The 115,343-nt window shown below is 31.3% G+C and carries 104 protein-coding genes, 5 tRNA genes, 2 rRNA genes and 1 pseudogene (2 of these 112 running past the window's edge); 39 read left to right on the forward strand and 73 right to left on the reverse strand.

The window, feature by feature from the left end; genetic code table 11:
• From JM82_RS00005 to JM82_RS00020, 4 genes are all read right to left on the reverse strand, one after another.
• Positions 1-359 (reverse strand): 23S ribosomal RNA (locus JM82_RS00005) (it extends 2,458 nt beyond the left edge of the window).
• A gap of 145 nt (positions 360-504) precedes the next feature.
• A tRNA-Ala gene (locus JM82_RS00010) sits at positions 505-578 on the reverse strand.
• A gap of 82 nt (positions 579-660) precedes the next feature.
• Positions 661-734, reverse strand: a tRNA-Ile gene (locus JM82_RS00015).
• Between the two features lie 82 nt (positions 735-816).
• Positions 817-2,334, reverse strand: a 16S ribosomal RNA gene (locus tag JM82_RS00020).
• Together the 16S and 23S rRNA genes with 2 tRNA genes alongside form the textbook arrangement of a ribosomal RNA operon.
• Before the next feature lie 754 nt (positions 2,335-3,088).
• Between JM82_RS00020 and thrS the strand changes: the two genes are divergently transcribed.
• The 5 genes from thrS to JM82_RS00045 all read left to right on the forward strand — a co-directional run bounded on the left by thrS (position 3,089) and on the right by JM82_RS00045 (position 7,276).
• Positions 3,089-5,023, forward strand: a complete 1,935-nt coding sequence (gene thrS, locus JM82_RS00025) for a threonine--tRNA ligase (RefSeq protein WP_145000012.1) — start codon at positions 3,089-3,091, stop codon at positions 5,021-5,023.
• 70 nt (positions 5,024-5,093) lie between these two features.
• A complete protein-coding gene (gene infC / locus JM82_RS00030) occupies positions 5,094-5,603 on the forward strand; it encodes a translation initiation factor IF-3 (protein ID WP_261375276.1) in 510 nt (169 codons plus the stop codon).
• Positions 5,604-5,664: 61 nt separating this feature from the next.
• Positions 5,665-5,862, forward strand: a complete 198-nt coding sequence (gene rpmI / locus JM82_RS00035) for a 50S ribosomal protein L35 (RefSeq protein WP_090839495.1) — start codon at positions 5,665-5,667, stop codon at positions 5,860-5,862.
• Positions 5,863-5,961: 99 nt separating this feature from the next.
• Positions 5,962-6,306, forward strand: a complete 345-nt coding sequence (rplT, locus tag JM82_RS00040; RefSeq protein ID WP_028282920.1) for a 50S ribosomal protein L20 — start codon at positions 5,962-5,964, stop codon at positions 6,304-6,306.
• Positions 6,307-6,469: 163 nt separating this feature from the next.
• Positions 6,470-7,276, forward strand: coding sequence for an HAD family hydrolase (locus JM82_RS00045; protein WP_145000014.1), 807 nt, complete (start codon positions 6,470-6,472; stop codon positions 7,274-7,276).
• On the opposite strand, the gene JM82_RS00050 is transcribed toward JM82_RS00045, so the two are convergent.
• The 12 genes from JM82_RS00050 to tgt form a co-directional block, all read right to left on the reverse strand.
• The gene (locus JM82_RS00050) at positions 7,269-8,351 is read right to left on the reverse strand and encodes an adenylate/guanylate cyclase domain-containing protein (RefSeq protein WP_145000016.1); all 1,083 of its coding nucleotides are present in this window, start codon (positions 8,349-8,351) and stop codon (positions 7,269-7,271) included. The genes JM82_RS00045 and JM82_RS00050 overlap by 8 nt on opposite strands.
• Positions 8,352-8,364: 13 nt before the next feature.
• The gene (locus JM82_RS00055) at positions 8,365-8,634 is read right to left on the reverse strand and encodes an EF-hand domain-containing protein (RefSeq protein WP_145000018.1); all 270 of its coding nucleotides are present in this window, start codon (positions 8,632-8,634) and stop codon (positions 8,365-8,367) included.
• A gap of 174 nt (positions 8,635-8,808) precedes the next feature.
• The gene (locus JM82_RS00060; protein WP_145000020.1) at positions 8,809-11,787 is read right to left on the reverse strand and encodes a leucine-rich repeat protein; all 2,979 of its coding nucleotides are present in this window, start codon (positions 11,785-11,787) and stop codon (positions 8,809-8,811) included.
• Positions 11,788-11,888: 101 nt separating this feature from the next.
• Positions 11,889-12,557: a LytR/AlgR family response regulator transcription factor gene (locus JM82_RS00065; protein WP_145000022.1), complete on the reverse strand. Its 669-nt coding sequence runs from the start codon at positions 12,555-12,557 to the stop codon at positions 11,889-11,891.
• Positions 12,550-14,250, reverse strand: coding sequence for a sensor histidine kinase (locus JM82_RS00070; RefSeq protein WP_186439158.1), 1,701 nt, complete (start codon positions 14,248-14,250; stop codon positions 12,550-12,552). Before JM82_RS00070 ends, JM82_RS00065 begins: the two co-directional genes overlap by 8 nt.
• 1 nt (position 14,251) lies before the next feature.
• Positions 14,252-15,436 carry an asparagine synthetase B gene (locus JM82_RS00075; protein WP_145001080.1) on the reverse strand — a complete coding sequence of 395 codons (1,185 nt, stop codon included), beginning with the start codon at positions 15,434-15,436 and terminating at the stop codon, positions 14,252-14,254.
• A gap of 144 nt (positions 15,437-15,580) precedes the next feature.
• The gene (locus JM82_RS00080) at positions 15,581-16,615 is read right to left on the reverse strand and encodes an AI-2E family transporter (RefSeq protein ID WP_145000026.1); all 1,035 of its coding nucleotides are present in this window, start codon (positions 16,613-16,615) and stop codon (positions 15,581-15,583) included.
• 18 nt (positions 16,616-16,633) lie between these two features.
• On the reverse strand, positions 16,634-18,169 hold the full coding sequence (gene dnaB, locus JM82_RS00085; protein WP_145000028.1) for a replicative DNA helicase: 1,536 nt from the start codon (positions 18,167-18,169) through the stop codon (positions 16,634-16,636).
• Between the two features lie 254 nt (positions 18,170-18,423).
• On the reverse strand, positions 18,424-19,377 hold the full coding sequence (locus JM82_RS00090; protein WP_145000030.1) for an acetyl-CoA carboxylase carboxyltransferase subunit alpha: 954 nt from the start codon (positions 19,375-19,377) through the stop codon (positions 18,424-18,426).
• A 109-nt stretch (positions 19,378-19,486) separates the two neighbouring features.
• Positions 19,487-20,395 (reverse strand): DMT family transporter, encoded by a 909-nt coding sequence (locus tag JM82_RS00095; protein ID WP_145000032.1) that lies wholly within the window; start codon positions 20,393-20,395, stop codon positions 19,487-19,489.
• Positions 20,382-21,455, reverse strand: coding sequence for an LptF/LptG family permease (locus JM82_RS00100; protein ID WP_145000034.1), 1,074 nt, complete (start codon positions 21,453-21,455; stop codon positions 20,382-20,384). The genes JM82_RS00095 and JM82_RS00100 overlap by 14 nt, the downstream gene beginning before the upstream one ends.
• Positions 21,456-22,586, reverse strand: a complete 1,131-nt coding sequence (gene tgt, locus JM82_RS00105; RefSeq protein WP_145000036.1) for a tRNA guanosine(34) transglycosylase Tgt — start codon at positions 22,584-22,586, stop codon at positions 21,456-21,458.
• Between the two features lie 211 nt (positions 22,587-22,797).
• Between tgt and JM82_RS00110 the strand changes: the two genes are divergently transcribed.
• The 3 genes from JM82_RS00110 to JM82_RS00120 all read left to right on the forward strand — a co-directional run bounded on the left by JM82_RS00110 (position 22,798) and on the right by JM82_RS00120 (position 25,401).
• A complete protein-coding gene (locus tag JM82_RS00110; protein WP_145000038.1) occupies positions 22,798-23,643 on the forward strand; it encodes a transketolase in 846 nt (281 codons plus the stop codon).
• A 20-nt stretch (positions 23,644-23,663) separates the two neighbouring features.
• Positions 23,664-24,617, forward strand: coding sequence for a transketolase family protein (locus JM82_RS00115; RefSeq protein ID WP_145000041.1), 954 nt, complete (start codon positions 23,664-23,666; stop codon positions 24,615-24,617).
• A 142-nt stretch (positions 24,618-24,759) separates the two neighbouring features.
• Complete coding sequence (locus JM82_RS00120; protein ID WP_145000042.1) at positions 24,760-25,401, forward strand: outer membrane beta-barrel protein; 642 nt, start codon at positions 24,760-24,762, stop codon at positions 25,399-25,401.
• Positions 25,402-25,470: 69 nt separating this feature from the next.
• On the opposite strand, the gene JM82_RS00125 is transcribed toward JM82_RS00120, so the two are convergent.
• On the reverse strand, positions 25,471-26,412 hold the full coding sequence (locus JM82_RS00125; RefSeq protein WP_145000044.1) for an FKBP-type peptidyl-prolyl cis-trans isomerase: 942 nt from the start codon (positions 26,410-26,412) through the stop codon (positions 25,471-25,473).
• 79 nt (positions 26,413-26,491) lie between these two features.
• Between JM82_RS00125 and JM82_RS00130 the strand changes: the two genes are divergently transcribed.
• Entirely contained in the window at positions 26,492-26,866 is a 375-nt protein-coding gene (locus JM82_RS00130; protein ID WP_145000046.1) for an RNA-binding S4 domain-containing protein, read from the forward strand.
• Between the two features lie 4 nt (positions 26,867-26,870).
• On the forward strand, positions 26,871-27,374 hold the full coding sequence (locus JM82_RS00135; RefSeq protein WP_145000048.1) for a phosphoribosyltransferase family protein: 504 nt from the start codon (positions 26,871-26,873) through the stop codon (positions 27,372-27,374).
• On the opposite strand, the gene JM82_RS00140 is transcribed toward JM82_RS00135, so the two are convergent.
• Positions 27,366-27,881, reverse strand: coding sequence for a shikimate kinase (locus JM82_RS00140; RefSeq protein WP_145000050.1), 516 nt, complete (start codon positions 27,879-27,881; stop codon positions 27,366-27,368). The genes JM82_RS00135 and JM82_RS00140 overlap by 9 nt on opposite strands.
• A 125-nt stretch (positions 27,882-28,006) precedes the next feature.
• Between JM82_RS00140 and JM82_RS00145 the strand changes: the two genes are divergently transcribed.
• The 7 genes from JM82_RS00145 (at position 28,007) to JM82_RS00175 (ending at position 33,240) form a co-directional block, all read left to right on the forward strand.
• Positions 28,007-28,079, forward strand: a tRNA-Lys gene (locus JM82_RS00145).
• Positions 28,080-28,144: 65 nt separating this feature from the next.
• Positions 28,145-28,217 (forward strand) — tRNA-Lys (locus JM82_RS00150).
• Positions 28,218-28,403: 186 nt separating this feature from the next.
• The gene (locus JM82_RS00155) at positions 28,404-29,318 is read left to right on the forward strand and encodes a MerR family transcriptional regulator (RefSeq protein ID WP_145000053.1); all 915 of its coding nucleotides are present in this window, start codon (positions 28,404-28,406) and stop codon (positions 29,316-29,318) included.
• Entirely contained in the window at positions 29,319-30,782 is a 1,464-nt protein-coding gene (locus tag JM82_RS00160; protein WP_145000055.1) for a phytoene desaturase family protein, read from the forward strand.
• Between the two features lies 1 nt (position 30,783).
• Positions 30,784-31,623, forward strand: coding sequence for a phytoene/squalene synthase family protein (locus JM82_RS00165; protein WP_145000057.1), 840 nt, complete (start codon positions 30,784-30,786; stop codon positions 31,621-31,623).
• A gap of 2 nt (positions 31,624-31,625) precedes the next feature.
• Positions 31,626-32,075, forward strand: coding sequence for a sterol desaturase family protein (locus tag JM82_RS00170; protein ID WP_145000059.1), 450 nt, complete (start codon positions 31,626-31,628; stop codon positions 32,073-32,075).
• A 22-nt stretch (positions 32,076-32,097) separates the two neighbouring features.
• Entirely contained in the window at positions 32,098-33,240 is a 1,143-nt protein-coding gene (locus JM82_RS00175) for a lycopene cyclase family protein (RefSeq protein ID WP_186439159.1), read from the forward strand.
• Here JM82_RS00175 and JM82_RS00180 read toward each other — a convergent pair.
• The 9 genes from JM82_RS00180 to JM82_RS00220 form a co-directional block, all read right to left on the reverse strand.
• The gene (locus tag JM82_RS00180; RefSeq protein WP_145000063.1) at positions 33,237-33,803 is read right to left on the reverse strand and encodes a TlpA family protein disulfide reductase; all 567 of its coding nucleotides are present in this window, start codon (positions 33,801-33,803) and stop codon (positions 33,237-33,239) included. The genes JM82_RS00175 and JM82_RS00180 overlap by 4 nt on opposite strands.
• Before the next feature lie 64 nt (positions 33,804-33,867).
• On the reverse strand, positions 33,868-34,746 hold the full coding sequence (locus JM82_RS00185) for an anti-sigma factor domain-containing protein (protein ID WP_145000065.1): 879 nt from the start codon (positions 34,744-34,746) through the stop codon (positions 33,868-33,870).
• A 287-nt stretch (positions 34,747-35,033) separates the two neighbouring features.
• The gene (locus JM82_RS00190; protein WP_145000067.1) at positions 35,034-37,304 is read right to left on the reverse strand and encodes an aconitate hydratase; all 2,271 of its coding nucleotides are present in this window, start codon (positions 37,302-37,304) and stop codon (positions 35,034-35,036) included.
• A 190-nt stretch (positions 37,305-37,494) separates the two neighbouring features.
• On the reverse strand, positions 37,495-38,640 hold the full coding sequence (locus tag JM82_RS00195) for an acyltransferase family protein (RefSeq protein WP_145000069.1): 1,146 nt from the start codon (positions 38,638-38,640) through the stop codon (positions 37,495-37,497).
• Positions 38,641-38,658: 18 nt separating this feature from the next.
• Entirely contained in the window at positions 38,659-38,847 is a 189-nt protein-coding gene (locus JM82_RS00200) for a GldL-related protein (RefSeq protein WP_145000071.1), read from the reverse strand.
• A 1-nt stretch (position 38,848) separates the two neighbouring features.
• Positions 38,849-39,802, reverse strand: coding sequence for an AAA family ATPase (locus JM82_RS00205; protein WP_145000073.1), 954 nt, complete (start codon positions 39,800-39,802; stop codon positions 38,849-38,851).
• 9 nt (positions 39,803-39,811) lie between these two features.
• Positions 39,812-41,260, reverse strand: coding sequence for a peptidylprolyl isomerase (locus JM82_RS00210; RefSeq protein WP_145000075.1), 1,449 nt, complete (start codon positions 41,258-41,260; stop codon positions 39,812-39,814).
• A complete protein-coding gene (locus tag JM82_RS00215; protein WP_261375206.1) occupies positions 41,223-42,074 on the reverse strand; it encodes a peptidyl-prolyl cis-trans isomerase in 852 nt (283 codons plus the stop codon). Before JM82_RS00215 ends, JM82_RS00210 begins: the two co-directional genes overlap by 38 nt.
• A gap of 1 nt (position 42,075) precedes the next feature.
• Positions 42,076-44,016 (reverse strand): peptidylprolyl isomerase, encoded by a 1,941-nt coding sequence (locus tag JM82_RS00220; RefSeq protein WP_261375207.1) that lies wholly within the window; start codon positions 44,014-44,016, stop codon positions 42,076-42,078.
• Between the two features lie 264 nt (positions 44,017-44,280).
• Between JM82_RS00220 and JM82_RS00225 the strand changes: the two genes are divergently transcribed.
• From JM82_RS00225 to JM82_RS00255, 7 genes are all read left to right on the forward strand, one after another.
• Positions 44,281-44,733, forward strand: coding sequence for an SRPBCC family protein (locus JM82_RS00225; RefSeq protein WP_145000077.1), 453 nt, complete (start codon positions 44,281-44,283; stop codon positions 44,731-44,733).
• Between the two features lie 2 nt (positions 44,734-44,735).
• Complete coding sequence (locus JM82_RS00230) at positions 44,736-44,972, forward strand: hypothetical protein (protein ID WP_145000078.1); 237 nt, start codon at positions 44,736-44,738, stop codon at positions 44,970-44,972.
• Positions 44,973-45,187: 215 nt separating this feature from the next.
• Positions 45,188-47,032, forward strand: a complete 1,845-nt coding sequence (locus JM82_RS00235) for a PLP-dependent transferase (RefSeq protein WP_145000080.1) — start codon at positions 45,188-45,190, stop codon at positions 47,030-47,032.
• A gap of 29 nt (positions 47,033-47,061) precedes the next feature.
• Positions 47,062-47,958 (forward strand): T9SS type A sorting domain-containing protein, encoded by an 897-nt coding sequence (locus JM82_RS00240; protein WP_145000082.1) that lies wholly within the window; start codon positions 47,062-47,064, stop codon positions 47,956-47,958.
• Between the two features lie 117 nt (positions 47,959-48,075).
• The gene (locus JM82_RS00245) at positions 48,076-48,396 is read left to right on the forward strand and encodes a hypothetical protein (RefSeq protein WP_145000084.1); all 321 of its coding nucleotides are present in this window, start codon (positions 48,076-48,078) and stop codon (positions 48,394-48,396) included.
• Between the two features lie 102 nt (positions 48,397-48,498).
• Positions 48,499-49,344, forward strand: a complete 846-nt coding sequence (locus tag JM82_RS00250) for an aldo/keto reductase (RefSeq protein ID WP_145000086.1) — start codon at positions 48,499-48,501, stop codon at positions 49,342-49,344.
• A gap of 169 nt (positions 49,345-49,513) precedes the next feature.
• Entirely contained in the window at positions 49,514-50,089 is a 576-nt protein-coding gene (locus tag JM82_RS00255; RefSeq protein WP_145000088.1) for a hypothetical protein, read from the forward strand.
• Here JM82_RS00255 and JM82_RS00260 read toward each other — a convergent pair.
• The 9 genes from JM82_RS00260 to JM82_RS00300 all read right to left on the reverse strand — a co-directional run bounded on the left by JM82_RS00260 (position 50,086) and on the right by JM82_RS00300 (position 62,356).
• Positions 50,086-51,609, reverse strand: coding sequence for a GH3 auxin-responsive promoter family protein (locus JM82_RS00260; RefSeq protein ID WP_145000090.1), 1,524 nt, complete (start codon positions 51,607-51,609; stop codon positions 50,086-50,088). The genes JM82_RS00255 and JM82_RS00260 overlap by 4 nt on opposite strands.
• Positions 51,610-51,820: 211 nt before the next feature.
• Entirely contained in the window at positions 51,821-53,290 is a 1,470-nt protein-coding gene (gene guaB, locus JM82_RS00265; RefSeq protein ID WP_145000092.1) for an IMP dehydrogenase, read from the reverse strand.
• 73 nt (positions 53,291-53,363) lie between these two features.
• Complete coding sequence (locus JM82_RS00270) at positions 53,364-55,790, reverse strand: TonB-dependent receptor domain-containing protein (RefSeq protein ID WP_145000094.1); 2,427 nt, start codon at positions 55,788-55,790, stop codon at positions 53,364-53,366.
• A complete protein-coding gene (locus JM82_RS00275; RefSeq protein WP_145000095.1) occupies positions 55,771-57,135 on the reverse strand; it encodes an HTTM domain-containing protein in 1,365 nt (454 codons plus the stop codon). Before JM82_RS00275 ends, JM82_RS00270 begins: the two co-directional genes overlap by 20 nt.
• Positions 57,136-57,194: 59 nt before the next feature.
• Positions 57,195-58,292 (reverse strand): imelysin family protein, encoded by a 1,098-nt coding sequence (locus tag JM82_RS00280; RefSeq protein ID WP_261375208.1) that lies wholly within the window; start codon positions 58,290-58,292, stop codon positions 57,195-57,197.
• 84 nt (positions 58,293-58,376) lie between these two features.
• Entirely contained in the window at positions 58,377-59,585 is a 1,209-nt protein-coding gene (locus tag JM82_RS00285; protein WP_145000097.1) for a DUF4856 domain-containing protein, read from the reverse strand.
• A gap of 216 nt (positions 59,586-59,801) precedes the next feature.
• Positions 59,802-60,665: a hydroxymethylglutaryl-CoA lyase gene (locus JM82_RS00290; RefSeq protein ID WP_145000099.1), complete on the reverse strand. Its 864-nt coding sequence runs from the start codon at positions 60,663-60,665 to the stop codon at positions 59,802-59,804.
• A gap of 29 nt (positions 60,666-60,694) precedes the next feature.
• Positions 60,695-61,321, reverse strand: coding sequence for a LysE family translocator (locus tag JM82_RS00295; protein ID WP_145000101.1), 627 nt, complete (start codon positions 61,319-61,321; stop codon positions 60,695-60,697).
• Positions 61,322-62,356 (reverse strand): quinone-dependent dihydroorotate dehydrogenase, encoded by a 1,035-nt coding sequence (locus tag JM82_RS00300; protein WP_145000102.1) that lies wholly within the window; start codon positions 62,354-62,356, stop codon positions 61,322-61,324.
• A gap of 107 nt (positions 62,357-62,463) precedes the next feature.
• Between JM82_RS00300 and pepT the strand changes: the two genes are divergently transcribed.
• The 5 genes from pepT (at position 62,464) to JM82_RS00325 (ending at position 67,260) form a co-directional block, all read left to right on the forward strand.
• Positions 62,464-63,705: a peptidase T gene (pepT, locus tag JM82_RS00305; RefSeq protein ID WP_145000103.1), complete on the forward strand. Its 1,242-nt coding sequence runs from the start codon at positions 62,464-62,466 to the stop codon at positions 63,703-63,705.
• A gap of 11 nt (positions 63,706-63,716) precedes the next feature.
• On the forward strand, positions 63,717-64,796 hold the full coding sequence (locus JM82_RS00310) for an L-dopachrome tautomerase-related protein (RefSeq protein WP_145000105.1): 1,080 nt from the start codon (positions 63,717-63,719) through the stop codon (positions 64,794-64,796).
• 171 nt (positions 64,797-64,967) lie between these two features.
• A complete protein-coding gene (locus JM82_RS00315) occupies positions 64,968-66,188 on the forward strand; it encodes an autotransporter outer membrane beta-barrel domain-containing protein (protein ID WP_145000107.1) in 1,221 nt (406 codons plus the stop codon).
• A gap of 215 nt (positions 66,189-66,403) precedes the next feature.
• Positions 66,404-66,760 (forward strand): SET domain-containing protein-lysine N-methyltransferase, encoded by a 357-nt coding sequence (locus JM82_RS16590; RefSeq protein WP_145000109.1) that lies wholly within the window; start codon positions 66,404-66,406, stop codon positions 66,758-66,760.
• A 122-nt stretch (positions 66,761-66,882) separates the two neighbouring features.
• Positions 66,883-67,260, forward strand: coding sequence for a hypothetical protein (locus JM82_RS00325; protein WP_145000111.1), 378 nt, complete (start codon positions 66,883-66,885; stop codon positions 67,258-67,260).
• Positions 67,261-67,435: 175 nt separating this feature from the next.
• On the opposite strand, the gene JM82_RS00330 is transcribed toward JM82_RS00325, so the two are convergent.
• Positions 67,436-67,517: transfer RNA gene (locus tag JM82_RS00330), tRNA-Tyr, on the reverse strand.
• Positions 67,518-67,701: 184 nt separating this feature from the next.
• Complete coding sequence (locus JM82_RS00335; protein WP_145000113.1) at positions 67,702-70,080, reverse strand: TonB-dependent receptor; 2,379 nt, start codon at positions 70,078-70,080, stop codon at positions 67,702-67,704.
• A gap of 163 nt (positions 70,081-70,243) precedes the next feature.
• On the opposite strand from JM82_RS00335, the gene JM82_RS00340 reads away from it, so the two are divergent.
• A complete protein-coding gene (locus JM82_RS00340) occupies positions 70,244-70,846 on the forward strand; it encodes a YdeI/OmpD-associated family protein (RefSeq protein WP_145000115.1) in 603 nt (200 codons plus the stop codon).
• A 51-nt stretch (positions 70,847-70,897) separates the two neighbouring features.
• Here JM82_RS00340 and yajC read toward each other — a convergent pair whose 3' ends face one another.
• From yajC to JM82_RS00360, 4 genes are all read right to left on the reverse strand, one after another.
• Positions 70,898-71,194 (reverse strand): preprotein translocase subunit YajC, encoded by a 297-nt coding sequence (gene yajC / locus JM82_RS00345; protein WP_145000117.1) that lies wholly within the window; start codon positions 71,192-71,194, stop codon positions 70,898-70,900.
• Positions 71,194-71,709, reverse strand: coding sequence for a DUF1573 domain-containing protein (locus JM82_RS00350; protein WP_145000119.1), 516 nt, complete (start codon positions 71,707-71,709; stop codon positions 71,194-71,196). Before JM82_RS00350 ends, yajC begins: the two co-directional genes overlap by 1 nt.
• An 86-nt stretch (positions 71,710-71,795) precedes the next feature.
• Positions 71,796-72,740, reverse strand: a complete 945-nt coding sequence (gene nusB / locus JM82_RS00355; protein ID WP_261375212.1) for a transcription antitermination factor NusB — start codon at positions 72,738-72,740, stop codon at positions 71,796-71,798.
• Positions 72,741-72,852: 112 nt separating this feature from the next.
• Entirely contained in the window at positions 72,853-73,956 is a 1,104-nt protein-coding gene (locus JM82_RS00360) for a Glu/Leu/Phe/Val family dehydrogenase (RefSeq protein ID WP_145000121.1), read from the reverse strand.
• Between the two features lie 145 nt (positions 73,957-74,101).
• Between JM82_RS00360 and JM82_RS00365 the strand changes: the two genes are divergently transcribed.
• Both JM82_RS00365 and JM82_RS00370 read left to right on the forward strand, forming a co-directional pair.
• Positions 74,102-75,844, forward strand: a complete 1,743-nt coding sequence (locus tag JM82_RS00365) for an ABC transporter ATP-binding protein (protein ID WP_145000123.1) — start codon at positions 74,102-74,104, stop codon at positions 75,842-75,844.
• Positions 75,845-75,930: 86 nt separating this feature from the next.
• Entirely contained in the window at positions 75,931-76,335 is a 405-nt protein-coding gene (locus JM82_RS00370) for a PUR family DNA/RNA-binding protein (RefSeq protein WP_145000125.1), read from the forward strand.
• Positions 76,336-76,390: 55 nt separating this feature from the next.
• Here the strand turns inward: JM82_RS00370 and JM82_RS00375 are convergent.
• The 4 genes and pseudogenes from JM82_RS00375 to JM82_RS00395 all read right to left on the reverse strand — a co-directional run bounded on the left by JM82_RS00375 (position 76,391) and on the right by JM82_RS00395 (position 79,426).
• Positions 76,391-77,419, reverse strand: a pseudogene (locus JM82_RS00375) (1-acyl-sn-glycerol-3-phosphate acyltransferase).
• Between the two features lie 17 nt (positions 77,420-77,436).
• Positions 77,437-77,769, reverse strand: a complete 333-nt coding sequence (locus JM82_RS00385; protein ID WP_409994616.1) for a tRNA-binding protein — start codon at positions 77,767-77,769, stop codon at positions 77,437-77,439.
• A gap of 74 nt (positions 77,770-77,843) precedes the next feature.
• Positions 77,844-78,386, reverse strand: a complete 543-nt coding sequence (locus tag JM82_RS00390; protein WP_145000133.1) for a YfiT family bacillithiol transferase — start codon at positions 78,384-78,386, stop codon at positions 77,844-77,846.
• 107 nt (positions 78,387-78,493) lie between these two features.
• Entirely contained in the window at positions 78,494-79,426 is a 933-nt protein-coding gene (locus JM82_RS00395; RefSeq protein WP_145000135.1) for a peptidylprolyl isomerase, read from the reverse strand.
• A 126-nt stretch (positions 79,427-79,552) separates the two neighbouring features.
• Here JM82_RS00395 and JM82_RS00400 point away from each other — a divergent pair, with 126 nt between their 5' ends.
• Positions 79,553-80,047: a hypothetical protein gene (locus tag JM82_RS00400; RefSeq protein WP_145000137.1), complete on the forward strand. Its 495-nt coding sequence runs from the start codon at positions 79,553-79,555 to the stop codon at positions 80,045-80,047.
• Positions 80,048-80,086: 39 nt separating this feature from the next.
• Here JM82_RS00400 and JM82_RS00405 read toward each other — a convergent pair whose 3' ends face one another.
• Entirely contained in the window at positions 80,087-82,267 is a 2,181-nt protein-coding gene (locus JM82_RS00405) for a RecQ family ATP-dependent DNA helicase (protein ID WP_261375214.1), read from the reverse strand.
• 208 nt (positions 82,268-82,475) lie between these two features.
• Here JM82_RS00405 and JM82_RS00410 point away from each other — a divergent pair, with 208 nt between their 5' ends.
• The 4 genes from JM82_RS00410 to lptB all read left to right on the forward strand — a co-directional run bounded on the left by JM82_RS00410 (position 82,476) and on the right by lptB (position 85,439).
• Positions 82,476-83,441, forward strand: a complete 966-nt coding sequence (locus tag JM82_RS00410; protein WP_145000145.1) for an SIS domain-containing protein — start codon at positions 82,476-82,478, stop codon at positions 83,439-83,441.
• Positions 83,441-84,277, forward strand: a complete 837-nt coding sequence (tatC, locus tag JM82_RS00415) for a twin-arginine translocase subunit TatC (protein WP_145000147.1) — start codon at positions 83,441-83,443, stop codon at positions 84,275-84,277. Before JM82_RS00410 ends, tatC begins: the two co-directional genes overlap by 1 nt.
• Positions 84,261-84,623 (forward strand): carboxymuconolactone decarboxylase family protein, encoded by a 363-nt coding sequence (locus JM82_RS00420; RefSeq protein WP_145000149.1) that lies wholly within the window; start codon positions 84,261-84,263, stop codon positions 84,621-84,623. The genes tatC and JM82_RS00420 overlap by 17 nt, the downstream gene beginning before the upstream one ends.
• Positions 84,624-84,698: 75 nt before the next feature.
• Complete coding sequence (lptB, locus tag JM82_RS00425) at positions 84,699-85,439, forward strand: LPS export ABC transporter ATP-binding protein (RefSeq protein ID WP_028282850.1); 741 nt, start codon at positions 84,699-84,701, stop codon at positions 85,437-85,439.
• An 87-nt stretch (positions 85,440-85,526) separates the two neighbouring features.
• On the opposite strand, the gene JM82_RS00430 is transcribed toward lptB, so the two are convergent.
• Complete coding sequence (locus JM82_RS00430; RefSeq protein WP_145000152.1) at positions 85,527-86,351, reverse strand: TerC family protein; 825 nt, start codon at positions 86,349-86,351, stop codon at positions 85,527-85,529.
• 8 nt (positions 86,352-86,359) lie between these two features.
• Complete coding sequence (locus tag JM82_RS00435; protein WP_145000154.1) at positions 86,360-87,109, reverse strand: CDP-alcohol phosphatidyltransferase family protein; 750 nt, start codon at positions 87,107-87,109, stop codon at positions 86,360-86,362.
• Positions 87,110-87,313: 204 nt separating this feature from the next.
• On the opposite strand from JM82_RS00435, the gene JM82_RS00440 reads away from it, so the two are divergent.
• Positions 87,314-88,300, forward strand: a complete 987-nt coding sequence (locus JM82_RS00440) for a PorV/PorQ family protein (RefSeq protein WP_145001090.1) — start codon at positions 87,314-87,316, stop codon at positions 88,298-88,300.
• 14 nt (positions 88,301-88,314) lie between these two features.
• Positions 88,315-89,496, forward strand: coding sequence for a DUF4105 domain-containing protein (locus tag JM82_RS00445; RefSeq protein WP_145000156.1), 1,182 nt, complete (start codon positions 88,315-88,317; stop codon positions 89,494-89,496).
• Here JM82_RS00445 and JM82_RS00450 read toward each other — a convergent pair whose 3' ends face one another.
• The 24 genes from JM82_RS00450 to JM82_RS00565 all read right to left on the reverse strand — a co-directional run.
• Positions 89,497-90,891 carry a sugar transferase gene (locus JM82_RS00450; RefSeq protein ID WP_145000158.1) on the reverse strand — a complete coding sequence of 465 codons (1,395 nt, stop codon included), beginning with the start codon at positions 90,889-90,891 and terminating at the stop codon, positions 89,497-89,499.
• A gap of 59 nt (positions 90,892-90,950) precedes the next feature.
• Positions 90,951-91,961 (reverse strand): glycosyltransferase family 4 protein, encoded by a 1,011-nt coding sequence (locus JM82_RS00455; RefSeq protein WP_145000160.1) that lies wholly within the window; start codon positions 91,959-91,961, stop codon positions 90,951-90,953.
• Positions 91,924-93,270 (reverse strand): O-antigen ligase family protein, encoded by a 1,347-nt coding sequence (locus JM82_RS00460; protein WP_145000163.1) that lies wholly within the window; start codon positions 93,268-93,270, stop codon positions 91,924-91,926. The genes JM82_RS00455 and JM82_RS00460 overlap by 38 nt, the downstream gene beginning before the upstream one ends.
• 5 nt (positions 93,271-93,275) lie before the next feature.
• Positions 93,276-94,346: a glycosyltransferase gene (locus tag JM82_RS00465; RefSeq protein WP_145000165.1), complete on the reverse strand. Its 1,071-nt coding sequence runs from the start codon at positions 94,344-94,346 to the stop codon at positions 93,276-93,278.
• Positions 94,346-95,467 carry a glycosyltransferase gene (locus JM82_RS00470; protein ID WP_145000168.1) on the reverse strand — a complete coding sequence of 374 codons (1,122 nt, stop codon included), beginning with the start codon at positions 95,465-95,467 and terminating at the stop codon, positions 94,346-94,348. Before JM82_RS00470 ends, JM82_RS00465 begins: the two co-directional genes overlap by 1 nt.
• Positions 95,467-96,465, reverse strand: a complete 999-nt coding sequence (locus tag JM82_RS00475; RefSeq protein ID WP_145000170.1) for a glycosyltransferase family 2 protein — start codon at positions 96,463-96,465, stop codon at positions 95,467-95,469. The genes JM82_RS00470 and JM82_RS00475 overlap by 1 nt, the downstream gene beginning before the upstream one ends.
• Positions 96,466-96,471: 6 nt before the next feature.
• A complete protein-coding gene (locus JM82_RS00480; protein ID WP_145000172.1) occupies positions 96,472-97,497 on the reverse strand; it encodes an exostosin family protein in 1,026 nt (341 codons plus the stop codon).
• Complete coding sequence (locus JM82_RS00485; RefSeq protein ID WP_186439162.1) at positions 97,490-98,350, reverse strand: FkbM family methyltransferase; 861 nt, start codon at positions 98,348-98,350, stop codon at positions 97,490-97,492. Before JM82_RS00485 ends, JM82_RS00480 begins: the two co-directional genes overlap by 8 nt.
• A 1-nt stretch (position 98,351) precedes the next feature.
• A complete protein-coding gene (locus JM82_RS00490) occupies positions 98,352-99,899 on the reverse strand; it encodes a glycosyltransferase family 2 protein (RefSeq protein WP_145000177.1) in 1,548 nt (515 codons plus the stop codon).
• Positions 99,900-99,906: 7 nt separating this feature from the next.
• Positions 99,907-101,061: a glycosyltransferase family 4 protein gene (locus tag JM82_RS00495; RefSeq protein ID WP_145000180.1), complete on the reverse strand. Its 1,155-nt coding sequence runs from the start codon at positions 101,059-101,061 to the stop codon at positions 99,907-99,909.
• 74 nt (positions 101,062-101,135) lie between these two features.
• Positions 101,136-102,530, reverse strand: a complete 1,395-nt coding sequence (locus tag JM82_RS00500) for a UDP-glycosyltransferase (RefSeq protein WP_145000182.1) — start codon at positions 102,528-102,530, stop codon at positions 101,136-101,138.
• Between the two features lie 15 nt (positions 102,531-102,545).
• Entirely contained in the window at positions 102,546-103,421 is an 876-nt protein-coding gene (locus tag JM82_RS00505) for an N-acetylneuraminate synthase family protein (protein ID WP_145000185.1), read from the reverse strand.
• 8 nt (positions 103,422-103,429) lie between these two features.
• Complete coding sequence (locus JM82_RS00510) at positions 103,430-104,584, reverse strand: acylneuraminate cytidylyltransferase (RefSeq protein ID WP_145000188.1); 1,155 nt, start codon at positions 104,582-104,584, stop codon at positions 103,430-103,432.
• A gap of 94 nt (positions 104,585-104,678) precedes the next feature.
• Entirely contained in the window at positions 104,679-105,581 is a 903-nt protein-coding gene (locus tag JM82_RS00515; protein ID WP_145000191.1) for a hypothetical protein, read from the reverse strand.
• 2 nt (positions 105,582-105,583) lie between these two features.
• Positions 105,584-107,023, reverse strand: a complete 1,440-nt coding sequence (locus tag JM82_RS00520; protein WP_145000193.1) for an MBOAT family O-acyltransferase — start codon at positions 107,021-107,023, stop codon at positions 105,584-105,586.
• 14 nt (positions 107,024-107,037) lie between these two features.
• A complete protein-coding gene (locus JM82_RS00525) occupies positions 107,038-108,006 on the reverse strand; it encodes a glycosyltransferase family 10 domain-containing protein (RefSeq protein ID WP_145000196.1) in 969 nt (322 codons plus the stop codon).
• Between the two features lie 22 nt (positions 108,007-108,028).
• Positions 108,029-108,907 carry a glycosyltransferase family 2 protein gene (locus tag JM82_RS00530; protein ID WP_145000199.1) on the reverse strand — a complete coding sequence of 293 codons (879 nt, stop codon included), beginning with the start codon at positions 108,905-108,907 and terminating at the stop codon, positions 108,029-108,031.
• An 8-nt stretch (positions 108,908-108,915) separates the two neighbouring features.
• Positions 108,916-110,058, reverse strand: a complete 1,143-nt coding sequence (locus tag JM82_RS00535; RefSeq protein ID WP_145000201.1) for a glycosyltransferase — start codon at positions 110,056-110,058, stop codon at positions 108,916-108,918.
• Complete coding sequence (locus JM82_RS00540) at positions 110,055-111,239, reverse strand: glycosyltransferase family 4 protein (RefSeq protein WP_186439163.1); 1,185 nt, start codon at positions 111,237-111,239, stop codon at positions 110,055-110,057. Before JM82_RS00540 ends, JM82_RS00535 begins: the two co-directional genes overlap by 4 nt.
• A gap of 3 nt (positions 111,240-111,242) precedes the next feature.
• Positions 111,243-111,887 carry a methyltransferase domain-containing protein gene (locus tag JM82_RS00545; RefSeq protein ID WP_145000206.1) on the reverse strand — a complete coding sequence of 215 codons (645 nt, stop codon included), beginning with the start codon at positions 111,885-111,887 and terminating at the stop codon, positions 111,243-111,245.
• Positions 111,888-111,896: 9 nt separating this feature from the next.
• A complete protein-coding gene (locus JM82_RS00550; RefSeq protein WP_145000208.1) occupies positions 111,897-112,931 on the reverse strand; it encodes a glycosyltransferase family 2 protein in 1,035 nt (344 codons plus the stop codon).
• Between the two features lies 1 nt (position 112,932).
• Positions 112,933-113,862, reverse strand: coding sequence for an NAD-dependent epimerase/dehydratase family protein (locus JM82_RS00555; RefSeq protein ID WP_261375216.1), 930 nt, complete (start codon positions 113,860-113,862; stop codon positions 112,933-112,935).
• 5 nt (positions 113,863-113,867) lie between these two features.
• Entirely contained in the window at positions 113,868-114,713 is an 846-nt protein-coding gene (locus JM82_RS00560; protein ID WP_145000210.1) for a glycosyltransferase family 2 protein, read from the reverse strand.
• Positions 114,714-115,343, reverse strand: the 3' portion of a protein-coding gene (locus tag JM82_RS00565) for a hypothetical protein (protein ID WP_145000213.1). 183 nt of this gene lie beyond the right edge of the window; only the last 630 of its 813 coding nucleotides appear in the window; its start codon lies off the right edge, out of view; it ends in the stop codon at positions 114,714-114,716.

A 115,343-nucleotide genomic window follows, 5' to 3' on the forward strand; every position in this document is an offset into this window, starting at 1 on the left:
ACGGGACTATCACCCTCTTTGGTTAGTCTTTCCAAACTATTCTAATTCATTACAGCTCAAATATTGTAGTCCTACAACCCCAGCATTGCCTTAACAATACTGGTTTGGGCTAATCCGCGTTCGCTCGCCACTACTAACGGAATCACTTTTGTTTTCTTCTCCTCCGGGTACTTAGATGTTTCAGTTCTCCGGGTTTACTTCCTTTCGGATAACATATCTTCAATATGCTGGGTTGCCCCATTCGGATATCTACGGATCAATTTGTATGTGCCAATCCCCGCAGCTTTTCGCAGCTTATCACGTCCTTCATCGCCTCTGAGAGCCTAGGCATTCCCCATACGCTCTTATTTAGCTTATTGTACTATTTGCTTTTTAATGAGTTCTATGCAGTATTATACTACGATTAGTATAATACCACATTAATTTTAATGAGAAAAATCTCACTAAATTTTCATGTATCTTTTTTCAATATGTCAAAGAACTTTTTCAGTTAAAACTGAATAGTGGAGAATATCGGAGTCGAACCGATGACCTCCTGCGTGCAAGGCAGGCGCTCTAGCCAGCTGAGCTAATCCCCCATATAGGAATCCCGAATGTTCTATTCAGAATTACTTATTTAGAATTGACAACTTCTAGAATTTCCTTTTATCATAGTATTAGTAGTCTCAGGCAGACTCGAACTGCCGACCTCTACATTATCAGTGTAGCGCTCTAACCAGCTGAGCTATGAGACTCTACTATAATAGATTATAAATCAACAGCAGGAGAATAAACTTTTTGTTTACATAAAAAAACACAATAATTGTCTTTCTCTAGAAAGGAGGTGTTCCAGCCGCACCTTCCGGTACGGCTACCTTGTTACGACTTAGCCCTAGTTACCGATTTTACCCTAGGCCGCTCCTTACGGCGACGGACTTCAGGCACTCCCAGCTTCCATGGCTTGACGGGCGGTGTGTACAAGGCCCGGGAACGTATTCACCGCATCATGGCTGATATGCGATTACTAGCGATTCCAGCTTCACGGAGTCGAGTTGCAGACTCCGATCCGAACTGTGATAGGGTTTATAGATTCGCTCCTGGTCACCCAGTGGCTGCTCTCTGTCCCTACCATTGTAGCACGTGTGTAGCCCAGGACGTAAGGGCCGTGATGATTTGACGTCATCCCCACCTTCCTCACAGTTTGCACTGGCAGTCTTGTTAGAGTTCCCGACATGACTCGCTGGCAACTAACAACAGGGGTTGCGCTCGTTATAGGACTTAACCTGACACCTCACGGCACGAGCTGACGACAACCATGCAGCACCTTGTAAATTGTCCGAAGAAAAGTCTATTTCTAAACCTGTCAATTTACATTTAAGCCCTGGTAAGGTTCCTCGCGTATCATCGAATTAAACCACATGCTCCACCGCTTGTGCGGGCCCCCGTCAATTCCTTTGAGTTTCATTCTTGCGAACGTACTCCCCAGGTGGGTCACTTATCACTTTCGCTTAGCCACTCAAACCGAAGTTCGAACAGCTAGTGACCATCGTTTACGGCGTGGACTACCAGGGTATCTAATCCTGTTCGCTCCCCACGCTTTCGTCCATCAGTGTCAGTATATTATTAGTAATCTGCCTTCGCAATTGGTATTCTATGTAATATCTATGCATTTCACCGCTACACTACATATTCTAACTACTTCATAATAACTCAAGACAACCAGTATCAAAGGCAATTCTACAGTTGAGCTGCAGGATTTCACCTCTGACTTAATTATCCACCTACGGACCCTTTAAACCCAATGATTCCGGATAACGCTTGGATCCTCCGTATTACCGCGGCTGCTGGCACGGAGTTAGCCGATCCTTATTCTTACAGTACCGTCAAGCTCTCACACGTGAGAGTGTTTCTTCCTGTATAAAAGCAGTTTACAACCCATAGGGCAGTCTTCCTGCACGCGGCATGGCTGGATCAGAGTTGCCTCCATTGTCCAATATTCCTCACTGCTGCCTCCCGTAGGAGTCTGGTCCGTGTCTCAGTACCAGTGTGGGGGATCCCCCTCTCAGGGCCCCTACCTATCGTTGCCATGGTGTGCCGTTACCACACCATCTAGCTAATAGGACGCATAGTCATCTCTTACCGTAACCTTTAATGTCATCTTGATGCCAAGTTAACATACTATAAGATATTAATCCAAATTTCTCTGGGCTATCCCTTAGTAAGAGGTAGATTCTATACGCGTTACGCACCCGTTCGCCGGTCGTCAGCGGAGCAAGCTCCCTGCTACCCCTCGACTTGCATGTGTTAAGCCTGCCGCTAGCGTTCATCCTGAGCCAGGATCAAACTCTTCATCGTTAAATTTTAAGTCTTACGACTATGTTTTAACAATTAATAATGTTTTCAGTACTCAAAATGGTTTATTCTCGTTTGTTTAAATTAATCGTTTCCAATTAATTCTTACGCTGTCAATTCAATATGTTTATGAACTTTTTTCTCTGTCTCTTAAGATGTTATTTCCTTAAGCGGGTGCAAATATAATTCGCTTTTTTAAATCCCACAAGCTTTATTTAAAAAAAAAGTTTTTTCTTTTTTAAACTTCACTTTCAATATATCTTAGAACGTTTTCCTCTACTCTCAGTAACATCAGTTACGTCGTTTTCGGGGTGCAAATATACAAGCCTTTTTCTTTCCCACAACCCTTTTTTTAATCTTTTTTTAATTTTATTTTAATACAAACCTTTAATGCCTTATTGCTAACAGGTTATGAAATATTTTTATTTGAATTGGTTGTGATTTAAACTAATTACGGTGGTTTTAATAGACACTATGTTACTTTTACTAGTATAAATTAGTTTGAGATGCTTGCGTTAAGGATTGAACGGTCTGCTTGAGCTCTTTTTTGTTTCCTATTATATATTGGCTATTATATTGCGTATTACAAATAGACATTATGTATATGTATAATACTTATGTAAAAAAAAGCGAGTAGTGAAAGCCTGACCCTTTGGGTAACGCCATTATTTTATTGTGTGAATTTATTTAGTATTAGTTAAGAGTTGTATTGCCAATTACTAATATCCTATTATATTTGCGGTCTAATATTATATTGATGATAAAAATTACTTTACCGGACGGTAGTGTAAAATCTTTTGAAAAAGATTCTACACCTATGGATGTTGCTAAGAGTATTAGCGAGGGATTGGCAAGAAATGTTATTTCGGCAAGCTTTAATGGAACAACCGTTGAAACATCTACGAAATTAACAACAGATGGATCTTTGGTACTTTACACTTGGACTAACGATGAAGGAAAGAAAGCATTTTGGCATAGTTCTGCCCACGTATTAGCTCAGGCGATTGAGGAGTTATATCCTAATAGTAAATTAACTATTGGTCCTGCTATTGATAATGGTTTTTATTATGATGTTGATTTTGGTAATGAGACCATTACTGATAAAGATTTTAAAAACATTGAAACTAAAATGTTAGAGATTGCAAGAGGCAAACATGAGTTTGCTATGCGATCTGTTACTAAAGCCGATGCTTTATCTTTATATAAAGACAATGAATATAAGACTGAATTAATTGAAAATCTTGAGGATGGGACTATTACTTTTTGTGACCATTCTACTTTTACTGATTTGTGTCGTGGTGGACATATCCCGAACACAGGGATTATTAAAGCTGTAAAAATATTATCTGTTGCAGGTGCTTATTGGAGAGGTGATGAAAACAAACCACAATTAACACGTGTTTACGGAACATCTTTTCCAAAACAAAAAGAATTAACTGAATACTTAGCTTTATTAGAAGAAGCTAAAAAACGTGACCATAGAAAGTTAGGTAAAGAACTTGAGCTTTTTACTTTTTCTCAAAAAGTTGGAGCAGGTTTACCTTTATGGTTACCAAAAGGTGCTGCTTTACGTGAGCGTTTAGAAGATTTTTTAAAGGCTGCTCAGAAAAAAGCAGGTTATGAAATGGTTGTTACACCACATATAGGACAAAAGGAGCTTTATGTTACTTCTGGACATTATGCTAAGTATGGTGAAGATAGCTTCCAGCCAATTACTACGCCAAAAGAAGGTGAGGAATTTTTACTAAAACCAATGAACTGCCCACATCACTGTGAAATATATAACAGTATGCAATGGTCTTACAAAGATTTACCAAAGCGTTTTGCTGAATTTGGTACTGTTTATAGATATGAACAAAGTGGCGAATTACATGGTTTAACAAGAGTTAGAGGTTTTACGCAGGATGATGCCCATATTTTTTGTACTCCAGATCAATTAGATCAAGAGTTTAAAAATGTTATTGATTTAGTGTTGTATGTATTTGGATCTTTAGGATTTGAAAACTTTACTGCACAAGTATCATTGCGTGACCCAGAAAAGCCAGAAAAATATATTGGAAGTTTAGAAAACTGGGAAAAAGCAGAACAAGCTATTATAAATGCTGCGAAAGATAAAAATTTAAATTATGTTATAGAAACTGGCGAAGCTGCATTTTACGGACCTAAATTAGACTTTATGGTTAAGGATGCTTTAGGTAGACAATGGCAATTAGGAACTATTCAGGTTGATTATAATTTACCAGAACGTTTTGAATTATCTTATAAAGGTAGTGATAATGAAACACACAGACCTGTAATGATACACCGTGCGCCTTTTGGGAGTATGGAACGTTTTATAGCAATTTTACTGGAACATACAGGAGGAAATTTCCCGCTTTGGTTAATGCCAAATCAAGTTTCTATATTAACTCTTAGTGAGAAATACGAGAAATACGGTGAAAAAGTTTTAACTTTGCTAGAAAATCACGAAATTCGCGCACTTGTAGATAACAGAAGCGAGACCATTGGTAAGAAAATTAGAGAGGCTGAAATGAGTAAAACGCCTTATATGATTATCATTGGGGAACAAGAGGAAGCAGAAAACAAGATATCTGTAAGACAACATGGTGGTGAAGATTTAGGCACGATTAGTGTAGATACCTTTGCAGAAATTGTTAAAACAGAGATAAATAAAACAAAAAGACAATTTTAAAATTAAGTTTAACTAAAATATATAAGTCATAGCAATACGTAGAAAAAGATCAAGAGGTCCGGCAAGAATCATTAAGGAAGATCAGCACAACATTAACGGTAAGATTAGAGCAGAAAAAGTGCGTCTAGTTGGAGAAAATGTTGAAGTAGGAATTTATACCACTAAAGAAGCAAGAGAATTTGCAAGAGAGCAAGAACTTGACTTGGTGGAGATTTCGCCTAAAGCAGATCCGCCTGTATGTAAAATAATGGATTACAAGAAGTTTCTTTATGAACAGAAGAAGCGGGAAAAAGCATTAAAATCCAAGGCTACAAAAGTTGTTATCAAAGAAATTCGATTTGGTCCTCAAACAGATGACCATGATTACGAATTTAAAAAGAAACACGCCGAGAAATTCTTAAAAGAAGGTGCAAAGCTAAAAGCTTTTGTTTTCTTTAAAGGGAGATCAATTGTGTTTAAAGAGCAAGGACAAATATTATTATTACGATTAGCTCAAGATTTGGAAGAATTTGGAAAAGTAGAGCAAATGCCAAGACTTGAAGGAAAGCGTATGACCATGTTTATTGCTCCTAAAAAGTAAATAGTATCCTTTATTAAGGACCACAATATTATAAGCGAAATAATTAAAACTAGGAAACAAAATGCCTAAAATGAAAACAAAATCTAGTGCTAAAAAGCGTTTCAAGCTTACTGGTACTGGTAAAATTAAAAGAAAGCACGCTTTTAAAAGTCACATCTTAACAAAGAAGTCTAAAAAACGTAAGCTTAAGTTAACTCATGACGGTTTAGTACATAAAGCGGATGAGAACAATATTAAAGTAATGATGCGTTTAAAGTAACATTACCTTAATTGGTTACAAATTATTTATAAACCCTGGAGTTAGGCCTTTACAAAGTGTTAATTAATTAACCGCCTACTACAAAAAACAATTTAAATTATGCCTAGATCAGTAAATTCTGTTGCCAAAAGAGCCAGAAGAAAAAAGGTGCTTAAACAAGCAAAAGGTTACTTTGGACGTCGTAAAAACGTTTGGACAGTAGCAAAAAACGCGGTTGATAAAGCTATGCAATATGCATACAGAGACCGTAGAAACAAAAAGAGAACTTTCCGTGCATTATGGATCACGCGTATTAACGCTGGAGCAAGATTACATGGAATGTCTTACTCACAATTTATGGGTAAAGTAAAAGCTAATAATATCGAATTAAACCGTAAGGTTTTAGCTGATTTAGCAATGAACAATCCAGATGCTTTTGAAGCAATTGTGAATAAAGTAAAATAAAGGGCATTTTGCCATTTGTATAACAATACTTCGCTTATAAAATAGAAAATCCGATTCTTAATTGAATCGGATTTTTTTATGCCATTTAATTATAACTTAACTATAATAATTGTTTTATAACAAACTTATCCACTAGCTTTACATTTTAAATATTGAATTGCACATGTCTTTAAGCCAAATTAAATTAATAGTTTCCGATTTAGATGGAACTTTATTAAACGCTAATCATCAAGTAAGTGATGAGTTTTTTGAATTATTTAAAATCTTAAAAGAAAAAAACATATTGTTTGTAGCTGCTAGCGGAAGACCTTATTATAGCATGCTTGAAAAATTAAAAGTTATTAAAGATGATATTATTATAGTATCAGAAAATGGTGGACTAGCAATAAAACAAGATCATTTACTAATTTCAAATACTTTTAAAAAAAACAGCTTAACTACAATTTCTAAATTAGTAGTTGGATTACAGGATACTCATCCTGTATTTTGCACAAAAAATAAAGCTTACGTAATAAGTAAATCTAAAAAATTGTTAGCACTTTTAAGTGAGTATTACTCAAATTACGACATTATTGATGATGTGTCTGAAATTACAGAAGACGTTTATAAAATAGCATTATATCATGAAGAAAGCTCTGAAAAGCACATCTACCCTTCCGTTAAACATTTGGAACAAAATTTTAAAGTAAAGGTATCTGCCAATCACTGGGTTGATATTTCAGAAAATATAGCTAATAAAGGCTATGCCATTAAACATATTCAAAAGCTATATAATATTAATGAATCTGAAACTATGGTTTTTGGAGATTATAATAATGATATAGAGATGCTAAAGTTAGGACACTATAGTTACGCTATGGATAATGCACATCCAAATGTAAAAACCATTGCTAACTATTTAACTAAATCAAATAATGAAAAAGGGGTAGAAATTGTAATCAAGCAGTTAATTGATAGTTTGATTAATTAAGTTTATTAATTGAAAATAACTTAAGTGTGCTTTCTTTACCTTTTAAAGTAATGTCACCCATTGATTTTAGCTTGTATTTATGTAATTTAAGTTTTTGAAGTAATGATTCGGATATAAGAAGCGTTTCATCATACTTATTACACTCTCCTTGTATTCTTGCAGATGTATTTATAACATCTCCATGGTAAGCAATTTCTTTTTTAATAGTCCCAACTTCTGTCACTATTAATGTTCCTCCATGCAATCCAGCTTTAAATTTAGGTATTATACCAAACTGTTTGAGGTATATTTTTTCTTTTTTAACTAACTTATCTTGAAATTTATAAAATAATTCGACACAATTATTTTGTTTTAAACCTTTCTCAAAAGTCCAACTAATCACAGCCTCATCACCAACATATTGATAAATATTTGCATCAAAATTATTTATTATCGAGTTAAGATCATAAAAGCATTGTTGAATCAATTGACTGTATTTATAGTGGCCTAATTGCTCTGCAATTGTGGTAGAAGATTGAAGATCTAGAAACATAAAAATACGACGTTCTTCTCTTGGTCTTTTATATTTTCCAATTAACTGATTAAATAAAACGCCATGACCAAAGTTTTCTATCGCAATTTTTAAAAAAGAAAATATTAATGAGCATATATTAAAATACACAACTATTAGCCAAAACACTTTATTTTCCATCCACCAACCAGGTTCATTTGGAAGGTTTCTGTCTATTTGAACTTCTATTAAACCAACCACAAAATTTGTTGAAAGTATTAATAAAAGTAAATAAACAATTGTTTTAAGTAATATTAGTAAACCAGTAGAAAATTTGTACAGCAATAATTTATCAGAAATAAACTCGATTATCCCATAAAAAAAGCCAACAAGCACACCTATTAAAATGCTAAATTGTAACCATTGTGTTATTGGTATTACTTGGTCGTAGTTAGTTACAAATGCCTTTCCTCCTTCCGTACCTATTTCAAAATAACGGATAGTAATAAATAAGCAAAACGATAATACCCAAAAAAGTATTGTAATGATTTGTAATTTGAGGAATTGTAGTATTGATTGTTTCAAAAAAAGACAGAATTTAAAGTGCTATTTCGTCAATTGCAGTTTTAAATTCTGACCAACTTATAAGTTGATCTCCATCTAAATCATAACCTTCTATTAATTTTGAAGCGACTATACCTCTAATAAACCCACTAATTTCTGCTTCTTGCAAAAGGTTTTTAATTTCTGATTTTGATAATTTTTTATCACCATCTTCATCAAAAAAATCAAATGCATTTTTTGGAGATTCGAAGTGGTTGGTGATTAATGTTTCAATTTTTTTTAAGATTTGATCTTTTGTTGACATTTTAAGACTGTTTTAGATTAACTGTAATGTAGTAAAAATAATATTCTTATATAATATTGTTTAGTTAAACAACACTAAAATTTAATAATTTGATATTAGTATCCGCTAGTTATATAGCAAAAAAAAGCAGTGTTGTAAATTACAACACTGCTTCTCGAACTGTACTAAACTTCCTTAGTGTTTAATAACTCGATTAATAGCTTCTTTTTGATCGATCTTCGTCTTTATAATATATATCCCATTTTGATAACTGGTTAAATCTAATAGGAATGCATCACCTCTGTTTTTTGAGTTTAAAAGTAATCTTCCGTTTAAGTCGTAAACAGATATTTCAAAATCTTGAACTTTTGATAACGAGATTTTAACGTTATCTGTTGTTGGATTTGGGAATACTTTTACTTCATTAATTAATACAGTAGACACTGATAGGGTTTCATCTGTTACAGTAACTTCATTTGAAATAACATTGCAACTAGCAGTACCATTCATTACAACTCTAAATTGTAAACCAACGATAAAAGAAAGATTATCTCCTGAAATTGTTAACGTATTAGTTGTAGAACCAGAAACATCCGGATTAGTTAATGAATCGTCTAAAGGCATCCATGAACCACCTTCACCATCTTCAAGAAACACTTCCCATTGGTAAGATGTGACATTTGATGCTGAAACAGTAAAAACAACAGCAGTATCTGTTTCTGTAATAGTTTGATCCTGAGGTTGCATTGTAACTATAGGTGCTGCTCCAATAGGAGAGCCAGCTAACCAATTACTAGTATTACCTGTTAAACTAAAGTTTATCAAATTACCATTATATGCATTTGCTGTCGCATCTATTAAAGTTGTTACTGATGTATTATCTGTAGCATCTGTTCCTTGATTAAACTGATAATATGCTAGTAAATTAGCTTCGTCACCTTGCAATTGACAATTACCTGTAGTATTAACATCGTCAATAGATAAGGCTGTATTCCAAATTCTAACTTCATCTATTTCTCCTTCAAAATAAACTCCTGGAGTTAAATTACTTGCTCCTAGAACTATATATCCAAAATTTTGGTTAGAAAAACTAGTATCTGTTCCTATTAATGTACCATCCACATAAAGACTTCTTTCTGAAAACGTAACAATCTCTGTAACATGATGCCAATTATTATCATTAAATGTGGCTGTTGATGTGATATAATTTTCTGTATTGTTATAAACATAAGACACTAAGTTTCCGTTTTGTAAATAAATGGTTTTATTAAAACCTCCAGAGTTAGGCATTCCTGTATCAGAAAAGTTAAAAATTGTACTGTTAGCGCTTGTAGTTTTAAACCAAAACTCATGAGTATAGTTAAAGTTTTGAGTAGTAAATGTTCCTATGTTTATATTAACATAGTCGTCAATACCATCAAAATTTAAGTGCGTTGCTGGCTCTATTACATTTACTACTAATTCAGTTCTTTCACTTTCACATCCATTTGCATTAGCACTTGTTACCCAATATGATGTTGACCCAGAAGTCATTGTGCTTGGTGTAGGCGCAATTGCTGATCCAACTCCTCCTGTTTCTGCTGTATACCATAATAATTCTGATCCATTGGCTCCTAAAGTTGCAGTTAATGGCGTTGCACTATCATTTTGTGTATAATTTACTGGACTACTAACACTTGCTTCAGAAGGAACAATTGATCCACTTTCAACAAGAGATCCTGCTAACCAATTAGAGGTGTTTCCTGTTAAAGCAAAATTAGTTAACGACCCATTATTAGCATTGATAGTAGCATCATTTAAGGTTGTGAAAGCTGCATTTTCATTAGCATCAAGACCTTCATTAAAATTATAATAAGCAATAAGACCTGTTTCATCACCTTGTAACTCGCAATTTTTGCTACCATTAATTTGTTCTTCTGTTCTTACGACATTCCAAATACGAACTTCATCAATAGATCCATTAAATAAGTTACTTGCATCATTATAAGAACCTATATGAATATCATTACCATTAATTGGTGCTGGAACATTATTATTTGAATCTATCAAAATTCCGTCTTTATATAATTTTAAAGTTTGAGTAGCGTAATCATAACTCACCACTACATGATACCAAGTATTTACTGATAATACATTTGAATCTTCGACAGCATTCCAGAAACCATTATGACCAGCAGATAACACTCCATTAGGTACCCAAAAAGCATTTTGTCCAGAACTATCTGAGCCTGAAATTATATTACTTGTCTGATTAATTGCATCTATAGAAATCCATGCCTCTTTTGTGTATGACTCTGTTAATATATTACCACAATCAATAAAATCATCTACTCCATCAAAATTTAAATGTGTAGCTGCTTGTGGTTGACCTATAGTACCAAAGTTTTGCCAAACTGGCTCTGATTGATAAAGTGCCTCAGTGCCAACAGGAACATAAAGGGTTGCGCTACCAATATTTACATTTTGAAAAACATTAGCATTAATAGCTAGTGGTGTTGACCAATCAACAGTAACTGTATTTAAATTAGAACAGTCTTGAAATACAGTATTAGAAATACTTGTAACTGAACTAGGAATCGTTACCGAAGTTAAACTTGAACAATTTCTTATAGCATCTTGACCAATACTTGTTACTGAATTAGGAATATCTAACGACGTTAAACTAGTACAACCTGCAAATACATTAACTGACAAACTAGTTAACGAATTAGAAATTGTTAAAGAAGTTAAACCTGAACAACCTGCAAATCCTCCAATGCCTATAGTAGTAACTGAATCTGGTATTACCATAGAAGTTAAACTAGAACATGCGTTAAATGCAAGTTGCCCAATACTTGTAACTGAATTAGGTATAACTACAGACGTTAGGTTGGTACAGTATCGAAATGCTCCATTACTTATAAACGTTACAGTATTAGGAATTTCTATTGAAGTTAACGTTGTACTGTTTTCAAATGCACTATCTAAAATAGCAATTACAGTATAGTCAACACTTGCATTATTAACGGTTGGAGGTACTACTAATGCACCTTCAAAACTTGCAGATGACACCACACCAACAGTGCTGTCAGCTGCTGAAATGACATAATAATTAACGCCTCCTTCTTGAAAGGTTTGGGCTGAAACCATACCAATAAATAGTACAGCAAAAAAAGTAAAATAAAATTGTTTCATAAATAATAGGTTAGTTAGATTTTTAAGAATCGCAAAACTAACTTTTCCTCTATGAAATACCAATAACACGGGTTGAAACGCGTCACTTTGTATGTAAAATGCTATTTAAATTGTTTGGCATACGTCCTTGATAAAGGAATATCTAAACCATTAATAACTACTGTGTTTGATGTTACTTTCTCTATCTTATTTTTATTTACTAAATAAGAACGATGCGTTTGTTTAAAACTATCTGTAGGAAGTTTATCCATTACACCCATCAATGATTGTCTAATAGTAAATCTTTTAGTAAGCGTATAAATATTTACATAATTACCTTCTGCAACAAAATATCTAATGTCCGAAAAGTTTAAATTAACAATATCGTACCCATCTTTAAATTGAAAGATTTGCGATTGCTTTTTATAAAACGCTAAATTTATTGAAGCTAATAGATCTAATCGTTTTATAGGTTTGGTTAAGTAAGCGTCTGGATTGGATTTTAATGCTTCATTCATTAAAACTAAGTCGTTTTGACCTGTGATAAAAATAATGGTCGCATTATTATTTTTAACTTTGGCTAACTCAATACCCTCATTTTTCCCTTGTAAATTAATATCCATTAAAATAATATCAGGTAAAAAAGCAGTCATTTTATTTAAAGCTGTTTCTTTATTATTGGCAATAACTACGTTTGTAAATTGCTCTTCAAGTAATAACTCCTCTATGTAATCTGCTATAATAATCTCGTCCTCTACGATTAGGATTTTGGTGTCCAGTAATTTATTCATTATTTATTTTTTTAGACATCGAAAAATTAAAACCATTATCTGAATTTATATTATAATCCATTTCTAATTGACGACAAATTTTATCTACCAGTTTAGGTTTTATTGACTTATTAGCCAAGCTTATACCATTATCACTATATATAAATAATAGCAACCCATTATTAACCCTTAATGTAAAATCTATCACCTTATAATCTTGTTCCTTAAAGGCATGTTTGATAGAGTTAATTAATAACTCAGTTAGTAATAATCCAAAATACATTGCTTGATCTGTTGCTATTTCTAAAGAATTGACATCAAAGTTAGTAGTAATATCATTTTCTTTAAACACATCAAAAAAACTAGTTTTTACATCTTTTAAGTAATTAGCAATATCTATAGTTTGTTTGTCTTCGTTTTTATATAAATGTTTATGTAAAGTGGAAATAGCTTCCACCTTTATTAAAATATTTTTTAGTTGAATTTTTTCTGTCTCCGAGGCTTTTTTAAGTTGATTAGTAATAAGTATAACTACTAATTGTAAGTTATTATTAATCCTGTGGTTTGCTTCACTTAATAAAAATTCGTTTTCTGAAGACAGTTTTTGTAATTGCTTATTGCTTTTTTTTGAGCGTTTAAGAAAATAAGCTATTAGGACTGCAACTGCAATTGAAAACATAAACAATACTAGTGCAATATATAAGTTTACCTTATTAGAGGCTAATGCTTTTTTTTGATTTATAATTTCCAAATTATTAATCTTAATCTGACTCTCTTTATCTGCCAGCTTGTATTGTGTTTCTAGATTAAATAATAATTCTTCTTTTTTTATTTCATCATATTTGGTTGTTAACTCTAATCTTTGTTTTAAATACTCGTATGCTTTTTCTATATTATTTAGTCTAAAATATAAATTTTGAATATTTTGATTAAAGATAATCTCATTGTATAAAAACTTATTTTTTTTAGAAAAATCTGCAGCATAAAGTGACGCTTTTAATGCTTTTTCTAATTGATTGCTTCGTGCCAATACCATTACATAACTAATGTAAGCATCTGCTTCTTGCTGCTTCATATTATTGCTTTTAGCAAAAGCTATAATTTCATCCAAATATTTTAGAGAAGTTTTATAATCCTTTTTACGCTCATAAACCCCAGAAATTTCTAATAATGAATAAAAAACAGCATCATTATCGTTTGTTTTTTTTGCAAGTACTAAGGATTTATTTGAATAATAAAGTGTGGAATCATTCAACTGGTAATGCTCTGTAAAAAGTGCGGCTTTACGATTGTAATACTTGGATAAATATAAATCATTTATAGGCGTATTTTTTAATATAACTAACGCCTTATCTAACTCTTTTACTGCATCAAGATGCATAGCTCTTTTTCTAAAAAACTCTGCTTTTTTTACATAGTACAAAAACTCTAATTGCTTGTCTTTAATTTTGCTTATCGTAATAAAAGACTTGCTGTAGTTTTCATTAGCATTAGTATAATCTAATTTTAATTTATAAGCATCTGCCAATCCAAAAAGTAAGTGTACCTGTTGTTTTTGACTGCTTGGGCTAAGCAAGTGCTTTTTGTAGTAAATTATGGCTGTATCTAATTTATTTTGATCAATTAAATTTTGACCATAAATTAGAACACTATCTGTTTGAGTAAAAGAAATTTGGAAAAAAAAGATAGAAATACATAGAAATAAATATTTCATATTACGTTTTCTGCTTTTTCTTTTTAGCAGCAGGAAATAAGACATTATTTAAAATAAGTCTATAACCAGGTGATGTTGGATGCAAGGATAATTCGGTTTTTGGATCGCCAACTTGGTGCGTATAATCTTCTGGATCATGTCCACCGTAAAAAGTAAAAAAGCCTTTTCCTTTTATACCATGGATGTATTTAGCTTCACCATTTGTTTTGTTTTCTCCCATTATTAAAACATTGGACTTAATTTGGTCTCTGGTAAAAGAAGTTGTTTGTCCCATAAAACCTTTTACTAAAGCTGTATGATTTTGACAAAGCATAGTTGGTATTGGATCCCATTTTGCCGAAAAATCCATTAAAGAAAAGTAATCTGTTTCCTTTGGTATATTGCGTTTCATGGTCATATCAATGCTAGAAAACTCATACACTAAAGGACTACGCTCTAGAGTATAATCTTTAAAAGCAAATGTTTTATCAAAATCAATTTTTGCTTGATAGTTACCATCACTAGCGTCTCCATCAAACATAGGTTCGCAAATATCAATTCCATCTGCAGACAAGGCGATATCAAAACTTTCTGTTGCGCTACACATGGCAAACATAAAGCCACCACCAACTACATAATCTCTTATTTTTAATGAAACGTCACGTTTCTCTTCAGATACTTTGGTATAACCTAATTTAGTAGCTAATGCTTCTGCGTCTTTTTTTTCTTGAATATACCATGCTGCTTGGCGATATCTACCATAAAATTTCCCAAATTGTCCTGTAAAATCCTCATGGTGAAGATGCAACCAATCGTACAACAGTAATTCGTCCTTTAATACTTCTTCATCGTAGATCGTTTCGTAAGGTATTTCGGCATAACTTAATACCATAGTTACTGCATCATCCCAAGGTAATTTACCTTGAGGTGTGTACACAGCAATTTTAGGTGCTTTTTCCAAAACCACAGCTTCCATATTTTTACTTGGACTTGCTATTTCTTTTAAAATTTGCTCTGTCTTTGTATCAGAAATAATTTCGAAACTAACACCTCTAATTTTACACTCACGCTGGATTGACTCGCTATCAGGTAATAAAAAAGAACCACCTCTATAATTAAGTAACCACTTAACTTTAACGTCTTTTTCTAAACTCCAATACGTAATTCCGTAAGCTTTTAAATGATTTTTTTGGGTATCAGCATCCATTGGTATTAAGATATAGGATGCAAACCCTTTAGAAACAAACAGAAATAAGAATAGAAATACTGTAAATTTATTCATTTAAAAATACTTTTTTATAACTTGAAAGATACTTAAAAAAGCAACTGTTATAAAAGGATTAATAGTAAATTAACTGGTAGAGCCTGAGAGTAATTCTGAAATAATTTTTGTTCGAGGAAATTGTTCGAAAATAATTTTAAGAAATACTGTAATTGGAATAGCCATAATTAAACCAGGAATACCCCAAATGTAACCCCAAAACATTAACATCACTAAAACAGCAATAACATTAATAGAAAAGGATTTACCCATAAATATAGGCTCTAAAATACTACCATATAATACTTGTGTTCCTGTTATTGAAATTATAAAAAATAATAATTTACTAGATGTTTCTAACTCGACAAATGCAAAAATAGATAGCAAAATTACTGTAATAAACGAACCTACCATTTGAACAAAATTAATTAAGAACGCAAATAAACCCCAAAATATAGGGAAACTTACATCAAAAAAGTAACATGCCACACCTGTAAAAACACCAGTTAAAAAGCTTACTAAAAACTTAACTTTAATAAATTTAATCAAGTCTTTTTCTATTTTCATAAACGTTTTAATGGACGTGTGCTTTTTTCTTAAAATGGTCCTATTAATTAATTTTTCAACATTAATGGACTCTGCTAACCATAAGACCACAAAAAACGTCGTCATTAATAAAGCTGTCAAAAATTTACTAATAAAACTAATTGTTGGTGATAAATTATCTAACAAGGCTTCTTTATTAACTAACCTAGTTAAAGACCTGCTACCTTCTACTTTTTCTACACCAAAAAAAGCTTCGACATTATCAACTAGTGTATTGATTTTTGTTTCTGCTTTAGCAAAAAATTGAGAATCTGATGCTAAAATTTCTCTACTTGATAGCTTTACTAATTCTACTCCAAGCTTTACACCTAAAGCTATAACTAGTAATACAATAAAAACACTGACCGCTTTAGGCAATTTGCGTTTACGTAAAAAACGCATTAATGGTAAAAACAACAATGCTATAAACATTGAAAAAACCAGAGGTACAAATATAAATGACAGTACTTTTAATAAGTAAAATATTATAGGTATTACAATTATTAAAAGTAGGTAGTTAGTTGTTTTTATTTTATCCATTTAAATAGTTACTTATTATTAAAAAGGCACGTCGTTATCATCCTCTTCTGGTGCACCAAAAGCATCATTAGCTGACGGGAAATTGTCTGGAGCAAATGTATTATCATTTGCAGCAGCATTCATTTTACTATGAAATTCTTGACCAAATGGTGTGTCAAAATCATCCAAATTATCAAACTTACCTAAATGACCGATAAATTTAAGTCTAATACTTTCCAAACCACCATTACGGTGTTTTGCTACAATAAACTCACCTTGACCTTCTGTTGGAGAGCGTTCTTCATCATCCCACTCGTCAATTTTATAATATTCTGGTCTGTAAATAAAACTTACAATATCGGCATCTTGCTCAATCGCACCAGATTCACGTAAATCGGATAGTAAAGGACGTTTACTTCCTCCACGAGTTTCTACAGCACGCGATAATTGAGACAGTGCAATTACAGGCAAACTTAACTCTTTAGCCAATGCTTTTAAGTTACGGGAAATAGTCGATATTTCTTGTTCACGGTTACCTCCAGATCCTGCAGCTGTCATCAACTGTAAATAATCAATCATGATCATTCTAATACCATGCTGAGAAGCTAAACGTCTAGCTTTTGCACGTAAATCAAAAATAGAAAGCGAAGGTGTATCATCAATAAATAGTGGTGCTTTTTCTAACGCTTTTACTTTTACGTTAAGCTGCTCCCACTCGTGTTTTTCAAGTTTACCAGTTCTTAATTTTTCTGAAGACAATCCTGTCTCACTAGAAATTAAACGAGTAATTAACTGTACAGATGCCATCTCTAAAGAGAAAAAAGCAACTGGAATATTTGAGTTTACTGCAACGTTTCTAGCCATTGTTAAAGTAAAGGCTGTTTTACCCATACCTGGACGTGCTGCAATAATAATTAAATCACTTTCTTGCCAACCAGAGGTTAACTTATCTAGTTTATTAAAACCAGATGGCACACCACTCATCCCCTCTTTTTTGGAGATTTCTTCAATTTTTTTCTTAGCTTGAATTACTAAGTCTTGTGCAGTTTCACTGGATTTTTTAATGTTTCCTTGTGTGACTTCGTATAACCTAGATTCTGCTTTATCTAAAAGGTCAAATACATCTTGAGTTTCGTCGTAAGCTTCTTCAATTATTTCAGAAGAAATTTTAATTAAACTTCTTTGGATAAACTTTTGCAGAATTATACGAGCATGAAACTCGATATGGGCAGAAGAGGATACTTTTTGTGTTAAAGAAATTAAATAAAAATCTCCTCCTGCTAAATCTAATTTTGAATTTGTTTTTAATTGTGTCGAAACTGTTAATAAGTCAATTGGTTGACTTTCTTGAAACAACATAAATATGGCTTCAAAAATGTGTTGATGTGCTTCTTTATAAAAGGCATCAGCACTTAAAATGTCAATCACTTCATCAACCCCTTTCTTGTCAATCATCATTGCACCAAGTACTACTTCTTCAAGATCCAACGCTTGTGGTGGAATCTTACCTTTTTCAAGGTTTATAATAGTGCTCCTGTCAACTTGATAGCCTTTTATTTGATTGGGTTGCTTCATTTATTGAATATAGTTTTGAGTTATAACTCCGTAATTTATTGATTAAATATTTAAAAAAACCAGATGAAAATTCACCTAATTCTTGACTTAGCGAAAGTAAATAAATTGTTAAGAAATATTAGGATACAAAGTTACTCAATCTTAACAGATCGTCAACATTTATACTGTTAATAAGTCTGTTTTTTTGTTAATAAGCATAAAAAAAACCTGAAGCATTACACTTCAGATTTTGTTAGCAAATGGTTTTATAAGGTCTACCCTTTAAAAACACCCATATCACAATATTTTTCTATACGCTTATTTACTAAATCTTTTGGTGATAAGTTTTTAAACTCGTCGTATGCACCAAGAATAGCTTCTGTTACAGATTTAAAAGTTGTTTCTCTATCAGAATGTGCACCTCCTAAAGGTTCTTTAATGATATCATCTACAATCTTCATTTTTTTCATGTCTGTAGCTGTTAATTTTAAAGCTTCAGCAGCTAATTCTTTATATTCCCAGCTTCTCCATAAAATTGAAGAACAAGATTCTGGAGATATAACAGAATACCATGTGTTTTCTAACATCATAATCTTATCTCCTACACCAATACCTAAAGCTCCACCAGAAGCACCTTCACCTATTACTATTGTAATAATTGGCACTTTTAAACGTGTCATCTCTAAAATATTTCTAGCAATAGCCTCACCTTGTCCACGCTCTTCAGCTTCTAAACCAGGATAAGCACCAGGCGTATCTAATAATGTTACTACTGGTATTCCAAATTTTTCAGCAGACTTCATTAATCTTAAAGCCTTACGGTAGCCTTCTGGATTAGCCATACCAAAATTACGGTATTGTCTAGTTTTTGTATTAAACCCTTTTTGTTGACCAATAAACATAAAGCTTTGGTCACCTATTTTACCTAGTCCACCAATCATGGCTTTATCATCTTTAAAGTTTCTGTCTCCATGTAACTCTAAAAACGACTCTCCACATATAGCTTTAATATAATCTAAAGTATAAGGTCTATCAGGATGACGTGACATTTGTACTCTTTGCCAAGGCGTCAGGTTTTTATATATATCTTTTTTGGTAGCAATAAGCTTTTTCTCGATTTGCTTGCAAGTTTGTGTCACATCTACATCACTCTCTTCTCCAATAACTTGACACTTTCCTAATTGCTCTTCCAGTTCTTTAATTGGTAATTCAAATTCTAAATATTCCATAGGGAACGATAGTTTTGTTTATATGTTAGCATGCAAAATTACATTTTTTTTACTTCAAATTTTAAGATTATGATTAAAATGCGCACATTTTAACGTTAAAATTTGATAATCAATTAGTTTGTGGGCTTTTATTCTTTCTGATTTTTTTTAAATTTTTAAGGACTCCATTAAGTAATACAACCCCTAAAATTATAAATGCACCAATGTAAAATGAAGGTGACATAGTCTCAGATTCTGGAAATAGCATCAATGCCAAAATGATTCCATAAATAGGCTCTAAATTATAAGTTAACACTACTGTATAAGGACTAATATAGCGCATGACATAAACAGAGGCTATAAATGCATAGGCTGTGCAAACGGATGCTAACACAAACAACCATAAACCGTCTGATAGCGATATATTAAAATGATTTAAATTAAAACCATCTCCAAAAAGCAAGATGTAAAGTGAAATAAAAAAAACTCCACTTAAAAACTCGTAAAATGAAATCTTGGTTGCAGAATGCTCCTCTAAAAACTTTCCGTTTAGGACTGCAAATAATGAGGATAAAAATGCAGAAATAATTCCTAAAATCATTCCGTCAATATATTTAAACTCACTTTTTACAATTAAATACACACCTAAAATCACGATAAGACCAAAAACAATCTCATAAGCAATAATTTTACGTTTATAGATTATAGGTTCTATAAAGGATGCAAAAAAAGCACCTGTGGAGAACATTGCTAAAGCAATAGAAGCATTAGCTACTTGTATGGCTCCAAAAAAAGTAATCCAATGTAATGCTATTATTACTCCTGCAATTGATAATTTAATCAATGCTTTTTTGGTAATAGAAATATCGACTTTGGCAATTTTAATGTAAATAAACATTAAAACCGTAGCCATTAACATCCTATACCACACTAGACTAACAGCGTTGATTGTTATTAATTTACCGATAATAGCAGTAAATCCAGCTATAAAAACTAGGACATGTAAGTGAAGGTAATTTTTTAATTTATCGTTTTGCATTGCGTAACAAGAAAAAGGCTAAAACCCCAAAAATTATATTAGGAAACCACACTGCTAGCAATGGTGAAAAGTTAGACTGAGAGGCTAATGTACCAAATATCTTATCAAAAAAGACAAAAACCATGGCTATGCAAATCCCAAATGCTAAATTGACTCCCATTCCGCCTCGACGTTTTCTAGACGATACAGCTACTGCAATAATTGTAAGTATAAATACTGAAACTGGTAAGCTCCATTTTTGATATTTAGCTAACTTGTAACGACCTATATATTTAGAGCCTCGTTTTTCTTCTCTATCAATAAATCTAACTAGCTCATCGTACCTTAAGGTTTCAGCTATGTAACTTTCTGGTGTTAAATCTTCTAAATCAAATGAAAAGATTGTGTCTTTTTTTCGTTGAATATCCAACACATCATCATTATCTCCAATGGTTCTTTTAAAGTAATTACGGAGTATGTAAGCTGAATCCTGTTCGATATATCTTAGGTTAGATGCACTAATTTTATAGGTCATTTTACCTTCTTCAAAATGCTCTAAAGTAAAATTTACTCCTGTTTTATTTTTTGTATCAAAGCTTGTAACGTAAATAATATCGTTGTCATTAATCTGCTTTAATACATTGGTATTATTATTTTCTTTTTTACCTGAGAGGTATTTATATTTAAAATTATTAAACCCTTTACTAGCGTTAGGTGCTAGATATAATCCTAAGACAATGGATAATAAAGCAACAATTACGCCTCCAATTAAGTAAGGTCTTAAAAATCGTGTAAACGATACACCTGAGCTTAAAAACGCTACAACCTCTGTATTATTTGCTAATTTTGATGTAAACCAAATTACTGATAAGAATAAAAATAACGGAAAAAGTAGATGTGCAAAGTATATTGTAAAGTCTAACAAGTACTGCATGACTTCGCCGAAAGGCACATTGTTTTCTAGTATTTTACCAATTTTTTCTGCTAAATGCACTGTAATACCAATTGGTATAAACAACAGTAGCATGACCGCAAAAGTCATTAGATAACGTTTTAATATGTACCAGTCTAATATTTTCACTTATAGACGATTATTCATTTGTTTTACCATTTTATCTTTCCAAGTTCTAAAGTCTCCTGCTAAGATATGCTTTCTTGCTTCTCTAGTCAACCATAAATAAAAACCTAAGTTATGTATGGTTGCGATTTGCTTACCTAATAATTCATTTGTATTAAATAAGTGACGTAAGTATGCCTTACTATATTCCGTGTCTACGTAAGTAATACCCATCTCATCAATTGGCGAAAAATCGTCGCGCCATTTAAGGTTTTTAATATTTATGGATCCGAAGGCAGTAAATAACATTCCGTTTCTTGCATTTCGTGTTGGCATTACACAGTCAAACATATCTACACCTAATGCAATATTTTCTAGTATATTAATTGGTGTACCAACACCCATTAGATAACGTGGTTTATCCCATGGTAGTATATCTGTTACAACCTCTGTCATAGCATACATTTCTTCTGCTGGCTCACCTACTGACAAACCACCAATAGCGTTACCTTCTGCTCCAACACCTGCAATATACTCGGCTGATTGCTTACGTAAATCTTTATACGTACTACCTTGAACAATCGGAAAAAAAGATTGTGAGTAGTCGTACTTTAAAGGTGTTTTATCAAGATGTGTTAAACAACGCTCTAACCAACGATGCGTCATGTGCATGGATCGTCTAGCGTAGTTATATTCGCAAGGATAAGGTGTACACTCGTCAAATGCCATAATAATATCTGCTCCAATACTACGTTGGATTTCCATTACGTTTTCTGGCGTAAAAGTGTGGTAGCTACCATCAATATGAGACTTAAACTTAACACCTTCTTCTTTAATCTTGTTATTTCCTGATAAAGAGTAGACTTGATAACCTCCAGAATCCGTAAGTATATTACGATCCCAGTTCATAAATTTATGTAATCCACCAGCTTTTTCTAAAACATCTATTTGAGGTTTTAAATATAAGTGATAGGTATTACCTAAGATAATATCTGGATTAATATCGTTTTTTAATTCTCTTTGATGCACACCTTTTACAGTTCCAGCAGTACCAACAGGCATAAAAATTGGTGTTTCAATTACACCATGATCTGTAGTTATTACTCCTGCTCTAGCGTTACTTTGTGTGTCTTTTGCTTTTAAATCGAAAGTCATTATATCTCTTTAATCTTCAGCTAGCAAATATATGTAAGAAAAATGCAAAGGGTATTAAATACTTCCTAAAATTGAAAATTTTGTTAATACTTTTTTTAAAATGAATGAATTGTTAAGAAATCTAGCCATTTGGTTAATAAGTGTCCTCAATAATCTTGGTTGTGGGCTATTAAAATCCTAATTTTGGAACAAAATATTTAACCCATAAAACATGGCAAGCACACAACAATTAGAAGATTTAACCACACAGGTACGTAGAGACATTTTACGTATGGTACACAAAGTAAATTCTGGACATCCAGGAGGATCATTAGGTTGCGCAGAATTTTTAGTAGCACTTTATGATAACATCATGGATAGAAAAGAAGGTTTTGATATGGATGGCATTGGAGAAGATCTTTTCTTTTTATCAAATGGACATATTTCACCTGTATTTTATAGTGTACTTTCTAGAACGGGTTATTTTCCTGTAGAAGAATTAAACACCTTTAGATTAATTAACACAAGACTACAAGGTCACCCAACAACACATGAAAAACTGCCAGGTGTTAGGATTGCATCAGGATCTTTAGGTCAAGGTTTAAGTGTTGCTTTAGGTGCTGCCCAAGCAAAAAAATTAAATGGAGACAAACATTTAGTATATAGCTTACATGGAGATGGCGAAATGCAAGAAGGTCAAAACTGGGAAGCAATTATGTATGCATCTGCTAAAAAAGTAGATAACATTATTGCAACTATAGATCTAAATGGACAGCAAATTGATGGGTCAACAGATACTGTATTACCAATGGGAAGTTTTAGAGCTAAATTTGAAGCTTTTGGATGGACAGTTATAGACATTGAAGCTGGTAATAATATTGATGCTATTTTAAAAGGAATGGCAGAAGCAAAAAGTTTAACAGGTAAAGGAAAACCTGTTTGTGTATTACTAAAAACAATAATGGGTAATGGTGTAGATTTTATGATGCATACACATGCTTGGCATGGTAAAGCACCTAATGACGAGCAATTAGCTATTGGATTAGAGCAAAACCCTGAAACTTTAGGCGACTATTAATCAACTTGAATTAAGACAACATGAAAACATATACAAATACAGGAAGTAAAGATACAAGATCAGGTTTTGGAGACGGATTAACAGAGTTAGGAAGAACAAATCCTAATGTTGTAGCACTTTGCGCAGATTTAATTGGGTCTTTAAAAATGGATCAGTTTATTGAAGAAAACCCAGAACGTTTTTTTCAGATTGGAATTGCAGAAGCTAATATGATGGGTATTGCTGCAGGTTTGACTATTGGAGGAAAAATTCCTTTTACAGGTACATTTGCTAACTTTTCTACAGGTCGTGTTTATGATCAAATTAGACAAAGTATTGCATATTCTGACAAAAACGTTAAAATCTGTGCATCTCACGCAGGTTTAACTTTAGGAGAAGATGGTGCAACACACCAAATACTTGAAGATATTGGATTAATGAAAATGTTACCAGGTATGACTGTAATAAACACTTGTGATTACAATCAAACCAAAGCTGCTACTATTGCAATTGCAAGTCATGAAGGACCAGTTTACCTACGTTTTGGACGTCCAAAAGTAGCTAACTTTACTCCAGAAGATCAAACTTTTGAAATTGGTAAAGCTGTACAATTACAAACAGGTACTGATGTAACAATTGTTGCTACGGGACATTTAGTTTGGGAAGCTTTAGAAGCTGCAAAAACCTTAAATGATAAGGGTATTTCTGCCGAAGTAATAAACATACATACTATAAAGCCATTAGATGCTAATGCTATTATAGAGTCTGTTAAAAAAACTAAATGTGTTGTTACTGCTGAAGAGCATAACCACTTAGGAGGATTAGGAGAAAGTGTTGCACGTGTTTTATCACAACATCAACCTACACCACAAGAGTTTATTGCTACAAACGATACTTTTGGTGAGTCAGGGACACCAGCGCAATTAATGGAAAAGTACGGTCTAAATGCTGATGCTATTGTTAAAGCAGCAGAAAAAGTGATTACAAGAAAGTAAAAACACTATCTCATTACATAGTAAAGCGTTTAAAACCTTGTGTTTTAAACGCTTTTTTATTTTGTAAAACACTGTCTATTAAGCATTAAAATAATTTGGCATAATTATCGTTATAACTAGTGTTAATCAAAAAACGACAATTATGAACATTTTACAAAAATTTCAGAATGGCTTAGGTTATAATTCAGACTTAAGTAAAAAAGTAATTTTAACATCTATTGGAATACTTATATTTTCAGCTTTAGGTTATGCCCAAAATGGAAATGGATTTGGTTTGAAAGGTGGTGTAAATTACAATGGTAATGGAGATTACTTTGAGTCTATTTCTAACAGTTATCAAAATCCAGATAGAAGCGTTGGCTACCATGTTGGTGTTTTTGGAAAAATTGGCACCAAAATATACTTTAGACCAGAATTGGTTTATACTACTACAAAAAGCGATTATACTGCTGGCGAATTTGAATTACAAAAATTAGATGCTCCATTATTAATTGGCTTAAAAGTTTTAGGTCCTATACAAGTTTTTGCAGGTCCATCCTTACAATATATAATGGATAGCGAATTTGAAAATGCTACAATTAACACTATAGAAGATGACTTTTCTGTAGGATTAAATTTTGGAATAGGATTAAGCTTGGATAAGATTTGTATAGATTTAAGATACGAGAGAGGCTTTAATAATAACGAAGCGACTATTATTAATAATAATGTATCAGTATTAAATCCAAATAGATTAGATACGCGACCAGAACAACTAATACTTAGTATATCTGTTATGTTATAAATTTCAAACAATCATAAAATAAAAGAGCCACTTTATAAAGTGGCTCTTTTTTTATATAATATTTAATTTTTAGTTTGATAAATTAGTATCAAAATCTAAATAGTTTGGTATTCCGTCTCCATCAGTATCGTCATTAGTTGGGTCTCCATCTTGATCGATATCTTCATCAATAGTTAACACACCATCATTATCGTCGTCATTATCAATAAAGTTAGCTACACCATCACCATCAGTATCTTCATTTAAACCATCACCATCACCATCTAAATCTTCTAAATGTGAAGGGATTGAATCTAAATCATAATCGGTATCAATTCTAGTTAGTAATCCAAATGTAAAATTAATAGGAGAGTAACTTGGTATAGATGTTGTTCCTGTTGAAAAATAACCTAACCCAGAAGGAATAAAAGCTGCTCCAATACCATAGTTATGGTTTGTTGTAGTTCCATCACCATTTTCAGTATAGCCATCACGCATTCTAAATTCAACTAAAGCTTCTCTAAAACCATCAACTACTCCAAAAGACGAACCTACAGATGATAAATTAAAAGTAAGACCATCAACATCTGCTCCATCAAACTCTGTCCCATCCAATAAAGTACCATTATATGTTACATTTACTGCATCCAAAGGGTGTGTTGCTTGTCCTAACCCTTCTCTAACACTTAAATAATATAGTTTATAATCTACATCACCTTGAGTAACCGTTTTAAATAATAACTCTGGTCTATCTAGTAATGCTATCGCATCTAAATTGTTATTTGCTTCACTAATTGTATCAAAAACAATTTTAAACGTATCGTTAGCTAATGAGTATGGATTAGCAAAATCAAATTCATCATAATTATATGTATGTGTGGCTAAAAACGCCTCTATCTCAACAATGTTCTCATCATAAACCTCTTGGCTATCTCTAGGCACAAAAGTAAATGTATCTCCATCATCTGTACCACATGAAAATGCAGTAACTAACACAACTAATAACGCAAAAGTGATTTTTCTTAAATTCATTATTCTTATTTTTGATGTGCAAGATACATTTTAATATAATTTTGCACAATAACCTTAACGTCAATTTTAGATAATTTGTATGCGAGTAGATAAGTATTTATGGTGTGTTAGACATTTTAAAACAAGAAACATAGCAACGACTGCATGTAAAAAAGGCCACATTAAGGTAAATGGTAGTGTAGCTAAAGCTAGTAGAGAAGTTTATCCAACAGATATAATTGAACTTAGAAAAGACCAGGTTAACTATAAATTGACCGTTTTGGATATTCCTCCAAACAGGGTTGGTGCTAAACTTGTAGATATTTATCGTGTAGATAACACGCCTAAGTCCGCTTTTGAAGCACAAGAAATGCTTAAATTAGCCAAGGATTATTACCGAAAAAAAGGTGTTGGAAGACCAACAAAAAAAGACAGAAGAGATTTAGACAATTTAAACGCAGAAAACGAGCAATAGTATTATGAGTGTTTTAAAAGATGTAATATTAGATAATAGTGCCATTAACAATAAGTTAAGACGAATTGCTTTTCAAATATATGAGGCAAATATAAATGAGGAAGAAGTTGTCTTAGCTGGTATAGATGCGAATGGTTATATTTTAGCAAAAAAACTGAAAACCATTTTAGCAAAAATATCTCCAATCCAACCAACGCTTTGTAAAATATCCATAGACAAGAAAAACCCAAGAGACCTAATAAAGACCTCTCTAAAACCGGAACAATATCAAAACAAATCGGTTGTTTTAATTGATGACGTGTTAAATTCAGGTACTACTTTAATTTACTGTGTAAAACACTTTTTAGAAGTCCCTTTAAAACAATTTAAAACTGCTGTTTTAGTAAACCGAAATCATAAAAAATTTCCGGTAAAAGCAGATTATAAGGGTATATCGTTGTCAACCTCTTTAAATGAGCATGTTCAGGTAGATCTAGAAGGTAAAGAGTGGAAAGCTTATTTAAATTAACTTTTTTAAAATATTATTAATTGTCTCTTCTTCATCATTAGTAGCTTCAACAACTACGCTTGCTTGATTATAAAAATAAGAGCGCTCAAATAAATGTTTAGCAATAAAGTCTTTTAAAGCAACTTTAGTTTCTAGATGACTAATTAATGGTCTTGTTTTATTTAAAAATAATCGGTCTGTCAAAATATCTAAATTAGTTCTTAAATAAATAGTCTTAAAATCATCTAGTTTATTTAACCATTCCATAGTATTATAAAAACAAGGTGTACCTCCTCCTAACGCAATTATTGTTTGATCTGTATTGGAGGTTATTTGTTTTAAATAGGTCTGCTCAAGTTTTCTAAAATGGATTTCACCTTTAGTTTTAAATATATCAGAAACACTCATTTTTTCAAACTCCTCAATATAATTATCTAAATCAATAAATTTAAATCCCATTTTTTCTGCCATTTTCTGACCAATTGTTGACTTTCCTGAAGCCATATATCCAATAAAAATTAAATTCATTTTTAAGCTTATAAATTGATTATTAAAACCATACATATTTGAGAAACAAAAAAACAAAAAAAAAATCAAAAATAGCCTTGTATTATTAATAAAAGCTATTATATTTGCACCCTCGTAAAACAAATGACCAGATAGCTCAGTTGGTAGAGCATCTCCCTTTTAAGGAGATGGTCCTGGGTTCGAGCCCCAGTCTGGTCACTTATTTTCAAGCTATAGTTTGAATTTATTTTGTGACTATTACAAAATATAAAAATTGTTTTACTGACCAGATAGCTCAGTTGGTAGAGCATCTCCCTTTTAAGGAGATGGTCCTGGGTTCGAGCCCCAGTCTGGTCACAAAAAGCTAAGCGTCTTGCTTAGCTTTTTTTTTGCTTCACACCTAACATTAGGAGCCTATATACATTCTATTTCTTAAAAATATTTAATCTAAAACCGTATTAAAAGATGCAGTTTGTTAATTATTTCAAAATGTTCACGTTTTTATAGCTGAAATTCATTTTGTTTAATTAATTTAGCTAAACAATGAACAATATAAAAACTAAATTTAGTATTAAAGATCTTGAGAATCTCTCAGGTATCAAAGCGCACACCATAAGAATATGGGAAAAGCGATACAATCTATTTGAACCTAACAGAACAGAAACTAATATTAGATATTACAGTTTATCTAGTCTTCAAAAAATATTAAACATAAGCTACCTAAACAATAACGGTTACAAAATATCTAAAATAGCTAATTTGGATAGTAAAGATATACCAACTATTGTTAGGCAGATTGCCGAAAAAAAAGAGGGTAATAACCATTACATTAACGCTTTAAAATTGGCTATGTTCAATTTTGATCAATCGTTATTTTTTACAACTTACGAAGATTTAAAAACAGAGTTAAACTTTGATGATATTTTCTATAAAGTATTTGTACCATTATTAGATGAAATTGGTATGTTATGGCAAACAGACACCATAACGCCTGCTCATGAGCATTTTATAGTAGAACTTATTAAACAAAAGATTGTTTATAACATAGAGACCTCTTTAAACAAAAAGAATTTAGTAGGCAGTAGTGAAGTGTATGTGTTGTTTTTACCAGATAATGAAGTACATGAATTAGGTTTATTATTTACCAATTACGAATTAATTAATAAAGGATTTCACTCAATATATCTAGGACAAAGTGTCCCTTTAGACAGTTTAGAGTTTTTAAAATCACAATACGATAGCATCACTTTTATTTCGTGTTTTACGGTTAAGCCCGAAAAAGACGACATTAACCAATATTTGGCTGATTTTAATTCCAAAATATTAAAAAACACAAACAACAAATTAATAATTTCAGGAAGAATGACTGCTTTTATAGACAGTACTTTAAACCCTAAAATAGCATCGTATCAATCCACTAAAGAGGTTCTTGAATCTTTACAACACGTTTTAGTATAAATGAGTAAAAATATCGCAATTATTGGTTCTGGATTTTCAGCACTTTCAGCCTCTTGTTACTTAGCGCAATCTGGACATAACGTAACTATTTTTGAAAAAAATAGTACTGTTGGTGGTCGTTGTAGACAGTTAAAAAAAGAAGGCTTTACCTTTGACATTGGTCCAAGTTGGTATTGGATGCCAGATATTTTTGATAAGTTTTTTGCAGACTTCAATAAAAAAACATCTGACTTTTATCAATTAGATAAACTTTCGCCTGCATATAAAATATTTTTTAAAGATGACGAAATTACTATTGGTGATACCCTAGAAAAAATATGTGCCGAATTTGAACGTATAGAAAAAGGTAGTTCTGTTCCGTTAAAAAAGTTTATTAATAAAGCTGCCACTAATTATGATATCGCTATTAATAAAGTGGTATTAAAGCCTGGAATATCACCTTTAGAATTAGTAACACCAGAAACTATAATGCGTGTTGACCAATTTTTTAAAACCATTAGCAGAGATGTTAGAAAAAACTTTAAAAACCCTAAATTAATTTCAACTTTAGAGTTTCCTGTTTTATTTCTTGGTGCCAAACCAAACAAAACACCATCGTTTTATAATTTTATGAATTATGCCGATTTTGGTTTAGGTACATGGCATCCTAAAGGTGGCATGTATGAGATTATCAAAGCCATGTCATCATTGGCTGAAAGCTTAGGCGTTACTATAAAAACCGATAGTCCAGTAACTAAAATTAATGTGTCAGACAAAAAAGCAACAGCAATAATTGTTGGCAACCAAACACTTCAATTTGATGTAGTTTTAAGTGGTGCAGATTATCACCATTCCGAAACATTGTTAGACATAAAACACAGACAATACTCAGAAAAATATTGGAGTAAAAAGACATTTGCACCTTCATCTTTACTTTTTTACATCGGTTTTGACAAAAAATTAAACAATGTGCAACATCATAATTTGTTTTTCGATACAAATTTTGAGACACACGCTGAAGAAATTTACGACAATCCAAGTTGGCCAAAAGACCCTTTGTTTTATGCTAATTTTCCATCAATAACAGATAATAGTATGGCACCAAAAGGTTGTGAGACTGGATTTTTTTTAATACCAATAGCTCCAGGAATTGAAGACACTACTGAGATAAGAGAAAAGTATCTAAATATTATTTTAGAACGTTTTGAGAAATTAACAAAACAAGATGTTAAAAATAATATTATCTTTAAAGAGTCCTTTTGTGTTAAAGACTTTATAAAAGAATACAATTCATATAAAGGTAATGCCTACGGAATGGCAAATACATTACTACAAACCGCCTTTTTAAGGCCAAATTTAAAAAGTAATAAACTGAAAAATCTCTACTTTACAGGACAATTAACAGTTCCTGGACCAGGTGTCCCTCCTGCTCTAATTTCAGGAAAACTAGTAGCAGAATTAATTAATAAACATCATAACGTTTAAAATGAAAACATTATTCGATTCTGTCTCATACGACTGTAGCAAGATTGTTACGCAATCTTACAGCACCTCTTTTTCTTTAGCTACAAAAATGCTTGCCAATACCATAAGACAAGATATTTATAATATTTATGGCTTTGTAAGATTTGCTGATGAAATTGTAGACACTTTTCATGAGTACAATAAAAAAGAGCTTTTTAAACGCTTTGAAGACGATTTAGAATTTGCACTTAGAGATAAGATAAGCTTAAATCCTATACTTAACGCTTTTCAACATACCTATCATAAATGTAATATTGACAAGCATATGGTTGACTCTTTCATGAAAAGCATGAGACTAGACCTGTCCAAAACTAAATATACTACTGATCAAGAGTATAAGGATTATATTTATGGATCGGCAGATGTTGTTGGGTTAATGTGCTTAAAAGTATTTGTAAAAGGAGATAACGAAAAGTATGAAACTTTAAAAAGCACAGCAATGTCCTTAGGTTCTGCTTTTCAAAAGGTTAACTTTTTAAGAGATTTAAAAGCTGATCACGAATTATTGGATAGAACCTATTTTCCAAATACGGACTTAACAAATTTAACTGAATCGGATAAGCTATACATAATCAATGATATAGAAAACGATTTTAATGAAGGCTTAAAAGGCATTAAACAATTACCTATTGAAGCTAAGTTTGGAGTTTTTATGGCTTACCGTTATTACAATCAATTATTAAAAAAATTAAAGAAAACACCAGCTTTAGAAATCAAAAACACACGTATTAGAGTTCCTAATTATAAAAAAGCAGAACTCTTAACACGAAGCTATGTTAAATATCAACTCAACTTATTATAATAATGCAAACAATATATTACATATTAGTTTTTTTAGGAACTTTCACTGCAATGGAGTTTATGGCGTGGTTTACACATAAATACATCATGCATGGTTTTTTATGGAGTCTTCACAAAGATCACCACCACAAGGATCACGACAGTTGGTTTGAACGTAACGATGCTTTTTTTATATTTTATGCTATTGTAAGTATGACCTGTTTTTATCTATGGAACTACGAAAACGTTTGGTATTGTCTACCAATTGGATTAGGTATCATGGCATATGGTGCAGCCTATTTTTTAGTTCATGACATTTTTATACACCAACGTTTTAAAATATTTAGAAACGCTAATAATTGGTACGCAAAAGGTGTAAGACGTGCGCACAAAATTCATCATAAACATCTAGGTAAAGGTGATGGTGAATGTTTCGGGATGTTATTTGTACCGTTTAAGTATTTCAAAAGATAAATTATTATATACTTTTTAAATAATGTCTAAAAACCATTATGACTATATTATTATTGGTAATGGTTTAGCTGGCTTACAACTTGCTTTAGCATTTAACAATGATAGCCATTTTGCAAATAAGCGCATCGCTTTAATAGACCCATCCACTAAAACAAGTAATGATAAAACTTGGAGTTTCTGGGAGCAAAATACAGGTTTATGGGAAGATATTATTCACCAAAAATGGTCAAAAGCAACCATTTTTGCTTCAAACAAAACTATTGATTTAAAGCTTAATCCTTACAGTTATAAAACCATTCGTGCTATTGATTTTTATTCGCATGCTTTAGCAATTCTTAATCAGAATAAAAATATAACATTTATAACAGAAACTGCAAACTCTGTAACGGATGACAATATTATAACGGTAAACACCAATAAAAATTCGTACACTGCCAATCATGTATTTGATAGTCGCATAGCTCATGATGCTATTTCAAGATTAGATCAATACACGACCATAACACAACATTTTAAAGGTTGGATAATAAAAACTAACACAGACGCTTTTAATCCTGACACTATTACCATGATGGATTATAGATTAAAAGATGGTGATCAAACCACTTTTAACTATGTATTACCTTTTAATAAACGTGAAGCTTTAGTAGAGTTTACTTACTTTACTGAACATACAGTAGAAGAACATGTTTATGATAGTTATATTAAAAAATACATTAAAGACTATTTGAAAATTGAAGATTACCAAATTATTGAAACCGAAATGGGTCAAATACCAATGACCAATTTCCCTTTTGAGCAATCTAACACCAAAAACATTACTAAAATAGGAACAGCTGGTGGTTGGGTAAAAGGTAGTACAGGTTATTCTTTTAAGTTAACAGAAAAAAAAGTTGCGACAATAATTGCTAATATTAAAGCAAACAATACACCATCAACAGACTTATTTAAAACAAAATATAAGTTTTATGATAAAATATTTTTAAAAGTTTTAAAGGACGAAAACCATAAAGGTGAATGGATTTTTGAAAAATTTTACTCTAAAAATTCAATTCAAACTATGTTTAGATTTTTAGATGAAGACTCGTCGTTTAAAGAAGAATTACAAATTATGTTTTCGTTATTTTCTTGGAGTTTTATAAAAGCTTTTTTTAAAACACTTTAGTCCTTAAGCAATTTATTAATTATTGATTTAACCGAATCACTATTCCAATTTGCTGCACCATTTTTATCGATTACAACTTCTCCCTTTTGATTTATTAAAAACGTTCTTGGAATGCTATTTACATTAAATAATTCTATGTTAGGTGCATCTAACGGACTATAAACCTTAAAAGAATAATTGTTTTTTTTCATGAAGGCTTTAATGGTTTCAGGTTTTTCATTGGAAACAAAAACAAATTCTATTTTATCCTTATAGGCTTCATATAATTTTTGCATACTAGGTAGCTCTGCTATGCAAGGTGGACACCATGTAGCCCAAAAGCTGATCAACACGATTTTATTTTCCGCTTGACGGAAATTGTATACCTTATTATCCAAATCTATTAAATTCCAATTGTAGTTATTAATTTGTACTCTATCTGTTTCATTCTCTACGTTTGGAGCAAACAAAGCTAACCCTTTGTGGATTTGAATTTGTACAAACTGTCTACTTGACGGAATTACTAATATTAAAACTATAGCTAAGTAAACTAAATTTTTAAGCGAAAACAACGGTTTTTTCATGACTATAAAATAAGAAAAGCACCTAATAATTTAGGTGCTTCAAAAGTAACAAAACTATTTGTTTTTATCTGTTTACTGTTCCTGATAATGATTGTACAGGTCCTGTTCCCATTGCTATAGAGGTATGCACAGTTGCATCTGTTGCTACCGTTTGTAATAATGGTTTTAGCGTAAAAGGAGCTGTACTATTATCTGGACTAGGCTCTACTGAAATTACAATAGTTTTTCCTCTTAAATCAGTTGGAAACGCAAATCCTATAGGCGCATTTTGTAAATAATCTTCACCTGGATAACCTGGACCATCTCCTAAATCTCCTTTAAAAGGTGATGTTGATGCATTTGCATCTGCCATCGCTGGATCTGTAAAAGTACCAGTACTTATTGGAGTACCATCAATTACAGCCCAACCTTCATATACCCAACCATCTGATAGTACTGGTAAATCTAATCCTGCAACAGCTGTTCCAGTTGCATTATCTAAAAACCATACTCCACTTTCTTCATTAGTGTCATCAGCGTCTGTTGGTGTTGCTAAAATAAATTTTCCTGCTGCTGCAGAGAAATCTGCAACTAAATTTGAGTTTACATTTGCAGAACTACCTGAAAAATCTCCTGCTAAAATTTTTGTTTCAGCTGGAGCTGGATCTAAATCTAAAGCTGGCTCGATAGACAACACAAATGCTGAAGCAGAAGCTAATTGAGAACTTGATACTTGAAATGTTTTTGGAAACGTAACATCACTAAATGTTCCTGTGGATACTGGAGATCCATCAACAATAATCCAACCTTCATAAACAAAATCATTACCCAACGCTTCTAAATCGGATAGGTTTAATGTTAAAGTAGACGTTTCTGGTTGTTGTGCAGTTGCGTCGTCATCACTACTGCATGATACACTTAATACTCCTAAAGCTAAAACAGCTAAATACATTTTTCTAATCATAATCTTGGTTTTAATTAATTAATTTTTCTTTAAAGAGTCGATTAACAAATCAATACCTTACGTTTTAATCAAATAAATTACATTTTAACCATCAATTATTCAAAATACAGCTACAATTTGATAGAAAATACTCAATAAAAATAGTTTTTATTGATAATTGTATAAAATCAAAATTAAACCTTTAAGTCATTATCACTCAGACTTATAAATTGTAATCGTTTTTAATTATGATCATAAAAAAACTCCTGATAAAAATCAGGAGTTTTAAATTTATAAAAAATCAAAAATTATGCGTTATTCTCTTTTTTAATTAAGTTTAGCGCACTTCCTTCGTTATACCAAGCTATTTGAGCTTCATTATAAGTATGGTTTAAAACAATTGTATCCTTGCTACCATCTGCATGCACTAACTCTAAAGTTAATGGTTTATTTGGCGCAAATTCATTTAAATCTATAAAGTTAAAGGTATCATCTTCTTGGATTAAATCATAATCAGCTTCATTTGCAAAAGTTAATCCTAACATACCTTGTTTTTTAAGGTTTGTTTCGTGGATACGAGCAAAAGATTTAACTATTACCGCTGCAACACCTAAGTGTCTTGGCTCCATAGCTGCATGCTCACGAGAAGAACCTTCACCATAGTTATGGTCTCCTACTACTACAGTTTTAATTCCTGTTGCTTTATACTCTCTAGCTGTATCTGGTACTCCACCAAACTCTCCTGTTATTTGATTTTTAACAAAGTTAGTTTTCATTCCAAATGCATTAACAGCACCAATTAAACAGTTGTTAGAAATATTATCTAAATGTCCTCTAAAACGTAACCAAGGTCCAGCCATACTAATATGGTCTGTTGTACATTTTCCAAATGCTTTAATTAATAATTTAGCACCAGAAATATCATTACCTAAAGGCGTAAAAGGTGTTAATAATTGTAATCTTTCAGAATCTGAAGCGACTTTAACTACTACTCCACTTCCATCTTCATCAGGAGCTAAATAACCGTTATCCTTAACTTCAAAACCTTTTGGAGGTAATTCCCATCCTGTTGGCTCATCAAACATAACTTCCTCTCCATTTTCGTTTAATAACGAATCCGTTAAAGGGTTAAAGTCTAAACGACCAGCAATAGCAATAGCAGCTGTAATCTCTGGAGAGGCTACAAAAGCATGTGTATTTGGGTTACCATCTGCACGCTTAGCAAAGTTTCGGTTAAACGAGTGTACTATACTATTTTTTGGTGCATTTTTAGGATCGCTATATCTTGCCCATTGTCCAATACATGGACCACAAGCATTAGTAAATATTTTAGCATCTAATTTTTCAAAGATTCCTAAAATACCATCTCTATCTGCTGTAAAACGAACTTGCTCAGAACCTGGATTAATACCTAATTCTGCTTTCATTTTTATGCCTTTGTCTAAAGCTTGTTGTGCAATAGATGATGCACGCGATAAATCTTCATAAGACGAGTTAGTACAAGAACCAATAAGTCCCCATTCTACTTGAATTGGCCACTCATTTTCAGTTGCTTTTTCTCCCATTGTTTTACCAACTGGAGTTGATAAATCTGGAGTAAACGGTCCATTTAATAATGGTCCTAATTCTGATAAATTAATATCTATTACTTGATCAAAATATTGCTCTGGGTTTGCATAAACCTCAGTATCTGCAGTTAGATACTCTTTAACTTCATTTGCTGCATCTGCAACATCTGCTCTATCTGTAGCACGTAAATAACGCTCCATAGACTCATCGTATCCAAAAGTTGAAGTTGTTGCTCCAATCTCTGCTCCCATGTTACAAATTGTACCTTTACCAGTACAAGACATTGCTTTGGCACCTTCACCAAAATATTCAACAATTGCTCCAGTTCCACCTTTAGCAGAAACAATTCCAGCAACTTTTAAAATAACATCTTTTGGTGCAGTCCATCCAGATAATTTACCTGTTAATCTTACACCTATTAATTTAGGAAATTTAAGTTCCCAAGCCATTCCAGCCATAACATCTACTGCATCAGCACCACCAACACCAATAGCCACCATACCTAAACCACCAGCATTTACTGTATGAGAATCGGTACCAATCATCATTCCTCCTGGAAATGCATAATTTTCTAAAACTACTTGGTGGATAATACCAGCTCCTGGCTTCCAGAAACCAATACCGTATTTATTAGATACAGATTCTAAAAAGTTAAAAACCTCACTACTTACGCTATTTGCGTGTTTTAAATCTGTTGCAGCACCTTCTTTAGCTTGGATTAAGTGATCACAGTGAACCGTTGTTGGTACTGCCACTTTATCTTTACCTGCTTGCATAAATTGCAATAAAGCCATTTGTGCAGTAGCATCTTGACATGCTATTCTATCTGGAGCAAAATCCACATAGTCTTTACCTCTTGTGAAGGCTTTATTAGGTGTTCCGTCCCAAAGGTGAGAATACAAAATCTTTTCAGAAAGTGTTAAAGGTTTACCTACAACTTTACGTGCTGCGTCAACACGTTCTGTCATTTGGCTGTATACCTTTTTTATCATGTCAATATCAAATGCCATATAGTATGAATTTTAAGGGTTGTTAATTTGTTTTAAAGTCTTGCGAATTTACGAAAAATTGAAGCATTTTAAAAATATATAAGGAAATTGAATATTCATTGAATTAAATTCAATAAAAAAGAATATTAACTACCTAAATGTAGTAAAATGATAAAATAAGATACTATAAAATAATAAATTAACAAGAAATCTAATTTTCAAACCATCGTTTGTACCTTTTAGAATCTCTAAATTTTAGAATTGGATATTCAAAAAAGGTAAATAGCAGGTAGGAAAGCACAAAAGTGATAACTAAATATAAAAATAAAACACCAAACTTACCTACATAAGTTAGTTCTAAGTTTTTTGTAAAATGCTGGATACTTAACAACACAATAGAGTAATTAATTAAATATATTGAATACGACCACAAACTAATATTAGTTATAGTTTTTGATAAAAATTGACTTGATTGCCAATTGGAAAACATAGGAAATGTAAGCAGTATACTTATGGATAAGAGCGATAAATAATAAACATTAAAAAACGTACTAAAACTATCTGGATTTAATTGATTAAATAGTATTAATAGATGAATTCCTATAAATAAGAAGACACCAATTATCAAACTTATATACCTGTAACGCACCCAAGTATTGCTGTAATAAAAAGCAAAAAAAGCACCAATAAAGCCATAGTAAATACTATCTATCCTGTAGACCACGACTTTACGTAGCGACTTACTCCATGAAAAATCTTGAATAGCTATTGATGCCATATTATCAAACAAAAACTTGTGATAAATAGCACTTGCTATAATGACTAATGTAGTTAATAAAAACATCCATTTTGTCACCTTTTTAAAAATCACTCGTAATAGAATAAAACAAACTGGTCCTATTATATAAGCAAATTCCTCGATTGTCAAACTCCAAGATTCAGTGAAAAAATCAGATTGTTTTTGAGATAAATTTTGAAGAAAAAAGAAATACTTATATAATTGATTTGGAGCGTCCAAATTAAACAGGAATAACAACCCAATATTTATAATTAAAACCAGATAATAATTTGGCAATGTCCTTAACCAACGTCGTAACCAAAAATTAATAAAATCTGTAATAGAAGTTTTATTACGTGCTATATGCTTTATTAAGATGGTACCAATTAAAAAACCACTTAAAATAAAAAATAAATCAACACCAATAGTTCCAAAAAACTGTATAGTTTTTATGATACTGGATTGAGAATCCGGAAATAATAGCAACGTGGCATGAGAGCATATTATTAAAATAATAGCCAATGCTCTAACGACATCTAAACCAAATATTCTTTGTTTATATGTTGTTATAGTTTCCAATAAATAAAGGGTAAATCGCTATTGTCTAGCTACTTTAATTAATTTGATAATACCTAAAAATATAGCGCAAAATTCTATAAAAGTACCTGCTGTTAATAATAGACTACCATAAGGTTTATGTTGTATTTTAAACATGGCTCCTACTATGGTTAATATTATACCAATAACTAAAAGCACCAACGGAACTTTAAATTGCTTCAAACTCATATTAAAAAAGGCTTTTAATAATATGTTCGATGGTTACACCTTCGGCTTCAGCCTTATAGTTTTTAATCATTCTGTGACGCAATATACTTGTTGCTACAGCTTGAACATTTTCTATATCTGGAGAAAATTTACCGTTAATAGCAGCATGTGTTTTAGCTGCTAAAATTAAGTTTTGAGAAGCTCTAGGACCTGCTCCCCAATCTACATACTGTTTAACTAGATCTGAAGCAGCTTCACTAAGTGGTCTTGTTTTTCCTACCATAGTTACAGCATACTCTATGACATTATCTGCCACAGGAATACGTCTAATTAGTTGCTGGAAATCTGTGATTTCTTGAGCAGTAAATAACGCATTAACTTTAGGTTTATGATCTGATGTGGTTGCTTTAACTACATCTACTTCTTCTTGAAAAGTAGGATAATCAAGGTTTATAGCAAACATAAAACGGTCTAATTGCGCTTCTGGAAGTGGATAAGTCCCTTCCTGCTCTATTGGGTTTTGTGTTGCTAAAACAAAGTATGGTAAGTCTAATTTATAATGATGCCCAGAAACGGTTACTGCACGCTCTTGCATTGCTTCTAGCAAAGCAGCTTGTGTTTTAGGAGGTGTACGGTTAATCTCATCTGCCAATATAATATTAGAAAATATTGGTCCTTTTATAAACTTAAATTGTCTGCTTTCATCTAGGATTTCGCTTCCTAAAATATCACTAGGCATTAAATCTGGTGTAAACTGTATGCGTTTAAAGTCTAGTCCTAGTGCTTGCGAAATTGTATTAACCATTAACGTTTTAGCTAATCCTGGAACACCTATTAATAAGGCATGACCACCAGAAAAAATAGAAATTAAAATCTGATTAACAACATCATCTTGACCTATAATAACTTTTGCTACTTCTTGTCTTAATGCATTATATTTTGTTACCAGAGATTTTACTGCTGCAACGTCTGACATATGTTTTACTTATTTTTTTAACCAGTTACTACTAAAGTCACAATCTCTGTGAGATTCGCTAATTTTAATGTAAGTATCTAATATTTTTTCGTTTTGCCATTTACCGATAGCATCAAATTGCTTTTCGTTTAAAGCTAATTCTTTAATTTTTAAATAATCACGTGCATAATCAGCATCATGCTCATCAATTCTATCCGTTACTGTTACCAACTTAAACTTGATATTACCTTGTCTGTCAGTATCTGTTAACACCTCACTAATTGTGTTGTTTTCTAGACCTTGTAATTGCCCATATAATTCCGGATCCATTCTAGTTAGTTCAAAATTATAATCCTGAGTTTGTGGATTAATTAATTGACCACCTTGGTATTTAGTTTCTTTTTCGTCACTAAACTCTCTTGCTGCATCAGCAAAAGTATAATCACCTTTAGCTATGTCTGCTTTTATTTTTTCAATTTTTTCTTTGGCTTCTAAAACTTCTTCATCAGATATTTCAGGAACTAATAAAATGTGACTTACATCATATTCTTGACCTCTAATTTTTTCTAAATAGATAATATGGTATCCGTAATCTGTAGCAAAAGGCTCTGATATTTCTCCTTCTTGTAAAGAAAAGGCAACATCTCTAAACTCTTTAACCATTCTTGGTTTAGATCTATTCATTGGAGGTAATTTTCCTCCTGCTTTTTTAGAACCTGGATCTGCAGAATAAAAAGCTGCTCTAGATCTAAAACTTTTACCGTCTTCTTCTATTTCTCTCTTAAATTCTTTTAATCGATCTATAACACGTTGTTTTTCCTCATCGCTTACTTTAGGCTCAACAATAATTTGTGCTACTTTTAATTCTGTTCCAAATCTTGGACGTTCTTCTTTTGGTATTTTATTGAAAAACTGACGCACTTCTTCTGGAGTAACTTCTATATCTGCAATAATTTTCTTTTGCATCTCAGAAGCTAACTTATTGCTTTTGTTAATTTCAAACATTTCTTCTCTAAAACTAACTTCGTCTTCTTTTTTATAAAACTTAAGTAACTCATCCATGTTACCATTAGTTTGTTGTAAAAATTGTTGAACTTGTTGGTCTACGTATGAACGAATTTCGGCATCACTAATAACAATACTATCTTGGATGGCGTGATGTGCATATAATTTATCTTCTAATAATTTACCAAATAATTGACAACGTGATACACCTTGTATAGATGCACCTTGTGCTTTAAGTTGTAAAATCATTTTGTCAATATCACTATCTAAAACAATGTAATCACCCACTACCGCAGCAACACCATCTACTTTAAGTGCTCCACCTGTATTAGTGGTATCTTTAACTTGCTCTTGTGCTGTTTCGTCAATTATTTCTTGAGCCGAAGTAGCAAACGTTGCTAATAATATAAACGCTAAGGCATTTAACGTTTTACTTTTAATTGTAAATTTCAAATTGTTTGTTTTTAATGGCATCTTTAGTAATGTCCTTTTCTAATTGTTTTATTAATTCCAATTTTCGTTTGTTAACAACGATTTGGTTAATGGTTGGTCTAACGTACTCCAATGGAGCAGTATCGTTTCGTAACAACACATTATTTATTTGCATCAAATATAATCCTAATGAGTCTTTGAGTTGTATAAAATTAGATTTTTTTAACAATTCATTTTTGTTATCTAATGTCACGACAGGTATTTTATTAATAACCTGATCAACCCTTATCCATAACGAATCTTTTAATGAATAAGATTTAAATTGTATTGAAATTGAATCTAACTCTTTTTTATCTGACTTATTAAAGCGTTTAAATTTGGTTTTAATTTTTTCTAAATCTAAGCGATTTGCTTCAACATTAATATATCTAAACTGAATTAGATCTTCATTTAACTTAAAGGCGTCTTTATTTAAATCGTAATATGAAGCAGCTTCTGTTACTGATACTGTGGTGTCTAAGTTTTTAGATACTAAGGCTTCCACATAGGCTTTACTGTACAAATCATTTTTGTATTGTTGTATTAACCTATCAAATTTTTCCAATTTTGCATCAGACAAATTAACTTGCGCATTTTGCACAAATAGTTGTTGTGTTGCCCATTTATTAATAAAGTTATTAGCAAAAATAGTACTATCTGATTGGCTTAAATTTTCTGGCAAGGCCTTTTTTAAATCACTTGAATATAAAAAAACTTCTTCTACTCTAGCGATAGCATTTTCTTGTTGTGCAGGTTTAAAATAGTCACAAGACCATAAAACACCTAACATTATTAATATGTAGCTTAGTTTTTTCAATTTATTTTAGTTCTTCTTTTACTTGTTTTAATGCGTCCTTGTTTATTGTAACCTTATACTTTTTAGTTAATTCTAAAAGCCAGTCTTTTTCTTTTTTCTCCTGAAAATCTGATACTACGCTACCTTTAGCTTGCTCAAATGTTTTTTGAGTTTTAGGTAATATACCATTTACTTTAACGACACTGTAAGCATCATTATGTTTAAAGACTTTAGAAACTCCAGTTTTCAGATTCAGCCCTTTTGGTAATGCTTGATGTGTTGTATCTAAAGTATCGATGATAAAACTAACATTTATTTGGTTGTCCGCGTTAATTTGTTTTTTAATATTATCTGTAGCTATATTTTGCTCTAGTAATTTTGACACTTGTTTAATTACACTTTTTTTAGCAGAAGAGGCCACAATTGCATCAACTCTGGTGTCATAATAGTAATTAGCTTTGTGTTGATTGTAATAGTCTAACAATCCTACTGAATCTTGTTTTGCAGCATTCCAAATTTGGTTTTCCATCAAATCAAACAGCAACAATCCATCACGATATTCGCTTAACACTTGTGCATATTCTTGGTTTTCAGACTCTAAGTTTTCTTCTTGATACGCTTTTAAATTACTTTCAACAAAAACTTTAAAATTATCTTCTGCCAATTGTTTTAATGACACTTTAGCTTGTCGTCTACGTTGACTTTTAAATAAAAATTGAGCAAATTCAATTTCTGGTATTTGCTTTGTTCCTATAGTTAATAGTGTTTTTTCACCTATAAATGTTGCAGGAATGGTCCAATTACTTGCAAAATAATCATCCGATAGGATATTAATAATAGGCGTTAAGTCTACTGTTGTCAAATCAACATTATATGTTTGTAACAAATTTTCAATACGCTTATCACTAATAACTTTAGATCTAGAATCACGTTTAATTTTATTTTTTAATTCTAATTCTAAAGCCTCAAAAGGTTGTATTCCATTTTTTTCAATCAGTTTAATAATATGGTAACCAAACTCTGATTTAAAAGGTTTAGACACATCACCAACGTTAGTTAAGCCAAATGCTTGTTCTTCAAATATTTTTGAACTTAATTGACCAGCTGAAAACGCATTTAATTTCCCACCATTACTACTTGAACTTTTATCATCAGAAAACTGTTTAGCTAAAGCACTAAAATCTTCTCCTTGCTTTAGTCTTTTATAGATTTCGTTTATACTATTCTGGGCTGTTTGCTCTGCTTTATCATCTGTTAACATAATGTGTGCAACGGTAACATCACCTCTGTTTTTACGTTTATTATTTACAAAAACTACATGGTAACCAAACTGCGTTCTAAAGGGTTGTGACCATTCTCCAACCGCTGTATTATATGCAGCATTTTCAAATGGATATACCATTTTAAAAGCGGTAAAAAAGCCCAACTCTTCTGCAAATAAAGTTTGACCATTATGGATGTCTTTTTTTACTGGCTCAAAGCCTTCGTTTATAGCTCGATCTCTTAGTTTTTTTATTTCTTGATAGGCTAACAATGTATCTTTTGGGCTTGCGTTTTCATCTATTTTAACCAAAATATGATTGGCATCCACTTCTGTTAAAAGTCTTTGGTAACCTTCTTGAATTAGCTGATCTGTTACCTTACTATCATTTAAATAATTTTTAGCCAATTGGCTTTTATAGCTTGAAAACTCTCTTAAATAAGCTGGTTTTTGATCCATTCCTAAAGCCTTAGCTTCAGCAATTTTAAGTTTATACTTAACAAATAAATCTAAGTAATTATCAATATCCTTTTGAGAGTCGTCTTTGACTAAATCTAAGTTTTTGCTATATACACGCTTAAACTCTGTAGTATAAACTGGCACATCATCTACTGTAAATAAAACAGTATTAGTTTGCCCATTTGCAAATAAACAGGTAAAGAAAAAAGAGAGGAATGTAATACGTAAAATATTCATTTTCATAATTAAGCCACATTTGTTAGCAATGTCTGCAAAAATAGTAATATTACACTATTAAACAATGACTTTTAAAACGATACTTTAAAGTAATTATTATAGTTTTTATACTAGTTATTTTTTAAAAAACTAAGTCCTCAAATTATTTAAAATTTTAGACTTTCTTTAAAAATTAATTTACAACAAAAACTTATATTTACCATCAAACACATATTTATAGATTGTAATTATACAATTACTTTTATTTAAGCTTACGTGTTATTTTTTTATATGAAATATACAATTACAGTATTAATTAGAAAACCTATTGAAGAATGCTTTAGGCTTTTACAAAACCATGAATCCAGAAAACATTGGCATCCTGGTTTAACTAGTTTTGAGCATTTAAGCGGTTTACCTAATGAAGTAGGTGTACAAATGAAACTAAACTACACTTTTGGCAAACGAAAATTGAGTGTTATAGAAACTGTAACTTATATTGAAAACAATAAAACGGTACATTACAACTTTGATTCTGCAGGCATGCATAACATCCAAGAAAACCAATTTAAAGTCGTTGATGATAATAGCACATTATGGACGTGTAACAACGAGTTTTTACCAACTACATTTTCTAAACGTCTAATGTTACTTTTAATGCCAAAAGCAATAAAGTTACAATCGGAAAAATATTTATACGATTTTAAAAATTATATAGAAATAGGAAAGTCTGTTAAAAATTAAACATGAGAAAACTTAAATTAATTTGGGACTTTAGAGGTCCTGATGCTTTAAAAATTGCCCAACACCACGAAATACATCTTAAAGAATATATAACTTTAGAAAAAACTGAATTAAATATTACAGGTTTTGAAACACTTAGCGATATGCATAGTATTGCTTTTATGGTGGTTAATGAAACAGAAATGAAACCCATACGTGATGCATTAAAACCACATCGTGGACAAGTTTACGCAGAATAGTTATAAAACTAATAATAGTACACCATAGTTTTAAGCTATTTAAAACATACTATATTAGTTAAATGTTTATTAATTATAATGTTACCTTTTTGATAGACAAAATACGCTTAAATCTCTTGTCATTACTTATGCACGTTAGGTGATAACACTGGCTATTCTTCTTTTAAAACAAATCTAATTATTGTACCTTGCACTCCTATTTTAAAGGAGAAATTATGAACAATAATAAAATGATAAATTATCTTAAAGATGTACTTCAAAACATGCCAACTGGCTGGTTGAATTTAACAACGCATCGCTTAGATATCTATAACGAAAAATTAGCTAAAACTGAATTTTTAGATCAATTTGAGAATTTATATAATAACAATAATGCTGAAGCTTCCGCTTTAAACCAATTACCAACTGCTTACGATTATATTAGACTTGGTCATCCACTATCTTGTGTATTAGAATGGGTTATTGCTGATTTAAATAATTTAAAACCTGAAGCGGTTATAAGTTTTTCATCTAAAATAACTCCAATTTTATCTGTTTTAAGAAAAAATCTTTTAGCGGATAAAAACACACAAATCAACTACATTGGTCAATTACCAAGTATTTTTGATGCTGAAGTATTACGTAACGTTTATGGTTATAATTTTGAATTAAAGCAAGTAGATTCTGCTCAAGACATAACTGATTTTAATGGTAGTACCATCTTTATCAATCAACAAAACGATATATGTCATGCAAATTTAACCAGTAACATAGACTTTACGGTTAACTTACATAGTGATTTAGGAAGTGTATTATTAGTAAATGGTGCAAAAAACGAAGCTTATATTTCTGACATACAACATGTAAGACGACGAGAAACCATTGCAATGACACCTATTAATTGCTTAGCTGCTTTACAGGATTTAATTAACACAACATCATCAGACTATACAAGTAGCACTTTACAGACAGATAAAGCTAAGGTCCTGGAAACTATTAAAGCCATTACAGAATCACCTTCTAAACCTTTAGTAGGCTCAAGTGGATTATCAATCCAGTATGCTATCATGATGGGACTTATACATGATGCGTTAATTAACCACAAAGGAAAAGACATTAAGTTTATTGTTCCTCCAAACTGTTATGGTGGTACTAACGATCAAGCTAGACGTGTTGCTGCATGTATTGACAATGTAGAAGTAGTAGATTTACCTGTGGATGGAGACAATGACATGGTAACAAGTATTGATACCGTTTTAAACACTATTGCAAGCCAAGATGCAGTACCTTATATTATTGCAGAAATTCCGACAAATCCTAGAGTTGAAGTTCCAGATCTTTTACAATTAAAGGCTGCATTAAGTAAAGTTAGACACACACCAAATGGTGATATAGCAATAGACCCAGTTTTTATTTTAGATCAAACCTTTTGTCCAAATGTTTTATTTTTAGGTGAAAACAAAATACTATCTAGCGTAAGAACAATATCTTATGCAAGCGGATCTAAATTTCCTAGTGGTGGACATTGTACTGCTGGTTATTGTGTAGGTAATACTAAAACGCAAGATTTAATGGCTCACATAGAAAACCATTTAACCCTTTGCGATAATGAAGCGACTAATCTTCAATATGAAATTTTAGCAAAGCAATTACCTTCAATGAATCAAAGAATTAAAGACGCTTACAGCAATACTCGTGAGTTTGTTAATTTTATACACGATACGCTACCAGAAGCTAAAATCAATTTTGTATCAGAAGCACTTGCTGAGCAAGATTTTACACCTTCTGTTTTCTCGTTAGACCTTCCAACAAAAGGAAACACAGCACAAGAAAAAGAAGATTATAAACGCGCTTTAAACTTAAAATTAATTAACCTAATGATTACTCAAATTCCAAATGAGAGTAAATATTGCGTTAGTTATGGTCAATTAAATGGCTGCTACTGGACTATTCCTGCAACCTCAACACAAGGCACAACTAAAGAAGGTGATAAAGATTACATCGTACGTGCCTCCTTATCTCCTAATCTAGATTTAGAACTTCATAAAAAAGTATTTCTAGACTTTGTAAAAAGTATGTAACCCAATATTATCTCCAAATATATTTTAAAATGAAAAAAAACTACAATTTTAAATTAAACAAAATTAGCATCCTACTGTTATTATTATCCTCTTCTCTATTTGCACAAGTTAATGACGAGAATTTTGATGGATTAACTCCCAGCCTTAGAGGATTAGACTACACCACTAATGGTATTAGATTTCAACAGATAGCACCAAATGTAATTAGTCAAATGGCATCCTTATCGGAAGCTTCAACTTTTATCATTACTCCTACAAGTTCTGATTTAGGCTTACTTTTTAACATAGATAATTCTGGGACTATCTCTGGTCCTAATATTGGCGCTTTTGATTACAGAATTGGAAGTGCTGACGGTTCAGAATTTAAAATGGTATCAATGGAAGCTGATATGTCTGCAAATCCTGCAAGTAATGGTTATACTTTTACAGCAACTGCTACAGGTTACAGAGATGGAGTAAGTGTGGTAAGCGATATTATTGACTTCACAATTAGCGATAATAATGGCACCATAACATACGCCAAAGACGCTATACCAGCTGCCAATGGTGGTACACTTACTTTTTCGGAAGCTTGGAGTAATATAGATGACATTAGATTTACTGGTGGTAATTCTAGCTCAATATCCCTTTTGATGATTGACCAATTAAACTTTTCTCCGCCTAATACTCTAAGTATTGTTGATAATACTTTGGCTTCAAATATTACTATTTTTCCAAATCCAACCAAGGACATAGTTACTATTGACTTTGCAGTAACTACTGTTTCTAATATTAAAGTTCATAATATTTTAGGAGAATTAGTTTTCGAAAAGGATAATATTATGGATAATAAATATTCATTTCAATTAAATCAACCTGCTGGTCTGTATATAATAAGTGTAATAACAGAAAATGAGCAGTTACAACTTAAATTGATAAAAGAATAATTTTCTTTTTAGATAATCAAAAAAAAGCGCGACCTTAAGTCGTGCTTTTTTTATACTAATTTTAAACATTACTAAAATAGATTAACTTAGTATTTATCTAATTTAAAATTCCAATGTATGTTTCAAAATAAAAACCACATAATTTTACTTTTAAGTGTAATACTATTAACCTTATCCTGTGCAAATACTAAAAACAATACTTCTAATTGTTTAAACAGTGTCAAAGGTACATTAGTTAATAAGACTGGTTTAGATGGTTGTGGTTGGATGATTGCATTACAAGATGGTAAAACAGTAAATCCAACTAACCTAAATAGCTTTGATATTAAATTAATAGATAATACTAAAATCACTTTTGGTTATAAAGAAAAAAACGATCTTTTTGACACCTGTATGGCTGGTAAAATTGTAGAAATAACTTGCGTCACTTTGGACTAGTTTGTAACGCTAAAACCTTGTTAAAAGAGTACAAATAGTTTTTAAAAAACAACATTAAGCTTACCTTTAAGTAGTAATATTTTAAACACCAAAACTACTGTTATGAAACAAATACTCCTAAACGATGGTAATAAAATTCCTCTAGTTGGATTTGGAACCTATAAATGTACAGAACAAGAAGGGATAGATTCCGTATCTACTGCTTTATCTAAAGGCTATCGGTTATTAGACACAGCTGCTATTTATGGAAATGAAGAAGCTGTTGGCAAAGGTATTAAAGCTAGTGGTATTGATAGAAAAGATATATATATCACCACAAAACTTTGGCGAGAAAATTTAGGCTATCAATCTGCTAAGGACCAATTTAATAAATCCTTGCAACGATTAAATGTAGACTATATTGATTTATACTTAATACATTGGCCTGCTAACGCTAAAAACTACGATAATTGGCAACACGCTAATGCAGAAAGTTGGCGCGCAATGGAAGAATTACAAGCTGAAGGTAAAATTAAATCCATAGGAGTTAGTAATTTTTTTCAAGAACATTTAGAAGCGTTATTTAAAACTGCAAAGATTATTCCTGCTGTTAATCAAATTGAGTTTCATCCAGGTTATTGGCAAAAAGAATTAACTGAATATTGTCAATCAAAAAATATAACTGTTGAGTCTTGGTCTCCTTTAGCACGAGGAAAAGTATTTGATAATCAAATTTTAAAGGACATTGCCAAAGCACATCAAAAATCGGTTTCACAAATATGTCTTCGTTGGATTACACAGCATAATGTTATTATTATTCCTAAATCTAATTCGCCAGAAAGAATTGAAGAGAATATTAATATTTTTGACTTTGAACTGTCTGAGGACGAAATGAAACAAATAAACAACCTACCAAAAATGGGGTTTAGTGGAGAGCATCCTAATTTTTGGCCTGATCGTATTAGTTAATTAAAATATACTTTAGTTTCACAGTAATTTAAAGCACAACCTAAGCTTTGTGCTTTTTTTCATCTAAATGTGTTAAAAAACATTAGTTAAAAGTTAAATGGTTTTGTCTTCAGTTATTATAACTTATATTATTTTAATGATGTTAATTAAACTAATTATATTAATGCTAATGACAAACCAATTATACCCTAAAACCGTAATACCTGAATCTATAAAAAATGAAATCGAAACTGCATTGTCTTTTTATCCAGATTTAAAAGACACTGCAATTAATTTTGAATTCAAAAAAAACATTAAAAAATCGACTATGCAAGCACAACCAACTGCTAGTAGTTTTTTAAAAAGAAAAGGACAACGATCTTATAATATTTTTATAAGTGAAACTGTAAAAATTTCTGGTGAAGTTTTATACACAGTAGATATGCCACAAGAGGTATTAATAGGGTGGATTGGTCATGAGTTAGGTCATGTTATGGATTACAAAAACCGAAGCAACCTCAACCTGATGTGGTTTGGCGTAAAGTATCTATTATCCGACAATCATATTGCAACTGCAGAGCGTGCTGCAGATACTTATGCTGTACAATCAGGAATGGAACAATACATTTTAAAAACAAAGGACTTTATATTAAGTCAAGCAAATTTAGAGCAATCTTATATTGCACGAATTAAAAAATATTATTTGTCTCCGGAAGAAATCATGGACATTATTAATCAAAGAGATGCCAATCTTTCTGAGTATTAATTTTTAGCAACAAAGGCTTCCCAATCTTTAAACTTATCCTCTCCCATAACACGTTCCATTTTAACCTGACCTCCTTTTTTCTTATTAGCACCACTCCATTCTGCAAAAATCTCTGGACTAATTACTTCTACTTTTACGCCTTCTAAAGCTTTACCTCTTGCAACCTTATAGTTTTTATTAGCATTTTTTAAAAACTCATCTAATACGTTTACAATACTATTATTTGCTTCCTTTAAACTCTCAGATCCTAAATACCAACTATGGTAAAAACCATCTTCAAAACGTTTAGCACATAAAGTATATTCTGGGATTGTTGTATTAAACTTTTCTTCAAGATGCCTAATAGCATCATCCAATTTATTTACTGATAATTGCGATCCTACAGTGTTTAAAAAGAATTTAGTACGACCAGTAATTTTGATTTCAGCACGCTCAACATCAGTAAACTCAATAGTATCTCCAATCAAATAACGCCATGCACCACTTACTGTACTAATAATGACGACGTAATCTTGATCTAGTTGCACGTCTTTTAAAGTCACACTTGGCGCTTCGTTTTTTAACGATCCATCTGGATTAATATATTCTGGTTTAAAGGGTACAAACTCAAAATAAATTCCGCCATCTGTAACCAATTGCATGGCATCAGTCTCTGGTCTAGCTTGAAAAGCTAAAAAACCTTCTGAGGCTAAATAGGTATCAATCACAGTTACTGGTTTTCCTAATAATGCATTAAAACTTTTTTGGTAAGGCCCAAAAGCAACACCACCTGAGGTATACACTTGAAGGTTTGGCCAAACATCGTGAATATTGTCTACTTTATGATAGTCGATAACCGTTTTTAACATCAGTTCCATCCAAGACGGAATTCCGCTTAAAGCGCCAATATCCCATTGTTTAGCTCGTTTTGCTATGGTCTCAACACGCTTATCCCAATCTTCAATTTTAGCTATATCTTCACCTGGTTTATAAAACCCTTTAAACCAAGATGGAATATTACTAGCTGTAATACCACTTATTTCTCCTTCTAAATGATCATCTTTTTCTTTTAAATCTGTAGAGCTTCCCAACATCATCGCTTCTTTACTAAAAAACTCGGCAGGCAAATCAAAATTACTTAATGCTGTGACTTGGTCTATTCCTGCTTGCTTAATTGCAGATAACATATCATCAGTCACAGGAATACGCTTACTAGTTTTTCCTGTGGTACCAGAACTTAATGCAAAATAAGACGGTTTTCCAGGCCAAGTTACATCCTCTAAACCTTCATGTAGTTTAGACCACCATTTGTCATTGATTTGGTTGTAATCAAAATAAGGTACACTATTAGCAAAAGCTACTTCTGGATTATCTGCTTTGCTTATTGCTTCAAAGTCATACGCCTTACCAAACATGGTGTCTTTAGCAGTACTCAATAAGTTTTGTAATACTTTTTGTTGTGCTTCTACAGGGTTAACTTCCGGAGTTAATGCCTCTTTTATGTTTATGGCACCTTTAATAATGTTTCCTATAATTTCCATGCTAAATATTGTTGGTTACGATGGTATATTTTAAAGCAAATACCTTTACTAATTTTATAGTTTGAAAATAGAACTATTTAAGCACTTCTTTAGTGTTGTTATAGTAAAATTAACACTTAGTTATAATTGGCTACAACAACTTAAAAATTTTGAAACAATAAAAAAGCACAACCAATGGTTGTGCTTTTTTTATATAATTTAATCCTAAAACTTATCTAGAATAATTAGGAGACTCTTTAGTAATGGTAACATCATGCGGATGACTTTCGTTGATACCTGAAGCGGTAATTTTAACAAAGCGTCCTGTGTCTTGTAAAGTGGCAACATCTTTTGCTCCACAATAGCCCATTCCTGCTCTTAAACCACCTATAAATTGGTGTAAGCTTTCATATAATTCTCCCTTATAAGGTACACGTCCAACGATACCTTCTGGTACTAATTTTTTAATATCATCCTCTACATCTTGGAAGTAACGGTCTTTACTACCTTGCTTCATAGCTTCAACAGATCCCATACCTCTATACGATTTAAACTTACGTCCTTCATATATAATAGTTTCTCCTGGACTTTCTTTTGTTCCTGCTAGTAACGATCCTAACATAACTGTATCTGCTCCTGCAGCTAATGCTTTAGGAATATCTCCTGTATATCTAATTCCTCCATCTGCTATTACAGGTACTCCACTTCCTTTTATTGCTGCTGCTACTTCTAGCACTGCACTAAATTGAGGGAAACCAACACCTGCCACAACACGAGTCGTACAAATAGAACCTGGTCCAATACCAACTTTTACTGCATCTGCTCCTGCTTCAACTAAATATTTAGCTGCTGCTCCTGTTGCTATATTACCAACTATAACGTCTAATTTTGGGAATTTTTTCTTAATTTCTTTTAACACATTTACTACACCTTTAGTGTGACCATGTGCAGTATCAATTACAATAGCATCAACACCTGCGTTTACTAAAGCTTCGGCACGATCTACAGCATCTCCTGTTACACCTATAGCTGCTGCTACTCGTAAACGACCAAAAGTATCTTTATTTGCTATTGGCTTTTGTGTTAACTTAGTAATATCTCTAAAAGTAATTAAGCCTTCTAACTTATCACCTTCAACAATTAAAAGCTTTTCAATTTTATGTTGTTGTAATATTTTTTCGGCATCTTTTAAGGACGTTCCAACAGGAGCAGTAACTAGATTTTCGCTAGTCATAACCTCAACAATTGGTCTGTTTTTTTCATGCTCAAAACGTAAATCACGATTAGTTACAATTCCTTTTAATAATCCATTATCGTCTACTATAGGGATACCACCAATACCATGCTCTCGCATTGCATTATTAGCGTCTGCAACTACTGCAGTCATTGGTAACGTTACAGGATCTATAATCATACCACTTTCGGCACGTTTTACTTTACGTACTTTAGTCGCTTGTTGCTCTATAGTCATGTTTTTATGTAACACACCAATACCACCTTCTCTAGCCATAGCTATAGCCATTTGACTTTCTGTAACGGTATCCATAGCTGCAGAAACTATTGGTACGTTAATGGTAATGTTACGTGTAAATTTTGATTGAATGTTGACTTCGCGAGGAAGAACATCAGAAAAAGCAGGTACTAAAAGGACGTCGTCGTAAGTTAATCCTTCTCCTACTATTTTATTTTCGTGTGCTGTCATTGCAATTAGAATTAATTGCGAGTAAAGATACGTTTTATATATTAATCAAACTGTATAATTAACGGATTGTTGCTTAAAATTTAACCTCTAAGGTTGTATAAAAATTTCGGTTAGCCGAAGGAATGATTCCTGGTCCAGGATATCCTGTTGCACGTCGCGTAAAATAAGCATTATCCAATAGGTTGTTTACTCCTGCTTCTAGCTTAAATTGTTTGTACTTGTACGACAAAGACACATCTAAGACATCGTATGCAGGAATCTCTCCAATTACACCACTTAAATTACCCTCTGTCGCATTAGTCGCATCTGTAAATTGAGAGGACAAATAGGTATATTGAATATTAGATAAAAAGTCTTTGTAACCTAATCTAACACCTGTTTTAAAGTTATAGTTTGGTATAAACTCCACCTTACTACCTTCTACTCCAAGCTCTTCAGATTTTGTATACTCTGAGTCTACATATGAAAAATTGACATAATAGTTAAGTATATAATCTTCGTTTTTTAGCAGTAGGTTTTCTAAATTAAATTCTACTAAACTCTCAATACCATACATCATGGCATCTCCAACGTTTCCTCTTTCGCTTTTAATATTTCCGTCAGAAAGTACACGTTGCACAAATCCTATTCTGTCATTATAAAATAAGCTAAACGCACTAACGTCGTACGATATATTGTTGGACCATTTACCTCTTGCTCCTGCATCCACAGTAAACCCACTTTCGTCATCAATATCTGGACTAATAATAAATGCTGGATTATTAATACTTATATCAGAAAATGTTACTGATCTGTAGTTTTGCGAAATATTTCCGTAAACCTCAAACGCAGTACTTGGTTTATAACTTGCACCTAAACCTAATAACACAAATGAGCGTTCCTTGGTTAAGTCATCTTCAATTTTTTCATTTAAAATAACATTACCTGCAGCATCTGTATTTATACGTCTAAAAAAACCATCACTTTGGGTATTAATATATTCAAATCTAAAACCAGGAGTTATAGATAGCTTATCGTTTAAATACACAATGTTTTCTCCAAAAACAGCAACATTTAAATTAGGGTAAGTAAAGCTAGATTGGTTACTGTAATTTGGAAATACATCATACTGAAAATCAAAATTTGGATCTGAACCATCACTTCCAGGACCTTGCTCAGAGGTGTTTTCTGCTTTATAAAACTTAGCACCAAGTAAGCCAATGGACTTTTTACCAAACAAATTATAGTTGGTTAAAACTCTGGTTTCAAAACCATAGTTATCAAATTCTCCTTTTATTAAATCTCTTTCTGTATTAGCATCAGGTTGATCCACACGGTTAGTCCTAAACCCTAAAGCGTCTCTAGACGCATTTAATCCAAATGCATTAAATGTAAAGTTTGTGTTTTCAGAAAACTTATGAGACAGTTTTAAATTATACAGTAACCAATCCACCTGAAACCAGTTTCTAGAACGATTACTTTGGTATGGATCTGCTTCAAACTGATCATCGTTTAATCCTCCACCTTGCTTAGCTAAGTATCTTAAATAAGTTACCTCTCCTTCCAACTTAGTATTATCATTAAACTGATATCCTAAATGCGCGTAAAAATTTTTAGATTCAAAATTAGAGTTTGGTCTAAATCCGTCTCCTTTTTTATAGTTAAAAAACGTATAATAACTCAACTTACCTTTGGTACCACTTGCGCTAGTAAAGTTGGTGTATAGTCCATTACTTCCAACCGTGTTTCTTGTAATCAGTTCTAATGGTTTTTCAGTATTTGGTGTTTTCATTTTAAAATTAACCAAACCACCAAATTGTGTTCCGTATTGCAATGAAGCTGCACCTCTAACAATTTGTATTTCTTGTAATGCCTCTGCAGTTGGTGTGTAATAACTCTCAGGATAACCTAGTACATCTGCACTAATATCGTATCCATTTTGGCGTGTATTAAAATTAGCTGTACGGTTTGGATCCAAACCACGTCCACCAATATTTAACTGTAAACCTGCATCGTCATTTTGATAAATGTTTAAACCTGCTACTTGACTGTATAATTGTCTGGCATTATTAGCACCAAGATTAGCCATGGATTGGTCTATTAAAACCACTTCTGTCTTTTTTCCAGCGTAAATAGCAGTGTCTTCAACGTCTGCTAATTGTTTTAGGCTAAATAATTTTGCTTTTCTAACGGTAATTTCTACTTCAGACAATGTTGTTTCGCTTAGAGGTAGTAATATTATTTTTAAGTTTTTAGCTTCGGTTGACGTCACTGTTTGCTCTAAAACTTGATATTCGTAATTAAAAAAAGTTAAATTAAGTGTTGCTTTTTCAGTTTCAAAATTAAAATTACCGTTAGCATCAGACTTGGTTATCAAACCCTTAACGGTATCATAAACGCCAACATCGCTTAGTGCTTCGCCATTTTGATTAGTAATTGAACCAGAAATTTGCTGTTGTGCTAACATGCTAAAAGCAGATAACATCAATAATAGTAATAGGTTATAGTCCTTTAATTTCATCTGTAAATGGTAAAATCCAGTGTTTATGTTTAAACGATTCTTTTTCTTGGTACAAATTTACGCTTTCGTCAATAAATAATTGGCTTAATCGTCCATTTAAAGCTACATAACTTTTAGCCTGCACTTGTACATTTTTATAGCCTTGTTTGGTAAAATGATCGCCTAAGTAATGTGCATATTCTAAAATAAAATCAGGCTGAAAACTCATTTGTTTTTCCTGTAAAGGCGTCAAAAAATCGGCATTATTGACTAAAAACGTATTCCCTTGCTCATCCTTAATTTTAAAGGTTGTGTTTCCCATTTTTTCCATTAACATCACTCGCCATGAGAAGCGATAACCTTCTTCTGTCCAAAACAATTCGCCTGGATACAACATATATCTAAACGGAAGTAACAGTTGCACCACAAAAAATAAACCTAGAATTGGTAGTACTAATTTACGATGACGTACTGTGTAGACTGATTTAAATGCTATAGGTTGCGCTTTCGCGGAAATAAAGCCAAGCAGCGACTTTATTTTTTGTATTATTTTATGATGAAACGAGGCATCAAAAAAGATTAATGCACTTACTATCATAACAAACGGAAACATCCCAATAGGAAACAAAACACGTGTGAATACATGGAAAAATATGACCATTATAAAAGCTACAAATCGTGTACGTTTGTACAGTAAAAAAAACGGAATTAGTAAATCATATAACATACCTGACCAGCTCATAGCGTAATGAAACCAATCTTGCTGCATAATAGTTTCGCCAATAAATGGTAAGTCGTATTTAGAGCGTAACCAAATTTTTAAGGGTTGGACTTTTAATAACCAATCGCTGTTTATTTTGGCTAATCCTGCGTAAAAATAAACAATACCTAACAGTAGTTTTATAGCGTCTATACTCCATTTAGGAATACTTTTATAGCTAATTTTTGTTGTATAGTTATCTAATGAAAAATAGGCGTTAGCTGGTAAAAACAGCATTAAAAAGCTAAGAATACTTATAAAGTAATAATGATTTAAATAGGTGGTTTTTTCGATTAACTCTATATAAGTAAAGCTAATAAAAAAGATAATTATGGCTAATCTGTATTTATAACCAATAGCGACAAATAAAGCTGACAAACCACAAATAAAAAATAGTAAATAGGTATACTCACCTAAGGATTTAACCCATTCAAAACCGTAATACTTAAAATGAAATTGAGGTTGTACATAAACCGTATCAATCCATCCTTTTAACCAATAACGAATCATACCATAACACATCATTAATCCAAAACCAATCCTGAACACAGCCAAAGGAGCTGCATCTGTGGTTTTGTTTAGATATGTTTTTAGGTTTAATTCCATAATATAAAAAAAGGTTGACTCTTTTAAATCAACCTTTTATTTATTATTGTTACTTGATATTAATCTCCATCTGCATCAACGTAATCTACGCTTACATTAAAAGCTTGTAACATATCTACTTTTAAAGATATAACTACTAATTGTAAGGCGTCATACGCTTCAGTCATTTTTACACTATCAACTTCAACTTGCGTTTTTAAATCCGCATTTAAATTTTGTATTTTTTGTCTAGCATCATCAATTCTTGTATTAATTAATGTTGCTAAATCAGTTCTGTCCAATGCTACTAAATACTTATAAAAGCCTTCTCCTGTTGGAGTTGTACTAGAGGCTTTACCATTATAGATATTTTGTACATTATCTAAAGCTATAATTGCTAAATCTCTGGAGATTGTTCCATTATAAATAGCTTCTGCTTTGTCTGATAGTGAGGTTGCAGAAAATACACCTGCGGGAATACCAAACTTATTAGCACGTAATCCTTTTTCGAAATAAAAAATATAGTCGTTTATAAATTTATTTACTGCACTTGATGCTGTATTTTCTGTACTGTTAATAAATACAGTTCTGTAATTTGTTGTCCAATCCGTTAACACGTTTTGTGTTAAGCTATTCATTTGTGCAATTAAATCTGTTAAGTATGTTACGTAGTTTGCGTTTGTATACTTATTTAAAATGTCTGCATCTGTTGTTGCTATACCATGTAACATGTAATCTACAGCAGGAAAACCTACAGCATCATTATTAGCAGCTGCTAATAAATCGTAGTTTCCGTTAGCGATATTAGCTTCAATGTCTGCTACTGTTGTAGGATAGACATTCATTTTAAAGTTATATTGTAATATTTCGGCTTGACCGATATTAAAAGGCTCTACTAATTGCCAATCTTTATATGCACTTACAAAAGCAGCTCTAATATTATCCAAATTAGCTTGGTTTGGCGTTGCTGTAAACGTATTATTTACATCAGATAAGGTTTGTAAAGCTGATTTTAAATTTTGAATCCTTGGTATAATTATATTGTCCGCTAAGTTGGTTTGCATAGCAACCCTATTATAATTATCAGGCGTAGCACTAGTGCTGCTTCCTGTGTCATCAGACTCTGAACATGCTACTATTAATAACATAATAGCAAAGATGTAAACTAACTTTTTCATAATTAAATTTTTTTCTTTTTCAGTGTGCAAAAATAAAACATAGCAGTCGTTTAAATAAACGACTGCTGTAATAAATTATATATTTTATAAACTACCAGCTTGACCTGCAGTAAAATAAAACTGAGCTGCTATAGTATTAGAAATGGCATCTAATGAAGACGCTGTTACATCCCAAAATCCATCTCCTAACATTAACTGATCTAACATTTGTTGTACCTCGTCTTTAGTAAAGTAAGGATCGTTTGTACCTGGTTGTCTTGTAAATTGTAAGCTATAAATAAATCCGTAAGCTTCTGACAATGCATGAAATGCTGATGCCTTATCTAAATCTAAATTAGCTTTACCTTGTTGTAAATAATAGATGGCTCTAATACCAATAACAGCAGATATTTTTCCTCTAATTACTTGTGCTTGTACATCACGTAATTCATAATCTTTAGCAACGATTGCTGCACGACCTAATTTAAATGCGTTATAGATATCTAATGCTATACCTTCAAAATCAGGATCTTCATTTACCTTAGCAACATATTCACTTAAAAATTTATCTGCTTCGTATACTGGTACAGCTGGATTGTCTTCATTACCATATAAGTAACCGTAAGCCTCATCCCATTTATGCTCCATGGTAGTATAGTTATTTGTACCATCTAATACACCAGCCGAATTATTAGCTTTGTTATCAGCTTCGTCTAAAACAGATAGACTTAAATAATTATTTAACATTTGGTCTACCATCAATGCACCAATTACACCTTTTGCAAATGCTTGATTATACTCTAAACCTCTGTCATTTACATAACGTGTTGCTCCACCACCTACTTGCTGTAATTGTCCTGCAACTCCTGCTGTTGCTGTTGTTGACCAATTAGGGAATACTGTATTTACTTGTTCTTCAATAAAAAAATCAAAAGTCGCTTTGATGTTATTGGCATCTGTTGTATTTGCTGAATAAAAATCTGTAGATGCTGCAATTTTACTTCTTACGTTTTTATCTGATGCGTTTAAGTTTGCGTCTGAAAAATCGTTAGCATCTTGCACGTGTGCAAACATGTTATCTAGAATAGCTTCTGTATTAGAAGGGTCTACCATACCTGAAACAATTTCTTGAGCCATTTGGATACGTGTTGTTTGACCACCAAAGCTAACTGTTGAGTTTCCATCTCTTTCAAACGTATACGTATCTGGAGCTGTTACATTATTAGTAAAAACCAGATTGTTGTCATCGTCACTGCTACAAGACGTTAGTGCTAACGTAGCAAATGCAGCTAATCCTAATGCGATTTTTTTCATTTTTTTGTGTTATATTAAGTTTAATTGTTATTTAGACTAATTACAAATAGATTTGCAATTTGACTGCAAAAATAAAAACGAAAAGCATTTCATGCAAGTTTATTTAGAATAAATTTAAATTAAAAACACACAAAGCCATTAATAGTTTGTAAATCAAAAAGTTAAATCTGTTAAAATTCTTTCATTTTTAATGAAAGTTAATTAGTTATAGGATGGTTAGTGGTAGGCTTTAAATATTTTAGAGGCCTCATTGTAAGCACTTTCAAAAGACATCGCATTTAAATTATTAACCTTTTTTGAAGTTAAATAGGATAACACTTTTTCGGTTGGCATATTACCTGTTAAATCGTCTTTAGCCATAGGACAACCACCAAAACCTTGGATTGCACCATCAAAACGTTTACAGCCTGCTTTGTAAGCAGCGTCAATTTTTTCAAACCAAGAATCTGGTGTGGTGTGTAGATGTGCACCAAACTCAATATCCTTATAATGCGGAATCAAATTAGAGAAGAGGTACTCTATATTTTCTGGATTTGAGGTTCCGACAGTATCACTTAATGATAAGATTTTTACTCCCATTTTACTTAAACGCTCAGTCCACTCTCCTACTATTTCTACATTCCATGGATCTCCATAAGGATTACCAAATCCCATGGATATGTAAACTACAACTTGTTTATTAGCTGCATCTGCTTGATTTAAAATATCCTGAAGTAAAACGATTGATTGTGCTATAGTCTTATGCGTGTTACGCATTTGAAAATTTTCTGAGATAGAAAACGGATAACCTAAATAGTCTATTTCTGGGTGTTTGCAAGCGTCTGCTGCACCTCTAGAGTTTGCTATAATAGATAACAATTTACTACTAGTAGTACTTAAATCTAGTTTAGATAATACCTCTGCAGTATCCACCATTTGCGGAATTGCTTTTGGAGATACAAAACTACCAAAATCAATTGTATCAAAACCAACACGAAGCAACGATTGTATGTATTGCACTTTTTGATCTGTAGGTATAAACTGTTTAATGCCTTGCATGGCATCTCTTGGACATTCTATAACTTTTACTTGATTTGACATTTTGTATATAATTCTTCTATAAAAATAGTTTAATTTTCTGAAAGGAATATAAAAATAGCTATACCAATAAACACAACAATCTGTAACCACTTTAAAACCAACCCAATATTTTTACTTTGTTTTAAATAATCCGAAATAAATCCTGCCAAAATTGCGATTAATGCAAAAACTATAAAAGACGTAGCCATAAATAATAAACCTAACACATAAAATTGCGTAACAGTATTAATGGTATCACTATATAAATACGCTGGAAAAAATGCCAAAAAGAAAATAGATACTTTAGGATTTAGCACATTCATGATCACACCTTGTTTAAACAACTGTATCAAGCTTTTTTTTGGAGCAGCATCATTACTTAGGCTCACAGTTGCATCACTTTTAAAAACTTTAAAAGCCAAGTATAGTAGGTATATTGCACCTAAGCTCTTGATAATAAAAAACAACGTATCACTTTCTTTTATAATAGCAGACACTCCAAAAGCAACTAAAGTAGTATGCACTAAACAACCAGAAATTAAACCGCAAACGGTCGCTATACCATATTTACGTCCATTAGTAATGCTTTGCATTAAAACGTAAATATTATCAGGTCCTGGTGATAACGCTAATGCTGTTGTGGCTAAAATAAATCCGAAAAGTATTTCGTAATTCATTTACACTTTGTTTAAAATAGCTTTATTAATTTTTTTAATAAGACTTGGTCCTTCATAAATAAAACCCGTATAAATTTGGACTAAGTCGGCTCCTGCTTGAATTTTATCTAAAGCATCTTGTCCAGAATGGATACCTCCTACGCCAATAATTGGGAAGGCTTTATTGCTTTTATCTGCAAGGTATTTAATCACTTTAGTAGATTTATCTTTAACTGGTTGTCCGCTAACACCACCATTACCTATTTCGACTAGCCTTTCTGCGGAAGCTTTTAAATTAGAGCGATCCACAGACGTATTACTTGCAATTACACCATCTAAATTAGTTTCGGCAATTAGCTCGATAATTTCATCTAATTGAATAGTATTTAAATCTGGTGCAATTTTAAGTAAGATTGGCTTTTGTTTTTCAAACGTGTTATTCGCTTTTTGCACAGTACTAATAAGCTCTAACAAATAGTCTTTATCGTTTAATTTAGCATGACTACCCACATTTGGGCAACTTACATTAAGTACAAAATAATCTACATATGGATGTAACCCATTAAAACACGCCAAGTAATCCTTGGTATAATCCTCAGGCTTAGTTTGTGTGTTTTTTCCAATATTACCACCAATAATAAGTTTCCCTTTGTTTTTTTTAAGTTGAATAATGGCTTGTTCTAAACCTTCGTTATTAAAGCCCATTCTGTTAATAATCCCTTGATCGTCTTTTAGCCTAAACAGACGTTTTTTTGGATTACCAACCTGACCTTTTGGCGTAACAGTACCAACCTCTATAAAACCGAAACCAAAGTTTGCCAATTCATTATATAACACCGCATTTTTATCAAAACCTGCTGCTAATCCCACTGGGTTTTTAAAGGTTAAACCGAAAAGTTTACGTTCTAATTTAGGATCTTCAATAGTATACAAACGTCTATACAATGACGCCATACCTGGAATCTTAGACGTAACTTTTACTAATGAAAATGTGAAATGATGAATTTTTTCAGGATCGAAACTAAAAAATAAAGGTCTTAGAAGGGATTTGTACATCTTAATAGGTTTGCACAAAAGTAATTCTAATTAAAAAATTGAGCAATTCAAAAGCTAAAAAACTTAATAATTGTAACTTTATACCCTGAATTAAAAGTTAAAGAAAAATGATTTCAAAAGAAGATATAATTAAAAGATTTGTAGGTTACGTAACTGTGGATACTGAGTCTGATCCAGCAAGCGACACAACACCTAGTACTGCTAAACAATGGGATTTAGCAAATGCATTAGTAGACGAGCTAAAAGCTATTGGTTTAGAAGAGGTCACTATAGACAAGCACGCTTATATAATGGCAACTTTACCTAGTAATGTGGATCATGATGTGCCAACTATTGGATTTATTTCTCATTTTGATACAACTCCAGATTTTACAGGTGCTAATGTAAAGCCTCAAATTATAGATAGGTACGATGGTAAAGACATTATTTTAAATAAAGAAGAAAATATTGTATTGTCTCCAGATTATTTTGAAGACCTACTATTATACAAAGGTCAAACATTAATTACAACAGACGGAACAACACTTTTAGGAGCAGATGATAAAGCTGGTATTACAGAGATTGTATCTGCAATGGAATATCTTGTTGCTAACCCACAAATCAAACACGGAAAAATTAGAGTTGGTTTTACACCTGACGAAGAAATTGGTCGTGGTGCACATAAATTTGATGTTGAAAAATTTGGTGCAAATTGGGCTTACACAATGGATGGTAGCCAAATTGGAGAATTAGAATACGAAAACTTTAATGCTGCAGGAGCGGTTGTAAAAGTAAAAGGAAAAATTGTACATCCAGGATATGCCAAAGGTAAAATGGTTAACTCAATGTACATTGCTACAGAGTTTATCAACTCGTTACCAAGATTAGAAACTCCAGAACACACTGAAGGTTACCAAGGATTTTTCCACCTGTACTCTATTTCTGGAGAAGTAGAAGAAACTGTTTTAGAATACATTATTAGAGATCACGATTTAGGTCATTTTGAAGCTAGAAAAGAAATGATGCAAAAACTAACCGATGAGCTTAATGAGCAATATGAAAGAGAAGTTGTGACTATTGAAATTAAAGATCAATATTTTAATATGAAAGAAAAAGTGGAACCTGTAATGCATATTGTTGATATTGCAGAAGAAGCTATGAAGCAATTAAATATCAAACCATTGATTAAAGCCATTCGTGGTGGTACAGACGGATCGCAATTAAGTTACATGGGCTTACCTTGTCCAAACATCTTTGCTGGAGGACATAATTTTCATGGTCGATATGAGTATGTTCCTGTGGAAAGTATGATAAAAGCAACAGAAGTGATTTGCAAGATTGCCGAAATTACTGCAGAACAAAACAAGTAAAATAAACAACTATGAAAAAGTTATTTCTTTTAACCTTTATTACGTTTAGTCTTATAGCCTGTAAAACGGATAAAACTAAAACAACAATAGATACCGTAAACCAAGCCATAAAGCAAGATAGCATTATAGTTACCAAAGTAGCAGAATTTACAGGTCAACAAGTAACAGGTGTTACAGTAAGCGATTCTGGTCGTGTTTTTGTTAACTTTCCGCGTTGGAGACCTACAGTTAAACATTCTGTCACAGAAGTAATTGGCCAACAATCCATTGCTTATCCAAATCAAAAATGGAACAGTTGGACCACTGATGCTAAAATAACAGATTCTGTTTTTGTAGCTGTGCAATCTGTTGTAGCTTCTAAAAATCAACTGTTTGTAGTAGATACTAGAAATCCATTTTTTAAAGGTGTACTATCAAGCCCAAAGCTATTTGTATTTAATTTAGACAACAACAGTTTGCAAAAGGTCTACACCTTGACTGATGCTGTATTTTTTAAAGACTCTTACATAAATGATGTACGCATTGATAGAGAAAATAACATGGCTTATTTTACAGATTCTGGACATGCAGGTTTGTTAGTTTTAAATTTAGAAAGTGGACTATTTAAACGTGTATTAACAGACCACAGCTCTACAACCTCTGAGACAGACCATCTAACTATTAATGGTACACAGTGGAAAAATACTGTTCACTCTGATGGTATAGCACTAAATCCATTAGATAATAAACTGTACTATCATGCTTTAACTGGCTATACATTATATGCCATACCTACGACATTATTGATTAATGGAAGTGATGAAGCTATTGAAGCTGGAGTAGAAACTATAGCCAAAACAGCTGCTCCTGATGGAATGATATTTGACAAATATGCTAATTTATATTACGCAGATTTAGAAAATAATGCTATTATAAAAAGAACTCCAGATGGTCAAACAACAACAGTTGTTGAAGGCGATTTAGTCCGTTGGGCAGATACTTTTAGTATTTTTAATAATGAGTTATATTACACTAATTCTAGGATAAACGAAATCACAGGACCAATAGCTACCATGACGTTTCAAGTAAATAAAATAGCTTTAGAGGAGTAGTAGAATACTGATTTTCATTGTAATAAAAAGCCAAAACAACTGTTTTGGCTTTTTGTTTTGTAACCCTTTGGTGTTCTAATAATTTAATATATTTTAGTTTAGATGGAAAATTATTTTTTTTTCAAAATCAATTCACTATAAATCAAATAATTAAATTAAAAAACCAAACCAATGAAAAAACATTTACTATTTTTTTTGACCACTATTTTAAGTATAAGTGGCTATTCCCAAATCACTTTTAATAATGGCTACTATATAGATAATGCTAATCAAAAAATTAATTGCCAAATTAAAAATATTGACTGGAAAAATAATCCAACTGAATTTGAATATAGATTGTCAGAAAATAGTGATTACCAAACAGCTTCAATAACAACAGTTAAGGAGTTTAATATTAATGACGACATAAAATACATACGAGCAAAAGTTGATATTGATAGATCTAGTAATAAACTTGAAAAATTAAGTAATAATAAAAGACCTACTTTTAAAGAGGAAGAACTTTTTTTAAAAGTATTAGTTGAAGGAGAATTTATGTTATTTCAATATGTAGACAACAATCTATCACGATATTTTTACAGTAAAAATAATAGCGATATCGAGCAGTTAATTTACAAATCTTATAAATCTGATTATAATAAAGTTAATACAAATAATAGGTTTAGACAACAGTTATGGAATGATTTAAAATGTCCAACATTTGAATTAAGTGACATTGAAAATTTAAAATACAAGAAACAATCGTTAGTTAACTTTTTCGAAAAATATAACACGTGCAATAACTTAGAGTATAAAGTCTTTGATCAAAGTAAAAAGGATTTGTTTAATTTAAACATTAGACCTCAAATAAGAAATACATCACTTGCTTTTCAACACGACAATACTGACAATAAAGACACTGACTTTGGTAGTAAAACAGGTTTTGCAATTGGATTAGAAGCAGAATTTATACTTCCTTACAACAAAAACAAATGGGCAGTTATAGTTGAGCCAACATACCAAAATTTTAATGTAGAAAAAACCTCAAATGTAAGAGAAGTATCTGGAGGCATTTTAATCACTTCTATTAAATATAGTTCTATTGAAATTCCTTTAGGGCTAAGACATTATTTCTTTTTAAATAATGATTCTAAAATATTTTTAAACGCCTCATACGTTATTGATTTAGGGACAAATTCCATAATAGAATTTGAAAGAAAAGATGGCTCTAAATTATCACCTTTAGAGATTGAAACTAGACCAAATGCAGCCTTTGGATTAGGCTACAAACATAACGACAAATATAGTTTAGAAATAAGATACCAAACTAACAGACAGTTTTTTGGTAATGACCTTTCTTGGACTTCTGATTACAAATCAATAGCAGTAATTTTTGGGTATACCATATTTTAAATAGCTATACAGTACAAAAGCAATATAAACCTAAGCTATAATTTTATAGTTTAGGTTTTTACAAAGCATTATCTTTAATGACTATTAATTTATAAGTTGTTTTTTTATCTTAAAACAGTTTAAATTTACTATACTTAATTATCAAAACAACTATTACACAAAACAATACTATTGACGCTTTAGAAGCAGACTATTTATACGTCAAAACCTCTCAGATACCAGAAGCAGGCAATGGGTTATATACTGCTATAGATATATATAAGGATGAAATTATTTCCATTTTTAAAGGAGAAATTCTTGATGCATCAGAAGCAGCACACAGAGCGCAACAAAACTTAGATCGTTATTTTATTAATTTATTAGATGGTCGCATCATGGATAGTATGCATACCGACTGTTTTGCTAAATATGCAAACGATAGTAAAGGCAAAAACAATAGTCCATTAAAAAACAATGCTAAAATAGGTTTAGACGATGATGGTAATGTTTGTATTATAGCAACGAAACAGATTGTTTCTGGTGAAGAAATTTTTTGTGGTTATGGTAAGCGATACTGGAAAAAACACAGGTAATTTAAAACGAGATAAAGTTTTATCATTAATTTTAAAATAAACATCTACAATTGATTTTTTCTAAGGACAAAAAAAATTAAATTTGCATCAAAAAGCAACTAACCCTATTTTAATCTTACCCTTTGGAAAATAAACAAGCCATTACTGTAATAGACCGTATTCTGAAAAACTTAGACGCTACAGGTATTACTTCAGATACATTAATAGACGATATTAAAACTTTAAGAACTTATACTATTGAGGTAGAAAACCCTTTGGCAGTAAAAGTCCTTCGTTATACTTATGAGCATATCGAAAATAACGACTCTTTTCTTATACCAATACCAGAGGATACACCATTAGAGGATGAATCATTAGAATCTGATACAGAAGATGTTATAGAAACAGAATTAGATCCAATAGAGAGTTTAAAGTATGTGATTTCATTAATTAGAAATCTTGACAATGCTTCTAACATATCAGATTTAAAATATTACAAAAAAGCTTTAGTAGATTTTTAATTTATTAAAAGCAATTATAAGTTTAATATACTTATTTATATAAATAAAAGCCTTTATCAGTATATCTGTTAAAGGCTTTTTTTATTCTGAAATTATATTCAGACATATCTTAGAATAAATAAAATTATAACGCATAAAAAAGCCTTCTTAAATTTAAGAAGGCTTTTTAAAAATGTGGGGAGAGCAGGATTCGAACCTGCGAAGACGTAGTCAGCAGATTTACAGTCTGCCCTCGTTGGCCGCTTGAGTATCTCCCCAAAACTGATTGCAAATATATTTAAGTTTTACTATTAAACAAACAAAAAAGTACTGTTTTTTGATGTCATTTTTTTCGGTATTGATTTTTAATAAGTTAGCTTCAATTTATTTTTAATTAAAAATAATAAACTAAAAAAAGCGTAACATTTTTAGTGTTACGCTTTAAAGACTAACTCAATTTATTTAAAATTTGTAGGTTAAAATTCCTGCAAAATTTCTTGGGTCTGTTTGATTAATATAGCTGGTTCTATAAGCGTTGTAACCTATTGAATCAAATACATTATTAACCAACACTCTAAAATTCCAATGGTTATTTAAAGTATAAGCAACTTGAGCATTGACCTGTGTGTAAGCTTCAACATTAAAAGGCTCTTGATTTGGAACAATCCCTTGGTGAGTAACAGCACCTGAACTCCAGTCATTAATAGGTCGTTCGCCAGTATAATATACTCCTCCTCCAACAGACAAACCTTCAAGTTGTTGTTTAAAGCTATAGTTAGCATAAATATTAAAAGTATGCTTTGGTGTATTTAATGGTGCAGATCCATAGACATAAGATGTATGCTCCTTATACTGTGCATCAATGTATGAATATCCCGTAATTACTTCCAAGTTATCCAAAACACGACCACTTAATTCCACTTCAACACCTTTTCTCTCATCATTACCACCTTTTGCATAATATCCAGTTTCTTCCCAGTTAATATCATAAACAGGAAGATTAATGTCTTTATTATTTATTTTAAAATAAGTTAAGTTAAAACGCAACCTACTATTTAACCAATTTGTTTTAATACCAGTTTCAAATTGATCATAACGTTCGTTACCTAATTCATTACCATTAACATCTAATCTAGTTCCTGTTCTAGGATACGAACTGTTTGTATAAGAAGCAAACAGATTAATGTTTTGAAAAGGTGATATAATAATACCTCCTAATGGATTAAAAGCATCACTTTCGGTAGTTTCAGTGTCTGTAATTGTTCTTGTTTTACTGTAACGTAAACCAAAAAAACCTTTTAAATATTTATTAAAAGTAACCACATCCTGAGCAACAAAACCAAAAGCTTTAGATTTTGCAGCTAATGCGGATTGTGTAGACAGTGTAATATCATTTGGTAATTTATCACTATTACTTGCAAACACGTCTATAGTATCTATAATAGATACATTTTGTGAAGTTGTGTTATAATTAGTCGTACGATAATCAAAACCAACTTGAAATGTATGAGAAATAGTTCCTGTTTTTAATTGATCACCAACTAAATCAAATTGCAGCACACTGTTATTATCTGCTCTTGTTGACACTGAATAACCTCTAGATTTTTGATTATATATTGCGTTACCATCAACATCACTAACAACACTACCTAGACTTGCACCTTTGTCATCCAAATCCAAATTTGACTTATAATAGGCACCTTTAAGACTCAACTTATCAGATAACTCACGATCAAGTCTAACTGCATATGTTGTGTTAGTTGTTAATGATTTATCATTCTCAAAACCTAAAAATTGATCATAAGGTAAATCATAAATCAAATTCTGGTCATTATCTCCAAGATTAACAGTACCAACGTCTGGTGTCCTACTATCTTCAAAATAATCCAACTCAAAAGTTACAGTCGTTTTGTCGTCAGCCTTCCATTGAAATGAAGGATTGATATAAAATCTATCAGAAGTAATTCCGTCTCTATAGCTATCAGCACGCTCTAATGCACCATTTAATCTAAATGCAGTCGTTTTGGATGTATTTAAAGGTCCATAAACATCAAAAGTTGTTCTTGCTTGACCAAAGCTTCCTCCTCTAAGTGACACATTGCCTCCAAACTCGTATTTAGGTGTTTTGGTTACAATATTAATTATTCCACCTGGACTTCCTAAATCTGTAGCAACACCTTGTGTAACTGATGCTGCGCCTTTTAAGACTTGTATATTATCAACACCTTGCATATCTGTTAGTATCCCTTGACCTCTAAAATCTGAATGTACTCTAACTCCATTTTTTAAAATAGGAATCCCTCTAAATCCACGAGAAGACATACTCTCCCTTTTATTACCATATGTTGCAAATGTATAAACTCCAGGTACATTTTTTACAGCATCCGAAATGGTTAAATTACCTTGTTGCTCAATCACTTTTTCAGAAATAATAGAAATACTCTGAATTTGTTCATAAGGCGCTAAAGGCAATCTGGTTAAAGCCTCAATTTTATCTGGATGTGTAAAACGACTTCCAAAAACTTCAACTTCGTCCAAATCGCCATCATATTGTAATTTAAATGATATAGATTTCGTTTCATTATCCGTAATAGTTATGTCTTGTTTAATTGACGTATAACCTACTGAAGATACTTTGATAGTATAACTTCCAGCCTTTACATCTTCAAGGATAAAAAACCCATCAACATTAGCTGATACTCCTACATTAATCTCTTCTAATAAGATGGTTGCAAATGGAATTTTTTCGTCGGAATTACTAGTCACAACTCCTGTAATTTTGGATTGCGAGAATGATAATTGAACTGCTAAAATTAGTATAAAACTTATTTTTTTAAACATGACACTATTTAGATTTATTATAAATAAAGCGCAAATATAAATCTCATTTTGATAATCGCAAAGTTTATTTAGACTAAATCAAAATAAAAAATCATACTTATTTGATATAGAATAGAATACCCTTTTAAAAAATATTATCTTTAAAATTTAACTTAAACAGCAAATGAAGAAAATATCATCCATAGAAGAGTATATACAAGATCATCCCAAATTTATAGACTCCCTTAACCATTTAAGACACTTACTTTTAAAGGCTGGCTTAAAAGAAACTATAAAATGGAATGCTCCTGTTTATATGATTGAAGGAAAAAATGTGATTGGTTTAGGTGCTTTTAAACATCATTATTGCTTATGGTTTTTTAATGGCAGCTTATTGACTGACAAACAAAATATATTACATAATGCGCCAGAAGGAAAAACTAAAGCTTTGCGACAACTACGTTTTAATGATACAAGTGATTTATCCGAAACGTTACTAATGTCTTACATCGAGGAAGCCATAATAAATCAAAAAAATGGTAAGAACATTAAAACTATTAAAACTACAGTAAAAGATATTGTGATACCTGATGAATTACAAAGTGTTTTTAAAGAAGATAACATACTTTTAAAGGCGTTTAAAGCTTTAACACCATCTAAACAGCGTGAATACTGTAACTATATAAGTGAAGCCAAAAGAGAGGCTACAAAACTATCTAGAATAGATAAAATAACACCTATGATTGTTAAAAATAAGGGTTTACATGATAAGTATAAAAATTGCTAAATAAAAAAGGCGACCAATTGGTCACCTTTTAATATATAATCTAGCTGTAAATTACTTTTTTAATTCAACAGCTGGCTTGTTTAAAGATTTACTCATTTCCATAGAAATAGCAGAACGATCAAACTTTAATTTTCCAGACATAGTTTCTATAACGCAACTATTATCCTTATCATTAAGCTGTGCAATTTTTCCATGCATTCCGCTTTTAGTAATTACCTTATCACCTGCTTTTAAATCCGAAGCAAAACGCTTTTCTTGTTTAGCACGTTTCATTTGTGGTGCAATCATAAAGAAGTACACTACAGCAAACATTGCTATTATAGGTAAAAATCCGCTAATTCCTTCCATTATTGTGTAAGTGGTCCTGGGTTAGCATTTGGATTTGTTCTAAGTGGTGCCTGCTTAACAGGTGCGTTAGGATCTGGAGTAATAAAAGCTGATATTTTTACAGACTCTTTACCAGTAGCTGTGTTAGCTGTGATGTTAATTACTTTAGATGTTTTGTTAGCTCCTTTTCCGTTAAATTTAACAGTAAAAGAATCAGACTCTCCAACAGCTAAAGGTGCTCTAGACCAATCTTGAGGAACTGTACATCCACAAGTACTTTTAATATCTGTAATAACTAAAGGTGCTTCTCCTTTGTTTGTGTAAGTAAATACTGTCTCTTGAGGTGTACCTGATACTATTTGACCAAAATCATGTTCTTTTTTATCAAACTCGATTACTGGTAACTTACCTGATTGTGCATCTCTCTCAGAAGCTGCTACTACATTGTTTGCATCAATTTTTGCTGCTGCATCTTGCTTACAAGATGATAAAGATATTAAGCATACTGCACTTAATAGAATCATTACTTTTTTCATAATACTTATTTTAGAATTTGTGTAGTTTATTATTAAACTGCCACTTAAATTAATTTTTGGTTTGTAAAAATAATAATATTTTTTGACTACATCAATCCTCGACCAACTTTATTTAATTTTCCTTCTTCTTGATATTCTTTTAACAATTTATCTAGAATTCCGTTAATAAAAATACTGCTTTTAGGCGTTGAGTATTCTTTAGCAATTTCTAGGTATTCATTAATTGTTACTTTAGTAGGAATTGAAGGAAAACTAGTTAACTCGCAAATAGCCATTTTTAATAAAACCATGTCTATAGTTGCGATACGTTCTGTATCCCAATTTTTAGTTTTATTAGCTATTTCTTCGCTTAATTTGGATTGGTTTAACATTGTTTTTTTAAACAAGTTAATTGCGTATTGTTTATCCTCGATATCTTTGTACAACTTAGGTGTAAGGAAACGCTCGTCTGATGTTTCTTTAATTTTTCTAAGTAATTTTAAAATAGCTGTATTTACTGTTGGAAGATCATCTAACCAAGTAAGGTTTTTATCTTCAATATAATCGTAAAGTTTCTCGTTAGGAGCTATTATTTCTTTAAATACATCTACTATAAAGTTTCTATCTTCTTTAAAGGTAGACAATTTAGTTTGCATGTATTCTTTATATAAATCACTAGCAATTATTTCTTTATAGATAATATCTACATACTCATTATCTAGTTGCCAATTTTTAATATTGTTGACTTCAAAAGCTGTTTTTAAAGCCACGTTATTAGACAGTAGTTCTAAAACTTGATTGTTTATAAATTTTTTGTTGGGATTTTTTTCTTCTGCTGTAGCTAAATGCTTTTTCTGAATAGTTTCTAACTGCGTTTTAGATTTTTTACCGACCTCTATCATTAGGGATAGTGTCATTAGATATAAATTATACATATTGTCTATACTGTATAATAAAAATTTTTGGTCTTTAGAAAAATCATCACTTTCTGTACCATCAAATGCATATAAAACTTGCATTACTTTAACACGAATATGTCTTCTACTTAGCATACTTACAAAGAACTTTAGATTTCAATTATATTGAAATACTTTTAAATTATTAATTAAAAAAGGCGAAAGCTTTCACTTTCGCCTTGCAAAAATAGTCTATTTTATAAGATATCTATTGCTGATTTTCTTTTTTTCTAGCTTCAATTCTGCTTAAAGCTATATTTAATGCTGCTTGATGTGTTGTTATATCATTAGTTTCAGCATTACTTAATATCTCCAAGGTTGTATTGTAGATGTTTTCTGTCTTTCTCATTATTTCTTGTTTACCGTAGTTTTCTAATTCTGCGTAAACATTAATAATTCCTCCTGCATTAATTAAAAAGTCTGGTGCATATACAATACCTTTTTCTTGTAATATACGACCATGCTTAAGCTCGTCTGCTAATTGATTATTTGCTGCTCCAGCGATAACTTTAGCTTGGATACTGTTAATTGTAGCATCGTTAATTGTTGCTCCTAAAGCGCAAGGTGCGTAAATATCTACAGCCTCTGCATACACATTACTTCCTTTGTATATAGATGCTCCGTATTTTTTACTGATTGCCTCTAAACGTTCTTGATTAATATCGTCGATAATTACTTTTGCACCATCATTTGTTAGGTGCTCCACTAAAGATTCTCCAACATGTCCAATACCTTGTACAATTACTGTTTTATCCTCTAAGACATCTGTACCAAATTTAAATTTAGCAGCTGCTTTCATTCCCATAAAAACACCATAAGCTGTAATAGGAGATGGATTACCTGCTCCACCTTTGTCTTCAGAAATACCAGTAACATAAGGTGTTACTTCTCTAACTAAATCCATATCTACAGTTTCCATTCCTACATCTTCTGCAGTAATATACTTTCCGCTTAAGCTATGCACAAACTCTCCAAAACGCTTCATTAATTCTGGCGTTTTTTGTGTTTTTGCATCACCAATAATTACTGCTTTTCCACCACCAAGGTTTAAACCTGTAATTGCTGACTTAAAGGTCATTCCTCTAGACAAACGTAAAACGTCATTAACAGCTTCCCATTCGTTAGCATATTGCCACATTCTAGTACCTCCTAAAGCAGGTCCTAAAACTGTGTTATGTATTCCAATTATTGCTTTTAATCCTGTATCTTTGTCGTTGCAAAAAACGACTTGTTCGTGATTATCAAATGATAATTGTCCAAAAACAGGATCTGCTTTTGATAATTGATTAGTGTTGATTACTTCTGAAACCATTTAGTTGACATTTAATTAATGTATTGAAATTACACTATTTGTAATTTCAGCATGCGAAATTAGCTTATAATTAATATTAAAACAATAATTAGCATGTTAAAATGTGAAATTGTTAAAAACTTTTTAAACTTAGGTTTTCATTTAAATGAAAGAATTACAACATATTAACAAATACTTTTACAAATATAGAACACAAATTATAATTGGTGTTTTAATTACCATCGTTTCTAAACTATTTACTGTATTTGTTCCCAAATTTATAGGTTCTATTATAGACGTGGTTAACGACCAATTACAAAATCCGGAAAGTAGTGAGGTTGCTTACAAAGCCAAACTATTGAAGTACATTTTATTTTTGGTAGGTTCTGCAATATTGTCTGGTATATTAACCTTCTGGATGCGTCAAACAATAATTAATGTATCGCGTTATATTGAATATGATTTAAAAAACGAAATCTACCAACAATACCAAAAACTATCTTTAAATTTTTATAAAAAAAATAGGACTGGTGATTTAATGAATCGTATAAGTGAGGACGTGACCAAAGTACGTATGTATACTGGTCCTGCAATTATGTATAGTATTAATACCTTAACATTGTTTATTGTAGCTCTAGTTTTTATGTTTAGACAAGCGCCAATGTTGACACTTTACACAATTATTCCGCTACCAATTTTATCCATAATTATTTATAAAATTAGCTCAGAAATACATAAACGTAGTACCATTGTACAACAATACTTATCCAAACTATCCACGTTTTCTCAAGAAACTTTTAGTGGAATTTCTGTAATTAAGGCTTATGGTATAGAGCCACAAACCTCAGCTAATTTTGATGAATTATCAGAAACCAATAAAGAGAAACAATTAAGTTTGGTACGTATACAAGCCTTGTTTTTTCCGATGATGATTTTGCTTATTGGGTTAAGCAACGTGTTAGTTATATATATTGGAGGTAAACAATATATGAATGGCGAAATTAGCTTAGGTACAATTTCTGAATTTATTATGTACGTTAACCTTCTAACTTGGCCAGTTGCAACTGTAGGTTGGGTGACCTCTATTGTACAGGAAGCAGAAGCTTCTCAAAATAGAATTAATGAGTTTTTAAAAACCGAACCAGAAATACAAAATAACAACGCTGAATTATCAGAAATTAATGGCGAAATAGAATTTAAAAATGTGTCTTTTACTTATGATGACACCAACATACAAGCCTTAAAAAATGTTAGTTTTAAGGTAAATACAGGTCAAACTTTAGCTGTTATAGGAAAAACTGGGTCCGGAAAATCTACAATCTTAGATTTAGTAGGACGTTTGTACGACGTAGACTCAGGCACTATATTAATAGATCAAAAACCTATTGAAACCCTAAACCTATATAGCCTAAGGGACGCTACAGGTTATGTACCACAAGATGCCTTTTTGTTTAGCGACTCCATTAATAACAACATTAAGTTTGGTAAAGAAAACGCTACAGATCAAGAGGTTATAGATGCTGCTAAATTAGCACAAGTGCATAAAAACATAATCAAATTTAACAAACAATACGACACTGTTTTAGGTGAGCGTGGCATCACGCTTTCTGGAGGACAAAAGCAACGTGTATCCATTGCTAGAGCTATTATTAAAAAGCCTCAAATTATGTTATTTGATGACTGTTTATCTGCAGTTGATACTGAAACTGAAGAGAAGATTTTAAATAACTTAAAAACAATTACTAAAGGAAAAACAACCATAATTGTAAGTCACAGAATCTCTTCTGCTAAAAATGCAGATCAAATTATAGTTTTAGACGATGGTCAAATTGTGCAATCAGGCACACATGAAAACCTTATAAACACTGATGGTTATTACAAAGAGCTCTATTTAAAAACAACTAAGTAAAAAGATTTACACTAAAATGTTGTTTCATTCAACTTTTTTTTTGACTTTTGAGTTTACGAATTAACTAACAACACAAATCAAGGATTATGCATAATAACGAGATGATGGAGAAGGAAGAAATTTTTTCGAAAGTATTAAGAGCAGGAAGACGAACTTATTTTTTTGATGTAAGAGCTACTAAAGCAGATGATTACTACCTGACTATTACAGAAAGTAAAAAGTTTACAAATGACGATGGATCATTTCATTATAAAAAACATAAAATTTACTTATATAAAGAAGACTTTAGTGAGTTTAATGACATCTTAAAAGAAATGACAGATTACATCATCAACGAAAAAGGAGATGAAGTTATTAGCGAGCGTCACCAAAAAGATTTCAAGAAAGAATATGATACTCCAGCCACTCCTACTTCTGAAGCTAAGACTGAAACATCTGAAACACCAAGTGCTGAAAGTAGATTTACAGATGTAGATTTTGACGATATTTAATATAAAAATCACCTTATATCAAAAAAACCTTTTCTAAATTTAGAGAAGGTTTTTTTTATGCTTTATTGTAAATCAAAATTAAAATTAGACTTCCCAAAATAAATATAAAACTTGCAACAAAATTAAAGGTAAGCCAAATAATAGCAGATATAACAAATAACCAAAGTGGTACTAAAGTTATACTTATAGCAAACCTAAAGGTAGATAAAAACTCAGCTTCCTTAATTTTTGGTTTTATGTTGTGTCTCCAAACCAAAATAGGCACACATAATAACAAATAAAGGATTGGCTTTATTAAGACTTTAAACTTAGATTGTTTTACACGCTTAACGTGACACGTTTTAAACTGACTTACAATACAATGATAAACACTATTGGGATTGGTAAAATCCACATTTAACTTATTAAGTTTTTCTACGATAGAAGCATAATTACTTTGTGGTATGTGAGTTGTTAAACTTATTAACGAATTAAAAACATCCTGTTTAATTTGTTTAGTCGCAATAAAATCGTCTAAATGATTATAAGATTTAGACGCTAAAGCTTCTCCAAAACAAATAGAAACAGTACTACCCATTGCTCTAGGTTCTTGGTAATTTAAACCCACTGGAATTAAATTTATTGACTGCTTAGGATACGTTTGCCTGTGTTCTAAAATAATTCTTGTAAACCCCTTACTTAGTGGTCTAACTCGTCTTTCTAAATTGTGATTTCCTTCTGGAAAAATAGTCACTGCTTTGTTATCATGTAACAAATTAACAGTATTACTAAAAACAGATTTATTTTTAGCAATCGTGCTCTAGCCATCTCTAACACGATAAATTGGTCGCATATTCAAGCTATGCAATAACCTACTTACAAATGGTTTTTTAAAAACACCAGCTCTAGTTAAAAAATAACTTAAGCGTCCAGACTTTGTAGCCAATAGCAAAGCATCTATTAACGCATTTTGATGATTGGATAAAAATAAAACGGGTTGGTCTTTTGGTATGCTTTTTTTTCCGTTTACAATTATTTTTTTATAGTAAAAAAACAATCCTAATTGAATATAAATCCTAACGGTATGTAATCCTATTTTATTCAAATATCTTAACCAGACTACTATGATACAGAAGTTCCGTTAGGAACTTTGGTTTCTGGATTTAACAAAATAACATCTTTAGCATTAACCGCTCCCAATACTAAACACTCACTCATAAATTTTGCAATCTGCTTACGCGGAAAATTTACCACTGCAACTATTTGCCTATTTAGTAAGTCTTCTTTTTTATAAAGCTTTGTAATTTGCGCACTAGTTTTTTTAACACCCAAACCTCCAAAATCTATGATTAATTGATACGCAGGGTTTTTGGCTTCTGGAAAATCATTAACTTCTAAAATAGTACCTACACGTAAATCTACTTTGGTAAAATCTTCAAATTGAATAGTGCTCATAATTACCCTTGGTTATATTTAATTTAGGACTTTAAAATAAAACTAATTTTAAGCCAAAACAAACAATTATTAATCTAAATCCAGCCTTTACTTTTTAAAACACATTCTATATGCGCATAATGATGATTACTATGCCAAGCATAATTACCTAAATTTTTATCTAAAGCTATCATTTGATTGTTTTCCGGATGAATAAAGGTACGTTGGAATTGTTCTGCTGTTAAGCCTTTTAAATAATGCACTAATTTAGCATGTACTACTTTAATATGCAATAGAGATAGCGCTATTGGCTGATTATAATCATGCTGAGAAGCCCATGTGTTTTCATCATAGGCTTTTATTACTGGGTTATCTTCTGTCATTGCCCATTTAAATCTTATATAACTATGATGGTGACTGTCTGCAATGTGGTGTATTACTTGTCTAATAGTCCAGCCTCCTAACCTATAAGGTGTATCTAATTGCTTGTCTGACAAGTTAACCACCAACTGCTCCAACCTATTTGGAAAATGTTTTAGTATTGATAACCAAGCATCAATACTCGCTTCCGTTATTGTTGATGGACATTCAAATTTTCCGATAGGATATTTTAACCTTTCTAATTCTTGATCTAACATGGGATTAATGTAATTAAAAAACCTCAAAAGATATTACTCTTTTGAGGTTTTAAATATTTATAATTTTTGTTTTAGAATATCTAAATAGAGCAATAAATAATTAATTATTATTTAACGTCTACAAGTTCTACATCAAATACAAGTACAGCATCTGGTGGAATTGCTCCTCCTGCACCTCTTGATCCATAACCTAAATCTGAAGGTATAACAAAACGGGCTTTATCACCAACTTGTAATAATTGAATCCCTTCATCCCATCCAGAAATAACTTGACCTACTCCTACTTGAAAATCTAAAGGTTGATTACGCTTGTAAGAACTATCAAAGACAGTTCCGTCCGCTAATTGTCCTTTATAGTGTACAGAAACTTGGTTACCTTTTTCAGCTTTTTTACCATTACCTTTTTGGATAATTTGGTAACGTAAACCGCTTTTAGTTTCTTCAAAACCTGCAGCTAATTTATCTAATTCTGCACGCTTAGCTTCACGTTCTGCAGCTACACGTTTTTCTCTTGCACCTTCAAATGTTCTAAAGGCTTCAATTGCATTAAAGTTTTCTGCATCAGCACCAACTCTAACAATTTCTAAAGTTTCAATCTTATCGCCTTGTGCAATAGCATCAACGATGTCTTGTCCTTTTACTACTTTTCCAAAAACAGTATGGTTACCGTCTAACCAATCTGTAGCAACATGAGTAATAAAAAACTGACTTCCGTTAGTACCAGGTCCAGCATTTGCCATACTTAATATTCCAGGTCCACTATGCTTTAAATCTGGGTGAAACTCGTCATCAAACTTATATCCTGGATTACCTGATCCGCTACCTTGTGGACAACCTCCTTGGATCATAAAATTATCAATTACTCTATGAAACTTTAATCCATCGTAATAAGGTGTCCCTTGTGGTTTAACATCGTTTTCCATGTTACCTTCAGCTAAAGCAACAAAGTTACCAACTGTTCCAGGAGTTTTCTCAAATTCTAAAGCGACTAAAATTTCGCCTTTATTCGTATTAAATTTTGCGTATAAACCGTCTTGCATTACATTGTTTTTTAATGAACTGCAAAGATATAAAGAAGTTAAAAGTAATAAGTAATGACAGATGATTTTTTTTATCCAATCCTGTTTTACTAAATTTTGTTAGATTTGAAAAAATAAAAAATTATTATGGGTGTATTTAATAAGCTATTTGGAGGTAATGATAAAAAATCAAAAAGTAACCAATTAGCTAATACCAATTACATTGAGGCTATTTTAAAGCATAGTGAAGACCAACCTGTAGCTATTGCAGATCAAAATGTGATTTATGCAGGTTATGCAGAGCTTGGTGGTTATTATTTTTTACAAACTTTTATTGTTGGAAAACTAAATATTAAAGCAAAAAAAGGCGCTAGACTTTTAATGGTTAACAACAATCACACTTTAGATTTAAAATCAGACATGGATGAGTTTGAGTCTGAAAACATGGGTGTTTTTGATGGTTATGTTACTAGAATAGATTTTGAAATTGAAAAAGAAGCTGCCGAAAATATTAAACGATCTGAAATCAAAAATATAACACTACAAGTAAAAAAACACTCCATTACTTTTATACCGCTTGCGATAGAAGGGTTAGATGAATTACAAATAGCAGAAGAAAACAAAAAAGACCTAACAAATTAACTTGTTAGGTCTTTAATACAGTGTTTTTTGGTATTATAATTAGTTTGCGACTTCACTTATAAATTTAATACGATATAATCGTAACTCTTCATCATCATAATCTCCATCAAACTCGTCTATTGCAACGTCAATCTTATCTGTTTGTGACTCCATAAAATAATCATGGATTTCTTCTTGTTGGTCTTCATCTAAAATATCATTAATCCAGTAATCAATATTTAGTTTTGTTCCTGAAAAGACAATAGCTTCCATTTCTTTAATAAATGCAGACATTTCCATTCCTTTAGCAGATGCAATATCTGTTAATGGTAATTTTCTGTCCACATTTTGTATGATATATAATTTAAGTGCAGAGTTGCTACCTGTAGATTTAACCACTAAATCATCTGGTCTTACAACGTCGTTATCTTCTACATATCTTGCAATAAGCGCGACAAAATCTTTACCATACTTTTTAGCTTTCCCTTCTCCAACACCATGAACGTTAGATAGCTCTTCCACAGATACTGGATATTTTAAAGCCATATCCTCTAAGGATGGATCTTGAAATATAACAAAAGGAGGTACACCTAATTTTTTAGCATTAGTTTTTCTTAAGTCTTTAAGCATTTTCATTAATGCCTCATCCACTACTGCTCCACCACCACTTTCTGCAGTGATTATAGTATTGTCTGACTCGTCACCAAACTCATGATCTTTAGTCATCATGAATGATTCAGGATTTTTTATAAACTCTTTTCCTTTATCTGTAAGCTTAATGACACCATAGGTTTCAATATCCTTTTTTAAAGATCCTGATACTAATATTTGTCGTGTTAAAGCCATCCAATAGGATTTATCTTTATCTTTTCCTTTACCAAAAAAGGGTTGATCGTCGGTTTTATGAGAGCTAATTAACGCGTTAGATTTACCTACAATAACGTTTACTAACTCTTTAGCCTTATATTTTTCATTGGTAGCATCGACAATTTCTAGGACAAGTTTTACATCATCTTTAGCTTCTTGTTTTTCCTTTGGATGACGCATATTATCATCCATATCTCCACCTTCACCTGTTTTGTTATCAAATGATTCACCAAAATAATGCAATATGAATTTACGTCTTGATATTGAAGTTTCCGCGAAAGCGACTACCTCTTGCAATAGTGCTTGACCAATTTCTTGCTCTGCTACAGGTTTACCTGACATAAACTTCTCTAACTTTTCTATATCCTTATAGGCATAATAAGCTAAACAATGACCTTCTCCTCCATCTCGTCCTGCACGACCAGTTTCTTGGTAATAGCTTTCTATACTTTTAGGAATATCGTGATGAATTACAAATCTTACATCTGGTTTGTCTATTCCCATACCAAAAGCTATGGTTGCAACTACCACGTCAATATCTTCCATTAAAAACATATCTTGGTGATTGGATCTTTTTTTAGCATCCAAACCTGCGTGATATGGTACCGCTTTAATCCCATTAACTTGTAACACTTGAGACAACTCCTCTACACGTTTACGACTTAAACAATATATGATTCCGGATTTACCTTCGTTTTGCTTTACAAAGCGTATGATATCAGCATCTACGTTTTTAGTTTTTGGACGTATCTCGTAATATAAATTAGGTCTATTAAATGAGGCTTTAAAAGTGTTAGCGTCATTCATCCCTAAGTTTTTCAGGATATCTTCTTGTACCTTAGGTGTTGCAGTAGCTGTTAGACCAATTATGGGAATATTATCTCCTATACGTCTAATTATAGATCTTAAATTACGGTATTCTGGTCTAAAATCGTGACCCCATTCACTAATACAATGGGCTTCATCCACTGCCATGAAAGAAATTTTTACCGTACGCAAAAACTCTACATTTTCTTCTTTAGTTAAGGATTCTGGTGCTACATATAATAATTTTGTAATACCATTTGTAATGTCTTCTTTGACTTGTTTAATTTCAGTCTTATTTAAAGATGAATTTAAAACATGAGCCACACCATTTTCATTGGAGACACCTCTGATTGCATCAACCTGATTTTTCATTAATGCTATTAAAGGAGACACAACTATAGCTGTACCTTCTTGCATTAATGCAGGTAATTGGTAGCATAAACTTTTACCACCACCTGTAGGCATTATTACAAATGTATTTTTTTGTTCTAGGATACTTTTAATGACTTGTTCTTGAAGTCCTTTAAACTCGCCAAAGCCAAAGTATTTTTTTAGTGCTGAATGCAAATCGCTTTTCACTATGTATAACTTTCGTATTTAATTAATTATTTACACTTACATACTTTTGACAAACTATAAATAGTTGCTAAGAATTGAATTCCCCTCTCAATTTTTTCGCTAAATTTGTCGAAATTATTAATCTAATAATCTTAAGGTGATTTAGATTAAGACTAAAGATAGTAAAATCTTTATAAACCAAAAAAAAATAAACACATTGAAAACAAAAGCTTCCATTATTAGTAGTGCCAAAGAAACTATTAAACTTGAAGGACAGTCCATATTAAATTTATCAAATTTAATTGATAACGACTTTGCTGAAGCTGTGGAATTGATTTATAATTCTAAGGGTAGAGTCATAATTACTGGTATAGGAAAAAGTGCTATTATAGCAACAAAAATAGTGGCTACGCTAAACTCGACTGGTACTCCTGCTGTATTTATGCATGCTGCAGATGCTATCCATGGTGACCTAGGATTAATACTTCAGGATGATGTGGTGATTTGCATTTCTAAAAGTGGAAACACACCAGAAATTAAAGTTTTGGTACCATTAATTAAAAATGCAAAAAATAAAATGATTGCTATAACTGGTAATAAAGATTCATTTTTAGGCCAGCAAGCGGATTTTGTTTTAAATGCATTTGTAGAGAAAGAAGCTTGCCCAAACAATTTAGCACCAACAACCAGTACTACTGCACAACTAGTATTGGGTGACGCATTAGCAGTTAGCCTTTTAGAATTAAGAGGGTTTTCTAGCAAAGATTTTGCTAAATATCATCCAGGTGGTGCATTGGGTAAAAAATTATATTTAAGAGTTCAGGATATTTCTTCTGTTAATCAAAAACCAGAAGTAACTTTAGACACTAACATTAAACGGGTAATTGTTGAAATATCTGAAAAAATGCTAGGTGTTACAGCTGTCACTGAAAACAAAAAAATTGTCGGAATAATTACTGATGGTGATTTAAGACGAATGCTAAGCAAAGTGGATAACTTTAGCGACTTAACTGCTAAAGATATTATGAGTGCCAATCCTAAACGTATCGAAGAAGACGCTATGGCTATTGATGCTATGGAGGTTTTAGAGACCTATGGTATTTCTCAATTACTTGTGCAAAAAGATGGCAAGTACGCTGGTGTTGTGCATATCCACGATTTAATAAGAGAAGGAATTTTATAATGGCAAAAAAAAATGTAAACGAGATGTCTTTTTTAGATCATCTTGAAGATTTAAGATGGCATTTAATTAGGATTGTATCTGCTGTAGTTATTTGTGGTACAATCGCTTTTTGTTTTCCAAGTATACTATTTGATAGCATCCTATTTGCACCTCAAAAAATGACGTTTCCCACTTACCAATGGTTATGTGAAATGTCTAAATTTTTTGGATTGGATGACATGAGTTTTTGTGCAGATTCGTTTCCGTTTATAATACAAAACCGTGAAATGGCTGGACAGTTTTCTATTCATATATGGACGTCCATTTATGCTGGATTTATTGTAGCATTCCCTTATGTAATTTACCAATTATGGCGATTTATTAGTCCTGGTTTAACCTCTAAAGAACGTCGTACATCTACAGGTTTTATTATAATATCTTCTTTACTGTTTTTTATGGGTGTGTTATTTGGATACTACATTATAACACCTTTATCCATAAACTTTTTAGGAACCTACTCCGTAAGTACAGAAGTATCCAACGAGATTGATATTTCATCATACGTTGGGTTAATCAGAGCGTCTGTTTTAGCGTCTGGAATAATATTTGAGCTACCAATATTAATCTACTTTTTAACTAAAGTTGGTTTGGTAACGCCTCAGTTTTTAAAAAAATATAGAAAATTTGCTTTAGTTATAGTTCTAATTTTATCTGCAGTCATAACACCTCCAGATGTAGCAAGTCAAATAATTGTAGCGATACCTGTACTAATTTTGTATGAAGTCAGTATTCATATCTCTCGAATTGTAGTGAAAAACGAAAATAAAAAACAAAAAAAAGATGTCAGAACTAGTTAAAGAATTTAACGACTATCGCGAAAAAATGAATGATAAAATTCTAGGCGATAACAATAAAATAATCAAACGTATTTTTAATTTAGACACTAATGCTTTTACTGAAGGTGCATTGGACGTAAAAACTAAAGAGCTATTAGGTTTAGTAGCCTCTACCGTTTTACGTTGTGATGATTGTATTAAATACCATTTAGAGTCAAGTTATAAAGAAGGTTTGTCTAAAGAGCAAGTAATGGAAACCTTAAGTATTGCTACATTAATTGGTGGTACTATAGTGATCCCACATTTAAGACGTGCGTATGAGTTTTGGGAAGCTTTAGAAGCACAGGATCAAGACCAACAAGGTTAAACTTTATATAAATTAAAGCGCCTTTTTAATAAGTTATATTGAAATGCTTATTTTTACGACAATTAAACACACCAAATGAAGCTAAGAGCCGAACATTTAATGAAGTCCTACAGTGGACGTAAAGTTGTAAAAGACGTATCTCTTGAAGTTAGTCAAGGTGAAATTGTTGGGCTTTTAGGTCCTAATGGTGCAGGAAAAACAACATCATTTTATATGACTGTTGGTTTAGTAAAACCAAATGCTGGAAACATCTATTTGGATGACACTAACATTACCAATTACCCTATGTATAAACGTGCACAAAATGGTATTGGTTATTTAGCACAAGAAGCATCTGTATTTAGAAAACTAAGTATTGAAGACAATATTTTAAGTGTTTTACAAATGACCAAACTGAGCAAAAAAGAACAATTGCACAGGATGGAAGCATTAATTGAAGAGTTTAGTTTAGGTCATATTAGAAAAAGTAGAGGTGATTTATTATCTGGAGGAGAACGTCGTCGTACCGAAATTGCACGTGCCTTAGCAACTAATCCAAGCTTTATTTTATTAGACGAACCATTTGCTGGAGTAGATCCAGTTGCAGTGGAAGATATACAACGTATTGTAGCGCAATTAACCAAAAAGAACATTGGTATATTAATTACTGACCACAACGTACAAGAAACGTTAGCTATTACAGATAGAACTTATTTAATGTTTGAAGGAAGTATTTTAAAAGCAGGAGAACCTGAAGAATTAGCTAATGACGAAATGGTACGAAAAGTATACTTAGGTCAGAATTTTGAATTACGTAAAAAGAAGATTAGAGATTAATCTGAATGTTGTAAATAAATAATTTATAAATAAAAGCCCAATTGAAAATTCAATTGGGCTTTTAGTATTTAATGACCATTTATGTCACTATATTTTTTCTTCAGACTTAGCTTTAATCTTGGCATTCTCTGCCAATATCTTCTTTTGATAACGACCTTGCACAACATCTACAATAATTAAAATAAATAACACAAAATAGAAGGTTGTTTTACTCATAGACTCAATTGGGTTTCCAAATAGCTTTAAGTGTGCTAAATGTCCACCTTCAGTAACTAACATTATACCTACAATAAATAGGATAAACAACCCAAGCACTTCATACATTCGGTTTTTTGCTAAAAACACAGAGATTCGATCTGCCAAAAACAACATTAATAATCCGCTAATTACAATAGCAATAGCCATTACAATAAAGGCTGTTGTAGCGTTTTCAATATCACTTGTTAACCCTATGGCTGCTAAAATAGAATCAAAAGAGAATACTAAATTCATTATTACAATACTGGTTATAACAGCACTTGCAGACTTACCTCTCGTGCCATCACCTTCAATATCATGATCTAAATCATGAGCACCAATCATATGCCAAATTTCTTTTATAGCTGTATAAATAATAAAACCTCCTCCAGCTAATACAATTAAACTGTGTCCATTAAAAGCAAAGCTGGCCACATTACCTAATTCACCTGTCATAAACGAAAAAGGCTCTTTAAAAAAATCAATTATCGATACTAATACAAACAATAATATGATACGTAAAACAATCGCAATTAAAATACCAACTTTTCTAACGCGCTTTTGTTCAGATTCTGGTGCTTTTTTTGACTCTAAAGAGATATATAATAAGTTATCAAATCCTAAAACAGCCTGCAACAAAACAAGCATTAAAAGCGTAAAAATAATTTCTAGCATAGTGGGTATTAATTGATGTTATTAAATAAGGATAGTAATATGTATAGTATTATTATTAAAGGGATTGCTGCAAAATGCAACACCACTAAAAGCACAATACTTAAGATTATAAAAATGTAACGTACTGCATTTGACTTAAAACTCCAGTTTTTAAATTTTAAGGCAAATAGTTTTACAGATGAATTTAATATGTAACAACTTAAAATAGTTAACACAATTAAAAACCATTTATTAAGTATAATACTATTTATTAAATCATTATTCTGAAATTCTAAAATTAACGGTAATGATAAAATTAGTAAGGCATTAGCAGGTGTTGGTAGTCCTTTAAAATAACTTTGTTGTTCTTCGTCAAGATTAAAACGAGCCAATCTATAAGCAGATGCTAATGTTATAAACAGCCCAATAAATGGTAATAAGTTAAATGTATAACCTGTCCATTGCATAGTTTCTGACCACTCATCAATGGATGTTACTGCTTTACTATTACTAGCTAATTCTAACAGTTTAAAAACTACTATTCCTGGTACTAATCCACTAGTTACCATATCTGCCAAACTATCTAATTGTAAACCTAAATCGCTTTGCACATTTAACTTTCTTGCTAACAAACCATCAAAAAAATCAAAAAAGATACCTAAAAACACAAAAAAGGCAGCAAAATTAAAGTGGTTATTAACAGCAAATATGACTGCCACACTTCCGCTAAATAAATTAAGAAGTGTGATAAAATTTGGTATAAAAGCTTTGATGTTCATCAGTTAGTTTTTTGTAAAAATAACAAAGTATTTGAGTCTATTCCAAACACTATGCAATATAGTATTAAAATTGAAGTTTAATATATAGAAAAATTATAGCATCTTTGTAAAAAAAAATTGAAATTGAAAGTAAGTTTACTAGCCTTTTTATTACTGAGTGTCTCATTATCTTTTGCTCAAACCCGAAAATATTCAAACGAATTTATGAATATTGGTGTGGATGCAGCAGCTTTAGGGATGAGCAATGCTACCGTTGCTAGAACCAACGATGTAAATTCTGGCTATTGGAATCCTGCTGGATTAATTAAACTAGAAGACAATCAATTAGCCTTAATGCACTCTAGTTACTTTGCTAATATTGCAAATTATGACTATGCAGCTTTTGCAATGCCTTTAGATGATAATAGTGCTTTCGGAATCTCTTTAATACGTTTTGCTGTGGATGATATCCTAGATACTACACAGCTTATAGATGAACAAGGTAATGTTAACTATGACCGAATCAGCTTATTTTCTACAGCAGATTACGGTTTAACTTTATCTTACGCTAGAGACTTACCGCTAGAAGGGTTAAGTTATGGTGTTAATGCTAAAATTATTAGACGTATTATAGGAGACTTTGCTTCAAGTTGGGGTTTTGGTTTGGATGCTGCTATTCAATTTGAAAGTAATAATAATTGGAAATTTGGTATCATGGCACGTGACATTACCACAACTTTTAATGCTTGGACTATTAATGAAGATGAATTTGCTAAAGTCCAAAATGCAGTAGAAGGTCAAAATCAAGAATTACCAGAAACCACCGAAATTACAATACCAAAACTACAATTAGGTGTAGCTAAATTATATCGTTTTCATTATGATTATACACTGGAAGCAGAGCTAGATTTAAACGTAAGATTTGAGCAAAATAATGATGTTATATCAACCTCTTTTGCTAGTATAAATCCTGCTTTAGGTTTAGAGTTTGGCTATATTGATATGATTTATCTTAGAACAGGTGTTGGTAATTTTCAAAATGAATTACAGATAGACAACTCTGAAGATTTAACGTTTCAACCAAGTTTTGGTGTCGGTTTTAAATATAAAGGCATCCAAGTAGATTACGCGTTTACAGATATTGGCGATCAAAGCGTTGCTTTGTATTCTAATGTATTTTCGTTAAAACTAGATTTTAGCGTTTTTAGATAAGTTATCTTTGTAGCATGAGACTATTATTATACATTGTTTTTGTACTTAGTACAACTACAGGATTTACACAAGCAATACCTTTATCCCAGGACACGACAGTAAGTGTTATCACATTTGGACCAGGCAGTAACTTAAACGATGCTTTTGGGCATAATGCCATCCGTATTAAATCCCGATTTGCCGATATTGCATATGACTTTGGCAGGTATAATTTTGACGATCCAAATTTTTATTTAGATTTTGCTAGAGGAAAACTTAACTATCTACAAGGTAAATCCAATTATAAAAACTTTATAGCGTTTTATATTAGTGAAAATCGCACAATAAAAGAGCAACAACTGCGCTTAACACAAGCTGAAACCAAGCAACTATATGATTATTTAGAGGCTAATTACAAGAAAGATCAAGGAGCTTATCTATATGATTTTTTTTATGATAATTGCGCCACTAAAATAAGAGATGTCATTGAAACTACTTTAGACGGAAATCTAGAGTATAACCTACCAAAAGACTATAAACAGCAAACTTTTAGACAATTAATTGACCATAATTTACATTGGAATACTTGGGGAAGCTTTGGGATAGATATTGCCTTAGGGTCTATAATTGATAGACAAGCAACGCCAAGAGAACAGCTTTTTTTACCTGAAAAAGTTAATCAGTTTTTTGAGCTTGCTACTTTAAAGGATTCAAAAGAAAAATTGGTTACTGCATCTAAAACAATCTTTACTAAAAAAGGAGAAAACGAAAATAAAAACAGCTTTTTTCTAACTAGTCCATTACTGTTAACATTGGTTTTAGCATTGGTTATTCTTTATATAACCTATAGCGATAATAAAAATAACGCTAGAAACAAAGGGTTAGATTTAGCCCTATTTACAGTCACAGGACTAATAGGTATTTTACTATTTTTATTATGGTTTGCAACAGATCATACAGGTACTACTTACAACTACAATTTATTATGGGCTTTTCCTTTAAGTCTGTTTTGTATCCTACAAATTTTAAAGACTAGTCCTAAAAAATGGTTTATAGCTTATATTAAATTTTCAATTTTAATGTTATGCTTGATTGTGATGCATTGGACTATAGGTGTGCAACGCTTTGCTCCTGCTTTAGCACCTTTATTACTAGCGTTAGCAGTTAGGTATATATACCTTTTAAGGTTTTATAAATTAACCGAAAATAAAGCCTAATTATTGTCCTCTAAAAAAGATGACAGTACTTAACGTTTTAACTATAATATTGATGTCTAATAAAAAGCCTCTATGCTTAATATAGTACAAATCATATTGTAATTTTAATAAACTATCATCAACGCTTGAACCATAGCGTGCTTTAACCTGAGCCCAACCTGTTAGTCCTGGTTTAACGATATGTCTGGTTTCGTAAAAAGGAATGACTTGGGACAATTCGTCTACAAAATAAGGACGCTCTGGTCTAGGACCAATCAAACTCATATCACCTTTTAAAATATTTAAAAATTGTGGTATTTCGTCCAATCTAGTAACTCTTAAAAACTTACCAAAAGCTGTAATTCTAGTATCATTTTTTGTTGCCCAAACAGCTCCTGCTGCTTCTGCATTTTTAACCATAGTCCTATACTTAAAAATCTTGAAAGGGATTCCGTTTTTTCCAACACGTTCTTGAGTGTAAAATAACGCACCTCTATTACCCAAAGCGTTACCAATTAAAATAAAAGGTAAAATTAGTAATCCTAAAAACAAACCAACTAGTGATAACAAAATATCAAAAAGACGTCTGTAGGCTAAATATAATTTATTTTTATTGTTTCGACTAAATGGAAAATATTTATAAAAATCCTTCCCAACAAACTGTACAGGAACACGATAGGTTATATCTTCATAAACCTGAGTATACTCTTTTATTGGAAACCCTTTTTCTAATAAAGTAATTAAATCGGAATATATATTAGAAGTAATGTTTTCTGAATTATAGCTTGCAATTACGACTTCAGATATATTTTCATCTTTAATTATCTGATGCATTTTAGAAGGCTCGTATTCCTTTAACCCTTTATATTTTATAGTGTCTTTGTTACTTGTTTCGCAATTAATAAATCCAATAATCTTATAATTAGGATCTGCACTTGCAAAAGCATCAACAATAGTTTTAATATTAGATATTTCGCCTACTAAAAGCACCCTTTTAAAAAATCTAGGGGAAGAAATGAATGTGATATAAGCCCATCTCCAAAAATATAAACCAAACAAAATAGCCAAATAAAAATATAATATTTGTAATCTATTTTCGGGTAACGATGGTGTGTAAAACGGAGTTAAAAGATAAAATAAAACAGTTACTGAGGTGGTAAGCAAAACCGTACCAAGGACGGTATCCAATCGACTTGATTTTTGTAAATCATACAATTCTAAGACGGTTCCAAAAACGGTTATATAAATAGCAAGCACAATAAACCAAGTCCAATGTTGGTCATACACTTTAAAGTAGTCAAAGTCAAAAAAAGTACTGACTGTAAAAAGTGAAGCACCAATAAAAAGCAAATCAAATAAACGTAAAAGAATTTTGCGTTCAGAAATTTCAAAGTGGATACCACTACTTTTATTCATGTTAACGGATTGGTAGAATTATTTCAAAGATAACAAGTAAATGTTTTAAACCAAGTTTTTTACTTTAAAGTGCTAATCCATTTTTGTTTAACGGTATTCCAATTAAATTGTTCTGATTTATTCCTGGCAGAAGTAATTACAGATTGTGTCCATTTTGGATTGTTCTTATAATATAATACGGCTTTAACAAATGCCTTTACATCATTTGCAGGCACTAATTGTCCATCTATAGTATTATCAATTAAAAAAGGTAAACCACCTACATGTGTTGACACTATAGGCAACCCTAAAGCCATAGCTTCGATAACGCTTACAGGTGTATTATCAAAATTAGTGGTATTAATAAATACATTGTAATTTTTAGATAAAGCAATCCATTCTTCTTTAGTCAATTTCCCTGTAAAGGATACCTCTAAACCTAGATTGCTGGCATATTTTTTAACTTCTTGTAAACTACCATCATTGTCTGGACCAACCATGCACAACGAACAATTGTAACCTTTTTTCTTTAATTCAGATAAGACATTGATTGCTAATTTTGGATTGTACAAATTTGAAAAAGAACGTACCCAAAGTAGATCTATGGTATCTATTTCTCTAACTAAAAAAGGATAATTTATAATGTCAATACTATTTGGTATCACTTCTACATTTATATAACCTTTTTCTTTAAAAGATGCTTTAATATAATTTGAAGGTGCAATATTAACATATGCATTTTTAAAGATAGTAGCACTTAATTTAGGGTTTTTAATAAGCCGAATAGGTAAATTCCCTCCGTGTAAAATAGGAATGTATTTTAAGCCTAATATTTTACATAACTTACTTACAGCATAGGCGTAATAAAAATTTAGCGTACTGTATGTATCGATTAATACATAGTCGGTGGATTGTCTGTGTTTAAAAACGGTCCATAGCATATGGATTAATCTCAAAAAGATATTTTTATAACTAGAGGCATAAGTTATTTTAAAACCAGATGCTTCAAGATTTGTACCTAAAGTATCAATGGTTGTAGCTGTTTTACCTGAACTAATTAATTTGTTGCCTATGTATACTAGGTTTGTCATTTATAATATGTAATAAACTTAATGCGTAAATAAAGGCTGGTGCAGCAATTCGCATCGCAGAATGATTTATTGTAAGTAACCAAAACAAATAGCAAGAAAAAAATAAAACATTATTCCTGTTTTTTAATCTATAAAACAAAGGCACTAACAATAGTATACTTAGCGCTAAAACACCCAATAAGCCATGCTCTGAAATAATACGACCTATCTCATTATGTGACGCTGCATGTATACCAGTTCTCTGAAAACGCAAATCTTTTACTCGTCCTACGCCTACACCTAAAAAAGGATTAGCAATAAATTCTTCAAATTCAGCTAAAAATAAGTCACCGCGACCGGTTGTTACATCACTTTTTTCATGACCCATAGCATTTTGATTAGAATATCGTTTTTCAATCATGCCATTAGTTTGATCAGTCGAAATAATCCATGTCAAAATTGCAATACTTAAAAATAAAAAAATAGAAGTTATCATTCTTTTTTTATTTTTTTCATCCATGGATTTATATTGAAAAAAAATAAAAAACAAAATCATCAATATGGCTGTATATACACCTCCTCTACTAAAAGTTACAATTGCCCTAAAAGCGAATATTAATATTAAAAACAGGTCTAAATACTTTACTAATTTTGTTTTACTAAAATAAAAAAAACGAACTGTCATTAAAAAAAAACCTAACCCTAACACTGTAGACATTTGATTAGGACCAAAACCTCCCGAGGTATCAAAATTAGAACCTGTTCCTGAAGATACTGCTGCGACATTTGGATTATACATAATAACAAAGACCAAAGTGCTTATTAATGGATAAACAATAAAGTTAACTATAGACTCAAGTTGTTTTTTAGTAATGGACAAGTCATAACATAATAAAGCTGAAACACCTAAACAAACCGGACCACTTAAATTAAAAGCTATGGCTTTTCTCACATTACCACTAATATCTAACAAATATAACGACAGATAAATACTTGGAATTAATAATAATATATAAAGTAAGTAAGGTGAAGCTTTTTTATTAAAGCCACTATAAAACAACCCTGTAATTGAAAATATTATAACAATATATTTACTTGCCTCATAAAAAGGTCCGCTATTAGTCATACGAAGGATTACCTCTGCTCCAATAATATAAGCACAAGCCCTTACAACTTCAAAAGACTTTAAATTTGGTTTAGCACTTATTATTCTATAAAATAAATACAAAACTATGCTATAAAAATAAAGATTTCCTAAAATTCTTGAATAGTAGATTAAAATCCCAATTATTATATGTAAGCCTAATATTTTTAGATAGTTATTTTGCATTTAGATTATAATCGTGAATACATTTTTAAAATTGAATCTAGCTGGGAACATTCTGAAAAATTAGTTTTGACTACATCTTTTAAGTTTATCGAACAAGCGTACCTAAGCCTTAAGTCTTCAATATATAATATTATAGCTTGACTTAAAGAGATAGTATCTTCTGATGGCACTATTAATCCCGTGATTTTACTTTTTACTACCAAACTACAATCCCCTACATTTGTACAAATAACAGGTAGTCCTGCTAATCCATACTCTAACAATGCCAAAGGTAAGCCTTCAGATTTTGAAGACAAAACACCTATTGTACTTTGCTGTAAAATAGCAGAAGTATCTGCACAACTACCATAAATAAAGACCGACGTTTCTAATTTATTTAAATTAATAAAGTCAAAAATAGATTTAGAATATGCATCTTTAAAATCTTGACCTACTAAATGCAAAGTCCACATTGGTTCAGTTATTAAAACCGCTTTAAAAGCTTTCAATAAATTTAAATGATCTTTTTGTGGTCTTAAATTTGCTAAGCAAACAATACGCTTACCTTCTACTCCTTTTAATTTTGTAGTTAGCGGATTATTATTTTTTACTGCATAATTAGGTAAATAACTAACCGATTTCACTTTAAGTGTCGTTTTTGCCCAAGCTTCTAATTTAGAATTTACACTAAATATGTGGTTAAAAAAACGCGAACAAAATTTTAAAACCTGCTTTGGTCGTTGCTTTAAAAATTCGCTTTTACCATAATGATCATGCCAAACCAATTTTAATTTGGGCTGTAACAACTTAATTATAGTTGCTAAAAAAAAAGACGAACCATGTGCATGAACAATTTGTATTTTTTCGTCCTTAATAAATTGGTATAAAAGCTTAATAGCTTTACTATCTAAGGTTGTTTTTTTATTTAAAAATAAATAGCCAACGTCTTTATTTAATTCGCCTTTCAAAAGTCCCTCTGCTCTGGTAGCACACAAATAACTTGCATCAACAATATCTAGTAAACCGTTTGCGTAATTAACAGCAACGCGCTCTGCTCCTCCTGCTTCTAAGCTATCAATTAATTGTAGTACTTTCATTAGTTAGAGTTTATTAAACGTTTAATTTCAGTCTCAAACACATCTAAAGTGTACTGTTGTGACCAGTCTGACGCCTTTATAGATTGTTCGCGTAAAAAGGCTTTATCTAACAAACAGCTTTCAATGTTATTAACTGCAGACGCTAAATCAGGTGTTATCAAGAGGCCTCTTTTTCCATAATCTAGCATATTAGGGACACAAGATATTGACGTTGCAATGGGTATAACGCCATAAAACATAGCTTCGGCTAAGGCTTTTGGCCAACCTTCGGACTTTGACGCTAATATTGAAAAATGTGATTGTTTTAATGCTGCTTTTATGGTTTCACCGGTTTGATTTCCGTTTAAAACGATATACTTCCCTAAGTTATTTTGATCTATGTATTGCTGTAATTCGTTTTTTAAAACGCCATCTCCATATAATGCTAAGTGACTTGCAATCCCTTTTTTAATTAATTTTTCAACGATTTGTATGGCCAATAATGGACGTTTACCTTCAACCAAACTACCAACAAAAATAAAATGTAAGTCAGCAGAATAATCTCTTAAAGGAATCGCTTCTCGGTCTTCATTTTTAAAGGTTGCTGTAAAGAATGACTTGATATTTTTAGTTTGATTTTTCCATTCTCCATAAACTAAAGCAGTCATGTTTTTAGTCAAAGTGGTATTTGAAAGTATTTTTTTTTGAAGTTTGTAACTTAAGGGTTGTTGTGCATTTGGATCCCAATTACCTGCATATTTGGCAGTTTTTAATTTATTCGGAAAAAATAGCTGAACCAAACACCCTAACAATCCAATGTTTCCTGGACATCTTAAATGAATATGATCTGCACGTCTACAAGCCTGAAATAACCTATATAAAATAAATGGGATAGCCAATAAAGACTTTAAACCACTACTAAAATTGATAAAAGCGATGGATGGTATTGGCGTAAATTTAATATTACTATGCTGATAAGCAATATCGATTTCAGAAATTGGTATATCTGTTATAGGAGCTACAATTTCAACCTCATCTACATAGTTTAACCACAAATTCATTTCACGCACATAAGGTGCGTAAGCAAACCATTGCTGATTTTTGGGCTTATGGAAAACATGAGTGATGATTAAAAATCGCATTATTGAATTTTGGGTTTGTTAAATATAAGCGAAATCCAACCAATGTTACGACCTAACGTTTCGGTTAATACTTTTAATTTTTCTTTGGAAGTAATTATATTTGTCGCTCTAATGGTGATCAATAATAACTCGGTAGCATGAAATTTAAAGCTAGCTTTTAAAGTAGGATTTGGATATTTGACGCGCCACACATACCAACTGTTTCTAACTACCATTTTACCATATTTATACTGGTTTGGTCGTCCAGAACCATCATGATAATGAGCCAGTTTAGCATTAGTATTAATATATAATGGTCCTAATTTAGCTAGTCTTATTGAAAAATCGGCATCTTCATACAAGCCATAACCTTCAAAATAAGTTGAAAATGATAAACGCTTAAAGACTTCTTTTTTATAACTAGACACGCCACCCATGAGTTGTTCGACTTCATAAATTTTACCTGAAGGAGGTAAAAAACTAACAGAACGTCCATGAGCAAAAGTTGGTAAAAAACCAGGATTTATATCAGGTTGCAAACCAAAAATAGTTCTAATTTTAAATCTTGAAGGCTCTTGACGCATCCAATTATCAAAATAGAATTTTGAAGCGTTATTAGTTTTGTCTGAGACTTCCCAATTGACTTCGTTTGTGATGTAACCTCCAACAGCTAGGGCTTTTGGATGGGTTTGATATGTAGTAATTAATTGCTGAAAATAATCACTTTCTAAAACAACATCATCATCCAAAAAGCAAACAATGTCAATAGATTTATCGACTTTACTAATTCCAAAATTACGTTGCTTGGTTAATCCTCTATTAGCCTCATCAACTTTAAAATAACTAAGACTATGGAATGTGTTTTCACTTAAAACTGATTCAGTTCCAGAATTGGTAGAGCCATCTATTACAAGAATTTCATTAGGATACAAGGTCTGCAAGGCTACGGACTTTAAAAGCGTAAGGATAGCTTTTGGTCGCATATAGGTACAAATGACTAATGAAAAAGACAAATTCATGAATTCCTATTTAGTTTTAAACTGATTATAAATCTTTAAAAAATAAGCGTCGCGTTGCAACGTATTAAGCCATAAGTTACGATTAGAATGTTGGATATTCTCAAATTCAGATGCTGATAACCCTTTATGAAATTCTAAAATTTGATCTGCTATTTTAATGTGACTTGATGCATCCAAAATTAAACAATGTTTAGTCCAATCTATGCGATTACTCAATGGTAACCTACAATCTGTATTTAACAAAATAGGAATGCGTCCTACAGCCAAAGTTTCGTAAAATCTAACCGAAAAATTCCCAACACCTCTTATACAAAAAGTATAGGCATTGTTAAATAGATTATTATAAAATTGCTGAGTAGTCTCTTGTTGTGTTTCAATAGTTTGCGAGCCTGCTCTATATTTAGTTCTAAGTATAAAATTGGTTTCTAAATCTTCATTTACAGCTAGTCGTTTTAAATAGTTGGCACGCTTTACACTTGATGGGTAAAACCACTGTTTATCTGCTAGTATTTTGTTACACTTTCTTTTAACTTGATATTTTAAATGATTGGTATAGTCTTTTAAATATTTTAAAACGCCAGATTGTGCATGACCAACAAAACCAATACTTGGCTTATTTGTTTTTTTTAAAACAGAAAAACCTTGAGTCAAAACGGAAGCATACGGATCGTTTATAAAAGACGGTAAAACATAAGTATTTGTATCCATTTTACTATCAAAACCACCTAACCTAAAGGTATAACTATTAGGTATATAATTAGTAAACCCATAGTCTCCAGCAGTATAAATCCATATAGGAAGCTTTGCTGTTTTAGCAGCTTTTAAAAGATCTAAAAAGGGGGACCTTTGTTTTAAAAATATTGCATAATCTAATGGTAAAACGACAATATTTGCGTCTTCAATATTAGAAACAATACTGTACTTTTCAAGTAGTCTTTGGTTTTGCTTAAATACCAAATCAAATAACAACGGAAAGACTTGACGTCGATACGCTTCGGTTAAAAAATTAGTATTTGTGAATAGTTTAAGCATTTGGGTTTATATCGTTTTTAATAAAAAGTGTATTAAATTTATGCCTATTAAACGTTTTAATCTTTGTTATTTGCTTACTTTTGGGTTCATAAAGGGCAGGTATAAAGTTATGTTTCGTTATTAAATCAAAAACTGCTTGATCCTCAAAATTAAATTTAGAACCCGAGTTATTAAACTCAACTAACAAATACTTTAAACTAGGGTTAGACAATGTATAATGTGCTCCTTTTAACACCTTATACTCATAACCTTCAACATCAATTTTTATAAAAACTGGATTTTCATTTTTAAGTATTTGATCTAAAGTTTTTACTTCCACTTTAACAGTATTACTATTTTCTTCTAGCGACACACTATTCATTACTGTGTTATTAGTTGTAAAACTAAGCGTCTCACTTTTATCTCCAATACCTATATTTAATAAAGTTATGTATGAGGTTAAATTATTTAATTTAATATTTCTATTCAGTTTATCCATTGTCGTTTTTATTGGCTCTATAGCTATAGATTTTGCTTTACAAATTCCGCTTGCTAATAAACTAAAGTGCCCTAAATTTGCTCCTACGTCTACAAATAATTCATCTTTTTTAAGGCTATCTATCAAAAACATAGAATCTTCATAATCCATTAATTTATAATAGATATTTCCAACTAAACCAGCATCGCCTTTTTCTGCATAAAACTTTAAACCATTTATCCAATTATACATTCTTGGTTTTTTAAATATAAATTGTGTGATATTAAATGAAAAATAACGCATTAATGCAACTAAAGAGGCATCTTTAGTTAAAGGATGTTTTTTTATAGTGTTATATCTTAATAAAATTCTTTTTATAGATTTACTTACATTCATCTTAAACATTTGGTAATTTAGCACACCAAAATTGACTACGTTTCCATTGTTTTTTATAATAGGTAATATAGGTCCATGGGTTTTTAATATCACTATTTTTATAGCTGCGTAAACCTAATAATAGTTTATAACCTAATAATTGTTTTGGTGTAAAATAAGTTTGATACAACAACTGTATGGTTGGTGATGGTTTTGGTGCAATTTTATCATCTGACCATGGATGTGTAACTTTAGTACGATAACCACCAATTGGTGCTTTAAGATGGTCTATTTTTATGTCTGCAAAGTACACCACATCTTCTCCTAAATTTCGCAACTGCATTCCAAAATCGGTATCTTCTCCATAGTTAAACTCGTAGTTTAAATTAAATTTCACCTTTTGGATTAGGCTTGATTTTATAATACTATTTCCTGCCCCAAAAATACTAGTCTGTGCTGTTTTTAAATAGGTTTGCACCTCATTGGCTTGCAAATAAACTGTTATACCTACTTGGACACCATATTGGCCAATATGGTTAAATAAAGACTCAATTAATTTGGAGTCAAACCTATTATCATCATCTCCTAAAAAGGTCCATTCACTGTCTACTTGAGATAAGGCTAAGTTACGTGCATTACAAACACCTGATTGATGCGTAAAGGTGTGTTTAATTGTAAAAGGCCACTCTTGATTGTTTAAATAATTTAATTCTGACACAGATCCCTCTAAAGGATTTTGCTCTACAATAATCACATTTTTAGGCATTAGCGTTTGGGCAGCTAAATCTTTTAAAACATCGTATAAATATTGTTTTCTACCAATGGTAGGGATGATAACATCAATCTCGTGTTTAGTAATTACAGTTTTGGTGGACTGAATTGGTATTGCTTCTAAATTAAATGTTGTGCTGAGTTTTTTTACAAATAGGCTTCTGATTAATGGTAATAGCGTTATTTTTTTTTCAAAAATCAATAATCCAAAACTTAAAAAAAATACCCAAACCCATTTGTAATGTTGCTTAACAAACTTAAACAGAGTAAACGTTGAAGCCTGCTTTATTATGTCCAATGATTTAGAACCAGGTTTTAGCAATCTAGGTTCTGAATAACAAAATAGACCTTCTGAAGTAGTCAATTTAGCTAAAGATGTTAAAAAATAATCAGCGTTTTGATTAAAATTTAATTGTTTGTTTAATAAAATTAACACTGCTGTATTGATTCCTCCTACATGACTACTCATCAGCCAAGTTGGAAAGGTTACAGTTTTATTAATTTTTAACACAAAAGAACGCTCTATATAACCTAATTGCTTAGGAAAATAATCTGTCTCTGTCGGGTTAAAACTTGCTAAAACACGATTATGATGAAATATATCATTTAAAGCCTCACTATTCAAATAATTTAAAAGAATTTGATGACACCATACTACTAATTGATTATCAAATTGCAATGCAATTAATTGCAAAGTTTTAGGCATAGATTTACCCAACTCAAAATTAGATATAGGCTTAAAGTTATCATCTAAAATTGAAATTACTTTATTCTTGTTATGAACTATAATCAATGCCATTAATATCTTAAACTCTTTTTAAAATTACATCGTTATAAAAGGTAATATTTTTATCTGCAATACAATTAATATCGAAAGATAATTCAGTTTTTTTTCTAGCAGCACGACCTATTGTTGCCGATAACTCAGGATCTTTAAATAATCTTAATATGGTTTTACTGTAAGTTTCAATATCCGAAGGATGCACTAAAAATCCATTCACACCATCATGAATCAGCTCTTGTGCCCAACCAATGCTAGTATTTACCACCGGTTTTTGTAAAGCCATACTCTCTATAGTAACCATACCTAAAGTTTCAGCAAAACTAGGAAAAGTACAAACATGGGCTTTTTTAATATGTGCTTTAACATCACTGTAAGGTATTTTACCTAAATACTCTACATTTTGTTTTGCTTGATCTGTAAATATAGACTGCATTAAGGCAAAAGTGGACTTGTGTCCTGTTTTTATGTCTGGAGCATCACCTCCTATTAATTTTAATTTAGCGCTAGGTTCTGTTTTTAATATTGTATTAAAAATTTCAGCTAGCTCTAAAACACCTTTTTTCCTAATAATTGTACCAATACATAAAATGGTTTTGTCTTCGTAAACTTTTGGTGTTTGATTCTCAAAGTGACTTAATTGTAAACCATAATGAATAGTTTTAATTTTTTTTCGGTTTAAACCAAAAATCTTAGCAGTCTCTTCTCCTGCAAATGTTGTTGGAGCAATATAAGCTGATGCTTTTAATAAACCCATTTTCTCAAAGAGAAAATTTTTAAACTTTTGTTTGCGTTTATCTAATTTACAAAAGTAAGCATCACTTCCATGTAGTCTAATTACCAACGGAATATTAAATTTCATAAAAGCTGTAATACCAGTCCAATCTGGTGCTTCAATTAAATCTATAGCTTCATACTTAACTACTTTATTAATATAATACTGAAGCTGTTTTCTGTAAAAATACCAAGTAAAGACTTTGTACTTTTTTTTCTTAATTAAATGAATCGTAACACCTTGGTCATCTATGATAGTGTCTTCATTTTGATGATACACAAAAACAGTAACTTGCTCACCTTTATCAACTAAAGCAACTGCTAGATTTTTTATACTAGTGGCTATTCCTGCAGCGTGAGACACTTTAGGATGTGGATACTCTGATGTTAAAAAAGCGATGTGCATGAATTGATAATTGTAAATTATGTTTAGACTGATCTATCAAAGATTTGTAATTCCTTTTTATTTATGTATCAAACTTAATTAAGTATTACGTCAATTGCCTTCCAAATATTTTCTGAGGCTTTAGTGGGTGTGGTACCAACGATAATCTCGTACCATCTTTTTCCTTCTGCCACATTTGATAATTGACCATCTAATATTTGTTTTACTAAATGCTCCAAATCGTTTTTATCGGTACAAAACACTGCTGCTTTATCACTTGGCATACTTCTAAAATGCACGTAGTTATAGTTTTGACATATATCTCTAATCCCTTTTTTAAGTTGCGGTTGCTCATAATTATAATAAATGCAAGCTTTATTATGCGCAACAAAATCAAAAACTGTGGATGAACAAACGTTTGTTACAAACTCTGAATGTTCGCAAACATTATACAACATTTTAAAGTCTTCCTTTGCTGGTAATACCTGGTTCCATTGGTCTCCTATTGGCTTCCAAACGGGATCCAAAACCTCGATAACATCTTTATTAGCTTGGATTACAGCATCGTATCTGGTTGTAAAATCCACGGGACACTTCCTGTAAATAATACCTAAATTTTCGCCTTTAGCATTTAAACGCCTGACTGTATTTACTAAATCTTCTAAATAATATTGATCTAAAGGTGACGTCGTTTCGTCATCACCAGAATAACATATATATTTTTTATTTACGTCTAAATTGTATTGCTTAAAAAAGTCTGCTCGACTTTGTTTTAAGCTAGTATCATAATGTGGTTCAAACTGTGGCGTCCCTGTTACAAACACTTGTTCTGCTTTTACAAAAGGATAGTATTGTAACACTTCACGCTTCATGTGGTCACTCCAAACACAATAATAATCAGTCTCCACCACTTGCATCGCTTTGGGTACATTATCCCATGAGTAAACAAAAGCAACCGTAGGAATGCCTAAATCTTTAGCAGCTAATAACGCACTTATAGATTGTGTGGCACGTTGTGTTGTGCAAAATATTAAATCGGGTTTATGTTGTTGTAATTGTGCTTTACAATAGGCGTATTTAGGATTTTGACGCTCTAATGTATTTATTTTTTGTCTGATTTTTTCAACACCTTTTTCAGAAGAATATAACCCTATAAGTAACTTGGTATATAAACTTTTAAGCGTGTTTTTTACACCTTTATAATTAAAAGGAAACTTATAAGTAGGATACACGTCATCATTAAATTTATCCTGAGACACATTCAATTCGGCTCGCTTTCTAGCACGAGAATAAATTGGTGTTAATGGATGGATTTGATGGTTATCTATCTTAACTTCATTAAAACCCAAATGATCTTTTAACGAAAAAACAGTATTATTCCAATACGTGATATTAAAACCATGCTGTTCTCCAATAGATTTAAAATCTGTGAAGGCAAAGTTGCGTAAACCAACACCATCAGGAAAAAAGACAAATACTTTTTTTTTCATTATAATAAAATCAGATTATCCTTTTTGATTTTTTAATTTATCACGTTGCACTTGCTCTATAGGTAAAATGTCTTGGCTTTTAAATGTTAATGCTTTATGCACTGCATTTAAATCTCTTGATAATTTACGTAATCCCATAGGCTCCAATGACGCAGCATGATCCGTTCCTTTCCAAGTACGATCTAAGGTATAATGACGCTCAATAATTGGTGCACCTAAGGTGTAAGCTGCAACATCTACTGCAATACCTAAATGGTGTCCAGAAAAACCAATATCCTTGACTTGATTACCGTAGTTTTCAATCAATAGATTAATATCTAATAAACAAACATCTTCAAAGGGTACAGGATAGCCAGAGGTACAGTTGTATAATACTAAATCTTTGGCTCTATTGTGTTTAGTAAACAATTTTACTAAATCTTCAATTTCATCTTTAGTGGTCATTCCTGTAGAAATATGAAGTTCGCCTTTGTAATTTTCACATAACCATGCTAACATGATAACATTATTATTACAAGCCGAAGGTATTTTGATAAACTTTGGCTGTAATGAAGCAATCTCTTTTGCTGATGTTAAATCCCAAACAGAGGTTGAATAATCAATACCAATAGATTCGCAAAAATCTTTAAGTTCTTGATGTTGAGCTACATCAAACTCTAAATACTCTCTATGTGCACCATAAGTGTCACCATACGAGTTGGAAGGATTTGGGTGTGGACTATTATATTGTTCTTCCGTTAGCAGCTCAATATTATGACGCTTCTGAAACTTGACAGCATCTACATTACAAAATATTTTAGCCATTTGGATTAACTCTTTAGCAATTTGCATATCGCCTTTATGATTACATCCAATCTCTGCTATGATGTAAGGTTTTTTGTAGGTATTCATGTATTTACTTAATATCTTTTATTATAATTTTTAATAAACTGACAAGCTTCTCTGATGGCTCCTGCTCCAGATGGTTTTGATAATACAACGTCTGCTATGGTTTTAATTTCGGTCATGGCATTTTGTGGTGCTAATGACCAACCAACGCTACAAATATTAGACATATCGTTGACATCATCACCTACATAAGCCACATTATTTAACGAAAAGCCTTGTTGTCTTGATAAGGTTTGAAGTAACGTGTATTTATCTTTTACACCTAAAAACACTTGCTTAATTTGAAGCTTCTGCATGCGTTTTGCAACCAACTCGGATTGCTCACTTGTCATAATCATAACCTCAACGCCAAATTGTCTTAAAATCTCTAATCCCATGCCATCACGCATGTCAAAGCTTTTGGTATGTTCGCCATCCTTGGTATAAGTTATGGTTCCGTCCGTAAAAACTCCATCAACATCTAAGACTAAATGTGTGATTTTCTCAGCTTTTTTTAATTGTTGTTGACGTGCTATTAAAAGGTTTTCTACTGTAATCCAATCGGATTCCGTATCAATTTCGTGTAAACTATCTTCTGGCATTTTAACAATACCTATGTTATTTCCTAGTCTATTTTTATGATCTTGTAACACCTGTTTATTACAAGTATAAACTGCTCCATTCTCGATTAACAAGCCTTCAAAATCTTGACGTCTAGGACGCTTGCTAGGATTGTAGTTTATAGCTGTACCATCTGCATTCCATAAAAAACGATGGGTATTAACAACAGTTAATGCGGAATCTTTCCCGTTATCCAAAGCGGTCAAACAATTATTAATGTCTTGTGCTGTAGTAAAAGGTGACGTCGCTTGTAGTAAGCAAAATACATCAAAATCGTAGTCTATTGTTTCTGCAAATTCCAACATAGCACTTTCTGTGGAAGCAGTATCTGTTGCGCTACTGTCACTTCTTAAAAGCCCTTTGATTTTATCTGTATAATGGTATTCTTTTGTAATAAAATCTAATATGGATTGGTCGTCTGTATACACATAAACCGCATCTAAATTAGAGTGTAATGCTTCACCTAAAACCCAAGTGTACAATGGTCTTCCAACCATTTTACGTTTATTTTTACCAGGAATACCTTTTGACCCTTTACGTAAAGGAATAAAACCTATTGTTTTCATATATTGGGTGACTTTAAAACTTTTTAACAATCGCTAAAATACATAATTTAACAGCGAAAATCTTTCAAAACGTTAATAAAATAAAGCAATCTTATTATTTATTTGAGTTTATAAAATCACTAATTTCTGAGGTGAAAATTTTGGCGCCATCACGTATTAAATGAGATTCATCAAAATAAATAGACTCATTTTTATATATAGGATTTAAGGTGTCATAAATTATAACTGAATTTTCAGAGTTATTTAATTGAATAAAACGTTTCATAAACCCAAAATCAAATGCTTTATAATTTGGAGGAAAAACGGTTATTAGCTTAATGTTATTTGTTTGACATAACATTTGAATAGTTTTAAAAGCTTCTATTTTTTTAGGATTTTCATTGTTGACTTGATAAATCAGTTTTTCATCCTGATACTCCAATGTTATTGGTCTTTTTATTGGGTTTGGCATAGAGCCACAATCTGTTAAAACCTCATTAGGTAATACTTTTTTCTTTTTAGTTGAAAAATCTTTTCTATTAAGCCTTAATAAACCAAAAATTTTCGAACCATAATTACGCTTACCTCTAGCTATTAATTTATTGTTTATATAATTGTATTTTGAAAACGGAAACAATACGTCATCTCTAAAACGCAATGGATTACCCTTAGCAAAAGTATATTTATGGTCTAATAGAAGTAATACTTTTTTAGGTGGTGGGTTAAGTTTAAGATAGGTTTCCAGGATAAATAATTGAAAAATGATATCGACTCCTTTATAAGACAGATTATAGCTAGACAAACCTGTTTCGTTTTCTAACTGACAAGCTAAAATATTATTTGCGCCTCTAGAAGAGCCTATAATAATTAAATCTTTATTAAAACTTCGTGTAACTACTTTTTCTAAACGCCTATCATGTTCTTTTTCTGGAGCATTATTAATAAAGTACCAACTTGCTTTTTCCAATAAAAAGAAAACTATAAAAAACGATAACACCGTAAGTAAAAAACGTTTCATGCTTAAAATTGAAAATATATAAACTCTTGCTGATTATCACTACTAAAAACAAAAATGATAGCGATTATAATCATATAAAAAGCCCATCTAATAACTCTAGATTGTTTAAGCAATAACACTTCTATTGCATATTGCTGACGTCTTCCAATCCATTCTATTCCTATAAAAAATAGAATAAGCACTAGTAAATTAGTTGGTCTAATGGTTGGTGCAGTTAATAAACTAGTACTAAATAGACCTTTTAAATACGTAAATGCATGTGTAACGCTTTCTGCCCTAAAAAAGACCCAAGCAATAACGGTTAGACCAAAAGTAAGTCCCATTTGCACCAGTTCTTTTATATTTGGTAATTTTGAATCTTGTGCTACAACATCTAAATTAGTTCTGTTACGTTTGACCAATAATAATGGTAAAAAATAAAGCGCATTTAAAAATCCCCAAATAATAAATGTCCAATTGGCACCATGCCAAAACCCACTGACTAAAAATATTATAAACGTGTTACGCACTTTCATCCAAGTGCCACCTTGACTTCCTCCTAATGGAATGTATAAATAATCCCGAAACCATGTGGATAAGGATATGTGCCAGCGTCGCCAAAATTCGGCTATATCTCTTGAAAAATATGGAAAGGCAAAGTTTTGCTTTAAGTTAAAACCAAATAATCTTGAGGTTCCGATTGCAATATCAGAATACCCAGAAAAATCACCATAAATCTGAAAAGTAAAAAATAATGCACCTATTAGCAAAGTACTACCAGGATGTTCCGATGAGTTATTAAAGATCTGATTAGCATACTCGGCACAATTGTCTGCAATAACTACTTTTTTAAAAAATCCCCAAAGTATTTGTCTACATCCATCCACAGCTTGACTATAATGAAATTGGCGTTTTTTATAAAACTGTGGCAGCAAATTGGTAGCTCGTTCTATTGGTCCTGCCACTAATTGTGGAAAAAAACTAACAAAGGCTAAAAATGATACAATATCTTGTGTTGGCTCAAGTTTTCGCTTATAAACATCTATGGTGTAACTTAAGGTTTGAAAGGTGTAAAAGCTAATACCAACAGGCAAAATAATATCTAAAGTATTAGGCTGAATTGGACTCCCAAAAAACGAGAAGGCGTCAACAAAACTATCGACAAAGAAATTATAATATTTAAAAAAACCTAAAAACCCTAAGTTAACAAGGATACTGGTCCATAACAACAACTTTCTTTTAGAGGGTTGTACTGTATGGTTTAATTGTAATCCAATGGTGTAATCCACAAGAGAACTAAAAACAATTAAAGATAAAAAACGCCAATCCCACCAGCCATAAAACACATAACTAGCCAAAACTAATAACGCATTTTGAAGTTTTAAATTTTTATTAGTTACAAACCAATAGAGTATAAAAACTATTGGTAAAAACAGGGCGAAGTCTAGGGAGTTAAAATACATTTATCCTGATTTGTTTATAGTTTTATCTTATTTTTTATTTTTCTAATTATTCTAGTAACCTCAATACTTTTTGGATAATTATCAAAATAGTCATTCCCGCCTTTAATGGATATTATTTTTTTCTTTTCATTAGATTTAATACCTTCTCTAGATACAATTGCGTTAATTTGATTGCTAATAAAAGGAAAAATTTGATACTTATCTAACACTAAAGTTCTAGCAGCTTTAAGCGCTTCAATTTTTTGGTTATAATTATTTGAGTGTACTATCTCTTTTAAAAATTGTTTAATATGTTTATCCTTTGGATCAATTTGAATTATTGCTTCTTTTGGAAAATAATCTTCTATCCTATCACAACCAAAATACAAAGGCACTGTATAACTTAAAAAACAGTCCGATATTTTTTCTGTCCAATTAAATGGGTTTTTAAAATTCTCATAAGCAATAGCATATTTAGCGTTCCTCATGACATCCCATTTACTATCTACTTCTTTAATTCCTCTTCCGTATAGCTCAATAAATGATAAATCTGAAATACTCTCCAAAAAATCCATTCTTTTATTATGCTGAATAGAAGCACGTTGATTACTTGTAACCCAAACAATTTTATCTTCTTTTTTTAAACTTTCCGGTTTTAATTTTTTAAAATAGTTATAATCTTTATCCAAATGCCAAGGTAGCGCTGGTTGAGATTTTATGTATTTACCTCCTTCTTGTATTTGATTATACACAACTGAAGATTGCTTGTTAGCAAATTGCCTGTATTTTGATATTTCATTAGCGGGCTCTAAACATATATGTAGGATATGATTTGGGTTTACCTTAACAGTAACATCAGACTTTGGATAATCTAAAATTACTAAAAAATCACATTCGGCAACATCTTCCTCAGTAAACGTAATATTATTCCACTTAAAAGACTGATTTGGAGTTTGTCTTTTTATATCTGGATAGGGATAATATCTGCAAATTTTAACTAACATATAATGTTTAAAATGTTTATGATTAATAGTTCAATCCTTTTAAGCGCTGCTTTTTCTCAATAGTTTCTTGTTTGACGGGTTGCCTAAATTTTAAAATTTTAAAAAGATTAATAATCACTTTAAAAACAACTGTTATAAAAGATTTAAAATATCTTATATCTGTTAAGGCATACTTTTTAAAATTGTGTAACAAAGTTTTTAAAACCTTTTTAATTGGCTTTGGATAATACACTAAATAATAACGTATAGCGTTATTTAACTGACGTTCAAATCTAAAATAATTTCTTCCTTGAAGCTTTCGTTTTTCTATATCAATACGATGATTTACTATAATTCTTGGATCATAAATTATTTGATAACCCAAATCCAAAACCTCTAAAGCTAATGCAGGCTCTTCGCCATAAATATCTATCCAAACCGGAAAACCGTTTGTAGCAGTATAGACCTCTTTTTTAATAGCAAAGCCACAACCAATAAAATCATTAGTATAATAAGATTCTATTGATTTAGACTGCTGCAATGCTTCTTCATCTGAAATAAATACACCACGTACTTCCTGAAATGCAATAATACCGATATTTTTATTTGTGCTAAACCTAGCTTGAATAGTGCTAATAAAATTTTGACTTAAAGGGTGTGCATCGTCATCTAAACCAACAAATAAATCTCCTTGTGCTTTTTTATATAATATATGTCTAGCAGGCGAAGCACTAATGCTTTTTTTAGACACGGTCCAATTAACCCAGTCAAAATCATTAGTAATGGTTTCGGTTTTTGAACAACCATCAATAAATACCAACACTTCATGAATAGAAAAATCCATTAAAAATTTTAGCTTCTTTAAAGTTAAAACTAAATCTTCGGGTCTGTTTTTTGTGACTATTAAAAATGAAATCTGCATCCTTTAATTTAATTGTTTTTTAGCTTTTGGTAAAGTTGAACAATTGTTGGTTGCAATATACTACGTTTGTAATTTTTATTAATAAAATTGATATTATATTCTTGAGCCTTTACCCTTAAAATTTCATCTTGCAAAGCTTGTTCTATCAAGGTTGCTATAGCTCTAAAATCTAATGGATTATGGATTAAAAAACCATTGACGCCATCATTAATCACTTCTTCTGTTGCGCCTCCAGGATTTGATTGAATGGGAAATGCTCCCATTGCCATAGCTTCTAAAAGCGCATTAGGCATGCCATCGGAAAGGTTATTTCCTAAATGTAAAACACTACTACCCATTATTTTTAATAACTTTTTATTGTCTAGTCTTTGGTGTCTTGGGTATATTGTATAATCTAAAAGTTTAAAAACATCTGATTGCTTGATATAATCTATAACCTCAACATCTGCACTATAACAATGTATAGTCATGTTTTTAAGTAAATTAACAGCTACAATTTCTAAAGCTTTTACAATTTGAATAGCTTCTCCAACATCATATTGATAGCCTTTAAAGATTATATTTTTTCTTTGATTTGTTTTTTTTATATGCTCCGTATTAATAGCTAATCCTCCATTACCAGGTAAGACGTAAAAAGGATTACGGTATCCTAAGCATTGTATTATGTCAACATCCCTTTTACAATCTGATATTAACAAATCAATACGCTTAATAAACGTGTTAACTTTTTTGGGATTTACACCATGTTGTTTATAATAAAACACATCGCTTCCCCATGAAGAATAAATTAAGGGTATTTTATTTTGTGACATTACAGGTAAAATAGGCAAACCTGATAATTTCATTTCAAAACAATGGACTAAATCTGGTTGAATTTGTTCTAATGCCTTTTTAAAAGCATTAGTCACATCCGTTTCATTTACTTTTTGAATCTTGCTATATAACTTAGGTAACTTTTTTTTTACTTGAGTCCTAAACGGAAAATTCCATTTTAATTTCCATCCTTTTATTTGAGTAACCCATTCAATTTTTGAAGATTTAGGTCCTCCATCAGTGATATCGAACCAATACACCTCATAGTCAGAATGCTTCAATTGGTTAACCCACTGAAAAAAATGATGGTTTGGAATGGCGACCATTAATAACTTCATGGCTTTTTTCTAAATAAAACTTGATAAGAAGTGTTAAATTTATCAATATTAAAATTATCTAATGCATAATTGTTAGCGTTAGTTGATATTATTTTTAAATATTGTTCATTTTCTATCAAATAGGAAATGTTTTCAATAAACCTCTCAACTATGGATGATTTGTGTTCTGAAGAAATTAACAATCCATTTTTCATGTGATTAATATGTTGGCTAATTCCGCCAACATTTGTAGCTATTGGTATGGTGCCAAATATCATAGACTCCATAATTACCATAGGAAATCCCTCATATACTGAGGTTATAACTACTGCTGTTAAACTTTTATACAACTCATCCAATTTTTTAGGATCTGTAATTTCTCCTAAAAAAGAGACTCCAGAATTCTCAATTTTTGATAGATTAGATTTCATACCTGTTCCAGCCATAACAAACTCAACCTCAGGGTGTTTATGAATAATTTGTTTAGCAACGTCTAAAAAAATCTCTGGTCTTTTTTCAGCAGACCATCTACCAATAAAACCAAATTTTAAAATTCGGTTGTCATCTTTCTTATAGTTTAATCCTTTATTAACATCTACACCATTTTGTATTATTACTAATTTATCACTTATTTTTTTACTTAATTTATTGTTGGTATAAATTGAAATTAAATCTTCTTTAGCTTTAGTATTAATACAAATTCGAGAATCAATAAATTGACAGCTGTTTACAAACTGTAATTCTCTTGGATCATTTTCGCTTAACGCATGTATTAAATCAACTTTATAAATATCTGATTTAATTTTAGGCAATAATTGATAAAAATAATCTGTATTGGAACCAAATACAGAATGTATTGATTTACTTTTATTAATAATTTTTAAAATTTTATTTTCTAAAAACTTATTAAGAACCGCAGATTTTTTATTTTTAATATTATTAATTTCTACAATATTTGCAAGAGTTTTAAAAGCACTGTGATAATTTTTGGTTGCTGACAAATGGGTAAAAATAATGTAGATATTTTGTTTCTCTAGAGCTTTAACAATATTCAAATGCACTTTTTCAGCACCACCTGTATGATAATAGGGAAAGAAAAAAACCAAATCTGCATTTCTAATTTTGTTGGTTTCTAAAAGGCAGAATTTACAAAAATAATAAAACCCTAAAAAAAACTTGTAAATGGTTTTTAACTGCTTCACTATTTATACATTTTTACTTTTTATAGCTTTACAACAAACCATTGTATCATCATTTAAAAGGATAACATCTGTAACTATCAAGTTTGAATACTTTTCGATTTGATTTTTTAAGGTATAAGGACTGTACCAACAATTATGATCTGGATGTACAACTTCTATGATTTTATTCTTTCCATAAAAATTTCGTTTCATATGGACTTGAGCAAAACAATTTGGTGCTGTGATATAAAAAACATCTGCATTGACCGTTGATAAACCTTGTAAAAATATTCTAACGTTATCAACATGTTCTATAGTTTCTGGTACCAAACAAATATCATAATGTTGATTGTTTAGTTGTTCAAACTCTGAGTAAAAAGGTTGGTCAACATATTTTTTTAGATTGTCAATCCCTTCCTTATCAATATCAAAGCCATGAATTTTTGAAGTTACTTTGGATAACTTAATATGCAAATTATAACTTGGATCAAAAATTGGCCAATCAGTGCATCCAAAATGCAAAACTTTTTTGGACTGACACAAATCTTCAAAATACTTAAATCGGTTATTAACCGATTTAAAAAAAACTTCTTGTTGCCAAAACTTATCGTGCTTTTGATACAGCGCTCTAGTATCAACTTTTAAAATATTTAAAATTTTATTTATCATAGTTTAATGTTAATGACTTACATAATTAGCTACCTGCTTCTTATTTAAACCTTTTTGTTTTAGAATAAAACGTAATAAAGGTCTAAACTTTATCACATTCTTAAAAATCTTATGAGCTAAAATATACTTAACTGTATTTTTCTTTAAAGTTTTTAAAGACGAGTAATCAATGTATTTTTGTTCTCTTGATTTTAAAGCATCAAAGTTGTCTTGCATCCAAGGTTCAAATACATTACCTAAATGGTAAGCATTATTTGTATACGTTGACAAACGATAACCATCCACTAACACCACTGGCTTATCCATGTATAAAAACTCGCTATCTCCATCTATTAAATAAGCACTATTGTCTTCTGGAAGCGCTTTAAATACTTCTGATTTATAGGTAGCAACAAAATGAGAACAGCCTAAAACTGCTACAGTATTGTCTTTGGCAATTAATGTACCTATGCTGTCACCAAACTCTTCTGGTAAATGGGTCCAACCTATACTTTTTACAAAATTCTCTAAGGCATCAACATCTTTAACTGCTCTAAATTTTAATTTATTTGAAAACAAATACTTACTCCAAATATTGGCTGTTAAATCTAGATGCTTTCTGTAAAGTGGGACTGGACAAACAGCTCCTGCTTTTGGAAAAGATTTGAAAACAGAAACGACCTCATCCTCCCAATGATCTAAAAATAATACGTCTGCGTCTGTTATGGTTACTAAACGCTCTTCAACTGTACGTAAAGCTTTTAAAAGGCTATTAATTTTTCCTATGCCTTCCTTTTCTATAATAAGCTCATCAATCTCTTGTTCTTTGTATAACTGCAAAAGTCTTTGATTAACCTCAAAAGAACATTTATTGCTAATAATAGAGATTTTTAATTTTGAGCTTGCAGTTTTTAAGATTGAAAACAGACATAATTCAAAAATCTGATAGGCATCTTTAAAGTAATCATTTTCATGCGGAATGTGTAAAGGTATTATTACCCTATGATCACATGGCTCTTTAACAACTAACTTACCGCCTTTAGTAGGGTTATATCCTTTACGCATATTATATTTTACTGTAATGTTTAACTAGTTTTAAAACACCATCTTCTAACGACATCAAATCTCTGCCTAAAACTTTTTTCATTTTTGAAGTATCTGGACAACGTCTAGCCATATCACCTTCTTCTAATGCTGGCAAATAAACAATATTACTTTTTGAGTTGGTAAGCCTAATAATCTCTTGAGCAAGAGATAAAATGGTTTGTTCTAAATCACTACCAACATTTAAAACCTCATTAACACAAGATTTATCTGTAATAGCTTTAATACAGGTCTCAACATTGTCGTCAACGTAACAAAACGATCGTGTTTGCAATCCATCGCCATAAATATTAATATTTTTATCTTGCAGTGCTAATTTTAAAAAACGTGGTAATACAAAATCTTCACTTTGATTTGGGCCATAGGTATTAAAAAATCTAAAAATGGTATACTCTAATCCATATTCTTGATAGTAAGATTTAAAAAAAGCTTCACCAACATTTTTGACTATAGCATAAGGTAATCTAGAATTTAATGGCGTCGTATTTTCATTTTGAGGGATTTCAAAAGGCTCTCCATAAACTTCTGAAGAACTTGAATAAAACACCCGTTTTACACCAGAATTTTTTGATAACGATAGCACATTTTTAATACCTTCAATATCCTCAAGAACACTCATTGGGTTTTCTAAAGTACGCTTAACACCAACCATGGCTGCATAATGAAACACATAATCAAAATCATAACGTGCAAAAATTGGAGCAATGTCATTATATGTATTAACATTGGCTTTAATAAATTTTACATTATCTAGTTTTGGCACTTTATTAAGGCTTCCTGTAGATAAATTGTCAACAATAATAATCGTATTTGATTTATCCCTAGCCAAATGTTTTGCCAGTGTACTACCTACATTTCCTGCGCCTCCTGTTATTAAATATGTTATTTTCAATTATTCTAATATTTAGTTGTTAATATAAATCTGCTAAAAAAACCCAAACCTATTGATTTTAATATCTTAATTACAAATAGCTTGACTTTAATCGAACGTCTAGAACCCCATTTCTTATGATAAGAAATGACACCCTCTACCATCTTTTTATCCTTTAAAATCCAAGTCCAATTTTCATTTATTAAATACTTTGGTGTAGCTGATGGTAATTCACTATAATTTATATTGTTTTCTTGGTTATATGAAACACTTTCTAAATGATTTACCCTAGCATTAGTCACTAAGGCATGTTTTATGTTATATTTTTGTAATTGCATAGCATAATCAAAATCTGCGTAATAAAAATTAAATTCTTCATCTAACTTCTTTATTTTATCTATAACATTTTTGTGCAAAATTATACACCAACCCGTTAAGTGCTTTTGAATTTGGTACCCTAAAATAAACGAATTATTCTTTATACTTTCCATTGGTAATTTATTAGATTTTTGATCATAAGGAGAAAATGATTGTATTTTAGGATTATTAAAAGCTACATTTTGTAAATTTGCCAACCATTCTTTTGTGTATTTTACGTCATTATTACTTAAAATATAATAATTACCAGATGCCTCTTTTATTCCAATATTCAAAAATTTATGAAAATTAAAATCTGCTTGTGGTGTTATAATTTTCAAATTTTGAATTGAGTAAACATAATTTGCTTTTTCATTACTTTCTATCAGTATGATTTCAAAAGTACTATCTATGTATTCTATACTTTTAATAAAGGTGTTAAAACAGTCTTCATTCATTTTAAAAATAAATTCAGAATCTGTTTTGGAAAGTACTATTAAAGAATATTCTACCATTTACTTCTTTAACAGTTTTTGTATGGCAGTATCCATTTTATCTGAATCTGACCTGAATTTATTTCTCCCTTTTAAACCATCAATATATATGTTTGGTAAATGATGTATTAGATTGTCTTCAAACTCTGAAATACAAATTAGTTTTTTCATACCACCATAATCGTAGACATCTGTGTTAACTTTACATTTCACACTATAATTGTTCGGATGTTTTAATGGTAATTTTAGTATTTTTTTTATTTTATTTAAAAATTTATCTATAAAACTTAGAGGTATATCTTTTACTAATTTATTAAAATCAAAACGCTTTCCTATAGTTAATAATTGTTGTTTAGTTAAAATAAAACCTGCTTGATGTGTATTAGTAAAATGTGCGAATTTTTTTCCATCGTAATTCTCTACTGAGTCATACCTCCAATCAAATTGAAGATGATATCCAGGATAATAACGTCCAGTTTCATTTTCTTCAAACTGAATCAACCCTGTAATTCTATTTTTTGGAAGTATTTTGACGTATTCTAAATGCTTATCTATATGTTTTTCAAGAAACATATGGTCGTTCTCACCAAAAATAAAAACATCAAAATCATTTTTGTTTTCCCAAATAATTTTTCTACAGGTTAGTGGTAA

The organism is Olleya sp. Hel_I_94, assembly GCF_007827365.1.
In the GTDB taxonomy this organism is placed as follows: Bacteria; Bacteroidota; Bacteroidia; order Flavobacteriales; family Flavobacteriaceae; genus Olleya.

Coding starts and splice junctions, on each gene's coding strand:
- thrS (WP_145000012.1), top strand. CDS start 3,089: ATGATAAAAATTACTTTACCGGACGGTAGTGTAAAATCTTTTGAAAAA.
- rpmI (WP_090839495.1), top strand. CDS start 5,665: ATGCCTAAAATGAAAACAAAATCTAGTGCTAAAAAGCGTTTCAAGCTT.
- rplT (WP_028282920.1), top strand. CDS start 5,962: ATGCCTAGATCAGTAAATTCTGTTGCCAAAAGAGCCAGAAGAAAAAAG.
- JM82_RS00045 (WP_145000014.1), top strand. CDS start 6,470: ATGTCTTTAAGCCAAATTAAATTAATAGTTTCCGATTTAGATGGAACT.
- JM82_RS00055 (WP_145000018.1), bottom strand. CDS start 8,634: ATGTCAACAAAAGATCAAATCTTAAAAAAAATTGAAACATTAATCACC.
- JM82_RS00060 (WP_145000020.1), bottom strand. CDS start 11,787: ATGAAACAATTTTATTTTACTTTTTTTGCTGTACTATTTATTGGTATG.
- JM82_RS00065 (WP_145000022.1), bottom strand. CDS start 12,557: ATGAATAAATTACTGGACACCAAAATCCTAATCGTAGAGGACGAGATT.
- JM82_RS00070 (WP_186439158.1), bottom strand. CDS start 14,250: ATGAAATATTTATTTCTATGTATTTCTATCTTTTTTTTCCAAATTTCT.
- JM82_RS00075 (WP_145001080.1), bottom strand. CDS start 15,436: ATGGATGCTGATACCCAAAAAAATCATTTAAAAGCTTACGGAATTACG.
- JM82_RS00080 (WP_145000026.1), bottom strand. CDS start 16,615: ATGGATAAAATAAAAACAACTAACTACCTACTTTTAATAATTGTAATA.
- dnaB (WP_145000028.1), bottom strand. CDS start 18,169: ATGAAGCAACCCAATCAAATAAAAGGCTATCAAGTTGACAGGAGCACT.
- JM82_RS00090 (WP_145000030.1), bottom strand. CDS start 19,377: ATGGAATATTTAGAATTTGAATTACCAATTAAAGAACTGGAAGAGCAA.
- JM82_RS00095 (WP_145000032.1), bottom strand. CDS start 20,395: ATGCAAAACGATAAATTAAAAAATTACCTTCACTTACATGTCCTAGTT.
- tgt (WP_145000036.1), bottom strand. CDS start 22,586: ATGACTTTCGATTTAAAAGCAAAAGACACACAAAGTAACGCTAGAGCA.
- JM82_RS00110 (WP_145000038.1), top strand. CDS start 22,798: ATGGCAAGCACACAACAATTAGAAGATTTAACCACACAGGTACGTAGA.
- JM82_RS00115 (WP_145000041.1), top strand. CDS start 23,664: ATGAAAACATATACAAATACAGGAAGTAAAGATACAAGATCAGGTTTT.
- JM82_RS00120 (WP_145000042.1), top strand. CDS start 24,760: ATGAACATTTTACAAAAATTTCAGAATGGCTTAGGTTATAATTCAGAC.
- JM82_RS00125 (WP_145000044.1), bottom strand. CDS start 26,412: ATGAATTTAAGAAAAATCACTTTTGCGTTATTAGTTGTGTTAGTTACT.
- JM82_RS00130 (WP_145000046.1), top strand. CDS start 26,492: ATGCGAGTAGATAAGTATTTATGGTGTGTTAGACATTTTAAAACAAGA.
- JM82_RS00135 (WP_145000048.1), top strand. CDS start 26,871: ATGAGTGTTTTAAAAGATGTAATATTAGATAATAGTGCCATTAACAAT.
- JM82_RS00140 (WP_145000050.1), bottom strand. CDS start 27,881: ATGAATTTAATTTTTATTGGATATATGGCTTCAGGAAAGTCAACAATT.
- JM82_RS00155 (WP_145000053.1), top strand. CDS start 28,404: ATGAACAATATAAAAACTAAATTTAGTATTAAAGATCTTGAGAATCTC.
- JM82_RS00160 (WP_145000055.1), top strand. CDS start 29,319: ATGAGTAAAAATATCGCAATTATTGGTTCTGGATTTTCAGCACTTTCA.
- JM82_RS00165 (WP_145000057.1), top strand. CDS start 30,784: ATGAAAACATTATTCGATTCTGTCTCATACGACTGTAGCAAGATTGTT.
- JM82_RS00170 (WP_145000059.1), top strand. CDS start 31,626: ATGCAAACAATATATTACATATTAGTTTTTTTAGGAACTTTCACTGCA.
- JM82_RS00175 (WP_186439159.1), top strand. CDS start 32,098: ATGTCTAAAAACCATTATGACTATATTATTATTGGTAATGGTTTAGCT.
- JM82_RS00180 (WP_145000063.1), bottom strand. CDS start 33,803: ATGAAAAAACCGTTGTTTTCGCTTAAAAATTTAGTTTACTTAGCTATA.
- JM82_RS00185 (WP_145000065.1), bottom strand. CDS start 34,746: ATGATTAGAAAAATGTATTTAGCTGTTTTAGCTTTAGGAGTATTAAGT.
- JM82_RS00190 (WP_145000067.1), bottom strand. CDS start 37,304: ATGGCATTTGATATTGACATGATAAAAAAGGTATACAGCCAAATGACA.
- JM82_RS00200 (WP_145000071.1), bottom strand. CDS start 38,847: ATGAGTTTGAAGCAATTTAAAGTTCCGTTGGTGCTTTTAGTTATTGGT.
- JM82_RS00205 (WP_145000073.1), bottom strand. CDS start 39,802: ATGTCAGACGTTGCAGCAGTAAAATCTCTGGTAACAAAATATAATGCA.
- JM82_RS00210 (WP_145000075.1), bottom strand. CDS start 41,260: ATGCCATTAAAAACAAACAATTTGAAATTTACAATTAAAAGTAAAACG.
- JM82_RS00220 (WP_261375207.1), bottom strand. CDS start 44,016: ATGAAAATGAATATTTTACGTATTACATTCCTCTCTTTTTTCTTTACC.
- JM82_RS00225 (WP_145000077.1), top strand. CDS start 44,281: ATGAAATATACAATTACAGTATTAATTAGAAAACCTATTGAAGAATGC.
- JM82_RS00230 (WP_145000078.1), top strand. CDS start 44,736: ATGAGAAAACTTAAATTAATTTGGGACTTTAGAGGTCCTGATGCTTTA.
- JM82_RS00235 (WP_145000080.1), top strand. CDS start 45,188: ATGAACAATAATAAAATGATAAATTATCTTAAAGATGTACTTCAAAAC.
- JM82_RS00240 (WP_145000082.1), top strand. CDS start 47,062: ATGAAAAAAAACTACAATTTTAAATTAAACAAAATTAGCATCCTACTG.
- JM82_RS00245 (WP_145000084.1), top strand. CDS start 48,076: ATGTTTCAAAATAAAAACCACATAATTTTACTTTTAAGTGTAATACTA.
- JM82_RS00250 (WP_145000086.1), top strand. CDS start 48,499: ATGAAACAAATACTCCTAAACGATGGTAATAAAATTCCTCTAGTTGGA.
- JM82_RS00255 (WP_145000088.1), top strand. CDS start 49,514: ATGACAAACCAATTATACCCTAAAACCGTAATACCTGAATCTATAAAA.
- JM82_RS00260 (WP_145000090.1), bottom strand. CDS start 51,609: ATGGAAATTATAGGAAACATTATTAAAGGTGCCATAAACATAAAAGAG.
- guaB (WP_145000092.1), bottom strand. CDS start 53,290: ATGACAGCACACGAAAATAAAATAGTAGGAGAAGGATTAACTTACGAC.
- JM82_RS00270 (WP_145000094.1), bottom strand. CDS start 55,790: ATGAAATTAAAGGACTATAACCTATTACTATTATTGATGTTATCTGCT.
- JM82_RS00275 (WP_145000095.1), bottom strand. CDS start 57,135: ATGGAATTAAACCTAAAAACATATCTAAACAAAACCACAGATGCAGCT.
- JM82_RS00280 (WP_261375208.1), bottom strand. CDS start 58,292: ATGAAAAAGTTAGTTTACATCTTTGCTATTATGTTATTAATAGTAGCA.
- JM82_RS00285 (WP_145000097.1), bottom strand. CDS start 59,585: ATGAAAAAAATCGCATTAGGATTAGCTGCATTTGCTACGTTAGCACTA.
- JM82_RS00290 (WP_145000099.1), bottom strand. CDS start 60,665: ATGTCAAATCAAGTAAAAGTTATAGAATGTCCAAGAGATGCCATGCAA.
- JM82_RS00295 (WP_145000101.1), bottom strand. CDS start 61,321: ATGAATTACGAAATACTTTTCGGATTTATTTTAGCCACAACAGCATTA.
- JM82_RS00300 (WP_145000102.1), bottom strand. CDS start 62,356: ATGTACAAATCCCTTCTAAGACCTTTATTTTTTAGTTTCGATCCTGAA.
- pepT (WP_145000103.1), top strand. CDS start 62,464: ATGATTTCAAAAGAAGATATAATTAAAAGATTTGTAGGTTACGTAACT.
- JM82_RS00310 (WP_145000105.1), top strand. CDS start 63,717: ATGAAAAAGTTATTTCTTTTAACCTTTATTACGTTTAGTCTTATAGCC.
- JM82_RS00315 (WP_145000107.1), top strand. CDS start 64,968: ATGAAAAAACATTTACTATTTTTTTTGACCACTATTTTAAGTATAAGT.
- JM82_RS00335 (WP_145000113.1), bottom strand. CDS start 70,080: ATGTTTAAAAAAATAAGTTTTATACTAATTTTAGCAGTTCAATTATCA.
- JM82_RS00340 (WP_145000115.1), top strand. CDS start 70,244: ATGAAGAAAATATCATCCATAGAAGAGTATATACAAGATCATCCCAAA.
- yajC (WP_145000117.1), bottom strand. CDS start 71,194: ATGGAAGGAATTAGCGGATTTTTACCTATAATAGCAATGTTTGCTGTA.
- JM82_RS00350 (WP_145000119.1), bottom strand. CDS start 71,709: ATGAAAAAAGTAATGATTCTATTAAGTGCAGTATGCTTAATATCTTTA.
- nusB (WP_261375212.1), bottom strand. CDS start 72,740: ATGCTAAGTAGAAGACATATTCGTGTTAAAGTAATGCAAGTTTTATAT.
- JM82_RS00360 (WP_145000121.1), bottom strand. CDS start 73,956: ATGGTTTCAGAAGTAATCAACACTAATCAATTATCAAAAGCAGATCCT.
- JM82_RS00365 (WP_145000123.1), top strand. CDS start 74,102: ATGAAAGAATTACAACATATTAACAAATACTTTTACAAATATAGAACA.
- JM82_RS00370 (WP_145000125.1), top strand. CDS start 75,931: ATGCATAATAACGAGATGATGGAGAAGGAAGAAATTTTTTCGAAAGTA.
- JM82_RS00385 (WP_409994616.1), bottom strand. CDS start 77,769: ATGAGCACTATTCAATTTGAAGATTTTACCAAAGTAGATTTACGTGTA.
- JM82_RS00390 (WP_145000133.1), bottom strand. CDS start 78,386: ATGTTAGATCAAGAATTAGAAAGGTTAAAATATCCTATCGGAAAATTT.
- JM82_RS00395 (WP_145000135.1), bottom strand. CDS start 79,426: ATGCAAGACGGTTTATACGCAAAATTTAATACGAATAAAGGCGAAATT.
- JM82_RS00400 (WP_145000137.1), top strand. CDS start 79,553: ATGGGTGTATTTAATAAGCTATTTGGAGGTAATGATAAAAAATCAAAA.
- tatC (WP_145000147.1), top strand. CDS start 83,441: ATGGCAAAAAAAAATGTAAACGAGATGTCTTTTTTAGATCATCTTGAA.
- JM82_RS00420 (WP_145000149.1), top strand. CDS start 84,261: ATGTCAGAACTAGTTAAAGAATTTAACGACTATCGCGAAAAAATGAAT.
- lptB (WP_028282850.1), top strand. CDS start 84,699: ATGAAGCTAAGAGCCGAACATTTAATGAAGTCCTACAGTGGACGTAAA.
- JM82_RS00430 (WP_145000152.1), bottom strand. CDS start 86,351: ATGCTAGAAATTATTTTTACGCTTTTAATGCTTGTTTTGTTGCAGGCT.
- JM82_RS00435 (WP_145000154.1), bottom strand. CDS start 87,109: ATGAACATCAAAGCTTTTATACCAAATTTTATCACACTTCTTAATTTA.
- JM82_RS00440 (WP_145001090.1), top strand. CDS start 87,314: ATGAATATTGGTGTGGATGCAGCAGCTTTAGGGATGAGCAATGCTACC.
- JM82_RS00445 (WP_145000156.1), top strand. CDS start 88,315: ATGAGACTATTATTATACATTGTTTTTGTACTTAGTACAACTACAGGA.
- JM82_RS00450 (WP_145000158.1), bottom strand. CDS start 90,891: ATGAATAAAAGTAGTGGTATCCACTTTGAAATTTCTGAACGCAAAATT.
- JM82_RS00455 (WP_145000160.1), bottom strand. CDS start 91,961: ATGACAAACCTAGTATACATAGGCAACAAATTAATTAGTTCAGGTAAA.
- JM82_RS00460 (WP_145000163.1), bottom strand. CDS start 93,270: ATGCAAAATAACTATCTAAAAATATTAGGCTTACATATAATAATTGGG.
- JM82_RS00465 (WP_145000165.1), bottom strand. CDS start 94,346: ATGAAAGTACTACAATTAATTGATAGCTTAGAAGCAGGAGGAGCAGAG.
- JM82_RS00470 (WP_145000168.1), bottom strand. CDS start 95,467: ATGCGATTTTTAATCATCACTCATGTTTTCCATAAGCCCAAAAATCAG.
- JM82_RS00475 (WP_145000170.1), bottom strand. CDS start 96,465: ATGAATTTGTCTTTTTCATTAGTCATTTGTACCTATATGCGACCAAAA.
- JM82_RS00480 (WP_145000172.1), bottom strand. CDS start 97,497: ATGCTTAAACTATTCACAAATACTAATTTTTTAACCGAAGCGTATCGA.
- JM82_RS00485 (WP_186439162.1), bottom strand. CDS start 98,350: ATGAATGTAAGTAAATCTATAAAAAGAATTTTATTAAGATATAACACT.
- JM82_RS00490 (WP_145000177.1), bottom strand. CDS start 99,899: ATGGCATTGATTATAGTTCATAACAAGAATAAAGTAATTTCAATTTTA.
- JM82_RS00495 (WP_145000180.1), bottom strand. CDS start 101,061: ATGCACATCGCTTTTTTAACATCAGAGTATCCACATCCTAAAGTGTCT.
- JM82_RS00500 (WP_145000182.1), bottom strand. CDS start 102,530: ATGAAAAAAAAAGTATTTGTCTTTTTTCCTGATGGTGTTGGTTTACGC.
- JM82_RS00505 (WP_145000185.1), bottom strand. CDS start 103,421: ATGAATACCTACAAAAAACCTTACATCATAGCAGAGATTGGATGTAAT.
- JM82_RS00510 (WP_145000188.1), bottom strand. CDS start 104,584: ATGAAAACAATAGGTTTTATTCCTTTACGTAAAGGGTCAAAAGGTATT.
- JM82_RS00515 (WP_145000191.1), bottom strand. CDS start 105,581: ATGAAACGTTTTTTACTTACGGTGTTATCGTTTTTTATAGTTTTCTTT.
- JM82_RS00520 (WP_145000193.1), bottom strand. CDS start 107,023: ATGTATTTTAACTCCCTAGACTTCGCCCTGTTTTTACCAATAGTTTTT.
- JM82_RS00525 (WP_145000196.1), bottom strand. CDS start 108,006: ATGTTAGTTAAAATTTGCAGATATTATCCCTATCCAGATATAAAAAGA.
- JM82_RS00530 (WP_145000199.1), bottom strand. CDS start 108,907: ATGCAGATTTCATTTTTAATAGTCACAAAAAACAGACCCGAAGATTTA.
- JM82_RS00535 (WP_145000201.1), bottom strand. CDS start 110,058: ATGAAGTTATTAATGGTCGCCATTCCAAACCATCATTTTTTTCAGTGG.
- JM82_RS00545 (WP_145000206.1), bottom strand. CDS start 111,887: ATGATAAATAAAATTTTAAATATTTTAAAAGTTGATACTAGAGCGCTG.
- JM82_RS00550 (WP_145000208.1), bottom strand. CDS start 112,931: ATGCGTAAAGGATATAACCCTACTAAAGGCGGTAAGTTAGTTGTTAAA.
- JM82_RS00560 (WP_145000210.1), bottom strand. CDS start 114,713: ATGGTAGAATATTCTTTAATAGTACTTTCCAAAACAGATTCTGAATTT.